The following is a 115,343-nucleotide window of genomic DNA, read 5'->3' on the forward strand; positions in this document are numbered from 1 at the left end:
CGGTAGACGACTGCCTGACCTACTCGGTCGGCTTCCGCGCGCCAAGCGCCGCAGAGGTGCTGACGCACTTCACCGACTTCCTCAGCCAGTTCATGTCTGACGAAGAGCGCTACACCGACGCCGATGCACAGCCGGTCAGCGACCCGCACCAGATCCAGCGTGACGCCCTTGACCGCCTCAAGGCGTTGCTGGCCGAACACATGGGTGACGAGCGCCTGCTGCTGACCTGGTTCGGCCAGTTCATGACCGAGCCGCGCTATCCGGAACTGGTGGTCGGCCCGGAACTGGACGACGCCGAACTGCTCGACAGCCTGGAACAGGGTGCGATTCTGATCCGCAACCCAAGCGCGCGCCTGGCGTGGTCCGAAGTCGACGACGACCTGCTGCTGTTCGCCAGCGGCCAGAGCCGTCTGCTGCCCGGCCGTCTGCGCGAGCTGTTGAAACTGGTCTGTGCGGCCGATGCACTGCATATGGATAATCTGGGCCAGTGGCTGGCGGATGAAGACGGTCGTAGCCTGCTCTGTGAGCTGGTCAAACAAGGAAGTCTGGGGTTTGCTGATGAATAAGATCCGTGTACGGGTAGCTGACTGGCAGAAAGACAACGCCGACATCCGGCGCATTCGCGAAGCCGTGTTCATTGCCGAGCAATCGGTACCGCCCGAACTGGAATGGGATGCCGAGGACGCAGGCGCCTTACACTTCCTGGCACTGGAAGGCGACTACCCGGTCGGCACCGCTCGCCTGTTGGCGGACGGCGAAATCGGTCGGCTGTCGGTGCTCAAGGACTGGCGCGGGCTTAACGTGGGCGACGCACTGCTGACGGCAGTGATCGCCGAGGCGGAGCAACGCGACCTCAAGGAACAGAAGCTTAGCGCCCAGGTGTACGCCACCGCGTTCTACGAGCGCTTCGGCTTCACGGTGGTCAGCGAGGAGTTCCTCGAAGCCGGTCTGCCTCACGTTGACATGGTGCGCAGCTCACGCTGAATTCCGCGCCGCTGCACAGGCGAACGCCCCGCCGTTCCTGGCTCAGCTGACTATGCTGAACCATGGAAGCCGGGGCGTTCTGCTGTCTGCGATTCAATTTGGCCATGTCCAGGCCGACAAACTGAAAAACGGGCACACTCAACGCTTTGATTCGCCCCCTCGCGGAGAACACACCGATGTCGTTACGTACCCTGCTCGCTTCAATGCTGTTGGCTTGCAGCTTTACGGCTGTTGCCGCCACCGAAGTCATTCCTCTCAACTACCGCACCAGCGACGACCTGATGCCCACGGTGAAGTCCTTTCTCGGGGACGAGGGCAGCGTCAATGCCTATGGCAACAAACTGATCGTCAATGCCGAACCCGACAAGATCAATGAGCTGCGCGACCTGCTGTCTCAGCTGGACACTGCGCCGAAACGGCTTCTGATCAGTGTCGACACCAGCGACAACACGGTTCAGAACGATCAGGGTTACTCGGTCAACGGCACCGTCCGCTCACAGAACGGCCGGGTGAGCGCCAACAGCCAGACCCGCATCATCAACTATGGCACCGCCAGCCGTGATGGCGGCCTTCAGCAGGTTCAGGCGAATGAAGGCACCCCTGCGCTGATTCAAGTCGGTCAAAGCATTCCGATTACAGACGTGCAGACCGATTCGTATGGCTACGCCCAGAGCAACACCCAGTACCGCAATGTCACGCGCGGCTTCTATGTGACGGCCAGCGTCACCGGCGACATCGTTCACCTGAACATCAGCACCAACAACGACCGCATGAGCCAGCAACGCGCCGATGCGATCAAGGTGCAGAGCACTGATACGCAAGTCAGCGGCAGGCTCGGTGAATGGATCACGCTGGCAGGCGTCAGCGATCAGTCCCGCGCCGATGAACAAGGCGTCGCGCGCCGCTACTCCACCCAAGGTCGCGATGACATGACCTTGCGCGTCAAAGTCGACAGCCTGGATTGATACACCCATCGCATCACCACTGTAGGAGCGCGCTTGCTCTGGGGTCGCACTCGGATGATCTGCCGGGAACCGGAGGCAATAGCTGCGCACGCTGCACGGCGGCCAGAACGAGCCGTTTGATTCTGCTGCCGCTTCGCGCCAGATCGCGGGCAAGCGCGCTCCTACATTTCAATACGCACTACGGCTCTTATGTAGTGCTCCGTTTCGCACTACATAACCCCTCCTACCCCGTGACCGCCCAGTCCCAGAGCGGCTTCGCGGTATCAGCACCAAAGCGCCTGAAACTGACTGATGGGTCGTATTAGACAAAAGATGTAGTGCCACAAAGAAAGCACTACAAAGTGTTTGACGAAGCAAAAATGCCAAGGCATGATGGCCTCGCTCCCACTGATTGGAGGTTTTCGCAGAAAGCCTCAGGATCGCGCTCAAACTCAACCAAGTTGAGCCGGTTCGCTTCTTTTACGCTCAAAAGGCAGTTTCATCGCATCACCATCGTGACCGCGAAAAAAATCCAGGCTTGAACGCAATGCTTTCCGATTCAGTGAGTAGCCTTAAGTGCGCCCTAAAGAAACCACAGGCGCTGGCGGAGCAAAGAGCTTCACCTCAAGACTCACAAGACTAAGCGACGAGGTTTACCCCATGGCACTGACACGCGAACAACAAATTGCAGCCATCGAGAAAGACTGGGCCGAGAATCCACGCTGGAAAGGCGTGACCCGCACCTACTCCGCTGCTGACGTCGTCCGCCTGCGTGGCTCGATCCAGCCAGAACACACGTTCGCCAAACTGGGCGCTGAGAAGCTCTGGAATCTGGTGACGCAGGGCGCCAAGCCGTCCTTCCGTCCCGACAAGGATTTCGTCAACTGCATGGGCGCCTTGACTGGCGGCCAGGCGGTTCAACAGGTCAAAGCCGGCATCCAGGCGATCTACCTGTCCGGCTGGCAAGTCGCCGCGGACAACAACTCCGCCGAGTCGATGTACCCTGACCAGTCGCTGTACCCGGTGGATTCGGTGCCAACCGTGGTCAAGCGCATCAACAACTCCTTCCGCCGCGCCGACCAGATCCAGTGGAAAGCCGGCAAGAACCCGGGCGACGAAGGCTATATCGATTACTTCGCACCTATCGTGGCTGACGCCGAAGCCGGTTTCGGTGGCGTATTGAACGCCTACGAACTGATGAAGAGCATGATCGAGGCGGGCGCTGCCGGCGTGCACTTCGAAGACCAACTGGCTTCAGTGAAGAAATGCGGCCACATGGGCGGCAAGGTGCTGGTCCCTACTCAGGAAGCTGTACAGAAGCTGGTTGCGGCACGTCTGGCGGCTGACGTCGCGGGCGTACCGACCATCATTCTGGCCCGTACCGATGCGAACGCGGCGGACCTGCTGACTTCCGACTGCGACCCGTACGACCAACCGTTCGTGACCGGTACCCGCACTCCCGAAGGTTTCTACAAGGTGCGCGCCGGCCTGGATCAAGCCATCGCCCGTGGCCTGGCGTACGCGCCGTATGCCGATCTGATCTGGTGTGAAACCGCCAAGCCGGATCTGGACGAAGCTCGCCGCTTCGCCGAAGCGATCAAAAAGGAATACCCGGACCAACTGCTGTCCTACAACTGCTCGCCTTCCTTCAACTGGAAGAAGAACCTGGACGACGCCACCATCGCCAAATTCCAGCGCGAGCTGTCGGCGATGGGCTACAAGCATCAGTTCATCACCCTGGCGGGCATCCACAACATGTGGCACAGCATGTTCAACCTGGCGCACGACTACGCCCGCAACGACATGACCGCCTACGTGAAGCTGCAAGAGCAAGAGTTCGCTGACGCAGCCAAGGGTTACACCTTCGTGGCGCACCAGCAGGAAGTCGGTACGGGCTACTTCGACGACATGACCACCGTGATTCAGGGTGGCAAGTCCTCGGTGACCGCACTGACCGGCTCAACCGAAGAAGAACAGTTCCACTGAGTGCCGGTTTTTCGGAGCCTCTTGCTCTAAAACACAAGGTCGCCTCCGGGCGACCTTTGTGTTTTCAGCACTGCCATTAACCTGCTTACAACGCCAACAATGACCTCATAGACGCCTCATATCGGCCGTCCTGAATTAATAAACACCGTCGTTAATACTCTTTCATTTGACGACTGCTTTAACGCCAACTTGGTCACGCTTCAGTGACATACCTAAAAACGCACCTCAAATGATATTAATTATCATTTGAGGTGCGCAATTTTCTTTACTGTTTGTGGGAAACATAATTAACAAAATGTGCCGTAATGCCCGTGCCACGGGGGTCCGCGCACCAAAACCGTGACTTATCTCATTAATCCTACGAATAAATTTGATGTAGAAAATTTACTTGCCCTCCTTTTGCACATAAAATCCCGGAATTGATCGCACTGCGACATATCGTCACTGCTTCTACTTCTTTTCAAGCTCAGAGACCTTTGCTCTCTGTTAAGGACTGCCAGCATGCCCGAATCGACAGGTCTGATTGCCCATAACTGGGGCTTCGCCATTTTCCTTTTGGGCGTTATCGGCCTCTGTGCCTTCATGCTCGGCCTCTCCAGCCTGCTGGGTTCCAAAGCCTGGGGCCGCAGCAAGAACGAACCGTTCGAATCCGGCATGCTGCCTACAGGCGGCGCCCGCCTGCGGCTCTCCGCAAAATTCTATCTGGTCGCGATGCTGTTCGTGATTTTTGATATTGAAGCCCTCTTTCTGTACGCCTGGTCTGTGTCCGTCCGCGAAAGCGGCTGGACCGGCTTCGCCGAAGCTCTCGTTTTCATAGCAATTCTGTTGGCAGGTCTTGTCTACCTATGGCGTGTAGGGGCGCTCGATTGGGCTCCCGTAGGTCGTCGTAATCGGCAGGCGAAGCTAAAACAATGAGGCTTTGGCAATGCAATACAATCTCACCAGGATCGACCCAGATGCTCCTAACGAGCAGTACCCCATCGGCGAACGGGAAACTGTTTCCGATCCGTTAGAAGATCAAGTCCATAAAAACATCTTCATGGGCAAGCTCGAAGACGTACTGAGCGGTGCTGTCAATTGGGGTCGCAAGAACTCCCTTTGGCCGTACAACTTCGGTCTGTCCTGCTGCTACGTGGAAATGACCACCGCCTTCACGGCGCCCCACGACATCGCGCGCTTCGGCGCCGAAGTGATCCGGGCATCGCCGCGTCAGGCGGATTTCATGGTTATCGCCGGTACCTGCTTCATCAAGATGGCGCCGATCATCCAGCGTCTCTATGAGCAAATGCTCGAGCCTAAATGGGTCATCTCCATGGGTTCGTGCGCCAACTCCGGTGGCATGTACGACATCTACTCTGTAGTCCAGGGCGTGGACAAGTTCCTGCCTGTGGATGTCTATGTGCCCGGCTGCCCGCCCCGCCCAGAGGCATTCCTGCAAGGCCTCATGCTGTTGCAGGAATCCATTGGCCAGGAGCGTCGTCCTCTTTCCTGGGTCGTCGGCGACCAAGGCGTGTACCGCGCCGAGATGCCGTCGCAGAAGGAACAGCGCCGCGAACAGCGTATTGCTGTGACAAACCTGCGCAGCCCCGACGAAGTCTGATCCAGTTTTTCTTTTACAAAAAGAAGCCTGAACCTGGGTTCATTCTGTACGTTGACCGATAGCGATCGAGACCTATGACTGCAGACACCGCTCTGTACATCCCGCCTTACAAGGCTGACGACCAAGATGTCGTCGTTGAGTTGCACAACCGCTTTGGCGCCGAGGCGTTCACCGCCCAATCCACTGTCACCGGCATGCCGGTGCTGTGGGTCGCCCGTGCCAAGCTGTTCGAAATCCTGACGTTCCTGCGCAACGTGCCCAAGCCGTACTCGATGCTGTACGACCTGCACGGTGTGGACGAGCGCCTGCGTACCAAACGCCGTGGCTTGCCGGACGCCGATTTCACTGTGTTCTACCACCTCCTGTCGGTAGAGCGTAATAGTGACGTGATGATCAAGGTCGCCTTGTCCGAGGGCGACCTCAGCGTGCCGACCATCACCAGCATCTGGCCGAACGCCAACTGGTATGAGCGTGAAGTGTGGGACATGTTCGGGATCGACTTCCCGGGCCATCCGCACCTGAGCCGCATCATGATGCCGCCGACCTGGGAAGGTCACCCGCTGCGCAAGGACTACCCTGCCCGCGCCACCGAGTTCGACCCGTACAGCCTAACGCTGGCCAAACAGCAACTGGAAGAAGAAGCCGCGCGCTTCCGTCCGGAAGACTGGGGCATGAAGCGTTCCGGCACCAACGAGGACTATATGTTCCTCAACCTGGGTCCGAACCACCCTTCCGCTCACGGTGCGTTCCGTATCGTGCTGCAACTGGACGGTGAAGAAATCGTCGACTGCGTTCCGGACATCGGCTACCACCACCGTGGTGCCGAGAAGATGGCCGAGCGTCAGTCCTGGCACAGCTTCATCCCGTACACCGACCGTATCGATTACCTCGGCGGCGTGATGAACAACTTGCCGTACGTGCTCTCGGTCGAGAAGCTGGCCGGCATCAAGGTGCCGGAGAAGGTCGATGTCATCCGCATCATGATGGCCGAGTTCTTCCGTATCACCAGTCACCTGCTGTTCCTGGGTACCTACATCCAAGACGTGGGCGCGATGACCCCGGTGTTCTTCACCTTCACCGACCGGCAAAAAGCCTACACGGTGATCGAAGCCATCACCGGTTTCCGTCTGCACCCGGCCTGGTATCGCATCGGTGGTGTCGCTCACGACCTGCCACGCGGCTGGGACAAGCTGGTCAAGGACTTCGTCGAATGGCTGCCCAAGCGCCTGGACGAATACACCAAAGCCGCCCTGCAGAACAGCATCCTCAAGGGTCGTACCATCGGCGTTGCCGCCTACAACACCAAAGAAGCCCTGGAATGGGGTGTCACCGGTGCAGGCCTGCGTTCCACCGGTTGCGACTTCGACCTGCGCAAGGCGCGCCCTTACTCGGGATACGAGAACTTCGAATTCGAAGTGCCACTGGCGCACAACGGTGATGCCTACGATCGCTGCATGGTCCGCGTCGAAGAGATGCGCCAGAGCATCAAGATCATCGACCAGTGCATGCGCAACATGCCGGAAGGCCCGTACAAGGCGGATCACCCGCTGACCACGCCGCCGCCGAAAGAGCGCACGCTGCAGCACATCGAAACCTTGATCACGCACTTCCTGCAGGTTTCGTGGGGTCCGGTCATGCCGGCCAACGAGTCCTTCCAGATGATTGAAGCGACCAAGGGCATCAACAGTTATTACCTGACGAGCGACGGCGGCACCATGAGCTACCGTACCCGGATCCGCACCCCAAGCTACCCGCATCTGCAACAGATCCCTTCGGTGATCAAAGGCAGCATGGTCGCGGACTTGATTGCGTACCTGGGTAGTATCGACTTCGTTATGGCCGACGTGGACCGCTAAGCATGAACAGCACGCTTATCCAGACAGACCGTTTCGCCCTGAGCGAATCCGAGCGCTCGGCCATCGAGCACGAAATGCATCACTACGAAGACCCGCGCGCGGCGTCCATCGAAGCCCTGAAGATAGTCCAGAAAGAACGCGGTTGGGTGCCGGACGGCGCCATCTATGCGATCGGCGAAGTGCTGGGCATCCCCGCCAGTGACGTTGAAGGTGTGGCCACGTTCTACAGCCAGATCTTCCGTCAACCGGTCGGCCGCCACATCATCCGCGTCTGCAACAGCATGGTCTGCTTCATCGCCGGTCACGAAGACATCGTCGGTGAGATTCAAAGCACGCTGGGCATCGGCCTGGGTCAGACCACGGCCGACGGCCGCTTCACGCTGCTGCCGGCCTGCTGCCTGGGCAACTGCGACAAGGCACCGGCGGTCATGATCGACGACGATACTTTCGGCAATCTGCAGCCTGCGGGCGTCGCCCAGCTGCTGGAGGGTTACGTATGACCATCACTTCATTCGGTCCGGCCAACCTGATCACACGCACGCCGGAAACCCATCCGCTGACCTGGCGTCTGCGCGACGACGGCGAGCCGGTGTGGTTCGACGAGTACGTGGCCAAAGACGGCTATGCCGCTGCCCGCAAAGCCTTCGCCCAGCAAACGCCTGACGAAATCGTCCAGTCGGTCAAGGACTCCGGCCTCAAGGGCCGTGGCGGCGCCGGCTTCCCCACGGGCGTGAAGTGGGGCCTGATGCCCAAAGACGAATCCCTCAACATCCGCTACCTGCTGTGCAACGCGGACGAGATGGAACCGAACACCTGGAAAGACCGCATGCTGATGGAGCAACTGCCCCATCTGCTGGTGGAAGGTATGCTGATCAGTGCCCGCGCACTGAAGGCCTACCGCGGTTACATCTTCCTGCGTGGCGAATACGTCACGGCGGCCAAGCACCTGAACCGCGCTGTGGCTGAAGCCAAGGCCGCGGGTCTGTTGGGCAAGAACATCCTGGGCACCGGCTTCGACTTCGAGCTGTTCGTCCACACCGGCGCCGGGCGTTATATCTGCGGTGAAGAAACCGCACTGATCAACTCCCTGGAAGGCCGTCGCGCCAACCCGCGCTCCAAGCCGCCCTTCCCCGCCGCCGTTGGCGTGTGGGGCAAGCCGACCTGTGTGAACAACGTCGAAACCCTGTGCAACGTCCCGGCGATCGTGAACAACGGCAACGACTGGTACAAGTCCCTCGCCCGCGAAGGCAGTGAAGACCACGGCACCAAGCTGATGGGCTTCTCCGGCAAAGTGAAGAACCCGGGTATCTGGGAACTGCCATTCGGCCTGCCGGCGCGTGAGCTTTTCGAAGACTACGCAGGCGGCATGCGCGACGGCTTCAAGCTCAAGTGCTGGCAGCCAGGCGGCGCCGGTACCGGTTTCCTGCTGCCCGAACATCTCGACTGCGCGTTCTACGCGGGCGGCGTGGCCAAGGTCGGCACCCGGATGGGTACCGGTCTTGCGATGGCGGTGGACGACAAGGTCAACATGGTCTCGCTGCTGCGCAACATGGAAGAGTTCTTCGCTCAGGAGTCGTGCGGTTTCTGCACACCTTGCCGCGACGGCTTGCCGTGGAGCGTGAAGATGCTGCGAGCGCTCGAGAACGGCCAGGGTCAACCGGGCGATATCGAAACGCTGCTGGGGTTGGTCAACTTCCTCGGCCCAGGCAAGACCTTCTGCGCCCACGCACCGGGCGCCGTGGAACCTCTGGGCAGCGCGATCAAATACTTCCGTCCGGAATTCGAGGCAGGCATCGCACCGGCAGCACGTGCAGCGGGCCTCGTTCCAGGCAAAGCGCCCACGATAGTCGGCGCATAACAAGACTGACGGGGCAGTGATCCAAAAGACCACTGCCCTTTGCTCCGATTGCGCCTACAGGCTGTTTGAACCGGAGCAGCACCGAGATTCCATTAGCCACGCCCGCTGACACCGGGCCAACGAAGAACTTTGAACCATGGCTACTATCCACGTAGACGGCAAAGCGCTCGAAGTCGATGGCGCAGACAACCTGTTACAGGCCTGTCTGTCGCTGGGGCTCGACATCCCTTATTTCTGCTGGCATCCAGCACTTGGCAGTGTTGGCGCCTGTCGCCAGTGCGCCGTCAAGCAGTACACCGACGAGAACGACACCCGGGGTCGTATCGTCATGTCCTGCATGACGCCCGCCACTGACAACACCTGGATTTCCATCGACGACGAAGAGTCCAAGGCGTTCCGCGCCAGCGTCGTCGAATGGCTGATGACCAACCACCCCCACGACTGCCCGGTCTGTGAGGAAGGCGGTCACTGCCATTTGCAGGACATGACGGTGATGACCGGCCACAACGAGCGCCGGTATCGCTTCACCAAACGCACCCACCAGAACCAGGAACTGGGGCCGTTCATTGCTCACGAGATGAACCGCTGCATCGCCTGCTATCGCTGTGTGCGCTTCTATAAAGACTACGCCGGCGGCACCGACCTCGGTGTGTTCGGCGCCCACGACAACGTGTACTTCGGTCGCGTTGAAGACGGCACGCTGGAAAGCGAGTTCTCCGGCAACCTCACCGAGGTCTGCCCGACCGGTGTGTTCACCGACAAGACTCACTCCGAGCGTTACAACCGTAAGTGGGACATGCAGTTCTCGCCGAGCATCTGTCACGGCTGCTCCAGTGGCTGCAACATCAGCCCGGGCGAACGTTATGGCGAAATCCGCCGTATCGAGAACCGCTACAACGGCTCGGTCAACCAGTACTTCCTGTGCGACCGTGGCCGTTTCGGTTATGGCTACGTCAACCGCACCGACCGCCCACGTCAGCCACTGCTGGCCGAAGGCAACGTCAAGCTGAGCCTGGACGCTGCGCTGGACAAGGCCGCCGACATGCTGCGCGGTCGCAACATCGTCGGTATCGGTTCGCCGCGTGCCAGCCTTGAAAGCAACTTCGCCCTGCGTGAACTGGTCGGTGCCGAGCACTTCTACTCGGGTATCGAGGCCGGTGAACTGGCGCGTCTGCGTCTGGTCGCACAGGTGCTCAAAGACAGCCCGCTGCCGATTCCGACCCTGCGTGAAGTCGAAGAACACGACGCCGTGTTCATCCTCGGCGAAGACGTCACTCAGACCGCAGCGCGCATGGCGCTGGGCCTGCGTCAGCTGGTGAAGAACAAAGCCGAAGACATGGCCGCTGCGATGAAAGTCCAGCCTTGGCTCGACGCTGCGGTGAAAAACATCGGTCAGCACGAGATGAACCCGCTGTTCATCGCCAGCCTGGCTGAAACCCGTCTGGACGATATCGCCGAAGAGTGCGTGCATGCCGCTCCTGATGATCTGGCCCGCATCGGTTTCGCCGTGGCACACGCCATCGACCCAAGCGCGCCGGCCGTCACCGGCCTGGACAGCGAAGCACTGGAACTGGCCCAACGCATCGCCGATGCATTGCTGGCCGCCAAGCGTCCTCTGATCGTCTCCGGCGCCTCGCTGGGTTCCACCGCGCTGATCGAAGCCGCGGGGAACATCGCCAAAGCCCTGAAACTGCGCGACAAGAATGGCTCCCTGAGCCTGATCGTGCCGGAAGCCAACAGCATGGGCCTGACCCTGTTCGGTGGTGACTCGGTCGACGACGCGCTGCAAGCGGTGATCTCGGGCAAGGCCGACGCTATCGTCGTGCTGGAAAACGACCTGTTCACTCGCGTGGATGCCGCAACGGTGGATGCCGCACTGAAAGCCGCAAAAGTGGTGATCGTTGCCGACCATCAGAAGACCGCGACCACCGACCGCGCCCACCTCGTGCTGCCGGCCGCCAGCTTCGCTGAAGGCGACGGTACGCTGGTCAGCCAGGAAGGCCGCGCCCAGCGCTTCTTCCAGGTCTACGATCCGACCTACCTGGACGCCAGCATCCAGATCCACGAAGGCTGGCGCTGGCTGCATGCCCTGCGCGCAACCCTGCTGAACAAGCCGGTGGACTGGACCCAACTGGACCACGTGACCGAAGCCTGTGCCGCGAGCAACGCGCAACTGGCCGGCATCGTCGGTGCAGCGCCTTCCGCTGCGTTCCGTATCAAAGGCCTGAAACTGGCTCGCGAACCGCTGCGTTACAGCGGCCGGACCGCCATGCGCGCCAACATCAGCGTGCATGAGCCACGCACGTCCCAGGACAAGGACACCGCGTTCTCGTTCTCGATGGAAGGTTACTCGGGCTCCGCCGAACCTCGCTCCCAGGTCCCATTCGCCTGGTCGCCGGGCTGGAACTCGCCACAAGCGTGGAACAAGTTCCAGGACGAAGTCGGCGGTCACCTGCGTGCAGGCGATCCGGGCGTGCGCCTGATCGAAAGCAGCGGCGACAAGCTGAGCTGGTTCTCCAACGTGCCGCGCGCCTTCTCCCCTGCTCAAGGGACCTGGCAGGTCGTGCCGTTCTATCACCTGTTCGGCAGCGACGAAACCTCGTCCAAAGCCGCGCCGGTTCAAGAGCGCATTCCGGCTGCCTATGTCGCACTGGCCAAGTCCGAAGCGGACCGCCTGGGCGTCAACGACGGTGCCATGCTCAGCCTCAACGTTGCCGGTCAGACCCTGCGTCTGCCACTGCGCATCAACGAAGAGCTGGGCGCCGGTCTGGTGGCATTGCCATCGGGTCTGGCGGGCATTCCTCCGGCGCTGGCCGGGAAAACCGTTGAAGGTCTGCAGGAGGCAGCACAATGACCACGTGGTTTACCCCTGAAGTGATCGATTCGATCATCGCTGTCGTGAAGGCCATCGTGGTGCTGCTCGCCGTCGTGGTCTGCGGCGCGCTGCTCAGCTTCGTCGAACGCCGTCTGCTGGGCTGGTGGCAGGACCGTTACGGTCCTAACCGCGTCGGCCCGTTCGGTATGTTCCAGATCGCCGCCGACATGCTGAAGATGTTCTTCAAGGAAGACTGGAATCCTCCCTTCGTCGACAAGATGATCTTCACACTGGCGCCGGTCGTGGCCATGAGTGCGTTGCTGATCTCGTTCTCGATCATCCCGGTCACCCAGACCTGGGTCGTCGCGGACCTGAACATCGGCCTGCTGTTCTTCTTCGCCATGGCTGGTCTGTCGGTCTACGCGGTGCTGTTCGCCGGCTGGTCGTCGAACAACAAGTACGCCCTGCTGGGCAGCTTGCGTGCCTCGGCCCAGACCGTCTCGTACGAAGTGTTCCTGGGCCTGTCGCTGATGGGCATCATCGTTCAGGTCGGTTCGTTCAACATGGGCGACATCGTTCAGTACCAGGCCGATCACCTGTGGTTCATCATTCCGCAGTTCTTCGGCTTCTGTACCTTCTTCATCGCTGGCGTGGCCGTGACTCACCGTCACCCGTTCGACCAGCCGGAAGCGGAACAGGAACTGGCCGACGGTTACCACATTGAATACGCCGGCATGAAGTGGGGCATGTTCTTCGTCGGTGAATACATCGGCATCATCCTGATCTCGGCCCTGCTGGTGACCCTGTTCTTCGGTGGCTGGCACGGTCCGTTCAACATCCTGCCGCAACTGTCGTTCATGTGGTTCGTCCTGAAAACCGCGTTCTTCATCATGCTGTTCATCCTGCTGCGCGCGTCCATCCCGCGTCCGCGTTATGACCAGGTGATGGATTTCAGCTGGAAGTTCTGCCTGCCACTGACCCTGATCAATTTGCTAGTGACCGCTGCGGTCGTCTTGGCGGCTCAGTGAGGATTTGACCCATGTTCAAATATATTGGCGACATCGTTAAGGGTACGGGTACCCAGCTACGCAGCCTGATCATGGTCTTTGGCCATGGCTTCCGTAAGCGCGACACCCTGCAATATCCGGAAGAAGCGGTTTACCTGCCGCCTCGCTACCGTGGTCGTATCGTGCTGACGCGCGACCCCGATGGCGAAGAGCGCTGCGTGGCCTGCAACCTGTGCGCCGTGGCCTGCCCGGTCGGCTGCATCTCGCTGCAGAAAGCCGAGACCGAAGACGGTCGCTGGTACCCGGACTTCTTCCGCATCAACTTCTCGCGTTGCATCTTCTGCGGTCTCTGTGAAGAAGCCTGCCCGACCACCGCGATCCAGCTCACGCCGGATTTCGAAATGGCCGAGTTCAAACGTCAGGATCTGGTGTACGAGAAGGAAGATCTGCTGATCTCCGGTCCCGGCAAGAACCCTGACTACAACTTCTACCGCGTTGCAGGTATGGCGATCGCCGGCAAGCCGAAAGGCTCTGCGCAGAACGAAGCCGAGCCCATCAACGTCAAGAGCTTGCTGCCTTAAGGAAGAAAGATGGAATTCGCTTTCTATTTCGCATCCGGCATCGCTGTTGTAGCCACCCTTCGGGTGATTACCAACACAAACCCGGTGCACGCCCTGCTCTACCTGATCATTTCGCTGATCGCCGTGGCCATGACCTTCTTCAGTCTCGGCGCGCCGTTCGCCGGAGCTCTGGAAGTGATCGCCTACGCCGGCGCCATCATGGTGCTGTTCGTGTTCGTGGTGATGATGCTGAACCTGGGCCCGGCCTCGGTTCAGCAAGAACGCGCCTGGCTCAAGCCCGGCATCTGGCTGGGCCCGATTCTGCTGGGCGGCCTGTTGCTGGCGGAGCTGCTGTATGTGCTGTTCGCCAACTCCACCGGCGCCGGTATCGGCCACACGACCGTGGACGCCAAGGCCGTGGGCATCAGCCTGTTCGGTCCGTACCTGCTGGTGGTCGAACTCGCCTCGATGCTGCTGCTCGCCGCAGCGGTGACGGCGTTCCATGTCGGCCGCAACGAGGCGAAGGAGTAATCCCATGCATGCACAAATCCCTCTGGAACACGGGCTGGCCGTCGCCGGCATCCTGTTCTGCCTCGGCCTGGCGGGCCTGTTGGTACGCCGCAACATTCTGTTCGTGTTGATGAGCCTGGAAGTGATGATGAACGCGGCCGCACTGGCTTTCGTCGTGGCGGGTAGCCGCTGGGCGCAGCCTGACGGCCAGATCATGTTCATCCTGGTGATCAGCCTTGCCGCAGCCGAGGCCAGCATTGGCCTTGCGATCCTGCTGCAACTGTATCGCCGCTTCCACACTCTCGATATCGACGCTGCCAGCGAGATGCGCGGATGAACCTACTCTTCCTGACTTTCGTATTCCCTCTGATCGGCTTTCTGCTGCTGTCGTTCTCACGCGGCAAATGGTCGGAAAACCTCTCAGCCCTGATCGGCGTTGGCTCCATTGGTCTGTCGGCCATTGTGGCCGCCTACGTGATCTTCCAGTTCAACGTCTCGCCGCCTGAGGGCGGTCACCTGACCATGGTGCTGTGGCGCTGGATGTCGGTGGACGGCTTCGACCCGAACTTCGCGCTGTATGTGGATGGCCTGTCCATCACCATGCTGGGCGTCGTGGTCGGCGTGGGCTTCCTGATCCACCTGTTCGCGTCCTGGTACATGCGCGGTGAAGACGGCTACTCGCGTTTCTTCGCCTACACCAACCTGTTCATTGCCAGCATGTTGTTCCTGATCCTGGGCGACAACCTGCTGTTCATCTACTTCGGTTGGGAAGGCGTGGGCCTGTGCTCGTACCTGTTGATCGGTTTCTACTACAGCAACCGCAACAACGGCAACGCAGCACTGAAAGCCTTCATCGTGACCCGCATCGGCGACGTGTTCATGGCCATCGGCCTGTTCATCCTGTTCCAGCAACTGGGCACGCTGAACATCCAGGAACTGCTGGTTCGTGCACCACAGCACTTCAAGGTCGGCGACTTCTGGATCGTTCTGGCGACGCTGATGCTGCTGGGCGGCGCTGTCGGTAAATCCGCGCAACTGCCGCTGCAAACCTGGCTGGCGGATGCGATGGCCGGTCCTACCCCGGTTTCCGCACTGATCCACGCGGCCACCATGGTGACCGCCGGTGTCTACCTGATCGCCCGTACTCACGGCCTGTTCGCCCTGGCGCCGGACATTCTGCACCTGGTCGGCATCGTCGGCGGTGTGACCCTGGTGCTGGCAGGTTTCGCGGCACTGGTTCAGACCGACATCAAACGTATCCTCGCCTACTCGACCATGAGCCAGATCGGCTACATGTTCCTGGCGCTGGGTGTGGGTGCATGGGAAGGCGCGATCTTCCACCTGATGACCCACGCGTTCTTCAAGGCCCTGCTGTTCCTTGCGTCCGGTGCGGTGATCGTTGCCTGCCACCACGAGCAGAACATCTTCAAGATGGGCGGCCTGTGGAAGAAACTGCCACTGGCCTACACAAGCTTCATCGTCGGCGGCGCGGCCCTGGCGGCACTGCCTCTGGTGACCGCAGGCTTCTACTCCAAGGACGAAATTCTTTGGGAAGCCTTCGCCAGCGGCCATCAGTACCTGCTGTACGCAGGTCTGGTCGGTGCCTTCATGACGTCGCTGTACACCTTCCGCCTGATCTTCATCGCCTTCCACGGCGAAGCGAAGACCGAAGCTCACGCCGGCCACGGGATTTCCCACTGGTTGCCGCTGAGTGTGCTGATCGTGCTGTCGACCTTCATCGGTGCCTGGATTCATCCGCCACTGGCCGGCGTGCTGCCGGAAAGCGCGGGTCATGCCGGTGGCGAAGCCAAGCACAGTCTGGAAATCGCGTCGGGCGCCATCGCCCTGGCCGGTATCCTGCTGGCCGCGCTGCTGTTCCTCGGCAAGCGTCGTCTGGTCACGGCCATCGCCAACAGCGGTCCGGGTCGTTTCCTGTCCGCCTGGTGGTTTGCGGCATGGGGCTTCGACTGGGTGTATGACGTGCTGTTCGTCAAACCTTACCTGGCAATCAGCCGCATCCTGCGTGGCGACCCGCTCGACCACACGATCGGTGTGATCCCACGTCTGGTCAAAGCCGGTAACGGCCTGATGAGCCGTACTGAAACCGGTCAGCTCCGCTGGTACGCCGCTTCGATCGCCGCAGGTGCCGTACTGGTACTCGGCGCGATTGTGTTGGTCTGATGAGTCGATCTGATATGAACCTTGCGACCCTGCGAAAGGAATTGAGCCCGTCATGATTCTGCCTTGGCTAATCCTGATCCCCTTTATCGGCGGCCTGCTGTGCTGGCAAGGTGAGCGCTTCGGCCCTACCCTGCCGCGCTGGATTGCGCTGGTTACGATGTCCCTCCTGACCGCCTTGGGTCTGTGGCTGTGGAGCACCGGTACGTACACCTACGCACCCGCCCCTGGCGTCGACCCTACCTGGGCAGTTGAATTCAAGGCCCAGTGGATCCAGCGCTTCGGCATCAGCGTTCATCTGGCGCTTGATGGCCTGTCATTGCTGATGATCCTGCTGACCGGTCTGCTGGGTGTCCTCTCGGTACTCTGCTCGTGGAAAGAGATCCAGCGTAACGTCGGCTTCTTCCACCTGAACCTGATGTGGATCCTGGGCGGTGTCGTCGGCGTGTTCCTCGCCATCGACCTGTTCATGTTCTTCTTCTTCTGGGAAATGATGCTGGTGCCGATGTTCTTCCTCATCGCGCTCTGGGGTCACAGCTCGGCAGACGGCAAGAAGACCCGTATCTACGCCGCGACCAAGTTCTTCATCTTCACTCAGGCCAGCGGCCTGATCATGTTGGTGGCGATTCTGGGTCTGGTGCTGGTGCACTTCAATCAGACCGGTGTGATCACGTTCGGCTACGCCGACCTGCTGAAGACCAAGCTGTCCCACGGCACCGAGTACATCCTGATGCTGGGCTTCTTCATCGCCTTTGCGGTGAAGCTGCCGATCGTGCCGCTGCACTCCTGGTTGCCTGACGCTCACGCCCAGGCACCGACCGCAGGTTCGGTGGACCTGGCGGGTATCCTGCTGAAGACCGCCGCTTATGGTCTGCTGCGTTTTGCCCTGCCGCTGTTCCCGAACGCGTCGGCAGAGTTCGCACCGATCGCGATGACCCTCGGCCTGATCGGCATCTTCTACGGCGCCTTCCTGGCCTTCGCCCAGACCGACATCAAGCGTCTGATCGCGTTCTCCAGCGTGTCGCACATGGGCTTCGTGCTGATCGGTATCTACTCCGGCAGCCAGCAGGCGCTGCAAGGCGTCGTGGTTCAGATGCTGGCGCACGGTCTGTCGGCCGCTGCACTGTTTATCCTGAGTGGTCAACTGTACGAGCGCCTGCACACCCGTGACATGCGCCAGATGGGCGGCCTGTGGAACAAGATCGCTTACCTGCCGGCCATCAGCCTGTTCTTCGCAGCCGCCTCTCTGGGTCTGCCGGGCACCGGTAACTTCGTCGGCGAGTTCCTGATCCTGATCGGCACCTTCGTCAGCGCACCGTGGATCACCGCCATCGCCACCTCCGGCCTGGTGTTCGGCTCGGTCTACTCGCTGATCATGATCCACCGCGCCTACTTCGGCCCTGCAAAGACCGAAGAGATTCTCAAAGGCATGGATGGACGGGAATTGATCATGGTGCTGGGCCTGGCCGTGTTGCTGGTCCTGCTGGGTATCTACCCGCAGCCGGTCCTCGACACTTCCTCGGCGACCATGCATGGCGTGCAGCAATGGCTCGGCACTGCCTTCACTCAACTCGCTTCGGCCCGGTAAGAGCGCTATGGACCTGACGATTCAACACTTTATTGCGCTGGCGCCGCTGCTGATTACCAGCATCACCGTTGTGGTGGTGATGCTGGGCATCGCATGGCGTCGCAATCACTCGCAATCGTTCCTGCTGACCGTGGCAGGACTCAACCTGGCCCTGCTGTCGATCTACCCGGCCCTCAAGGTCGCGCCGCTGGTGGTCACTCCCCTGCTGCAGATCGACAGCTTTGCCCTTCTGTACATCGGCATCATCCTGGTTTCGACCCTGGCCTGCGTCACCCTGGCCCACGCTTACATGGGTGAAGGCAAAGCGGGTTACCCGGGCAACCGCGAAGAGCTTTACCTGCTGATCCTGATGGCCGCTGCCGGCGGCATGGTGCTGGTCGCCGCGCAACACCTGGCGAGCCTGTTCATCGGTCTGGAACTGCTGTCGGTTCCGGTCTACGGCTTGGTGGCTTACGCGTTCTTCAACAAGCGTTCGCTGGAAGCCGGTATCAAGTACATGGTGCTGTCGGCGGCAGGGTCTGCATTCCTGCTGTTCGGCATGGCGCTGCTGTACGCCGAAGCAGGCAGCCTGGGCTTCAGCGAAATCGGCAAGGCCATCGCGGCCACCGGTATGCCAAGCCCGATCGCCAGCCTGGGTCTGGGCATGATGTTGATCGGTCTGGGCTTCAAGCTGTCGCTGGTCCCGTTCCACCTGTGGACGCCGGACGTGTATGAAGGCGCCCCTGCTCCGGTGGCGGCGTTTCTCGCGACCGCCAGTAAGGTTGCGGTGTTCGGTGTGCTGGTGCGTCTGTTCCAGATCTCCCCGGCGGCCACCAGCGGTGTGCTGACGGACGTGATGTCGGTTATCGCGGTCGCTTCGATCCTGATCGGTAACCTGTTGGCGCTGACTCAGAACAACCTCAAGCGTCTGCTGGGTTATTCGTCCATCGCTCACTTCGGTTACCTGATGATCGCGATGGTCGCCAGCAAAGGCCTGGCAGTTGAAGCCATCAGCGTGTACCTGGTGACCTACGTCCTGACCAGCCTGGGTGCTTTCGGTGTGATCACCCTGATGTCGTCGCCGTACAGCGGTCGCGACGCCGATGCGATGTTCGAATACCGTGGTCTGTTCTGGCGTCGTCCGTACCTGACGGCCGTGCTGACGGTGATGATGCTGTCGCTGGCGGGTATTCCGCTGACGACGGGCTTTATCGGTAAGTTCTACATCATTGCAACCGGTGTCGAGGCTCACTTGTGGTGGCTGACCGGTTCGCTGGTGATCGGCAGTGCGATCGGTGTGTTCTATTACCTGCGGGTGATGGTCACTTTGTATCTGCAGGACTCGAAGATTCAGCGCCACGATGCTCCGTTCAATTGGGCACAGCGTGCCGGTGGTGTGATGTTGTTGGGGATTACGCTGTTGGCGTTCTTCCTGGGCGTTTACCCGCAGCCGTTGTTGTCTCTGGTGCAGCACGCCGGGCTGTGAGGGTTCGGTGAGGTAGAAGAAACCCTGCTCTTGAGCAGGGTTTTTTTATGGCTGGTTTTGGGGGCCTGGAGTTTTTGGGGGCGCATGGATTGGGTTTACATCCATTACTTCGGGCGGCGCTGGATCACCTTTCCGCCCTTACGGCGGGTCACTTTTGGCAAAGGCGCCCCAAAAGTAACCAAAAAGTCTTCCTCCTGGCTTGGCCCTCCTGCGTCGGGTCCCTTCACTCCGGCAACGCTCCGTGGGCCCGCTGCCATCGGCCATCCATGGCCGGGGGCAGCTCTCGCGGCATCCATGCCGCTCGGCCCACTCCGCGCCGCCTGCGTTCAGCCTGCACCCAAGTCGCGTTTTGTGGTGTCTGGACTTTCGCGGTGAAAGATCAAGATCAAGATCAAGATCAAGGTCGGAAGCGCTGACGCGCTTCGCTCTCTCATGACCGATAGAAATCCCCTGTGGGAGACGTCGGAGGTTACGACGGCAGCGAATGCAATGTGTCATTCACCCTGAATGTCGCTGATCCACCGCATGCGTCGGAATGCCGCCCAGACCAAGCTCGCTCCCACAGTTCTGGCGTCGATGCGACCATGACGGGGTGAACACAAAACCGGTGGGAGTCAGCTTGCTGACGAACGCGATGTGTCATTCACCCTGAATGTCCCTGATCCACCGCATGCGTCGGAATGCCGCCCAGACCAAGCTCGCTCCCACAGTTCTGGCGTCGATGCGACCATGACGGGGTGAACACAAAACCGGTGGGAGTTAGCTTGCTGACGAACGCGATGTGTCATTCACCCTCGATACCTCTCCCCCACCACCGATTGTCTGCAACCTTCTGAATCCGCCTCAGTTTCCAGCTTCTGCGGTCGATACGGTGTAGGTAGCCGTGGACGTCTGTTCTAAAAAATCCAGCCACGCACTTTTTTGTTTCTGCCTTCCAACACTTATAAAACCAGCGGAATATTTCATGAACATCAAACAGAAGCTGACGTGGGCGTTTGCGGCCATCGCGTGTCTCCCGGTTATCGTGGTGGCGGTGCTTGTCGTGCTGAACGTGCGGGAGGGGGCCAAGGCCGATTTCGTGGACAGCAGTGGCCGCGAGATTCGTCAGATCGATAACGGGATGAAGCAGTTTTTCGACGGGATCAGCCAAAACGTCGAGTACATCGCGAAGGACCCGCGGGTTGTCGCTGGCAAGGATTTGAAGAACTACTCAGGGGCCGACGCGGCTCAGATTCCGCTGACTGAAAACAACCATGCATTCCTCGATATGTTCGAGGCCTTCGCCAAGAGCCATCCGAGCACTGCTTACCTGTCACTCGGTCTGACGGATGGCGGTTACGCGAGCTGGCCGGACGACGCCAAGCTCTCCCAGTACGATCCGCGCCAGCGTCCCTGGTATCAGGCAGCGATCGCTTCGCCAGGCGCCACGGTCCGCACAGGCGCCTACTACTGGGCCCCGGATGACATTTCGTTGATTGGGACCGTGCGTACCGTCACCGACGCGGCGGGCAAGCTGGTAGGTGTGGTCGGGCTGGACGTTTCGCTCAAACAGCTGACCGAGCTGGTCAAGAACATCAAGCTGGGCAACAGCGGCTACCTCATGCTGGTCGAAGCCAACGGCAACGTGCTCGTGGACCCAAGCAACGCACAGCACAACTTCAAACCGATGGCCGGCCTCGGCGCCAACTACGCCGAGCTGGCGCAACGTGGTGACGGCCCCGCTCAGGTTGAGATCGACGGCAAGGTCTACATGGCCAACGTGATCAGTTCCAAAGGGTTGGGCTGGCGTTTCATTGGTTTGATCGAGCGCGATGAGGTCATGGCGAAAGCCTCGAACCTGACCTGGTTGATTGCCGCCATTGCCGCCGCGCTCGCGGTGATCTTCGCCGTGGTCGGCGCTAGCTTCGCCGGTGTGATCGTGCGCCCGATTCGTGGCGTTGCTGACGGTCTGCAAGAGATTGCCGAAGGCGAAGGCGACCTCACGCGTCAGCTCAAGGTGCAGGGTAAGGACGAAACGGCCACGCTGGCAGGCTGGTTCAACCAGTTCCTGGGGATGATTTCGCAGTTGGTGCAACGGATCAGCAGTGCGTCCACAGACCTCCAAGCAGCGGCCGCCGACACCCATCAGGTGGCCAGGAACATGGACGAAGTCGCCGGTCGTCAACGCGAAGCGGTAGAGCTGGTCAGCACCGCATTCAACGAGATGGTCGCCACCGCGAACGAAGTTGCGCGCTCCTGCAGCGAGGCGGCGTCCAGCGCGGATTCGGGATATCGCGACGTTTCAGACGGCCAGCAGCACATCAGCGAAGCCACGGGCAGCGTGATGAAACTGAGTAAGGAACTGCAGCAATCGACGGAAACCATGCAGTTGCTGGAGCAGGACAGCAAGAACATCAACAGCATCCTCGACACCATTCGCTCCATCGCCGAACAGACCAACCTTCTGGCCCTCAACGCCGCCATCGAAGCAGCGCGTGCCGGTGATCAAGGGCGCGGATTCGCGGTGGTGGCCGATGAAGTGCGAGCACTGGCCCGACGCACGGCGGACTCAACAGGCGAAATCGACAGCCTGCTGGGCAACCTCGGACGGCGTACTCAAGAAGTGACGCTGCAGATGCAGGGCAGCTTGCAGGTCTCGCAAAACAGCGTCGAGTGCATCCAGCAGGCTCGCGACAGCTTCGACAAGATCCGCACGTCCGTCGATTCCATCCGCGATCAGAACACCCAGATCGCCACGGCCGCAGAAGAGCAGCATCAAGTCGCAGAGGAGATCAACCGGCACATCGCGCAGATTCATGCCGATGCTCAGTTGGTAGAAGAATTCGCGCACTCGGCACAGTCCGGCTCAGGACGCCTGACGGACATCTCCGGTCAACTCAAAGGCCTGGTGGGACGCTTCAAGTTCTGACCGCATTCATGCCCATGGCCACGGATGGCCTGCAGTAGCTGTGGGAAAAAGGGCTCACCGACAGAGCCCTTTCAAGCCGCGTCATCAGCTTTCCTGCCCTTGGGGCGAAGCGTGTGAAATCGACTTGTGCCACAGCACGTTACTCACGCCCGAGCGCTCCGCCGCCTCCACCATCGACGGGTAACTGCCCTGCCACGTGCCCACGATATTCCCCAACTCCGCGCCCGAATGAAGCAGCGCGTAATAGACCGCATCGTGCCCACACAACTGATCTTCCTGGCATTCCAGAACGCGTTGATTGCCTAAAAAACGATAACAAATCGTGAAGCCCATGAAGCACCTCCACAGACACTCTTCCCGTGTGCAGGCCGATCATAATCCTCGCCCTCAACGACCGCTGTGGCGAGCCGCTCATATTTAGTGACTTTCCGGGCCACTGGGGTGAGGTCAGAGACATACGGTTTAAATCCACGCGCTGCCTCGTCATGTTGCGGCTGACGTTCTGGTTCAAAAGGGCGACGCAGAGCGTCGAGAGAGGTGTTACCACGCGGAGCTTTGGAACCATCAGCACTCCACGCCGCCGGCGTTCAGCCTGCACTCAAGTCGCGTTTTGTGGTGCCGGGACTATCACGCTAGAAAAGCAAAATCTAAAGCATCGGATCACCCGAATCCTGTAGGAGCGTGGCTTGCCCCGCGATCTACCGCGCAGCGGTAGCAAAATCAGGCGACTCGGTTGTACCTGATACACCGCAGGCGCAGGGTTTACTGCCGGTTCCCGGCAGATCGCGGGACAAGCCACGCTCCTACAATGAGAAATGGAAATCGGGGGATGGATGCACGGAGCAAAATGCGATGAGCGTTAGCTCCAGCCCGCGTTGCTCTTGTACGCGACGGACCAGACACCTCCAAACGCGACTTGGGTGCAGGCCGAACGCAGGCGAGGCCAAACCGGGGGCCCAGACCCTTGGTTACCTTGGGTTATCAAGTAGTCCGCCGAAGGCGGAACAGCTCGGCCGTCAGGCCGAACCCAACATCAGCGCCACCCGAGCGCTCGGATTGGCAACCAGAACCGAGCGCAGATAAGCAGATAAGCAGCCGAAAGCATCACCCCGGCAACCGCACCGTCTTCTTCGCACTGGTGAACAACCCCCACGTCGACATGAACAACGCCGCAATCATCGGCCCGATCACAAACCCGTTCAGTCCGAACACCGCCATCCCGCCCAGTGTCGAAATCAGAATCAGATAATCCGGCATCCGCGTATCCTTACCCACCAGAATCGGCCGCAACACGTTATCCACCAGGCCGATCACAAACACCCCGAACAGCCCCAACACCACACCCTGCCAAATCATCCCGCTGAGCAGGAAATACGCCGCCACCGGCGCCCAGACAATCCCCGCCCCCACCGCCGGCAACAGCGACAGAAACGCCATCGCCACCGCCCAGAGCAACGCACTGGGAATGTCCAGCACCCAGAAAATCAAACCGCCCAGCGCCCCCTGGGTCAGCGCCACGACAACGTTGCCCTTCACTGTCGCACGGACCACTCGGGTGAACTTCAACTGCAGACGGCGCTTCTGCGGCTCAGCCAATGGAATGGCCATACGGATTCGGCGGGTCAGGTCCTGACCATCACGCAGGAAGAAGAACAGCAGGTACAGCATGATGAAAAAGCTCACCACAAAATCAAACGTGCCCTGGCCGAAACTGAATGCCTGCGTCGCCAAGTATTGGCTGCCTTGCATCGCGGCCTTGGAGATCTTGTCCTGCAGCCCCTTGAAGTCCCCCATGCCCAACCGGTCCAGCCAATGCTGCAGCGAGGTCGGCAACAACGCCTTGAACTCTGCCAGGTACTTGGGAATATCCAGTTGGCCGCTTTCGACGTTTTTGTAAAGCGCCGCCCCCTCTTGAACCATCAGCATGCTGATGATGATCACCGGCAGAATCGCGATCACCAGACACACCATCAAGGTGCACAGGGAGGTCAGGTTGCGTTGCCAACCGAAACGCGCCAGCAGGCGGCGCTGGAGTGGCGCAAAGATGATCCCCAGAATGACCGCCCAGAACACCGCGCCGTAAAAAGGCAGCAGAATCCAGATGAAGGCGATGGTCACCAACACCAAAAGGAGCATCAGGGTTTTGTTTTGAAGCGAGGTTTCGTTCATGTTCCTTCCGTGTCATTGAGCCGCGCTGAACGCACGGCCTAATGGTTAGTCCGCCAATCGTCACAGGAGTGCCGCCTGTAACGCTGATGAGACACGGGTTGGAAGCATGAGGGCGGAGCGTTCGTGGCGAGCCGTTACGACCTGCCACGATGACCGCGATAAAAACGTCAGATGCGGAACTGGCCGACCAATTGACCGAGGCGCTGATTGAGTTCGGTCAGGTTGCGCGAAGTGGTGGCGCTATGGCGGGTCTCGTCGGCCACGCTTTCCACCGCCACGGCAATCTGATGCACGCTGCGATTGATCTCTTCAGCGACGGCGGTCTGTTCTTCCGCCGCGCTGGCGATCTGCGCGTTCATCGAGTTGATGGTGCCGATCAACTGACCAATGGTGTCCAGCGACGCACCGGCTTCGTTGGCCCTCGCCGATGTCCCATCACCGGCCTCACTGGAACGACGCATGGCCGCAACCGCGCCTTGTGTGCCCTGTTGCAGGCGATCGATCATGCCTTGGATTTCCTGGGTGCTGTGCTGAGTGCGGCTGGCCAGTGCGCGGACTTCATCGGCCACCACGGCAAACCCACGTCCCGCCTCGCCAGCCCGTGCGGCTTCGATTGCAGCGTTGAGCGCCAGCAGGTTGGTCTGTTCGGCAATGGAGCGAATCACGCCCAGCACGCCGACGATCGACGTTACGTCGTTCTGCAGGCTGTCCAGCGAAGTCCCGCTGTGGCGAATGTCGCTCACCAAGGCGTGAATCTGCTGAATACTGCCATCGACCACGCGCTTGGCAGCCTGACCTTCTTCGTCGGTTTGCTGCGCCGCCACCGATGCGCCTTGGGCGCTTTTGGCGACTTCCTGCGCGGCGGCCGACATCTGGTTGATGGCCGTCGCGACCTGATCCGTCTCGTGGCGCTGACGCTCCATCGCCTGCTCGGAGCGCTGCGCCTGGTGAGTGACTTCACCGACAAGGCCCGTGAGCTGCCCGGTCATCTCAGCGATCTGCCGCACGAGGCCGTGAATCTTGTCGACGAAGCGATTGAAGGAGCCGGCCAGTTCGCCGAGTTCGTCCTGAGACGTCACCGTCAGGCGCCGGGTCAGGTCGCCCTCCCCGGCGGCGATGTCATCCAGGTTGGCCTTCATCTGACGCAGTGGCCGCAACAGGCCGCCGGCCATCCAGACGCCGACCACGGTAATGATCACCAGCACCAGAAGCGCGATGCCGATGATGCTGATCAGCATGTTCTGCATACGCTCGGCGACCACTTTCTGCACGTCGGCAACCTTGGCGTCGATGTTATCCAGATTGACCGAGGAGCCGATGGCGATGTCCCATTTGGGCAGGTATTCGGTGTAGCCGAGCTTTGGCAACTGCTCAGTGGAGCCCGGCAAGGGCGATGAGTATTCCAGGTAATGCGTGCCCGCTTTGCCTGCCTCTACCAGGCCGATGACGTAGGCGTTGCCGCTGGCATCGAGCGTATCTTTGAAGCTCTTGCCAATGCCGTCAGGGCTGCTGCCCTTGAACAGGCGTACGGCCTGAGAGTCGTAGCCGAAGAAATAACCGTCTTTGGCGTACTGGACCTGCGAGAGCATCTTGATGACTTGCGCGCGGGCTTGCATGTCGCCCGGTGCCGACGCGTCATACAAGGGCTTGATGGTGCCCATGGCGACTGCGACGTAGCTTTGCAGCGTCGCCTTGGCCTCGGCGAGCAGGTGTTGACGGGTTTCTTCCACTTCACGCTTCGCTTGGTCGCGCAGCATGACCACCGTGCTCACGCTGACAATCAGCGCAAACAGCAAGACCGGAAGCACCGCAAGAGACAGAACTCTGGCTTTCAGATTCAGGCGCATAGATACCGTGACCTTTTATTTTTGTGTGCGTTACGCCGTTGGGCTCCCTAACGGTTAACGGCCCCGCACAGCAAAAGTTGAGGTCACGCTGAAATCAGTCAGCGATGGAATGCCCCGTTCGCTCAGGCAGGTCGATGCGTACTTGGAGCCCTCCCAACGGGCTGTCCAGCAACTGAATGCGTCCGCCCCACGACTCGACAATGTCCTTGACGATCCCCAATCCGAGACCGTGCCCCGTGACCTGCTCATCCAGACGATTGCCACGGCCCAGTACTTCTTCGCGCTGAACCACTGGAATCCCCGGACCGTCGTCGTCGATCAACAGGCAATAGCCACCCGACGCCTGAGTGATGCACAGGCAGATGCTGCTGTCGGCCCATTTGCAGGCGTTGTCCATCACGTTACCCAGCAGTTCGAGGATGTCCTCCCGGTCCCACGGCAGGACCAGCCCGGGCGTGACATGGTTGTTCAGTTCCAGGTGCTCGCCATGAATCATACGCAATGTGGAAAACAGGCCCGGTAGTTCAATGTCGCAATCGAACCGCATACCGGGCAAGGCATCGCCGGAAAGCCGCGCGCGATTGAGCTCTCGCTCCAGACGTTGCTGGATCTGCTGCAACTGCTCGCGCAACGTGTCCCGCAGATGTGGGTTCTGTTCCAGCTTTCCGCTTTCGGCGAGGCTCATCAACACGGCCATGGGCGTTTTCAGCGCATGCCCGAGGTTGCCCAGCGCATTGCGCGAGCGCTTGAGACTGTCCTCGGTGTGCGCCAGCAGGTGGTTGATCTGCGCCACCAGTGGTTCCAGCTCAAGGGGTACGGTTTCGTCGAGCTGAGAACGCTGGCCTTGTTGCAGTTGGGAAATCTGTTCACGCGCGGTGTCCAGCGGACGCAACGCCCGGCGCACCGTCACCCGCTGCAAAGCGAGTATCAGGATCAAAGCCGCCAGCCCAAGCCCCAGGCCAATGCGCTGAACCCGCACGAAGCTGGCCTGAACCGGTGTGTAATCCTGCGCGACGGTGATCGAGATTTTCTGGCCGAACTTGCGGTATTCGGTGTGCAGCAACAGCAACGACTGCCGGGTTTTTTCCAGCTCAAGGTCGGCATGCAGGCCTGGCTGTTCCGGTTGTGGCAGTTCAAGGTCCCACAGGGATCGCGAGCGCCAGTGGCCGCCGTCGAAATCGATGCGAAAGTAATGACCGGAGTACGGCCGTTGATAGCCGGGTGACAAGCGGTGTTCATCCAGCTGAAGACCATTGGGCCCGCGAACAATTGCCACCAGCAGTAACTCGCTGTCGTTGCGCAGCCCGGATTCCAGATAGCGCTGCAGCCCGACCTCGAACAGCCAGAGACTGATCTGTGCCAGCACCAGCCCGACGATCAGCAGCACGCTGATCAGGCCAAGACTCAAGCGTCGCTGGATCGACCTCACCCGCCGCTCCCGCCAAACCGGTAACCCTGGCCGCGTCGGGTTTCCACGACCGCGCGGCCCAGCTTGCGACGCAGGTGGTTGACGTGAACTTCGATCACGTTCGAATCACGTTCGTTTTCACCGTCGTACAGATGTTCGGCCAGATGGCTTTTGGAGAGGATCTGTTCGGGATGCAGCATGAAATAACGCAGTAATCGAAACTCGGCGGCGGTCAGCTGAATCTCTTCGCCATCGCGACTGACGCACTGGCGCCCTTCGTCCAGATGCAACCCGGCGGCTTCCAGCGTCGGTTGATTGGCCAGGCCACGGGCGCGGCGCAACAACGCCTGAATGCGCAATTGCAGCTCTTCAGGGTGAAAAGGTTTGGTGAGGTAGTCATCGGCACCGGCCTTGAGGCCCTCGATCCGCTCGGCCCACGAACCGCGCGCGGTCAGGATGAGCACCGGGGTCGACAATCCGTCGGTACGCCATTTCTGCAGGACCTCAAGGCCAGGAACGCCGGGCAGTCCCAGGTCGAGCACGATCAGGTCGTAAGGCTCGCTCGCGCCTTGGTGAAGGGCGTCCCGACCATCGGCCAGCCAGTCGACGGCATACCCCTGACGGTTCAGCCCGCTGATCAATTCATCCGCCAGGGGAACGCTGTCTTCAACCAGTAGCAAACGCATCAATCGTCTTCCTTGTCTTGCAACAGACGGCAGTCCCGGGCGTCGAACTTCAACTCGCGAACCACGTGGTCGGCGGTCAGCAGTTCGATTTCGTAGACCAGCACGTCATGTTTCTCTTCGAGCTCCGCTTCCAGGAGCTTTGAGCCGGGGTATCGCCCCAGTGCCTGTTCGATGAATTGCTCAAGCGGCAGGATCACGCCCTGCTGACGCAACTTGAGCACTTCATCCTGATCCAGGTCGCGGGCCGTACTGACCGTACAGGCCATGACGGCGCCGACCGTGAGTAAACAGTAAACGAAACACTGACCCGGACGTTTACCGGCAAAGCGACGTTTACACGCGTTCATCAGGTGTCCTGATGGTCTTTGAGGACCTGGCCGCTGACCGCATCAAGTTCGACATCCCACTCGACGCCCTTGGCGTCTCGCAGTTCGACCTGATAAACATATTTGCCATATTCCTGTTCCAGCTCGGTATCGGTGACGGTCGCGTTCGGGTGTTTGGCGAGCGCCGCAGCATTGAGTTTCTCGAAAGACTGAATAGTACCTGCATCGCGCAGTTTGAGCGCTTCATCGGGGCCCAGATCCTTGGCCTGAGCGTAACCGGCGGTGACAGTGAGGGCGGTGGCGGCAAAAAAAGCAGTCAAAGTGTTCATCAGTGAATCTCCGTTGTAGTCGTCATGTTTACGGGATTCACGATAACCAACCGAACTTAATTGAAGCTTAATCTTCTGGCTACATGCCATCACCCTGCTCCGGCTTCCCGATTGCCTGACAGGGGATATACTTCGCGCCTGTCCACTTTTGGAGTGCCCATGAGCGCCGTCCACATCAAATCCCCCGCGCTGACGATCAAGGCCGGCCGACGCGCCATGGCGCGCATTCGCGAGCAGGGCCTGAAACCCGCCGATGTCGGGATCATCCCCGGCGCGGCGGGCGGTCCGAAGGCGCTGGGCATCCAAGGACTGGATCTGGCGTTATTTGGCGAATGGTTGCCTCGCTTCGAGCGCGAGCGTTCTCTGATTGGCGCATCGATTGGCTCGTGGCGGTTTGCGAGTGCGTGCCTGCCCGATCCGGTGGAAGGTCTGGAACGGCTGGGCAGGCTGTATAACGAGCAGAGCTTCGCCAAGGGCGTGACCATGGCAGAGGTCACGCAAAGTTGCGTGAAGATGCTCGACGACCTGTTGCAGGGGCGTGATGCCAGCGTGCTGAGCAATCCGCATTACCGCCTGAACATCATGATCGTCAAAAGCCACGGGCTGCTGGCGCTGGACCATCGCGGCAGCCTGGGGCTCGGGCTCGGGTCGGTGATCGCCAACAACCTGATCGGGCGCGCGCGGCTGTCACGGCATTTCGAACGCTTGATCATGCACGACGCCCGCCTTGCCCCTCCGCTGTCGACGCTGACGGATTTTCCCTCCCGAAGCCTGCACCTCAATGAGTCCAACCTGCGTCAGGCCTTGCTGGCCTCAGGCTCCATTCCAATGGTCATGCAAGGGGTGATGGACATCCCGGGCGTCGGTCCTGGCACGTTTCGCGATGGCGGACTGCTCGACTACCATCTGGACCTGCCTTACAGCGGCAGCGATATCGTGCTGTACCCGCACTTCACCGACAAAATCATTCCAGGCTGGTTCGACAAGACCCTGCCCTGGCGCCGGGGAGATCTGGGCCGGCTGCAGGACGTCGTGCTGTTGGCACCGTCTCGTGAATACCTGGCGACGCTGCCGTTCGGCAAGCTGCCGGACCGCAGCGATTTCAAGCGTTTCGTCGGCAAGGACAAAGAGCGTCAGGCGTACTGGCGGACGGCTATGGAAAACAGCCGACGCCTGGGCGATGAGTTCGTCGAGTTGGCGGACACGGGGCGACTGGCGGATCGGCTGGAAGTATTGGTTTGATGCACGCGATTTAATGGAACGGGTTTAACCGAGCGGTCAGGTTCTGCCTGTTCCTTGCTAAAGCAATGCTGGTAAACTCGCCACCTGCATTTTTTCGCTCAGGCGATCGCCACTTTTCAAGGCTCTCAATACCGTGGAAATCTTCAAGGAATTTACGTTCGAATCGGCTCACCGTCTTCCTCACGTCCCGGAAGGCCACAAGTGCGGCCGTCTGCACGGTCACTCCTTCCGTGTAGCGATTTATCTGCAGGGCGAACCGGATCCGCATACCGGCTGGATTCGTGACTTTTCCGAGATCAAGACGATTTTCAAGCCGCTGTATGAGCGTCTGGACCATAACTACCTGAACGACATTCCCGGTCTGGAAAACCCGACCAGTGAGGTGTTGGTGAAGTGGATCTGGAATGAGTTGAAGCCGTTGTTGCCTGAGTTGTCGGCGATCCGGATTCATGAGACGTGCACCAGCGGGTGTGTTTATCGCGGCGACTGATGGGGCCGTGATCTATAGAAAAAGCCACCTCTGCGGTGGTTTTTTTGTGGGCGGTATTGGCGTTAATAGCGGTGAGGTATTCGTTGTTGCGAGTGGCTCGGAGGGGTTTTGGCCTAACCGGTTTTCGGTCTTCGGAGGTGCGGGTTTTGGTGGGTATATCCGTTTCTGTAGGCGACACGAATTACGGTTCCGCTCTTACAGCGGGTCACTTTTGTAAAAAGCGACAAAAGTAACCAAAAACGCTTTGCTCCTGGTTGGGCCCGACTTCGTCGGGTTCCTTCACTCCGGCGACGCTCCGTGGGCCCGCCGCCATCGGCCATCCATGGCCGGGGGCGGCTCTCGCGGCATCCATGCCGCTCGGCCCACTCCGCGCCGCCTGCGTTCAGCCTGCACCCAAGTCGCGTTTTGTGGTGTCTGGACTGTCTCGGCATGAAAAGCAGATCAAAAGCGGAGCGCGCATGAGCTATTGGTCCAGAACTCGTGTCACGGGTCTGACACAAAACCTGTGGGAGTCAGCTTGCTGACTCACACATGAGAACCGTGACCGATCATGCTGTGGATGATCGATCATCAAGCATCAACCGGACAGCCGTCAGAACCGATACGCCACGGCGAGGTTGGACACGACCGTTCTGCTGGACTGAGAACCGGCATCGCCGCCGTAGTAATCACGCTCACCGGTTACTGAATTCTTGACCAGGACACTGCCCTTCGCTTCAGCGTAAACCTGGTAATCAACGCCGGCCTTCAGCGACAGTTTCGGGTTGACGTCATAGGACACCGCCAACGCCAGGCTCTGCATCCGGCCGCTGTTGCCCTGATTGCCGATGAAGGTCAGGTCACGAAGGTGATGCTGATCGTAATCCCGCGCCTTCACCCACTGGCTGTATTTGAAACGGCTTTCAACCGTCCAGTCACGGTAGTGGTAGACACCGACCAGACCGACATAGGGCGTTTCGTAGGACTGTTGATAGGTGATGCCCTTCAGACCCGCAGGGATGTCTCCGGCTTCATCGCGGTGCCCTCCCTCCGACGAATAGACGTAGCGACCGCCACGGGCCTGCCAGCCCAGTTCGTTGCGCTGATAACCCAGCATCACGCCGAGGGCCAGATCATCCCGTTTCAGCGCCCAGGCGGTCGCAGCGACTTCCGCCTGCCAGGCCTTCTGCACGCGCGTGTCGGGGTGATCCGAGAAGTGCGTCCAGTTCTCGCCCTCCTCGCCCAGCCAGTCGTAATCCTGCAGGTGACCATCACCCTTGGCCACTTTGGTCCAGCCTTTCGCCTCAAGGGAGAGCCAGTCCAGCGGATGGTAGGTCAGGCCCAGATGCAAGGTCGGTACCTGCTTGAGGTCCCAATTCAGCTGGCTGACTTTCTGGCCATCGTAGATGTCATACACCTTCTCCTGCGCCTGCCCGTTCAACAGGCCCAAACCGAGACTGACTTCGACGCCACCCAGCTGGAATCGCTGTTCATCCGTCGTGTGTGCGTGCGCAATCGCTTCCTGCCCCAACGTCGCGAGCCCCAGCAGCGCCAGCGTTTTCCGTACCTTCATCGACCATCCGCTCCTTTCATTCGAGGGTGCGCCGGGCGGCAACGCACCGCCACGGCAAGCGGCGAAAGGATGAACATCAAGGAAGGACATTTCTGCCAGCCCGATCCCAGGCAAGCGTGTGAAAACCAAACCTTCCGGAGGGGATGTTTCCTACAAGAAGTAATGGGATCTAGCGCGTGAGGTTATTCAAGCGCTACCGCCCACGATGCACGCCCACAAAAAAGGGCCGCCCGCTTGCACGGACGGCCCTTCTATCAGCAGCAACCGACGTGAATTACGCCAGGCTTTTGCTCACCACCTCGTAGACGTCCGGCGACAGCTGACCAGAAGCGCGAATGCGCTCCAGCTCACCTTTCATCAACGCCTGACGGGCGCTGTCGTATTTGCGCCAGCGGGTCAGAGGCGCCAGTTGGCGCGAGGCGATTTGTGGATTGAAGCCGTTCAGCTCAATGACCAGGTCCGCCAGGAAGCGATAACCCGAACCGTCCGCCGCGTGGAAGTTGATCAGGTTCTGGCCAGCGAAGGCGCCGATCAGTGCACGCACCTTGTTCGGGTTCTTCAGGGTGAACGCCGGGTGTTGCATCAGGGCTTTCACGCGGGCCAGGCCACCGGGCAGGGTGCTGCCGGCCTGAACGCTGAACCACTGATCCATGACCAACGCGTTGTCCTTGAAGTTCTCGGCGAACACCGCCAGCGCCTTGGCCTTCTCGTCTTCGAACGGGGAGTTGACCAGCACGGCCAGCGCGGTCAGGCGCTCGGTCATGTTGTCGGCGTTGTCGAACTGCTCGATGGCCGCCGTCAGTACTTCTGGTTTGCCGGTCAGCATCAGGTAAGACAGCGCAATGTTCTGCAGCGCGCGGCGAGCGAAGTGCTCGGACTCGGCGACGTACGCAGTCTTTTTCGACAGTTCGCGGTTGGTCTGGTAACGCTTCCACAGCGCATCGCTCAGGCTGCTGGCCAGTTGCTGACGCGCAAATTCGCGGGCGGCGTGGATGGCATCGACGTCGGCCACTTCACTGATTTCGGTCAGGTAGGCTTCGCCTGGCAGCGACAGCATTTCGGCGACCATCGCCTGATCCAGGCTGTCGTCAGCAAGCACGGTGCCGAGGGCGGTCACCAAACGCTGATCCATGGCCAGACTCTCGCCTTTCTGGTGCTGGGCGATGAGTTCCTGCAGGACTTGAACCGACAATTGCTGGCCGGCATCCCAACGGTTGAAGCCGTCCGTGTCGTGCTGCATCAGGAACATCAGTTGATCACGGTTGTACGGGAAGCTCAGTTTCACCGGCGCCGAGAACCCGCGCAGCAGCGACGGCAACGGCTGTTCGGCCACGTCGACGAAGGTGAAGGTCTGTTCGGCTTCCGTAACCGAGATCACCCGCGAGGTGCCCGCTGCCGTGGCTTCGCCTTGCAGACGCAACGGAATTTCCTTGCGGGCTGTATCGAGCAGGCCCAACGACACCGGAATCACGAACGGCTTTTTCTCTTCGCCCGGCTGGCCTGGGGTGGTCGGCGCGCTTTGGCGGAAGCTCAGGCTGTAGGTCTTCGCGGATGCATCGTAGGACTCGGTAACCGCCAGACGTGGCGTACCGGCCTGCGAGTACCAACGCTTGAACTGAGTCAGGTCCACGCCGTTGGCGTCTTCCATGGCCTTGACGAAGTCGTCGCAGGTCACGGCCTGGCCGTCGTGGCGTTCGAAATACAGGTCGCTGCCTTTGCGGAAACCCTCGGCGCCCAGCAACGTGTGGATCATGCCAACCACTTCCGAACCCTTTTCGTACACGGTCAGGGTGTAGAAGTTGGAAATCTCGATGAAGCTGTCCGGACGCACGGCGTGGGCCATCGGGCCTGCGTCTTCAGCGAACTGGTGCGTGCGAAGGTAGGCGACGTCCTGAATGCGCTTGACCGTGGCCGAGTTCATGTCCGAGGAAAAGCCCGCGTCGCGGAACACCGTGAAGCCTTCCTTGAGCGAGAGCTGGAACCAGTCGCGGCAGGTCACGCGGTTGCCCGACCAGTTGTGGAAATATTCGTGGGCGACAATGGCTTCAACACGCTGGTGCGCGGCGTCGGTCGCGGTTTCCGCGCGAGCCAGCACGGCGCTGGAATTGAAGATGTTGAGGCCCTTGTTCTCCATCGCACCCATGTTGAAGTCATTGACCGCGACGATCATGAAGATGTCCAGGTCGTATTCGCGGCCGTAGACTTCTTCGTCCCAGCGCATGGACTTCTTCAGGCTGTCCATGGCGTGCTGGCATTTGTCGATGTTTTCCTGCTCGACATAAATACGCAGCGTGACCTTGCGGTTTGTCATCGTGGTGAAGGTGTCTTCGATGCACCAAAGGTCACCGGCTACCAGCGCAAACAGATAGGCCGGCTTCTTGAACGGGTCTTCCCAGGTGATCCAGTGGCGGCCGTTTTCAGAGGGGCCCGCTTCAATCGGGTTGCCGTTGGACAGCAGGATCGGGAAATCCTGTTGGCTGGCAATGACGGTTGTCGTGAACGAGCTCATCACGTCCGGACGGTCGAGGTAATAGGTGATCTTGCGGAAACCTTCGGCCTCGCACTGGGTGCAGAACATGCCGCTGGACTTGTACAGGCCTTCCAGCGCGGTGTTGGTTTCCGGGTGGATCTTCACGCTGGTGTCCAGGGTGAAGGTCTCGGAGGTGGGCTGAACGGTCAGGCTGTCCGGGGTCAGTTCGTAATCGCCGGGCGTGAGGTCGACGTCGGCCAGTTTGACCGACAGCAGTTCCAGCAACTGGCCATCGAGCACCAGCGGCGGCAAACCTGCGCCGCGGGCCGGATTGCGGCGCATGACCAACTGCGCGTGGACCAGCGAGTGGTCGTCGAACAATTCGAATGTCAGGTGCGTCTCGTCGATGAGGTACTCAGGCGCCTGATAATCCTTCAGGTAAATCATTTTCGGCTGTTCGGTGCGCATGATGCTGTCCTTATTCAGTTGCTCTACAGGTTGCCCGTTCACGACTACTGGTGAACGGCGAGCTGATAGGCCGTGTATTTGCGGATGTTGATCACGCCGGTGTCGAAGATCAGGTATTGACCCTTGATGCCCAGCAACGTGCCCTCGGCGATCGGGTCCTTGTCCAGATTGAAGCTGACGATCTTGGTCGGGTAGGCCTCGACCGGATACTCGATCTCGATGGGCGCGACGTCGTTCAGCAGCTGGATGGCCTGCAGGCCGAAACGCGTTTGCAGTGCGGCCAGTCCCTCGGCGCAGGACTCGAACAGTTGCTGACGGATGGCCGTCAGGTCAACCGATGGCGCATCGCCTTTAAGCAGCGCACGCCAGTTGGTGCGGTCGGCCACCTGACTGCGGAACAGGTCCTCGACGAACCCCGACTGCTGGCGGGTCGCCACGCGCACGATCGGCAACGCCTGACTCGCACCCTGATCCAGCCAGCGCGTCGGCAATTGCGTGGCGCGGGTGATACCGACTTTAACGCCCGACGAATTGGCCAGATAGACCACATGGTCGGTCATGCAGAACTGCTCACCCCACGACGGATCGCGGCAGGTGCCGTGTTCGTGGTGGCATCTTTCCGGGCTCATGATGCACACGTCGCACTGCGCCAGCTTTTGCATGCACGGGTAGCAATAACCCTGGCTGAAGCTGGTCTTGGTACGGCGGCCGCAATGGCTGCAATGGATCGCGCCCAGGTACTCCAGGCGCACGGTCTTGCCGATCAGGGGATTGACCGGGATTTCCGAATCACCCAGACGAAAAGCGTATTCAACCCGCGTGGCATCGAGCCGCGCGGACATCTTGTTGACGGAACCGCGACCAATCTCGATCAATGGATGGCATCCGACTTGAACAGGATGTTCGGCACGGGCGCCGACTTGGAGGCGCACTCTTGCGGGCCCATGTAACCGATACGCTGTTCTTCGGGCACGTTGCGCACTTCCCAGGCGATCAGCGCCTGCAGCGACAGTTCGCGTTGTTCCTGCGTCAGCTTGCGGCCATCGGACCACTTGCCGATTTCCACGGCCAGCTTCAGGCTCTCGTAGATGTCCGGGGTGATGTTTTCGATCATTTCAACAAATGAGGACATGGGGCTCTCCCAGAATTAAGCGGGCAATTTTAATGTTTACGGCGAGCTAATGCACCGCCCACTAGACCTGTTGCACAACCGATGATCAGACCGCCGACATGCGCCCCGTTGGCGATCTCGCCAAACCCGAGCAGGCTGATCACACCGGACATGCACAGCACCAGCCAGATCAGCATCATGGCCAGCACGCCACGCGGCAGACGGTAGATGGGGTTGGGTGCCAGCATTTGAAAGATCCAGCAGTGACCGAGCAGGCCATACAGCACGCCAGACAGCCCGCCGAACAGGCTCGGGCCGCTCCAGAAATACTGGCCGTAGTTGGAAAATGCACTGAAGGCCAGGGTCAGACCCAGCAGATGCCAGCTGCCCTGACGCGTCTCGATACGTCGCCCCAGCTCCCAGAACCACAACGCGTTCATGACCAGGTGCAACACGCCGAAGTGAATCAGCATCGGCGACACCACACGCCACCACTGCCCTGCCGCCAGCGACACCTCGACCGGGGTGAACATCACGTAATCACCGCTGACGCGGAAATCGTTGAACGTCAGCCAGCTCAGCGCTTCGTAGTTGTCGCCCAGCAGCGTCACGCCCGCGACGATCAGGCACACCAGCAACACGATGCTGGTGACCGGACTGCTGCGCACCTGAACCAGCGGGCTGGGCCGGGTCACGGCGACCACTTCGCGACCGGGTGGCAGCTGAGCCGTGGGATCGCCCTGCGGATACTGTTCGTACAGCTGACGAATGTCATCGGCCAACGATGGCGCGTCCGGCACCCAGAGCACCTGCTCACCGGCTTCTTCACTGACGCGATGCGGCACGTTGAGGCGTCGCAACAACTCGACAAAACCGCTGAGGTCGGTGTTCAGCGGCAAGCGCAATACCGCAACCGGATTCATTGAGCAGTCTCCGGCCGTGTGACATCGACCCAGACGAATTTCCCAGGGTCGATTTGGGTTTCCTGATCGAGCCGGTAGGCCACCAGCTTGCCGTACAGCACAGCACTGTAATCGAGACACGCCAGGTTCGGGCGGATCGGCGCGGGCACGCCACTGCGCCAATAATGGCCGACAAACAGTAATGGCTCATCGGCGCCATAGCGCAGCAGGGCATTTTTCTCACTGTCGGACAGCGGACGCTTGGCCACGGGTTCCGGCAACGCATCGGGCTGGAATACCACGTCGCCATAGGTCTGCGGGTCGTCTTCCCAGAACTTGGTGCGAAAGGATGCCCGTGTCAGGCCGTCGCCACCGGTGAGCGTCATGCCGTGCGGCAGGCGCATGTCGGTGCCGCGCAAGAGCCGGTCGAATACGGCGCTGGCAAAACTGCCCGGCACCGCCGACGCCTGAACGAAATGCTGATCGATCCGGCCATCGCCATGGGCGCTGCGCAACGGTTCGATCAGGCTCGCATCCCAGCAGGCATGCACCAGCCGGAAACGCTCGGCGTCGACGAACAACGGCAGCTCGTAGAACCAGTTGAGGAAGTCTTTCCAGTCACCGGGGTGCTGTTCGAACTGCGCCAGCGTTTCACCCAGCAGACGGGCATGACGCGGGGTGTGTTCGCGCACGAACTGTTTGCCGGTTTCCGGTGGTGCAGGCGTGCTCCAGCCCAGCGCGTTGAATTCATGGTTGCCCATGATGCAGAACGCCTGACCGGCCACGACCATGTCATGAACGATATGCAGCGCCTCGCGAATACGAGGGCCGCGGTCAATGATGTCGCCTAGGAACAGGGCGATGCGCTCAGGGTGGCGCCAGACGCCAGCCTGAAAGCGATAACCAAGGGTGTCGAGCAAGTGCTCAAGGGTCTGGGCACATCCATGCACGTCACCGATCAGATCGTAGCTACGCGCGGGATCGAGCATCAGTCGCCCCCGCCGCCAAGCCGACTGCCCCAACCGAGTTTGGTCCGGCAGACTTCGTAGTAATTGTGGTCGAGCGGGTGAATGAGTCGCAGCTTCTGGGGTTTCTTCTTAACGGTCACGGTGTCACCCGGCGCGCAGGTGAAGTGGTTCTGTCCATCGCAGGAGACCTGTGGATAAATCGTCATGTCCTTTGAGACAACGATTTTCAGCTCACTGTTGCCGTCGACGACAATTGGCCGCCCGGACAGCGTGTGCGGGTACATCGGCACGATGACAATGGCGTCCAGTTTCGGGTGCATGATCGGCCCGCCCGCCGACAGCGCATAAGCGGTGGAGCCGGTCGGCGTCGCGACAATCAGGCCATCGGCCTTCTGGCTGCAGACGAACTGGCCGTCGATGTAAATTTCGAATTCGATCATGCGCGTGGACTTGCCGGGGTGCAGCACCACGTCGTTGAGCGCGTCGCCCTGGCCGATGGCTTCGCCGTGCCGGCGGACTTCGGCTTGCAACAGAAAGCGGTTCTCGACCAGATAATGGCCGTCCAGCACCTCGGCGACCTTCACTTCCAGCTCGTCAGGTCGGATATCGGTCAGAAACCCGAGGCTGCCACGGTTGATGCCGAGCACAGGGACATTGTGCTTGGCCAGCGCACGGGCGGCGCCGAGCAGGCTGCCGTCCCCCCCGACGACGATGACCATGTCGCAGACTTCGCCGAGCATCTTGCGCGAAGAGGTCTGCATGCCGTGCCCCGGCAGCACTTCGGCGATGGCGTCTTCGAGGATGACGTGCAGGTGCCGCGACATCAGGAATTTCTTGAGTCGGCGAACGGTCTCGAGCACTTGGGAACTGCCCAGGCGACCAATGATGCCGATATTACGAAATTGCTCCATGGGGCTCCCGCAGGGTCGATGCACATAAAGAAGGCGATTATGGGCGAAGGGGTCGGGGGCGGCAAACCGACAAGCGTAATCGGCGCGATTACCAGGCGCTGATAGCGAGTTCTGCCTAACGGCAGAAGCGTTCCGCCTTCGGCGGGTTACTTGAAAAGACACCAAGTAACCAAGTGTCCTGGCTCCTGGCTTGGCCCTCCTGCGTCGGGTACCCGCACTCCGACGACGCTCCGTGGGCCTGCACCCAAGTCGCGCTTTGTGGTGTCTGGAATGTCGCGTACAAGAGCAACGCGGGCTGGAGCTAACGCTCTTCGCTTTCTTGGTTCGTACATCTACCTGTCGCACACCATCCTGTAGGAGCGCGCTTGCCCGCGATCTGCCGGGAACCGGCAGCAAGACCCGTGCATGCGGAGTGTCAGGCATAGTCGAGTCGCCTGATTTTGCTACCGCTGCGCGGCAGATCGCGGGCAAGGTGGAGCGCCACCCCGGTCGCTCCTAAGGCCTCCGGCCAGAATCAAAAGCGGCGACGCCATCTCAACCCCGCGTGATCATTTCACGCTCCGCGCGGGGATGCATGGTAAGACGCTCTGCGTCCAAGTCGACGCGGAGCGTCAATCGATGCGTTACCACGCGGAGCGTGGGAACGATCAACTGCTCTTGGCTCTGGCTTTTGATCTTCCTGCCTCGCCAGTCCAGACACCACAAAACGCGACTTGGGTGCAGGCTGAACGCAGGCGCCGTGGAGTGGGCCGAGCGGCATGGATGCCGCGAGAGCGCTGCCCGGACATGGATGTCCGTTCAGCGCGGACCCACGGAGCGTCGCCGGAGTGAGCAACCCGCCGAAGGCGGAACGCTTCTGCCGTTAGGCAGAATTCTGTCAACATAGCCGTGACTAATGATACGAGCCAATCCCGACCTGCACCGTGCCACGCACCACAACACCCGCTATTCTCCCCCAATGACCCCATTCCCCACCCTCGCCGCCCTGCCCCGTCAACTCCGTACGCCTCAAGTGCGCGACCTCGCATGGGCGATTCTTTCGCCGCCTATGCTTGCGGTAACCGAGTGGCCGCAGCGTCACCCCTTGAGCGGCAGCGACTGGGTGCAGCATCCCGAGGATTTGGCTGACTTCCTGCGCGCCCTCGATCAGGACAGCAGTGCATTGCTCGACTGGCTATCGAAAAGCTCGATCCGCCGTCTGGGTCTGTATTACGAACGCCTGTGGCACTTCGCAATCCGGCACGCGCCGGGCGTGGACATGATCGCCGCCAACCTGCCGATCCGGATCGAAGGCCGCACGCTGGGCGAACTGGATATGCTGCTGCGGGACCGGGATGGCGTTCACCACGTCGAACTGGCGGTCAAGTTTTACCTCGGGCCTCAGGACGGAAACGGTGAGGACCCGGCGCGCTGGCTGGGACCGGGCTCCCATGACCGGCTCGACCTGAAGCTTGCGCACCTCAACGAGCATCAGCTGCCAATTTCGGCGAGAGACGAAAGTCGTCAGGCGCTCGCGGCACTGGGCATTGAGTCGCTGGACGACCCTCCGCTCAAGGCTGAACTGTGGCTCGGCGGATACCTGCTCTACCCGTGGCCTCACCAAGCCGTTTCACCCGAGGGCGCCAATCAGGATCATCTGCGCGGGCGATGGTTGCACCAGAAGGATTGGCCGAGCTTCGCCGCCCGACATCCCGAAGGGCGCTGGCAACTGCTGCCTCGTCACGCCTGGCTGGGACCGGCGCGCTACGACGAGGCGTGGAGCGCCGGTGAGTTTCAGGCCTGGCTGGAGCAACTCGCGCCAATCGCCCCGGCGCAATTGCTTGTTCGCCTGATCGAGACGCCCGACGGTCATTGGGAAGAGGCCGAACGGCTCTTTCTGGTGTCTGACCTCTGGCCCGCTGATGCAGACGCGGGTGCGGTCACACACTCAATCTCAGCACCAGCGCCGCCAGCGTGATCAACAGCACCGGCAGTGTCAGCACGATGCCGACCCGGAAGTAATACCCCCAGCCGATGCTTACGCCTTTGCGCGCCAGCACGTGCAACCACAGCAAAGTGGCCAGACTGCCAATCGGCGTGATCTTAGGTCCCAAGTCGCTGCCAATGACGTTGGCGTAGATCATCGCTTCCTGAAGCGGGCCATGCGCCTGGCTGGCGTCGATCGACAGCAGGCCAATGAGCACGGTCGGAAGATTGTTCATCACCGAAGACAACAACGCCGTGAGCACGCCCGTCCCCATCGCCGCACCCCAAAGGCCATGTTCAGCAAACCGGTCCAGCCAGCCCGCGAGGTAGGTGGTCAGGCCTTCGTTGCGCAGCCCATAGACCACCAGGTACATACCCAGCGAGAAAATCACGATTTGCCACGGCGCGTCTTTCATCACCTTGCGTGTGGAAATCTTGTGGCCCTTGGCGGCAATGCCCAGCAGGATCGCCGCGCACACCGCCGAGATCGCGCTGATCGGAATGCCCAGCGGTTCCAGCGCAAAACAGCCCACCAGCAAGATTACCAACACCCACCAGCCCGCCAGGAACGTGGCGCGGTCGTGAATGGCAGAGCTCGGTTCAGCCAGTTGCGAGGCGTCGAACGTCTTGGGGATGTCGCGACGGAAGAACAGCATCAGCACCGCCAGGGTTGCAGCGACGCTAACCAGGTTCACCGGCACCATCACCGAGGCGTAGCGATTGAAGCCGATGCCGAAGTAGTCAGCGGAGACGATGTTCACCAGATTGGAGACCACCAGCGGCAGGCTTGCAGTGTCGGCAATGAAACCGGCGGCCATGACGAACGCCAATGTGGTCGCCGGTGAAAAGCGCAGCGCCAGCAGCATCGACATGACGATCGGCGTGAGGATCAACGCCGCGCCGTCGTTGGCGAACAAGGCGGACACCAACGCGCCCAGCAGCACGATGAACGCAAACAGCGAGCGGCCCTTGCCATTGCCCCAGCGCGCGACGTGCAACGCCGCCCAGTTGAAGAACCCGGCTTCATCGAGCAGCAGGCTGATGATAATCAGCGCAATGAACGTGCCCGTGGCGTTCCAGATGATGTGCCAGACCTGAGGAATGTCCGTCAGATGCACCACACCGAAGAGTAATGCCAGCACCGCGCCGAACGTCGCACTCCAGCCGACCCCCAGTCCTTTCGGCTGCCAGATGACTAAGGTGATGGTAACCAGGAAGATCAGGGCGGCTATGAGCATTTAACGTCGGGTTCTCGGGAGCAGGATGGCGAGGATGCCAAGCAACGGCAGGAATGAGCAAAGGGTGTAGACATAGACGATGCCGTGAAGATCCGCGAGGTGGCCTAATAATGCTGCACCAATGCCGCCAAAGCCGAACATCAGGCCGAAGAAGATCCCGGCGATCATGCCGACGTTGCCTGGAACCAGTTCCTGGGCGTAAACCACGATGGCCGAAAACGCCGAAGCGAGGATGAAGCCGATGATTACGCTCAGCACGCTGGTCCAGAACAGATCGGCGTATGGCAGCGCGATCGTAAACGGCGCGACGCCGAGAATAGAAAACCAGATCACCGCCTTGCGGCCGATCTTGTCGCCAATCGGGCCACCGAAAAACGTCCCCGCCGCCACCGCTGCAAGGAACATAAATAGGTGCAGTTGCGAGCTGGCCACGGTCAGCTGGAATTTATCGATCAGGAAAAAGGTGAAGTAGCTGGTGAAGCTGGCCATGTAGAAATACTTGGAAAACACCAGCAGCGCCAACACCACCAGTGCGCCGGTCACGCGGCCCTTGGACAGTCCGTGAGTCGCCGCCTGACCAGCCTTCAGCTTGAACAGCGCAAGGTGCTTTTTGTACCAGCGGCTGATGACGTACAGCAGCCCCACCGAGAACAAGGCGATCAGACCGAAGTACGCGATATGCCCCTGCCCGAACGGGATGATGATCGCGGCGGCCAGCAACGGCCCGATGGCTGAGCCACTGTTGCCCCCGACCTGGAAGCTGGATTGCGCCAGACCAAAACGTCCACCGGACGCCAGTCGGGCGATCCGCGACGCTTCGGGGTGGAAGGTCGACGAGCCGATGCCGATCAGACCGGCCGCCAGCAAGATCAGGGGAAAACTGCCCACGGTCGCGAGCATCAGCACACCCGCCAGAATGCACAGCGATCCTACCGGCAGCACCAGCGGGTTCGGGTGGCGGTCGGTGTAATAACCGACCCAAGGCTGCAGCAACGACGCCGTGACCTGAAACGTCAGGGTGATCAGCCCCACTTGAGTAAAACTCAAGCCGTACGACGTTTTGAGCATCGGATAGATCGACGGCAGGATCGACTGGATCAGGTCATTGAGCAGGTGCGCCAACGCCACGGCACCAATGATGCGCATGACCAGCGGACTGGATTGAGGGATCGTGGGGGTCGCGGTCGAGGGGCTGGTGACGGCCATCGGGTTCATCCATCGGACGGTTGAGCGCCGCACGCGAGATGATGACAAAAGATGTCGGCGGCATAAGGGGTCGCCAATGTGCCATTTTTTGGGGCAGTGATGCCATGTTTTGTTGCGAGTTTGCGGGGCTCATCTCATCAGACTCTTCTGTGGGAGTGAGCTTGCTCACTCCCACAGGGACGGCCCAAGCCCTAGGCGGCGGGCTGCATCGCTGGACGCCGGGCCAGGCTGCCGTCCACATCGTGCAGCGACACCTTCGAGGTCTCGGGCAATGCCAGACCGCCGACCAGCCCCAGAAGCGCGATCACAATCAGGTAGAACGCAGGCGACAGGTTGCTGCCCGTCAGGCCGATCAGCCAGGTCGCCATCAGGGGCGCGGTGCCGCCGAAGATCGTGTACGCCATGTTGTAGGTGATTGCCGAGGCGGTGTAGCGCGTGCGTGTCGGAAAGGTTTCCGACAGCAATGCCGCTGTCACCACATTACACAGGACGGCGCCGGTCGCCAGCAGCATCACCCCGACGATCGATCCGGTGAACGATCCGGAACTCGCCATCAGGAACGACGGATACACCACTACCGCCAGCAGGACACAGGCGGTAATCACTGTCGCCCGACGCCCGACCTTGTCGGAAAACGCCCCGGCCACCGGACACATCACTGCGGCAAAAAGCAAGGCAATCAGCGACACAAGCAACGCAGTCGCCCGGCTCAAACCACCCGCCACTTGCAGGTAGGTCGCGAAGTAGGTGGTGAACATGTAGAACGACAGCGCCGTCAGCGAAATGAATGCGCCTAAGGCGCAGATCGCCCCACCGTGATTGCGCAGGGTTTCCTTGAGCGGCGAATGCGCGACGGCGTGTTCCTCGGTGACCGCCTGGAACGCCGGGGTTTCGTCGAGCTTCCAGCGCAGATAAAGACCGACCAGCCCCAGTGGCGCGGCGACCAGAAACGGCAGACGCCAGCCCCAACTGCTCATGGCGTCGGCAGACAGCGAGGCCTCCAGCGCATACGCGAAAATCGCCGCTGCGGCGAACGCCGAGAAGGTCGAAACGGGCACGAAACTGCCGTACCACGCGCGTTTGCCCCGTGGGGCATGTTCCATCAGGTAGGCACAGGCACCGGCGTATTCGCCACCGGCCGAGAACCCCTGCGCGCAGCGGATGATCGTGAGCAACACCGGTGCCGTCACACCGATGGCGGCGTAGGTCGGTAGCAGCCCGATGATCGTGGTCGCCCCGGCCATCAGCAGGATGGTGAACGCCAGCGTGCGTTTGCGGCCGATCCTGTCCCCGAGCATGCCAAAGAACAACCCGCCCAACGGACGGAAAGCAAAGGCCACGGCAAACACCGCGAAGGTCTTGAGCAATGCCACGCTGGCATCGCCACTGGGGAAGAATTGCTGGGCAATGGTGGTTGCGAGAAACCCATACACGGCGAAGTCGAACCATTCGACGAAATTGCCGATCCCGGCCGCAACGATGACTTTTCTCAAAGTGGCAGGGTCAACCTGCTCAATGGCTGGAGTGGTCATGCAAACCTCGGCGCACGTAGGAAAGATCCGATTATCGGTACAGCGCCTGAGCCGCCTGACTCCAGAAGTGTCGCCGACATACTCAGGACCGACCTGTCGAGGTGTCTGGTCCGCAGGATTCGTGCCAGAGAGCGCGCGCGACGGGATAGGTATGCCCTCATTCTTTCGCCAAGCGACGAAACCCCGTGGGAGCGAATTCATTCGCGAGAGGCCGTAACATCCAGCACATCGCTGTCGGATGTAGCACCGCAGCACGAATGAATCAGCGTCCGCCCAAGCCCGCGACGAATGCTGTTTTTCCTTGAAGCCCGCCAGTGTGTACGAAGATCAGCCTGGAGCCCGCGGCAAAACGCCTAGCATCGACCGCCTGCCGCAACGCCAATAACGCCTTGCCGGTGTACAACGGTTCAAGCGGGATACCACTCTGCTGTTCACACTCAGCGATGAACACCATCAGCTCGGGATCGGCTTTGGCAAAGCCGCCTCGGCTGGCATCGAGCAATTCGTAACGCTGATCGTCGGACCCGCCGAGGATGGCCGGAATGTTCTGCGCAACGCCATGCCCCTCGGGCACTGCCATCGCCCCATACACCTTGTGCCCATCCGACTCCGCAAGCACAAGACCCGCCAATGTGGTTCCCGTACCGCAGGCCAGCCACCAGCCGTCGTAGTCCTCCCAGCCGAGATCAGCAAGCTGGCGGCGCGCCTGACTCACAATCTCGGCGCAGCCCAACGCGCCATCCAGCCCGCCACCGCCTTCTGGAACCGGATGCAGCTGTGGATAACGCTCACGCCACGGCGCCCAGAAATCCGGTTCATGCCGGGCGCGGTAACCGGCATAGCCCAGCCAGTGCAGCGCCATGCCGAACGCCTGCACATCGAGCATCGTAGGGGTTTGCACCGGATGCCCGCGCACCAGCCCGACCGTTGCAAAGCCAAACCGCTTCCCCGCTGCGGCCAGTGCGTGAAGGTGATTGGAATGCGCGCCACCTAGACTGATCAGCCCTTCAGCGCCGGCCTGGCTGGCGGCCGTCAGATGGTGTTTCAGTTTGAACCACTTGTTGCCACTGATCAGAGGGTCGATCAGGTCGAGGCGCTGGATGGCGACGTCGATGCGGGCTGCACGGAGCCAGTCGAGATGGAGGGGTTGCAGCGGGGCGGGAGGGAGCATGGCGATCGTTGATCAATCAAAGAAGGCGGAGTTTACCACCGCAACTGAGCCCTGCCGGGCTCAGTCCGCCTTGTTAGTCACGACCGCCGATGCGTGTAGGAGCGATCAGGGTGGCGTTTCTACAGGGTGAAGCGGGCATTCGCCCCTTACAGCTCTGCCGCCAGTCGCGAGCCCTGGTTGATCGCGCGCTTGGCGTCGAGCTCAGCCGCGACGTCGGCACCACCGATCAGGTGCACGCTCTGACCTGCGGCCTGCAAGCCATCGTACAGTTCACGCAGCGGGTCCTGGCCTGCGCAGATCACCACGTTATCCACCGGCAGCAACTTCTCCTCGCCCTCCGCGCCGATGCGGATGTGCAACCCGGCATCGTCGATCTTCAGGTATTCGACGCTGTTGAGCATCTGGACCTGCTTATTCTTGAGCCCCGTGCGATGAATCCAGCCAGTGGTTTTACCCAGGCCATCACCGACCTTCGAGGTCTTGCGCTGCAGCAGGAACACCTGACGTGCAGGCGCATGCGGATGAGGTCTGATCCCGGCGACACCACCGCGCGCCGACAACGCACCATCGATGCCCCACTCTTCCCAGAACGCGTCGCGGTCCAGACTGGTGGAGACGCCCTGATGCACGAGGAACTCGGAGACGTCGAACCCGATGCCACCCGCGCCAATCACCGCCACAGATTTGCCCACCGGTTTGCGCCCCAGAATCACGTCCAGATAGCTCAGCACCTTGGCGTTGTCGACGCCTGGAATGGTCGGAGTCCGAGGGGCGATACCGGTCGCCAGAATGACCTCGTCATACCCCTTGCCCACCAGGTCGTCGACCGCGACGCGGGTGTTCAAACGCACATCGACACCGGTGGTCTGGAGTTTGCGACCGAAGTAGCGCAGGGTCTCGTAGAACTCTTCCTTGCCCGGGATACGTTTGGCGATATTGAACTGACCGCCGATTTCGCCGGCCGAGTCGAACAGCGTCACGGCATGCCCACGCTCTGCGGCGACGGTGGCCGCTGCGAGACCCGCCGGACCGGCCCCAATCACCGCGATCTTCTTGATCTGCTTGACCGGCAGGTAGTTGAGCTCGGTTTCGTGACACGCGCGCGGGTTGACCAGGCAACTGGTGAGCTTGCCACCGAAGGTGTGATCCAGGCACGCCTGGTTGCAACCGATGCAGGTGTTGATTTCGTCACCGCGACCGGCCGCGGCCTTGTTGACGAAATCGGCGTCCGCGAGAAATGGACGCGCCATGGACACCATGTCGGCATCGCCTTCGGCCAGCACCTGCTCAGCGATTTCCGGCGTATTGATGCGGTTGGTGGTGATCAGCGGAATCGACACCGAACCGCGCATCTTCGCGGTCACCTTGGCGAACGCCGCACGCGGCACCTTGGTGGCGATGGTGGGAATACGCGCCTCGTGCCAGCCGATGCCGGTGTTGATCAGGGTTGCGCCAGCCTGTTCGATGGCCTTGGCCAACTGCACCACTTCTTCCCAGGTGCTGCCGCCTTCGATCAGATCAAGCATCGACAAGCGATAGATGATGATGAAGTTCGCGCCAACGGCCTCGCGCACCCGACGCACGATGTCCACCGGCAGGCGCATACGGTTTTCGTAGCTGCCGCCCCAGCGGTCGGTCCGGTGGTTGGTGTGCGCCACGAGGAACTGGTTAATGAAATAGCCTTCCGAGCCCATGATTTCGACACCGTCGTACTCGGCGGTCTGGGCCAGGGTCGCGCAGGTCACGAAGTCCTGAATCTGCTTCTCGATGCCCTCCTCATCCAGTTCCTTGGGCTTGAACGGGTTGATCGGCGCCTGAATCGCGCTGGGCGCAACCTGCTTGGGGCTGTAGGCATAACGGCCCGAGTGCAGAATCTGCATGCAAATTTTGCCGCCAGCCTCGTGAACGGCCTTGGTGACAATGCGATGGTGATCGGCCTCTTCAGGCGTGGTCAGCTTGGCTGCGCCGGAATACACCCCGCCTTCGGCATTGGGCGCGATCCCGCCCGTGACCATCAGGCCGACACCGCCACGCGCCCGCTCGGCAAAGTAGGCCGCCATCCGCTCAAAGCCGCCCGGCTTCTCTTCAAGACCGGTGTGCATGGAGCCCATCAACGTGCGATTGCGCAGGGTCGTGAAGCCCAGATCCAGGGGAGCGAGCAAATGCGGGTAGTGTGCGGCGGCCATAAAAACTCCATCGAGCATCATCACGGGACGCGAGCACTCTGTGGCGCTCGTCGAATGGGTCAGGGACTTTAACGGTAACCCTGTTCATGACGCAGACAGTAAACAGCCCAAGGGTCACGCTCAATGACTGAAAGTGACAAGTTAATGATCGAGATGCGCAGCGGATCACCCATTAAGGCGCAATGACTTGGATTATCCGAATAGAGAGGCAGAGGCTGGCCTTGGGGCAAGGCCAGCGTAAACATTCAACAGCGAGGGGATCAACGACCCAGCATGACCGTTTGCATTCGCGCCTGGGCTTTTTGAACGCTCTGGGCTTGTGCGTTCAGGTCCTGCAACAGCGCGTTCAGTTCCGCCTGCACTTTGGCGTCCTGAACCTTGACCACCGCGCCATTGATTTCAATCTGCGCCTTATGGGCATCGACGTAATCGGCCACCTTCAAACTGCTGTCCAGAGTGCTGTTGATCTGAGGCACTACGCTCAGGAATGCAGTGGCGGGGACAGTCACGGTCCGGTCATACGCGCTGTCGTAAACCGCTTTCAGGTCTTCAGGCTGTTTGAGCTGGGCATGGGCACTGTCGGCCTTGGCCTGTTGCGCCTTCAGTTGCGTGGCCATGTCGTTCAAACCGCTTTGCACCGCCTTGAGGTCGTCACGGCGCGAAACCACATCGCCCAACGAGCGCACGGCGCTTTTCTGGACAAGAGTGCCCAACGGTTTGACGCTGGCGTCCATGTCGCTGTTGAAATCAGTGATCACCGCGTAGTGGGTTACATACTCGCCAAACGACTTCGATTCATCGGCCGTCAGTTTGGGCACATGAACCCCCGGTTTGTCGACGATGCGAGTCTGCAGAAATTGCTTGAATGCGGCGCGCTGGTCAGGCTCGCTGCTGCCGCAAGCGGCCAGTGCGAGCGGAAGCGCGATGGCGAGCAACCAGTGAGGGCGGAACGAGACGTTCATGTCGGTAAATCTCCAGGCAGTGAATAAACCCGTGGCAGCCGAGTGCCGCACACGAGCGGGTGATGAATGAGGCGGGGTCACGCTTCGAAAGGTTGCCGATGCACTGGCGACCTGCGAGCGACTGAAAGGTCGGTGCTATCCACCCGTTCCGTCGCTCAACTCAATACCGGATTCAGAGCAATACCGGCGCAGTCTGCTGAAGATCCGAAGCCGTCTCTTCCATCAACAGTCTCACCGTGCTGAGGAACAGGTCATGGCTCAGGATGCCGGTGGCGACGGTCGACAGCACGACCTTCCCTGACTCATCCTTGATCACGACCTTTTCGCTCCAGGCGCTCAGGTCAACGGTGCGCAGCGTAGCCACTGGCACTTGGCTGTCCTGGAGGTGCAGGACGTCGCGGGACACTCGGATCGGCAGCGTCTTCACGTTCAGGAAATCGCCGCCCATGCGTTTGCGCCATACCTGCGCGGAGTCGATGTAATTGAACGTCACGCTGCCGCCGGTCTGGAGCGTATGCAGCACCTCTGGCTGCCGGGCATTGAGATAGAGTTCGCGGAACAATTGCTGGAAATCCTGGAAGCCTTTGAGCGCTTCGATCACGCGATGGAAAGGTTCGCTTGCGTTGCGACGAATCGCCAGATTGGTCACCAGCCCCGTGAATCCCGTCTGCCCCGAACCGAACAGGTAGAGGTCTTCGATCTCGGTGAACGCCAGATAGGTTTTCTTGCCGTGGGTGATGTGGGCGATGCCGCGCTCATACAGCTCGTAGCGGCTCTGACGCGATTTCTTGTGCCACGCATGGACACCGAATGCTCCCAGGCCGAGGACCGCCAGGAAAGCGCTGGTGCAGTAAATCAGCAGGGTGGCGCTGGAAAACTCAAGCGCGCTGCCGCGTTGGGTCGTGAGCGTGACTGGCCCCGAACCGCTGACGGGGAGCAAGGTGCTCAGGTACAGCACGAAACCGGCCATGCCGAGCATGACCACGCCGAACACCAGAAGAAAAATCAGAAAGCCTGTGCCGTACTGAAAACGGGCGACCAGCTCGCCGGTGGCCGGCTCAGTGGTTGAGGTCGTTGAGGTCGTTGGCATGAGTGTTTTACGTCCCTGTCGTGGTGAATGAAGCCGCGCCGTCCGAATAGGCTTCGCCGTCTGACCGGCGCTGTAAGCGTGTCGCTCGCGGCTGCAAACCGCCGCTGAACGTGAGGCTAGATAGCCTGCGGAACAATAAATTCCCTTTGGATCCTATTTTTTTGTCGTTTTGAGAAACGTCGCTCATTCAGCGAGTCGAAAATCGCGCCCCTGGCCTCTAAACCCGCGCTGCCCCATGCAATGCCGCCGAATTATCGTTAAACCGCTGTTTTGTCGTATCCTGCCCGCCTCTCGATTCCGCATCCGCTATCTTCATCAGGGCAATCATCCGTCCCCCATGCGAAAAGTTCTTGGCACGTTCATCACAGTGGTATTGGCGATCCTTCTCGTCAGTTATGCGCTGTGGACGAGCAAGCGACATGCCGGCCACTACCTCACAGACCTGCGCATTCAGCTGGTGATCAACGATGGCCAACCCGGCGGGCACGGCAACCTGCTGGGCATTCAACCTGAATTGTTCCCGTCGGATTATTCGAGCCTCAAGCGCCTGCACCGCAAGCTCGCGGCCTATCTGGAGCAGGCTCGGGAGCGAGGTCTGCTCAACGACAAAACCGTCGTCGTACTGCCCGAACACATCGGCACGTGGCTGCTGGCGGTGGACGAAAAATCGCAGTTCTACGAGGCGACGACCATCGAAGAGGCCATGAACTGGCTGTCATTCAGCAACCCGTTGCTGTTCCTCGACGCCCTGTTTCACACCCGTGGTGAAAGCTGGCTGGATGACGTGCACTTGCGCATGAAGTCGCGCAGCATGGCGCGCGATTATCAGACGGTCTTTGGAGGGCTGGCCAAAGAGTTCGGCGTGACGCTGGTGGCCGGCTCCATCGTGTTACCCAACCCGAAAGTGCAGGACGGGCAGCTACTGGTCGGCACCGGCGCGCTGTACAACAGCAGCGTGGTATTCGGACGTGACGGCGTGCCGATGGGTCAGCCGCAACGGCAACTCTTCCCCAACCGGTATCAGCGCGGCTACATCCGCGCCGGTAAAAAAGCGCCGCTGAACGTCGTCGAAACGCCAGCCGGCCGCCTCGCCACACTGATCGGCAGTGACAGCTGGTATCCGGATAACCACAACCGCCTGGACGAGAGCGGAGCCGAGTTGATCGCCGTCCCGGCCTTCGTCGCAGGCACTGGCAGTTGGTCGCAGCCTTGGCGGGACGATAAACACGAAGCGCTCGCGGCGCATCTGCAACTCGGAACACAGCCCTTGAGCGAAGGCGACGCCTGGCAACGCCTGACCCTTGCTCCGATGACGCGCGTCAAAGCCGGCATCAGCGTCTTCATGCGCGGTCAGTTCTGGGATCAAGGCAGTGCTGGTCACAGTTTTGCCAGCCGGGGCGGCCAGAGCATCGCCGAACAATCCGTCAGCGCCGCGCCCAAGGGCGCCAAGCCCGGGCATGGGGCGCGCCTGATCAACCTGTGGTTGTGACTGGTGAACGCGCCCCGGGTCCGCCTCGGTGATCTGTCGGTCGGCTTCGTTCATGGCCTGGCCGGTGCCATCCGTGACTTGGGCCACGACCCGCAACCACTGCTCGATCAATTCGGTCTGGACCCGGCGCGGTTGGCGGAAGTCGGCGCAAGACTCTCGATTCCGCGCTACATGCGCCTGGGCCATGCGGCGATTCAACTGACCGGCACGCCGGCCCTGGGGCTGCGCATGGGGCGTTCGAGCCGGTTGAGTCAGGCTGGACTGGCCGGTGTGACGGCGGCTCAGGCGCCCACGGTAAGAGAGGCGGCGCGCACACTGATCCGTTTCGAGCCGTTGTACGGTTCCAATTATCGCGGGCAGTCGAGCTTTCACGAGGACAGCGAAGGCGCATGGCTGCGCTTCTATTCCATCAGCCCTTACAACGACTACAACCGTTTTGTCGTGGATTCGATTCTCGCGGGCTGGCTGCATCAGCTCTCTACACTGGCGGGCACAGAGGTCCTTGCCGAAAAAATCGAGATTGAATTCGACGCCCCTGCCTACGCCAGTGAATATGGCGCGCTGAGTGAAGAACCCGTGAGTTTCGAGGCGGGCGTCAACCAATTGCGTCTGAGCCAGCGCGTGCTCGGGCTGCGCAACCCGGATCATGTTCCTGGCACGTGGCGGCAGTTGCTGCAGCTGTGTGAGCGGGAACTGGAACAACTCACGCGCACCCGCAGCCTGCGTGAACGCATCACTCAGTTGCTGGGACCGTTGTTGAATGGTGGGCGGGAACCGGATCTGGAGGAAGTGGCAGCACGACTGAAGCTGCCCACCTGGACCCTGCGCCGCAAACTGGCGGAAGAAGGCACGCGCTTTCGCGCGATTCTCAATGACACTCGGCGAGATCTTGCGATGACCTATATCCGTGACACGGAACTGGCCTTTGGCGAGATCGCCTACTTGCTGGGTTTTGCGTCGGCCGAAGCCTTTCAACGCGCCTTCAAACGCTGGAACGGTCAGACCCCGGGAGAGTTCCGCCGCAGCCAACGTCATTCAGCCTGAGCGATGCTTAAAGCTCCGTAGCGTCGTCGGCGGGTTCAAGCGGATCAAGTTCGTAAGCCTGATATTCCAGCAGTTCTTCCTGATAATCATCCATCACTCATGCCCTCGTGGCTGTTCTCTTTCGTCTCAGTAGTCTTTTTCTGTCGTTTCAGCGACTGGTTTCACTGACCACGACCTTCACCCTAAAGTGCCGTCATGAAGGATAAATGAACGCTTCTTGAACAATAGACGAGGTGAACGCGGAAGCATTTACCGGCGCATCCGTGTCAAGGCTCTAGGGCGCGGTCCATGGCCAGTTGTTGAAATGTTTAGCTCAAGACCAAAAATCGTGCAAGTGGTCAGGAAATTCCTACGCCCATGGGTCACGCATCTGTAGGCGCGTGGCGTGTCCCGCGATCGGCTGCGCAGCAGTCGTCAACGGTGAAATACGGTGTATCAGGCAGATAGCACTTCATCCTTTTGCTGCCGGTTCCCGGCAGATCGCGGGACAAGCCGCGCTCCTACAGGTGCCAGCTCTTGACGTACCTGTCCTGTTCGCCATAGTCTTCGGGTCATGAACGTTACCCAGCATTTCTTCGGCCAGATAATTATTACCGCCATTCCAGTCATGGCGGGTTAGCCGACGTTTGCACCGAACCCGCCCTAGAGGCGGGTTTTTTCTCTCTGTCTCCCGGGCCCAAATCTCGAATCAGGAGTCAGACATGATCATCATCCGCCCTTCCCTCGCCGTCTTCTTGTCACGCCTGATCATCGCCACCCCTTCGACGAGGCCGACACGATGAACCAGATGCTCGAGAAAACGCTGGCCCAAGGCGACCTGCTCAATCACTACGTCAAAAAAATCCTCACCTCGCGCGTCTACGACGTGGCCGTGGAAACCCCGCTGCACGGCGCTCGTCAGCTGTCCGAGCGGCTGGGCAACCAGGTGTTGCTCAAGCGCGAAGACCTGCAGCCGGTGTTCTCCTTCAAGATTCGTGGCGCCTACAACAAGCTGGCCCAGTTGAGCCCGGAAGAACTGGCGCGGGGCGTGGTCACGGCGTCGGCGGGCAACCATGCGCAAGGCCTGGCGCTGGCGGCGAAGACCCTGGGGGTGTCGGCCACCATCGTGATGCCCAAGACCACCCCGGAGATCAAGGTCGAAGGCGTGCGCTCGCGCGGCGGCAAGGTGGTGCTGCACGGCGACTCGTTCCCGGAGGCGCTGGCGTATTCGCTGAAGCTGGTCGAGGAAAAAGGCTACGTCTACATCCACCCTTACGACGATCCAGACACCATCGCCGGGCAAGGCACGGTGGCCATGGAAATCCTGCGTCAGCACCCGGGCCAACTGGACGCGATCTTCGTGCCGGTGGGCGGCGGCGGGCTGATCGCCGGCATCGCGGCGTACGTGAAATACCTGCGTCCGGAGATCAAGGTGATCGGCGTCGAACCCGACGACTCCAACTGCCTGCAACAGGCCATGGCCTATGGCGAGCGGGTCGTGCTGCAGCAGGTCGGGCTGTTTGCCGACGGCGTGGCCGTGGCGCAGATCGGCCAGTACACCTTCGACATCTGCAAGGATTACGTTGATGAGGTGATCACGGTCAGCACCGACGAGATCTGCGCGGCGATCAAGGACATCTACGACGACACCCGCTCGATCACCGAGCCAGCGGGCGCGCTGGGCGTGGCCGGGATCAAGCGCTACACCGAGCAGTATGGCGTCAGCGGCCAGACCTTCGTCGCCATTGATTCAGGCGCCAACGTCAATTTCGACCGCCTGCGCCACGTCGCCGAGCGCGCCGAGCTGGGCGAAGGCCGCGAAGCGATCATTGCCGTGACCATTCCCGAGCAGCCGGGCAGTTTCAAGGCGTTCTGCGAGGCCATCGGCAAGCGCCAGATCACCGAATTCAACTACCGCTACCACACCGACCGCGAGGCGCACATCTTCGTCGGCGTGCAGACGCATCCTGAGAACGATCCGCGCAAGGCGTTGATCGCCAGCCTGACCGCGCAAGGCTTCCCGGTGTTGGACCTGACCGACAACGAACTGGCCAAGCTGCACCTGCGGCACATGGTCGGTGGGCATTCGGAGCGGGTCAGCGATGAAGTGGTGTTCCGCTTCGAATTCCCCGAGCGGCCGGGCGCGCTGTTCAACTTCCTCAACAAGCTGGGCGGCAAATGGAACATCTCGATGTTCCACTACCGCAACCACGGCGCAGCGGACGGGCGCGTCGTCGCGGGTCTGGTGGTGCCGGAGGATGAACGGCATCTGGTGCCCAAGGCACTGGCGGAGATTGGTTATCCGTACTGGGATGAGACGAACAACCCGGCGTACAAGTTGTTTCTCGGCTGACAGGGATCTACTTCTTTTGTAGGAGCGCGCTTGCCCGCGAGTGCGGTGAGTCAGTGAACACATCCATGACTGATATACCGCATTCGATGCCGTCGTAACCTCCGACGTCTCCCACAGGGACCGTATAGGCCCAGAGCCCTTGGTTGTCGCAAGACTTGTGACTGCCGCAGAACCTGTGGTTGCCTCAAATGTGTGGCTGGCGCAAACCTGGGGTGTCTCAAAATGTGGCTGGTGCAAAATCTGTGGGAGCTGCTGGAGGTTACGACAGTGGCGAATGCGGTGGGTCAGTGAACACATCCATGACTGACATACCGTATTCGCTGCCGTCGTAACCTCCGACGTCTCCCACAGGGACCGTACAGGCCCAGAGCCCTTGGTTGTCGCAAGACTTGTGACTGCCGCAGAACCTGTGGTTGCCTCAAATGTGCGGCTGGCGCAAACCTGGGGTTGCCTCAAATGTATGGCTGCCGCAAACCTGTGGGAGCTGCTGGAGGTTACGACAGTGGCGAATGCGGTGGGTCAGTCATAACACCGGAGACTGTTACACCGCCTACCCTGATCTCGCAACCTTCGACCTTTCCCACAGAGAGCGTTTAGAGAACCAAACGTGTGATTGGACCTCACTGCGCCGGCGTCACTGCCTCAGGTGCTGGCTCGCCAGCGGGAGCCGGCTCCTGCGCCGGTGTCGGTGCAGGCGTTTCAACAGGGGCAGCGGTTTCAGCCTTCAGCGGTTCAGGCTCTGCGGGGGCTGGCATGGGTTCGCTGCTTTGCTCGGCAGCCGCCGCAGGCGCTGTGGCCGGGGTGGCAAGCGGTGCAGGTGCGGCGGCGGGAGCAGCCGCAGGCGCTGCTGTCGCTGGCTTCTGCTCGGTCAACGCCGCCGCTTTTGCTGCGGGCGCAGGTTCCGGCATGCCCATATCAGCCTTGGGTTTATCTTCGATGTGCGCAGCTTTCTTCACTTCAGGCGGCAGGAAGTTTTCCACCAACGCGAAGAAACGATCGTAGAACTTGGACGAAGACACCGTTTCACTGGCCACCTTGACCATCGAATCGTCCGTAGACCCGATCGGCATCGACACCGAACCCAGCACACCGACACCCAGACTCGCCGAGTTATTCACCTTTTTCAGCGCGTAACGATCCTGAAGGGCGTTGGCAAACATGGTGGCTTTGCCGTCAGCATTGCCATCAGCCGCACAGACTACGCTGAAGCTGATCTCCATGTGTGTCTCGCCGGTCTGCTGGAAGCTCTTGTGGCCGCTGATCATTTTCGGATCACTGCTGGTGATGATGTAACCCTGGCTCAGCAGCGCCCGGCGTCCTGCCTCGCAGGTGGCGGAATCGGAGACGGGGTAGTTGCGCGAGAATGTCCCGGCGTCGTCGAAGTTTTCATGCTCATAGACAGTAGGCTTCTTTGACGAGCAGCCTGCGGCGGCCAGCAGGGCAAGAACCCAGCATGCGGTACGAAAGCTCAGTAATTTAGACATCAAACATCCCGGGGAAAAAGGTCGACAGAACAGTGGACCGGAGAAATCGCCGGTAAGTCTGCAACAAGCCTTGCATCGGATCAACGCAGAGTTTGCAACCAGGTGGATACATCCTGACGCGCAGAAGCGCTTGGCAGAGCCTGCGACGGGCTGCGTGGGGGTTTTCACGGCCGTTTGGCTCCCCCAACAGCGCGGCCGAGAAAACGCCCAGCGGACACAGGAATCGACTGACGGTCGTGGTTCTCATGCGCGCCATGGGTAACAGCCTTCAGATCTCGCCGTGCTCCATGCGCACGCCGAGGAATTCAAGGGCACGCCAGTAACCCGGGTAGGTCTTGCCCACGCAGTCAGGGTCCTGAATACGCACGCCCGAGACTTTTAGCCCCGCGAGGGCAAAACACATGGCGATGCGGTGGTCTGAGTGCGTGTTGATCAACGCGTTGCTGCTGGTCCCGGCCAACCCGGGATCCGCCGCGACCAGCAAATCATCGCCCTCCACCGTCGCAAGGCCAGGACGCACCTGATTCAGACCGTCGTGCAGGGCCTGAACCCGGTCGCACTCCTTCACGCGCAGGTTGGCCAGATCCACGAACCGCACCGGCGTTTTATTGAACGCTGCCAACACTGCCAACGTAGGGATCGCATCCTGCATCTGCGAGCCGTTGATGACCGCCGGCATGTTCGGGAACTGGGCGATCACGTCCATTGCCTTGGCATCGGGCTGGGTGAACGCTTCGGCAGCGACCCCCAGATCGATCTTCCCCGCAGTCAGCGCTTCAGCCGCCCACAGGTAGGTCGCGGCTGAAGCATCGGGCTCGATCTGATAATCGCACGCGGTGTAACCGGTGGGCGAAACACGCCAAAGCGCTTCGTCAACGACCTCCACCTCGGCACCGAACGCGCGCATGCAGGCAATGGTCAGGTCGATGTACCCGCGAGCGCCGATCTCTTTACCGGTCAGCGCCACTTCAATCGGCGCATCACCACAGGCGGCAACCATCAGCAATGCCGAGACGTACTGACTCGACAGACCGCCATCAATTTCAAAGCGCGTGGCCTTGATCGAACCGCTGCCATGGATGACCACGGGCGGACAACCCGTGGCGCTCTCGGCGTTCAGACCGCCCTTGCGCAAAGACTCCAGCAGCGGACCAATAGGACGCTTCTGCATGTAATGGTCGCCATCCAGCGTCACGCTGCCGTTGACGGTACACACCGCAGCGGTGAGAAAGCGCACGGCCGTGCCGGCATTCCCCAGAAACAGCGGTCCTTCAGGCACCTGCAAACGGCCACTGCTGGTTACCACGAAACTGGTGTCATCCGGTTCTTCGATGGTGACGCCCATCTGCCGCAAGGCATTGGACATGTGTCGTGTGTCGTCGCTTTTAAGTGCGCCGCGCAGGTGGCTGGTGCCTTTGGCCAGCGCCGCCAGCAACAAAGCACGGTTGGTGATCGACTTGGAGCCAGGTGGCGCAACGTGCCCCGTCAACGGAACACCCGGCGGGATCACAGTGATGGTTTGGTTCATGCCCATGGGTCCAGCTCTCCAGGTTCGAAGTCAGCGCGGCTTAACAAGCCGGCAATGATGTCATTTATCCGTGCACTCTGCAGTATCGAGTTAACGCCCGCGACAAGGGCTTGATCGACGCTACACCGCTTTCCCCGAATCCAGGCGGTATTCCCGCCCCACCTCCATCAGCGATCGCAGCGTATCGGGGTCGGGTTGATAGCCCAGCAATTCTCTGGCCTTGGAACAATCAACGGTCAGTGATCCGCACAGCTGGGTATACAAATCGCCCTTACCCATCAGTTTGAGCAATCCTCCCAGCAGCATGGGGGGAACCGGGATCGACCACTGTCGTTTCTGCATCCCCTGGGCAAGCGCGTCAAGTATCTGCGGGGTAGACACGTCAGTGCCATCGCTGGCGAGGAACAGTTGCCCAGCGGCCTTGGGGTGCTGTGAAGCCAACGCGATCAGGCGGGCCAGGTTATCGATGGACACGATGCTTCTGGCATTGCGTACCGAGCCAAACGGGCTGGGAATGCCTTTATCCACCACCTTCAGCAAGGTTCTGAAGTTACCGGGGGCTTGCGCGCCGTAGACCAGGGGCGGGCGAATAATCACCAGCTCCATGACCTCTGACCGGACGAGCGCTTGCAACCCTTGTTCGGCGTCCAGTTTGGAGCGGGCGTAATGTGCGACCGGCCGAGGCACAGAGGTCTCGGTGAAACGCTGGCCGCCGGATTCGTTGCCGTTGACCCCGATCGAACTGATGAAAACGAAGCGTCCGACGCCCGCCGCCATCGCCATGCGCGCCAATTCCAGCGTCGCATCACAGTTCACTGCCCGGTAGAGATCTGCAGTGTCACCCTGCTTGTTCAGCACATGCGCCCTGCCCGCGAGGTGCACGATGCAATCGACCGAACCGAGGCAGCCCCCGACCGCGTTCGGATCAGTAAAGTCAGCGGCACGGTAGTCGACGCCCGGTACGCTTCCTTCTCCGGACCGGGACACACCGATCACGGAGTGCCCGTCACCGACCAGCCACTCACACAGCCGGGTGCCGATGAATCCAGTGGCTCCCGTAACAAGAATCCGCATGGTTCGAAACTCGATATCCCTAAAGGGAGTGCATGATAAACGCAGAAGTCGTGGCGAGACGGCCGCCCACTTTTCGCAGGCACAAAAAAAGCGACCCAAGGTCGCTTTCTTTGTCGCTTCAAGGAGTTCAAGGGCCTTGAAGCTATGTATGGCGCAGCGGACGGGACTCGAACCCGCGACCCCCGGCGTGACAGGCCGGTATTCTAACCGACTGAACTACCGCTGCGTGTCGCACAGACTTGCATCTGTTTAACTCTGTTGAAACCGGCTTTTTAGAAGCCTGCTTCGTATAACACTGATTGATTGCCTTGGCGTTCAATCTCAAACCGGACTCAATATCCGATCTGGAAAATATGGCGCAGCGGACGGGACTCGAACCCGCGACCCCCGGCGTGACAGGCCGGTATTCTAACCGACTGAACTACCGCTGCGCAGTGGTGGACTTGCGTCCTGCTGAATCTCAGTAACCTTCAGCGTGTCTTCCAAACTTCGTAGCGTCAGCTACTCAGCGCTCAACGATGGTGGGTGATGACGGGATCGAACCGCCGACATTCTGCTTGTAAGGCAGACGCTCTCCCGGCTGAGCTAATCACCCTTTGCTTCGCTGAGGCCGCGAAATTTACGCAGGTACCGAACCTAAGTCAATAGCCTGCTTGAAGTTTTTTTTAAAAAACAGTTTTCAGCTGCAAGCTTCTCGCGGCAAGTTAAAAGAAAAAAGCGAACCATGAGGTCCGCTTTTCACTTGAAGCTTGAAGCTTGGCGCTGCTTCATTCCACGTAGATCATTTTCTTGCTCATGCCGCCGTCGACCACGAACTCCTGCCCGGTAACGAATCCTGAGTTCTTCGACAGCAGCCAGGCGACCGTCGCCGCAACGTCCTCGACCGTCCCCACCCTGCCCGCCGGATGTTGAGCATGATCGGCGTCGGACAACGGTTCGGCACGGCGTTGAGAAGGATCACGGGCATCGATCCAGCCAGGACTAACCGCATTGACCCGAACCTGCGGCCCCAGACTCATGGCCAACGCGTGCGTCAGCGCCAGAAGGCCACCTTTGCTCGCCGCGTAGGCTTCGGTGTCGGGCTCAGACTGTCGGGCGCGCGTCGAACTCAGATTGACGATGCTGCCACCGTGGGCGCGCAGATACGGCGCACAATGTTTCGCCAACAGCATGGGGCCGCTGAGATTGACGGCCAGCACGCGATTCCAGTGCGCCAGATCAAGGCTTTCGAGCACCCTGTTGCGGGGATCGGCCACCGCAGCGTTGCACACCAGCGCGTCCAGACGGCCAAACATGCCGAGCACCTCGGCAACACCTTTGGCCACCTGCTCCTCGCTGGAAACGTCCATGGCGATGAACGAAGCATTGTCACCAAGCACACCGGCGACGGCCTCACCACGCTGACGGTCCACGTCAGCCAGCACGACCTGCCAGCCTTCAGTGATCAGCCAGGCAGCGATGCCCAGGCCAATCCCGCGCGCAGCACCCGTCACCAGTGCGACGCGGCCGTTGTGAACCCCGGCCGCCTCAACCACTAACTCATTCACAGGGCAGCCAGACCACGCGCCAGGTCGGCCTTGAGGTCGGCAACGTCTTCCAGGCCCACGGCAACCCGGATCAGGCTGTCGCGAATGCCGGCAGCTTCACGCTCCTGCGGCGACAGACGGCCGTGGGAGGTGGTGCTTGGATGGGTGATAGTGGTTTTGGTGTCGCCCAGGTTTGCCGTGATCGAAATAAGGCGCGTCGCATCGATGAAGCGCCAGGCGCCGTCTTTGCCACCCTTGACTTCAAAACTGACGACGGCACCGAATGCCTTCTGCTGACGCTTGGCGAGGTCGTGCTGCGGGTGGCTTTCGAGACCGGCGTAATGCACTTTTTCGATGCCGTCCTGTTGCTCCAGCCACTGCGCCAGCTCGAGCGCGCTCTGGCAGTGCGCACGCATACGGATGTTCAGGGTTTCGAGGCCCTTGAGGAACAACCAGGCGTTGAACGGACTCAGGCTCGGTCCGGCAGTGCGCAGGAAGCCAACGACTTCTTTCATCTGCTCGCTGCGACCGACGACCACACCGCCCATGGCGCGACCTTGACCGTCGATGAACTTGGTCGCGGAGTGCACGACCACGTCCGCGCCCATGCGCAACGGTTGCTGCAGCGCCGGGGTGCAGAAGCAGTTGTCGACGACCAGCATCGCGCCCTTGCCGTGAGCGATCTCGGCCAGTGCCGCGATGTCGACCAGTTCGGCCAGCGGGTTGGACGGCGACTCGACGAACAGCAACTTGGTGTTCGCCTTGATCGCCGCGTCCCAACCGGACAGTTCGGCCAGCGGCACGTAATCGACCTGCACGCCAAAACGCTTGAAGTATTTCTCGAACAGGCTGATGGTCGAACCGAAGACGCTCTTGGACACCAGCACGTGATCGCCCGCACTGCACAGGCTCATCACGGTCGCCAGGATCGCCGACATCCCCGTGGAGGTCGCAACCGCCTGCTCGCCGCCTTCCAGCGCGGCGATGCGCTCTTCGAAGGAGTGCACCGTCGGGTTGGTGTAGCGCGAATAGACGTTGCCCGGCATGTCACCGGCAAACGTGGCGGCCGCATCGGCTGCCGTGCGGAACACGTAGCTCGAGGTGAAGAACAATGGATCGCTGTGTTCGCTCTCCGGCGTACGGTGCTGACCAGCGCGAACGGCGAGGGTGTCGAACCCCACGCCCTCCAGATCGCTGTCCAGTCGACCGGCATCCCATTGCTGAGTCATGCCGCCTACTCCTTGTCTGAATTAATTGTTGTACAGATCGATGATCGCGCTCACCGCCTGAGTCTTGACCTTGGAAGCGTCGTTACGCGCCTGCTCGATCTTGTTCAGGTAATGCTCGTCGATATCACCGGTCACGTACTTGCCGTCGAAGACCGAGCAATCGAAGTTGTCGATCTTGATCTTCTTGCTGCCACTCACCGCTTCGATCAGGTCACTGAGGTCCTGATAGATCAACCAGTCGGCACCGATGAGGTCGGCCACGTCCTGAGTCGAACGGTTGTGAGCGATCAGCTCGTGAGCACTCGGCATGTCGATGCCGTAGACGTTGGGGAAGCGTACAGCGGGGGCCGCGGAGCAGAAATACACGTTCTTGGCGCCGGCTTCGCGGGCCATCTGGATGATCTGCTTGCAGGTGGTGCCGCGCACGATGGAGTCGTCCACCAGCATCACGTTCTTGCCACGGAACTCAAGTTCGATGGCGTTGAGCTTCTGGCGCACGGACTTCTTGCGTGCGGCCTGGCCCGGCATGATGAACGTCCGGCCGATGTAACGGTTCTTGACGAAGCCTTCGCGGAACTTCACGCCCAGATGGTTGGCCAGTTCGAGGGCGGCCGTGCGGCTGGTGTCCGGAATCGGGATGACCACGTCGATGTCGTGATCAGGACGCTCGCGCAGGATCTTGTCGGCCAGCTTCTCGCCCATGCGCAGGCGCGCTTTGTAGACCGAGATGCCGTCGATGATCGAGTCCGGGCGCGCCAGATACACGTGTTCGAAGATGCAAGGCGCGTATTGCGGGTTCTTCGCGCACTGGCGGGTGTGCAGCTTGCCGTCTTCAGTGATGTAAACAGCTTCGCCCGGCGCCAGGTCACGGATCAACGTGAAGCCCAGCACGTCGAGCGCGACGCTTTCGGACGCGATCATGTACTCGACGCCTTCGTCGGTATGACGCTGACCGAACACGATCGGGCGGATGGCATCCGGGTCACGGAAACCGACGATGCCATAACCGGTGATCATCGCCACCACAGCATAGCCACCACGGCAGCGGTTATGCACATCAGTCACGGCCGCGAAGATGTCTTCTTCGGTCGGCTGCAGCTTGCCGCGCACGGCCAGCTCGTGGGCGAAGACGTTGAGCAACACTTCCGAATCGGAGTTGGTGTTGACGTGGCGCAGGTCAGATTCAAAGATCTCCTTGGCCAGTTGCTCGACGTTGGTCAGGTTGCCGTTGTGCGCCAGCGTGATGCCGTACGGCGAGTTGACGTAGAACGGCTGGGCTTCGGCCGAAGTCGAGCTGCCCGCGGTTGGATAACGTACGTGACCAATGCCCATGTGGCCAACCAGACGCTGCATATGGCGTTGGTGGAACACATCACGAACCAGACCGTTGTCCTTGCGCAGGAACAACCGGCCGTCATGGCTGGTCACGATACCGGCAGCGTCCTGGCCGCGGTGCTGGAGGACGGTAAGCGCGTCATACAGCGCCTGATTGACGTTCGACTTGCCGACGATACCGACGATGCCACACATGCGACACAACCCCTACTTAGTGGAACTGGATTTACCGAGCACTTCCTGCGGCGTTGTAGGCGGCAGGAGGTGATCCTTGAACGGGATATCAACAGGTACGCTGACTCCGCTGGCTAGCCACTTGCTGGACATCCCGAGAATCAGGTTTTTCGACCAGTCAGCGACCGTGACAAATTGTGGGAGCAGCTTCGACTGCTGCCACCATTGATCCTGTTGTACCGGGCCCAGGCTCAACAGCCCGGCCGCGATGACGACCAGCAGGCCTCCGCGCGCCGCGCCGAAGACCATACCCAGAAAACGATCGGTCCCGGAAAGGCCGGTGACGCGAATCAGTTCCCCGATCAGAAAGTTGACCATGGCGCCGACCAGCAAGGTGGCGACGAAAAGAATAGTGCAGCCGGCAATCACGCGGGCCGAGGGTGTTTCGATGTAGTTGACCAGGTACTGCGAAAGCGACCCGCCAAACATCCAGGCAACCGCACCGGCGATGATCCAGGTCAGCAAGGACAGCGCTTCCTTGACGAAGCCGCGCTTGAGGCTGATCAATGCGGAGATGGCGACGATCGCAAGGATCGCCCAGTCAACCGGAGTAAATGCCACGTTGAAGCCTGCATACGGATAAGGCGGCGCATTTTAGCAGAGCGCTCGCCCGCCGGTAAGCAGGGATTACGGATGGTCGCCAATTAACGCGAACTATTGGACTTTGGCGGGCGCTACAGCCAGTAAACACTCTCCCCTCGCCGAGCAAACCGTGACTCCCGTTGCAGGAAGGTGTTTGCTCGCGAAGAGAACGGCGCGATCAGGAGAAGACTACTTACGCTCAGGCACGAAGCGTACGACGATACCTTTGAGCTTCTGTTGCTTGTCGAGTTGGTCCCGGAGGCGATCCGCCTCGGCGCGCTCGATCAGCGGACCGACAAACACCCGGTTCACGCCGTCAGACGTGCGGATATAGGCGTTGTAGCCCTGAGTGCGAAGGGTTTTCTGCAGATTGTCGGCATTGGCCCGGTTGGACAGGCTGGCCACTTGAACGGCCCAAGTGATCGACAGACCGTTGGCATCGACCCGACTCGGGTCTGCGGCAGGCGTTGCAGGCGCAGGTGCTGGCGCAGCAGGCGCCGGGGCCGTTGCCGGTTTTGCCGGAACAGGCGCAGGTGTCGCCTTCGCGGCCGGCGCTGAGGCGACAGGCTTGGACGGCGCCGGTGCGATGGGCATGGATGGCGGTTGCTGGTTGACCGTCGGCTGGCTCGGATGCGCCAGCTCCTCATCGGTCGGTACGGGTTCTTGTGGCAGCGGTTGCTGCTCCGGAACCGACACCGGCTCGACCTTGAGCTGAGAAACAGCAGGCGCCTGCGGGGCCGCTGGCGCGTCCACCTGCACATGACGCGCTTCATCCTGACGCGAAAACAGCATCGGCAGGAAAATCACCGCGATGGCAATCAGTACCAGCGCGCCCACCATGCGTTGTTTATACGCCTTATCCAGCAAAGCCATGTGTCACTTCCTCCGTGACGCGCCAGCAAGCCATTCCAGGGCCTCGGCTACGCAATAAAAAGACCCGAACAGGACAATTTCGTCGTCCGCGGTCGCGTGTGCACACTGCGCCTCAAGCGCCTGGGCGACACTGGGGTAGGACGTCACGGTCGCGCCAAGGTTCTGTAATGCCTGAGCAATTTCCTGTTCCGAGCGACTGCGCGCGGTCGGCAGCGGCGCCACCGCCCATCGGCTGAAGCAATGCGTCAGCTCGGTCAGCACGCCGTCCAGATCCTTATCGTTGAGCAGGCCGAACACCGCCAGACGCTTGCCGGCGACAGGTCGCTGATCCAGACGCTGGGCCAGGAAGACCGCCGCATGCGGGTTGTGCCCAACATCCAGCAACAGGTGCAACGGCTTACCCTGCCACTCGAACGTACGCCGATCCAGTCGACCGGTGACACGAGTATCCAGCAAGGCAGCACGAATGGAGTCCTCATTCCACGGCAACCCCATCAACAGATAGGCCTGCAACGCCAGCGCGGCATTCTGCATCGGCAAGTCGAGCAGCGGCAGGTCGCGCAACTCCACGCGCTGCCCCTTGGCATCGGTACCGAACCAGTTCCAGCCCGCCGACTCGACGGACAGATCGAAATCACTGCCGCGCAAGGACAGCGGGCAATTCAACGCCTGCGCGCGATCCAGCAACGGCTGCGGAGGATCAAGGTCGCCACACAGCGCCGGGCGACCTTCGCGGAAAATACCGGCCTTTTCGAACGCCACCGACTCGCGGGTATTGCCCAGCCACTCGGCGTGGTCGACACCGATGCTGGTCACCAGCGCCATGTCGGCGTCTATCAGGTTGACCGCATCCAGGCGCCCGCCCAGACCGACTTCCAGCACAACAGCATCCAGCGCCGCCTGCTCGAACAGCCAGAACGCCGCCAGCGTGCCCATTTCAAAGTAGGTCAGGGAAATATCGCCGCGCGCCTTCTCGATCACCTCGAAAGCCTCGCACAACTGCTCATCGGTGGCTTCCACGCCTTGTACCTGCACCCGCTCGTTGTAACGAACCAGGTGCGGCGAGCTGTAGACGCCGACCTTCAAGCCCTGAGCTTGCAGCAACGAGGCGACAAAGGCACAGGTTGAGCCTTTCCCGTTGGTGCCGGTGACGGTAATGACGCGAGGCGCGGGGCGGCTCAGACCGATGTTCAGCGCTACCTGTTGCGAACGGTCCAGCCCCATGTCAATGGCAGACGGGTGCAGTTGCTCCAGGTAGCTGAGCCAGTCGCTCAGAGAGCGTGCGGTCATATGTTCGCCGGAGCAGGTGGAACAACGATCGGTTCGAGTTTAGGGGCAACGAATTTGGGGGTTGGCAGGCCCATCATCTGAGCGAGCAGATTGCCCAGACGCTGACGCAGCTCCTGACGGTGAACGATCATGTCGATCGCGCCGTGATCCAGCAGGAACTCACTGCGCTGGAAGCCTTCCGGCAGTTTTTCGCGCACGGTCTGTTCGATCACGCGAGGACCGGCAAAACCGATCAGGGCTTTCGGCTCGGCGACGATCACGTCACCCAGCATCGCCAGACTCGCCGACACACCACCGTACACCGGGTCGGTCAGTACGGAGATGAACGGAATGCCTTCTTCACGCAGGCGCGCCAGAACCGCCGAGGTCTTGGCCATCTGCATCAGAGAAATCAGGGCTTCCTGCATGCGCGCGCCACCGGACGCGGCAAAGCAGATCATTGGGCAACGTTTTTCCAGCGCGTAGTTGGCGGCCTGAACGAAACGCTCGCCCACGATCGCACCCATCGAACCGCCCATGAACGAAAATTCAAAGGCACTGCACACCACGGGCATACCCAACAGGGTACCGCTCATGGAAATCAGTGCGTCTTTTTCACCGGTCTGCTTCTGTGCGGCGACCAGTCGGTCCTTGTACTTCTTGCTGTCACGGAATTTCAGACGATCGACAGGCTCAAGATCCGCACCGATCTCCTGACGACCTTCGGTGTCGAGGAAGATGTTCAAACGTGCGCGGGCGTCGATACGCATGTGGTGGTTGCACTTTGGGCAAACGTCCAGGGTCTTTTCCAGCTCTGGCCGGTACAGCACCGCCTCACAGGATGGGCATTTGTGCCAAAGGCCTTCAGGTACCGAGCTTTTCTTGACCTCGGAACGCATGATCGAAGGGATCAGTTTGTCTACCAACCAGTTGCTCATGCTTTCTTTCTCCAGTACCGGTGGCCGAAACGCAATGGCGATCAATGCCACGCGCATGCCTAATCAAATTTCGTCTGCAGTCTGGCGAACCGTCGCACAACGATCGGCGCCTGGGCCTGACCTGCTGTGACGACATCTTCGTCTATGACTGCGCTCAACTTCTTACCGCGAAACGCCTGGGCGTCTTCGCCTGTTCAATTTTGGTTGCCCACAAACCGTGGTCGCAGGCTAGTGGACGGCGACCGCTGGTCTGCCGTCACATCAACGGGCCACGCCAGCGGAAAAAACGCTCATGCGCCGTGCACCGCGCTCATGAAGGCGCGGATCTTGTCGTGGTCCTTGATGCCCTTGGTCTTTTCCACGCCACCGCTGACGTCCACCGCGTAAGGACGGACCTGCGCGATGGCTTGAGAGACATTAGCTGACGTAAGGCCACCGGCCAGAATGATCGGCTTGCTCAGATGTTTTGGAATCAATGCCCAATCGAAAGTTTCGCCCGTACCGCCGGGGACGCCTGCGACATAGGTGTCCAGCAGGATACCGCTCGCCTTGTCATACAGGTCGCAGCTGGCGGCGATGTCATCACCGGCCTGCACACGCAACGCCTTGATGTAAGGGCGATGGTAGCCTTCGCACTGCTCCGGGGTTTCGTCGCCGTGAAACTGGATAAGGTCCAATGGCACCTCGTTGAGCAAGGCTTTCAAAGCGTCCCGCTCGGCATTGACGAACAGCCCGACGGTGCTCACGAACGGTGGCAATTGGGCAATGATCGCCTGCGCCTGTTCGGCGGTCACGGCACGCGGGCTCTTGGGGTAGAACACGAAGCCGATGGCGTCGGCTCCCGCTTCGACAGCGGCCAACGCATCTTCTATGCGGGTAATCCCGCAGATCTTGCTGCGAACGGCAGACATGTAGTGAAGACCTCAAGCCTTGCGAAAGTCCCGGATGGTAGCAAATGCTGTTCCGGGCGTCAGCCTTCCAGTTCTGTGAACCCGGTGAGAAAGTGCGGACCGACATAACGCTCCGGCAACGGAAACTCGTCCCGGTATTCGACCTGCACCAGATAAAGACCGAAAGGATGCGCGGTCACGCCGCCGGTACGCCGCACGCGACTCTCAAGCACTTCACTGGCCCACTCGATCGGCCGCTCCCCTGCCCCGATGGTCATCAGCACACCGGCGATGTTGCGCACCATGTGGTGAAGGAAGGCATTGGCGCGAATGTCGATGACAATCATCTTGCCGTGGCGGGTGACGCGCAGGTGGTGAATCTGCTTGATCGGTGATTTGGCCTGGCATTGCCCGGCACGAAACGCACTGAAGTCGTGAGTCCCCACCAGATACTCGGCCGCCAGCGCCATGCGCTCTACGTCCAGGGGGCGGTGGTTCCAGGTGATTTCCTGGCCCAGGTGCGCAGGGCGGATCTGGTCGTTATAGATGACATAGCGATAGCGACGGGCAATCGCCTTGAAGCGCGCATGAAAATGCGCCGGCATTTCTTTCGCCCAGGTCACGCTGATGTCGTGAGGCAGGTTGATGTTGGCGCCCATGGTCCACGCCTTCATCGTGCGCACGGCCTTGGTATCGAAATGCACGACTTGCCCACAGGCATGAACGCCCGCATCGGTACGACCGGCGCACATCAGCGAAACCGGAGAATCAGCCACTCTGGACAAGGCGTTTTCCAACGTCTCCTGAACCGTCAACACGCCGGTGGACTGTCGCTGCCAGCCGCTGTAACGCGAACCTTTGTATTCCACGCCCAGTGCGATTCTGGAAAAACCCTCGGCGGCCATTTCGGCTGCCGCTGTTTCTGCCTCTGTGTCTGTAGTTGCCAAGAGCTTGAAGCCTGTCGAGATGCGCAAGGGCGGCCATTATACGGATGCAGGGAAAAGACGCCATTGGCAGTGCGCCCCCACTGTGGCAGCGCATCCATTCGCGAAGAATGCGTCAGGCGACGTTGCGGTACCGGGTGCGGGAACCTCTCGCGAATGAATTCGCTCCCACAGACCCTACATACTCGGCATGTGAGCGCAGCACAAAAACAAAACGACCGCCGAAGCGGTCGTTTTTCATACAGAGCACATCCCGATCAAGCGAGTCGCGACAACATCTCGCGGGCTTCGGTTTTCTGTCCGTCGTCCCCTTCCGCCACCACCTCATCGAGAATGTCGCGAGCGCCGTCGGCGTCGCCCATTTCGATGTAGGCACGGGCCAGGTCCAGCTTGGTCGCTGCTTCGTCAGTGCCCGAGAGGAAATCGAACTCAGGCTCGTCATCGGCCAGCAACGCGTCGTCTTCGGTGAAGGTCGGCGTGTTGTCGAATGGCTTGGCGATGGCAGGCTGCTCAAGGCTCTGCGACAGGCGCTCAAGCTCGGCGTTCACGTCATCGATCTCGGAGGCAAAGGCTTGCGAAGCCTGCTCGGTCTCCATCTCGTCGGCCAGCGACAGATCGAAATCGGCCGGCAACTCAAGGTCGTCTTCCGAAGCAGGTTTGCTGGCACCCAGGTCGGCCGTTTCGTCGAAGGCTGGCAGATCGCGCAACTCATCTTCCATGCCCAGCAGATAATCGTCCTCAGCCTTCAGCCCCGGCTGATCTTCTGCCAGGTTCAGGTCGAAGTCCGCCAGATCGGTCGGTTCGGTATTCTTGGCCTCGGTCTGTTCACGCAGGATCGAATCGAAATCCAGATCGTCCGGGGTCGAACCGCCGAACGGTGCGTCCAGATCCAGATCGTCGAGGCCGTCATCCGCAACGTGCGCGGAGTAGTCCTTGACCTCAGCAGGCGACGTAGCCTCCAGGTCGTCCAGGCTTAAATCGAACGCAGTGTCGAAGTCATCGGGCGCTTGCGCGGCAGGCTCGGGCGCAGGGTCAGCTTCAACCACCGGCGCAGGCTCGTCCTTGTCGCTGAGCAGATCCTCAACGTACTTTGCATCCATTTCTGCCGCCAAAGCCGCCGCGGCCGCAACGCCCGCCGCCGCTGCAGCCGCGGCTGCCATGGCGGGATAACGGGTTTTGAGCTGTTCGACTTCAGCGTGGTTCTTTCCCGTGGCAACCAGTTGCCGCTCCTGTGCGACGAAACCTGCCTGGTTGTCCTGCTGGGCGTAGATTTCCATGAGCTTGAGGCGCAGATCGCTACGCAGAGGCTCTTCCTTGATGGCTTCTTCCAGCAACGCAGCAGCCTGATTGGTGCGGCCATAAGCGATGTGGATTTCGGCCTGCACGAGCACATCAGCGGGACGTTCGCGGGTCGGCTCGACGATCACGGCCGCCAGCGGTGCCATCTTTACATTGGGCGGAGGTACCTCCAGGCCCTCGAAACTGCTTTCAGGCATGTCCATGTCTGACGCAAAGTCGGACTCTTCCGACAGCGCGCGGGCCATTTGTCGGTGTTTCTCAGCCTCGATCAAAGCATTGCGACGACGAGCCAACAGCAACAGAAGCAACAGCAACACCAGCAAAGCACCGCCGCCGATCAACCCCATGAGCATCGGGCTGGCCAGAATCTTGTCGAGGGCGCTCTGGTTGTCAGCGCTGTCCGCTGCCTCAGGCGGCGCAACGGCCAGCGGCTGATCCGGTGTAGCGCCTTCCACCTTGGCGCCCTCGACCGGCAGCGCGTCTTCCGGCGCGATTTCATTCGGTGGTTTGCCTGCAGCATCGGGCGCGGCAGACGGCTGAACGATTTGGGCAGGCATCGCCGGGTTAGCGGCGTTGTTCGGATTGGTCACGCTGTTCGGGCTGACGGTGCTGTTCGCGTCGGCGGCAGGCGGCGGAACCGCTGCGCCCGCGGCCTGCATCTTGGCCAGCTGGTCGTTCTTCAGCTGGATCAGACGGTTCAGCTTGTCCACCTGACTTTGCAAATCGCTCATGCGGCTCTTGAGCTCGGCATTGTCGCGACGGGTGCTGTCCAGGCTTTCCTGGGTCACCGCGAGTTTGTTGCTCAGTTCGGCGGCATCACCGGCCGGCCCCTTCGCGCCTGGCTTGGCGTTGGCCGCGACCAGGCTCAGGTTGTCCTTGGCGTCGATCTGGGCAGGCGTTGCGTCGGTACGATCACGACGGGTCGCATCCACCTGACGCGCGCCGGTTGGCATGCGACGGCCCTCACGCCATGCGCGATTCTGTTCGGCAACCTCAGCGACGGCGCGCGGTTGCGGTGTCGCGCTGACTTCCTGCGGCGAAGGCAGGCGCAATACCTGACCTTTTTTCAGACGGTTGATGTTGCCCGCGATGAACGCATCCGGATTGAGCGCCTGAATCGCCAGCATGGTTTGCTGAACGGTACCGCCGTTACGCACACGCTCGGCGATCTCCCACAACGTGTCGTTGTTGGCCGTGGTGTATTCGGTGTATTTCGGGGAAGCCGGCGCAGCAGGTGGCTGGGCAGGTGCCGGGGATGGCGTCTGTGTGGCCGGAGCCTGCGCGGGCGCAGTGCTCGGTGCAGTGGACGGCAATTGCGCGGCGGCAGCGGCCGCCTGTGGCGAAAACTTCGGCGGGTCGAGCAACAGGCTGTATCCGCGCAGCACACGGCCGTTGGGCCAGAGCACCTGCACGAGGAATTTCACGTAGGGATCGCGGATAGGCTTGGTCGACGTGATCCGCAGCACGCTCTTGCCACCGGGATTGACCACCGGCGTAAACGTCAGGTCATCGAGGATCGCCATCCGGCCGACGCCCGCTTGCGCGAACTCGGCAGAGGTGGCCAGACTCGGCACGACCTGCGCCGCATTGAGGTCCTGGACCTGCGTGAGTTCGATTTCGGCCAGCAGCGGCTGATTCAGGGTCGACTTGACGGTCAAACCGCCGAGGCCGAGCGCCTGGGCCATCCCGGATGTCAGCGCCGAAGCTGCAGCGATTGCTAAAACCAGTTTACGAACCTGAACCATAGCCCATCCCTTGTTTAAAATTTCCCCGGCGACCGAGAAGATAAAGCCTGCTAGGGCGTAGGGCGTTTCGACACGCCGCAGCTAGAATGATTCTTTGAATTGTTGGCAAGTATCTTTTACACAACGTCTTTTATCAACAATTCAGCCACCTGCACAGCGTTCAGCGCCGCGCCTTTGCGCACATTGTCCGACGTCACCCAGAAATTGAGTTCACAGGCATCGTCGATTCCGCTGCGCAAGCGTCCTACATAAACAGCATCCTGGCCGACCGCATCGCCGACCGGGGTCGGATAATCGTCCGCGTCGACCAGATCGATCCCCTGTGCGGCATCGAGCGCCGCAGCGACCGCTGCAACATCCACGGGCGCCGACGTCTGCACCGACACGCTCAGGCTATCGCCGAAAAACACAGGTACTTGAATGCAGGTCACACCGACCTTGATTAAAGGCAGCGACAGCAACTCTCGCAACTCGGCGACCAAACGTTTTTCAAGAGGAACATGACCCTGCGCGTCTGGCGTTCCGACTTGAGCCAACACGTTGAACGCCATCTGCCGGTCAAACACCTTGGGTTCCAGTGGTCGAACATTCAGCAACTCAGCGGTTTGCCGCGCGAGTTCGGTGACACCTTCACGGCCCAGGCTCGATACAGCCATGCACGCGGTCACGCTGACCCGCTGGACGTCGAGGAGCGCGCGCAACGGCCCCAGCACCACGGACAATGCCGCCGCTGCCGGGCTCGGGCAGGCGACCTGATACGGTTTCGCGAGACTGGCAAGCAACGGAGCGTTGACCTCGGGGACCACGTTAGGCGCCTGCTCCACCGGCAGACCGCCGGACAAATCGATCACGGCACAACCCGCTGCGGTCGCGCGAGCGGCGTAACTGCGGGTCACGGCCGGGCCCGCAGCGAAAAAGGCGATCTTCACTTTGTTGAAATCAAACGCGTCGACCTCACGCACGCGCACGTTCTTGCCACGATACGCGACCGAGCTGCCCGCCGATTCCGCACTGGCCAGCAGGTGCAGATCGCCCACCGGGAAATCGCGCTCTTCAAGGATCTGGACGATGGTTTCGCCGACAGTACCGGTGGCGCCGATCACGGCGATAGCAATGGACTGACTCATGCAAGAACCTCAGAAAAATCGGGGGGCGGCACTTTAACCGCGAGAGAGGTGCCAGGCAATTGACCTGGCAGAACAGACAGCAAGACGGTTCGATCCGTCAGGGCTCCAGACCGATACGGAAGAACTCGCCATGGCTCCAGACGCCCATCCAGCGCTCCCCTTCGATCTCGCGGGTGACCGACAGGTCAACCAGTTGATAGAAGACATTGCGATGGATCAACGCCTCCAGGTTGCTGCGCACATGGAGGTAAGGCGCTGGCTCCTGGGTTGCCGGGTCGATCGAGACGCGCAAGGGATGTTTGGCACCCGCCTCCACCACGTCTTCGACGTTGGTGGTGAAACGCAGCACCTGCGATTCGCCCTCGCCCAGCACTTCCAGCAACACTGCCACGAAAGGCGCGTCATCGACCGTGATACCGACCTTCTCGACCGGCGTGATCAGGAAATAGTCATCGCCGTCGCGCCGGATGATGGTGGAAAAGAGGCGGACCATGGGTTTGCGCCCGATCGGCGTGCCCAGATAAAACCAGGTGCCGTCGCGCGCGATGCGCATGTCGATATCGCCACAGAAATCCGGATTCCACAGGTGCACAGGCGGCAACCCCTTGCCGCTCTTGGGGATCTGCGCCAGCAGGTCATTGGCTTTGCCCGGATCACTCATACGCTATTCCTCAGCGGGCTTCGACGCCCAACAAACTGCGAGCGTAATCCTCCATCGGTGGACCTAGCAAATCCTCAGGCTTGGTGTCGTGCAGCGTCAGCAAGCCGCCACGGCTGTGAATCCGCGCCGAATCGATCAGATAGCGACTGTTGGTTTCGATCAGCATCAGCTGAATCACACCGCTGTCGACTCCCAGACGATCCACCGCTTCTTGGTCCGACCACTCGTCAAAATTGCCAATGCGGTCGTCCGCTTTGGCAAAACGGGTATAGAGCAGATAATGCGCGCCAGCCGCACGGGCCTCGTTCATCGCATCATCCAGACCTTCCGGTGCGCGCGCGCGGCGAACCATCGGGAAGTACTCGATGAAACCGTTGAAGGCTTCTTCGGCGACCACGTTAGGACGCGGGTAGGCGCCGCCCGGCGGAGCGAAGGCGCCTTGAGCGATATAAATGAACGAGTCCGGCTGCAGGCGGAAGTTATTGATCCGGCGCGTAGAGCTATGGTCCAGCAGACCCGCGTCGCTGAGCTCGTCATGGGCGCCCTGTGCCAGATCGCTGACGTGCATGCAGCCACTCAATGCCAACGACGTCAGCAGTAAAACCAGGCTACGCATTACTTCCTCCAAAGTCCGGCGACGGAAAACCGGCGAATGGCCGGTTAATGCAGCTTTTGCGCCAGCTCTGGGTAAACCTGAGGCACTATGCCCGTGGGAGCGAATTCATTCGCGAAAAGTCTCGCATACAGCAGAGATGTCACGACCCTGCTGGCCTATCGTACGGTTCGATTCGCGATAGGGGCAGGACTCAACCGCCGATGATCTTCATGACGGTCGCGCCGCCCGAAAACGCAACCGCCTGCTTGTCACCCAGTGCTTTGATCAGCAAGCGCTGCAACGCCGGCAAAGCCTCGTGCCGCGGCTTGTCGAAGAGATCGCCGACGTAATGACGATGGCTGGACGACAGGCAACCGTGCAGCCATCCCGTCGAGGAAAGACGCAGACGCGAGCACGTGCGGCAGAACGGTACGCTTTCGTTGGCGATGACGCCGAAATAGCCTTTATCAGGAATGCGATAACGAACCGCCGTCGCATCGACCGGCGCATCGGCCTGCAAATACTCGTAATGCTCGCCGATCAGCGACAGCAGTTGCGCAAGGCTGACGAATTGCTGAAGAAAGGCATTCTGATCGCCTGCCAAATGCCCCATGCGCATCAACTCGATGAAGCGCAATTCGTAGCCACGCGTCAGGCAGTAGTCCAGCAGCGGCATGACCTGATCAAGGTTCTGACCCCGCAACGGCACCATATTGACCTTGATCCGAATGCCCGCCGCCCTCGCCTGCTCCATGCCCTCGAGCACGGTGTTCAAGTCGCCTCCCCGAGCGATCACGCGAAAGGCGGCGGGATCAAGCGTGTCTAGCGAAACGTTGATCCGACGAATGCCGGCGTCCAGCAAGATCGGCAGCTTGCGCGCCAGAAGCTGGCCGTTGGTGGTCAGGCTGATGTCGGAAAGGCCCATTCGGCCAAGCTGGCGCATGAAGCCCTCAAGACGTGGGCTCACCAACGGCTCGCCGCCCGTGATACGCAAGCATTCGATGCCTGCCGCCTCAATCAGGTATTCCACGCCGCGCGCCATGGCGTCCGCCGACAGTTCGTTCTGCGCAGCGACCAGCCGCTTGCCGTCGGGCACGCAGTAGGTACAGGAGTAATTGCACGCAGACGTCAGACTGATCCGCAGGTTGCGGAAACGTCGGCCTTGGCGATCAACGATCATGGGAAACTCCGGGGATGGCACAGCACGCAAAAAACTGACTCATAAATCAACTTTTAGCAAGCGGCATTCCGGGCAAACACTGAGCCGATCATGGGCAGAGCACGCTAGCGTGTCTGCCCATGAGGTGAGCTATCGAGAAACGAGGTTCACGCCCCGGAGATTTCCGGCTTGAGGTCATGACCGGATTCAGGGTCACGCTTGCGCTTGTTGCCCATGCGCACACCGATGTCCATCAAGAACTGGAAAAAGCCTTCCTGATCTTCCAGCACATTGCTCCAGAACGGCGAGTGGTACAGCGCCACCGCGCCATGCACCAGCGCCCAGGCCGCGCAGTAGTGGAAATAAGGCGGCACGTCTTCCAGCTTGCCTTCGGAGATCCGGCCTTTGATGAGCAGGGTCAGGTGTTCGAAGTTCGAGGCACGGATCTTGTGCAACTGCTCGACCATCTCCGGGACCTGGTTGCCCTTGACCACCTTCTCTTCCAGACGGTCGAACAGGCGATACCGCTGCGGGTCACGCATGCGGAATTCAAAGTAGGCGCGCGAGAGCGCTTCCTTGTCCTTGTCGACGTCGGCAGAGTGAAGCAACTCGTTCAAATCACGCTCGTAGTCGAGCATAAGACGCAGATAAATCTCCGCCTTCGACTTGAAATGCTTATAAATGGTGCCTTTGCCAATACCCACGGCATCAGCAATCATCTCGACGGTGACACTGTCTTCACCCTGTTCGAGAAACAGCTTGAGCGCGGTATCGAGAATTTCTTGCTCACGGCGCCGAAACTCACGGACCTTACGAGGTTCTTTCTGCATAGGAAGAGGCTGTGGGTTCAAAATCGAAGCCGCACATTATGCCTAACTTGCAGCAAATTGCACGGATCATCCGACCATGTCTACGTTTCATGACGAATTCGCCCAAGCCCCCGATTTGCGATATTTAAACCACGCAGCGGTCGGTCCATGGCCAAAACGCACCGCTGGCGCAGTCCGTCAATTCGCTGAAGAGAACGTTTTACTGGGCGCGCGCGACTATCCGGACTGGATGAAGGTCGAGCAACGCCTTCGTGAACGGTTGGCCCGGCTGCTGAACGCACCGTCGACCGATGACATTGCCCTGGTCAAAAACACCTCGGAAGCCCTGTCTTTTGTCGCTTTTGGCCTCGACTGGAAAGCGGGCGATAACGTGGTGATCAGCGACGAAGAATTTCCGTCCAACCGTGTCGTCTGGGAAGCCCTCAAGCCGCAGGGCGTCGACGTGGTTCAAGTCAGCTTGAAAGGCGACGACCCGGAAGCGGCACTGCTGGCGGCGTGCGGGCCGCGCACACGCCTGCTTTCCGTCAGCTCGGTGCAGTTCGCGACGGGTACACGCCTGAATATCGAACGCCTGGGTCACGGCTTGAAGCAACGCGGCGTGCTGTTCTGCATCGACGCCATTCAACACATTGGTGCCCTTCCCTTCGATGTTCAGGCCAGCCAGTGCGACTTCGCGATGGCGGACGGCCACAAATGGATGTGCAGCCCGGAAGGACTTGGCGTTTTCTATTGTCGCGCCGCGTTAAGGCCCCACCTGAAGCTGCACGAGTTCGGCTGGCACATGCTCGAGCACTCCGGTGACTATGGGCGTGAAGAATGGCAGCCCGCCGCCAGCGCTCGGCGGTTCGAATGCGGCAGCCCGAATACACTCGGCGCCATGGCGCTGGACGCGAGCCTGTCATTGCTCGAAGAAATCGGGATGGAACAGGTCGGGAATGCTGTCCTGGAACGGGTGAAATGGCTCGAAGAAGGTCTGAGCGCGATCAGCGGTGTGCGATTGCATTCATCCCGCGAAGCCGAGCGACGCTCCGGCATCCTGACTTTCAGCATCGATGGCTTGCAGGCAAACACTGTGTGGCAACAACTCATGCAAAATCAGGTGGTGTGTCTGCCCAGAGGGCCTGGGGTACGATTTTCGCCGCACTTCTACACACAATCACGCGTGATCGAAGACACATTGGCGATAGTGCGGCGCGTCGCCATGCATTGAGGTATCAGCAGCGGTCTGATATTCCAAAACTGTTTAAAAAACGTACAGCACAGCGCTGGACGCCCGTGGAATATGACCAATACTTAAATTCGCTGATGCGGCATCTCCCCCAAGTGCCGGCATCGGTAAAGGCACCAATGGATAGCGTGTCTTTGTTTTACTCCTAATGGTCTTAACCCGGATTCACCCCCCAGAACCCGGGTTTTTTTTGCCTGCAATTTAACGCTTCAGCGCCTGGTCTTTCGGAAGCGGGCGCCTCAAGCGGCCTGCTTGACTCTGGCCAGCGGAAACAGACGCTTGAAGTTATTGCTGGTCTGTTCGGCAAAACGCTCGTAGCTTTCGCCACGCAGCATCGCCAGAAACTCCGCCACTTCACGAACGTACTGCGGCAGATTGGGCTTACCACGGTAGGGAATCGGCGCTAGGTAAGGCGAGTCGGTCTCGACCAGCAGACGGTCGGCAGGCACTTTGCTCGCCACATCGCGCAAGGCGTCGGCATTGCGAAATGTCACGATGCCAGAGAGCGAGATGTAAAACCCAAGGTCCAGTGCGGCCTTGGCCATGTCCCAGTCTTCCGTGAAGCAGTGCAGCACGCCCGCCTGGGGCAAGGCGGCTTCACGCAACAGGGTCAGCGTGTCTTCGCGCGCACCTCGGGTGTGCACGATCACCGGCTTGCCTGTCACGCTGGCTGCCTGTAAATGCAGGCGAAAAGAGGCCTGCTGCAACTCCGCCGCTTCCGGCTCGTAGTGATAATCCAGGCCTGTCTCACCGATGGCCACCACGCGTGGGTGATTCAACTCATTGAGCAACCACTCCATCGCGGGCGCCTCGCCCGGTTTGAGGTCCAGCGGATGAATGCCGACCGAGCAATCGACGTCGTCGTAACGCTCTGCCAGCGCCTTGACCGCCCCGGCATTGTCGGCGCTGACGCCAATGCACAGAAAATGACCGACACCACGGCCGCGAGCAGCCTCAAGGGCGTTATCGAGCGAGCCGGCGTGTTCGGTGAGATCGAGACGATCCAGGTGGCAATGGGAATCTACAAGCATGGGAATCGCAACAACTTACATCGTGTGGGTAGGACGGTCGGACTTGAGGGCGCCGGCCAGGTAATTTTCGATCATGTTGCGCGCGGTATTGTCGCCGTCGTTGAACTGCACGCCAACGCCCGCCGCGCGATTGCCCTGTGCGCCCTTGGGCGTGATCCAGGTGACTTTGCCCGCGACCGGGATTTTCTCCGGCTCGTCCATCAGGTTGAGCAGCATGAACACTTCATCGCCCAGCTTGTAGCTCTTGCTGGTGGGAATGAACAGTCCGCCGTTCTTGATGAAGGGCATATAGGCCGCGTACAGGACAGACTTGTCCTTGATGGTCAGGGACAGGATGCCGTTACGTGGACCTGGGCTCAGTGGCACGCTCATCTCAACTTCCTCGGGCAATACTGATGTCATGCAGAGGGCCAGTCTAACCCTGTCCGGTCAAGGATGCCCACTGCACCAACAAGGCTTCGAGCAACAAAACCCGATTCAGGTTCGCTTTAGACAGCACTTTCTGACGCTGCAACAGCACCCAGTCCTGCATGGCCAACACAGTGGACTGACGCGACTTTTGCGCCAGGTACTGCAGCACCTTGCGCATATCAGCCAGCCCGAGGCCGCTTTCGTCCTCGGTGAGCTGGTAACGCAGCACCAGATTCGACCAGTCGCAGAACCAATCGAACAACAGCAACAACGGGATGTCTTTCCAGCCTTCGGCGAGCTGAGTCGGTGATTGCTGACCTTTGAGCAGCTTCTTCACCCCGTCTACCACCTGGGCGCGTTGCTCTCGCACACCTTGCGCCTGAAGACTCACAGCGGCCAGCGGAGAACCGGCTGCCAGTGTCAACAGCTCGACGCGTTCGTCTTCGGTGCAGTCTGGCAAGGCCTCCGCCAGCCACGCCACACTCATGGCTTCGCTCGGCAGCGGGCAGGCCTGCTGGACACAACGGCTCTTGATGGTGGGCAACAAACGGCTGGGCTGATGACTGACCAACAGCAACACGGTGTCCCCGGACGGCTCTTCCAGACTTTTCAGCAAGGCGTTGGCGGCGTTGATGTTCATCGACTCCACCGGCTCGATGAGCACCACCTTGCGCCCGCCCATCTGCGCGGTCTGAACCACGAAACTGACGAGGTCACGCACCTGATCGACCTTGATCGCCTTGTCCGCCTCTTCCGGTTCCAGCACGTAATTGTCGGGATGACTGCCCGCCGCCAGCAACGAACAGGACTTGCAGTGACCACAGGCTTCCAGCCCCTGAGGTTGCTGGCACAACAACAGGTACATCAAACGCTCGGCGAGCGCCCGCTTGCCGATGCCCGCCGGACCGTGAAGCAAGTAGGCATGCGCATGCTGGCTACGGCCTGCCAATTGCTGCCAGAGCGCGTGCTGCCAAGGGTAGGCCTCAGCCATTTCGGCGTGCCGCCAACAGGTCCAGCAAATCAGGCATCAGCGTATCGAGCGACGCCTGCACCTGATCCAGCGGCAGCGCGGCATCCACCCGACGATAACGCTCAGGCGCGGCGGCGGCACGATTCAGGTAGGTCGTGCGCACCGCCTCGAAGAACGGGCGGCCTTCCTGTTCAAAGCGATCCAGACGACCACGCGCCGCCGCGCGCGACAAGCCGATCTCCACCGGCAGGTCGAACACCAGCGTCAGGTCGGGCCGCAGATCGCCCTGAACGAAGTTTTCCAGCGCGGCAATGCGCTCGACCGACAGACCGCGACCGCCGCCTTGATAGGCGTATGTTGCGTCCGTGAAACGATCGCAAAGGACCACCGCCCCCCGGGCCAGCGCCGGGCGAATCACGCCCGCCAGATGCTGCGCACGGGCCGCGAACACCAGCAGCAGCTCGGTGTCGGCATCCATCGTTTCGTCGCTGGGCGCCAGCAGCAGTTCGCGAATGCGCTCAGCCAATGGCGTGCCGCCCGGCTCGCGGGTCAGCACCACATCGACACCGTGGCTGCGCAGGCGCTCGGCCAGGTATTCGCGGTTGGTGCTCTTGCCCGCACCTTCGGGACCTTCCAGCGTAATAAACAAACCGGTCACAGGCAGTCCTTAATCAGATTCATTGCGGGCTCTGCTCGCCCTTCTTCTCGACCTTGTCACTTGAGTCGGTCGGCGCATTGGGTTGTTCGGCTGTCCCGGGCTCTGGCGTCTTCTGCTCAGCCGGCTGTGGCTGGGAAGCTGTGGACTCAGGCGCTGGCGTCGTGTCGGTCGCAGGCTTCTCGGCCGTCGGCGCCGCATCGACGCCCGGCGCAGGCACAACGGGCGCAGGGCTGGAGCGGTAGTCGGCCCGACGTTTGAGCTGAAACTCCTTCACGGCCGCGTTGTGAGCCTCCAGGTCGTCGGAGAACACATGGCTGCCGTCACCTCGTGCGACAAAGTACAGACTGCTGCCCGCCACGGGGTTCATGGCGGCATGAATGGCCTCGCGGCCGACCATGGCGATGGGCGTCGGCGGCAGACCGGAAATGACATAGGTGTTGTAAGGCGTGGCTTCCTTCAGAAAAGCGCGGGTGATCTTGCCGTTATAGCGCTCGCCGAGTCCGTAAATGACAGTTGGATCGGTTTGCAACAACATACCTTGCTGCAGTCGTCGTACGAAAACCCCTGCGATCTCCCCACGCTCCTGCGGCACGCCCGTCTCTTTCTCCACCAACGACGCCATGATCAACGCCTGATAGGGATCGACATAAGGTACGTCCGCCGCTCGCTTTTCCCATTCCTCCTGCAGCACCGCATCGAGCCGGTTATACGCCTGCTTGAGCAATTCGGCGTCGGTCATCCCGCGGACGTAGCGATAGGTGTCGGGAAAGAAGCGACCTTCGGGGAAGACATTGGGGTGGCCCAGTTTGGCCATCACCTCACTGTCGCTCAGATTGCTGAGGGTCTGTTCGAGCTTCGCCTGCTTGCCGAGCGCCGCGCGAACCTGACGGAATGTCCAGCCTTCGACCAGCGTCAGACTGTACTGCACGACGTCGCCCTTTTCCCACAACGCCAACAACGACTTCGCCGTCATGCCCGGCGTCATGCGGTATTCACCGCTGTGCAGCGACTGGCCAGACAAATTGAAACGCCAGTAAAGGCGCAACAGGAAAGCATCCTTGATGACGCCGTCGGCTTCCAGACGATTGAGCACGCCCGTCGGCGACGAGCCCGCCGGCACATCGAGCAATTGCTCTTGCGTCAATTTCAAGGGTTGTTGCAGCGCGTTGCTCTGCTGCCAGAAGGCCAGACCCAGTAACAGCCCCGCCAGAATCACACCGGTTTCCAGCAAGACAAATAATTTTCGGATCACGAATCAGATATCCAGAAGCCCGCGAACGAGGTTTTGCAGTTTACGGGTGACCGGTCCAACCGGCCAGTTCAGTTGCTCGAACGCACGAACAGGCCAGATGCCATAGACGCTGTTACACACAAAGACCTCATCGGCCTTTTGCAGGTCGGACATCTGCAGATCAAGCGCGCGAGCCGGCATGTTTGCCTGCTCGGCCAAGGTCAGCAATTCGGCACGCATCACGCCCGCGACCCCGCAGCGCGTCAGGTCCGGTGTCAGCAGCACGCCGCCCTTGACCATGAACAAGTTGCTGTAGACCCCTTCGACGACCCGGCCCGTGGTGTCACGCATCAGGCCCTCGGCATGCTCTGCATCGGTCCATTCTCCGCGCGCAATGACTTGCTCCAGACGATTGAGGTGCTTGAGACCTGCCAACAGCGGCTGTTCGGCCAGTCGGGTCTTGCAGGGAAAAAGACGAACACCCTGTTCGGCATTCGCCTGAGGGTAGAGAGGCAGCGGACTGCTTTGCAGGATGCGCCGAGGCTGGGCGTCGACGGCGGGCGCGTAACCGCGCACGCCATCGCCACGGGTGACGATCAACTTCATCACGCCTTCGCTCATCTGCACCGCAAATGCCCGGCATTCCCGTTCAATCAACGGGAGATCGAGGTTAAGCGCCAGGCGCCGTCCACCCAGCGCAAGGCGCTGCAGGTGACGCTCGAACAGCAATGGCTGGCCCGCCTTGACCAGAAGGGTCTCGAACAGGCCATCGCCGTAGGCCAATCCCCGATCCTTGACGGGCAGGGAGTCGGCCGGCGCGCCATCGATCCAGCACACTGTCATTCGGCGTACCGACGGAACACCAGTGAGCCGTTCGTGCCGCCAAACCCGAACGAGTTGGAAACGACAACGTCGATCGGCATGTTGCGCGGTTCATGAGGCACGAAATCCAGATCGCAACCTTCGCCCGGCTCATCGAGGTTGATGGTCGGTGGCGCCACCTGGCCATTGATTGCCAGTACGCTGAAAATCGCTTCGATGGCGCCTGCTGCACCCAGCAAGTGACCGGTCATGGACTTGGTGGAACTGACCGCCAGCTTGTAGGCGTGATCGCCAAAGACCGACTTGATCGCGTTGACCTCGGCCAGGTCGCCTGCCGGAGTCGATGTGCCGTGAGCGTTGATGTACTGGACCTGATCCGGCGTGACTTTCGCATCGCGCAAGGCATTGGTGATGCAGCGTGCCGCACCCGCGCCATCTTCCGGCGGCGAGGTCATGTGGAAAGCGTCGCCGCTCATTCCGAAACCGATCAACTCGGCGTAGATCGTCGCGCCACGGGCTCTGGCATGTTCCAGTTCTTCGAGAACCAGCGCACCCGCGCCGTCGGACAGCACGAAGCCATCACGGCCCTTGTCCCAAGGACGACTGGCGCGGGTCGGTTCGTCGTTTCGGGTCGACAGTGCACGGGAGGCGCCGAAGCCGCCCATGCCCAGACCACAGGCGGCCATCTCGGCGCCACCAGCAATCATCACATCCGCCTCGTCATAGGCGATGTTGCGCGCAGCCATGCCGATGCAGTGCGTGCTCGTCGTGCAAGCCGTCGCGATGGCGTAGTTCGGCCCTTGTGCGCCCAAGTGGATCGACAGGAAGCCGGAAATCATGTTGATGATCGAACCCGGTACGAAGAACGGGGAGATCTTGCCCGGCCCCTGCTCGTGAAGCAGGCGGCTGGTATTTTCGATATTGGTCAAACCACCGATGCCGGAACCCATGGCTACGCCTATGCGCTCACGGTTTGCGTCAGTGATTTCGATACCGGCATTGCGCACCGCCTGGAAGCTGGCAGCCAGGCCGTACTGAATGAAGAGATCGAGACGGCGCGCCTCTTTGGGCGACAGATAATCTTCGACCTTGAATCCTTTGACCGAACCGCCGAAGCGAGTCGTGTAAGCCGAAAGGTCCGTGTGTTCGATAAGGCCAATGCCACTATGGCCAGCCAGAATGCCTTGCCATGTACTGGGCACATCGTTGCCCAATGGCGTCAGCATACCCATACCGGTGACCACGACGCGTCTACGCGACACAGGACTCTCCTTTTTTCTATTGACGAAACGCTGCCCTGTTTAAAGAAAAAACCGCACGCCTGGGGCAGTGCGGTTTTTCCATGACAGCGAGCAACGATTACAAAATCTTACGCCTGGTGGGCAGTAACGTAATCGATAGCAGCTTGAACAGTAGTGATCTTCTCGGCTTCTTCGTCAGGGATTTCGGTCTCGAATTCCTCTTCCAGAGCCATCACCAGCTCAACGGTGTCAAGGGAGTCGGCACCCAGGTCTTCAACGAAAGAAGCGGTGTTGGTGACTTCTTCAGCCTTGACGCCAAGTTGTTCGGCAACGATTTTCTTGACGCGCTCTTCGATGGTGCTCATACCGTGTGTTAACTCCTAGTGGACAAATTCGGGCAGCTGGCCGATGGGTAAGTGTATAGAAGAGGTTTTGCGTATTTCAAGCTCAACGCAATCCCCGCTACGCCCATCGCCCCTCAACCCATTAATAGATTTCAGCTTTATAACGGATTTTAGACAGCCCGTATGACATTTTTTCGATACGGGAAGTCACATGTACATGCCGCCGTTCACGGGGATTGTAGCCCCGGTAACGTAGCCTGCACCTTCCGAGGCAAGAAAAGCGACCACATGCGCAATCTCTTCGGCCTGCCCCAGTCGACCCAGAGGAATCTGGCTCGTCAGGGAATCACGTTGTGCCTCAGGCAGCTCGCGGGTCATGTCGGTGTCGATAAACCCTGGGGTCACCGAGTTGACAGTCACTGCTCGCGAGCCGACTTCACGGGCCAGCGCGCGACTGAAACCTTCCAGTCCCGCTTTCGCGGCGGCGTAGTTTACTTGACCTGCGTTGCCCATGGCACCCACTACGGAGCCAATGCTGATGATACGGCCCCAACGCGCCTTGGTCATGCCGCGCAAAACACCCTTGGTCAGGCGATACAGACTGGTCAGGTTGGTGTTGATGACGTCATGCCACTCGTCATCCTTCATGCGCATCATCAGGTTGTCACGGGTGATGCCTGCGTTATTGACCAGGATCAACGGTGCGCCGACGCGCTCCTGAATCTGTGCCAGAACAGCACTGACGGACTCGTCGCTGCCGACATCGAGGGCAATACCGAAGCCTTCGATGCCGTTTTCCTTGAAGTAAGCCGTGATCTTCTCGGCTCCGGACTCGGTCGTGGCAGTACCTACCACAATGGCGCCGTTACGCCCCAGTTCCAGGGCGATCGCCCGACCAATGCCACGGCTCGCACCGGTGACCAGTGCAACTTTACCCTGACTCATGCAGGTTCTCCTTATCAGGCCAGCGCCGCGAGAGTGGCGGCGAAGGCATCCGGGGTATTGAGGTTGTGGGTGTTCACGCCATCGGCGCAACGCTTGTTAAGACCCGCCAGTACTTTGCCTGGACCGCACTCGACCAGTTGGAGTGCACCGTTGGCAGCCAGCGCCTGAATCGACTCGACCCAGCGAACCGGCTTGTACAGCTGTTGCAGCAAATCGGTTTTCAGCGTGTCCAGATCCGAGACCACGCTGGCGCTGACGTTCTGCACCAGAGGAATTTGCGGCGCCTGCCAGTCGATGGCAGCGACGGACTCGGCGAAACGCTCGGCGGCAGGACGCATCAGCTCGCAGTGCGACGGCACACTGACCGGCAATGGCAACGCACGTTTGGCGCCTTTGGCCTTGCAGGCCTCAATCGCACGCTCGACGGCCGCTTTGGCACCGGCGATCACGACCTGGCCCGGCGAGTTGAAATTCACGGCGCTGACGACCTCGCCCTGAGCCGCTTCGGCGCAGGCTGCGATCACATCGGCATCGTCCAGACCGAGGATGGCGGCCATGCCACCCTGACCGGCCGGAACGGCTTCCTGCATCAACTGACCACGACGCTCCACCAGTTTGACGGCATCGGCCAGCGACAGGCTGCCAGCCGCCACCAGTGCGCTGTATTCACCCAGGCTGTGGCCGGCGACGAACGCCGGACGCACGCCACCTTCTGCCAGCCACAAACGCCACAAGGCGATCGAAGCCGTCAGAATGGCCGGCTGGGTTTTGTCGGTTTGGTTGAGGTTTTCTTCCGGGCCCTGCTGAGTCAGCGCCCAAAGGTCATAACCCAAAGCGTCGGAGGCTTCTTTAAACGTGTCCAGGATCAACGGGTACTGCGCGCCCAACTCGGCAAGCATGCCGAGGGACTGCGAGCCCTGACCCGGAAAGACGAATGCGACGGAAGCAGACATTAACAAGCCCCTGATTATTGTCGTCGAAAAGAACGTCCGGACGGACCGAACGCAAGGTAATTCAAAGTGTTGCGACCGAACAGTTGGATGACCCACCAGTCACAGGGGTCACATTCTAGCTCAAGACACGTTACAGCAGCGCCTCCAGACGCCCATGCAGGCGCTCTGGCAGATTCTCCTGTATTTCGATCAGGGCACGCTGAATCGCGCTCTGAAAGCCCTGGGCACCTGCGGAGCCATGGCTCTTCACTACAATGCCCTGCAACCCCAAAAAGCTCGCGCCGTTGTGACGCGCGGGCGCCAGATCGGCCTTGAGGCGTTTGAGGAGCGGCATCGCCAGCGCCCCGACAGCCCTGGACAGCACGTTCTGGCGAAACAACGTCTCGATCCGCTCACCGATCATGGTGGCCAGGCCTTCGCTGGATTTGAGCAGGATATTCCCGACAAACCCGTCACACACCACCACATCGGCCTCACCGCGGTACAGACCGTCACCCTCGACAAACCCGATGTAATTAAGCCCCGGGGCGGCCTGTAACAAACTGGCCGCCAACTTGACCTGCTGATTGCCCTTGATGTCTTCGGTGCCGACATTGAGCAGTGCGACCTTTGGCCGCTCCACACCCAACGCTTCGGCAGCGACCGACCCCATGACCGCGAACTGGTAGAGGTTCTCGGCACTGCAATCGACGTTCGCGCCCAGGTCCAGCAGCTGACAGTAGCCACGCCGGGTCGGAATCGCCGCGACCATTGCGGGACGATCGATGCCCGGCAAGGTCTTGAGGACGAACCGTGAGAGGGCCATCAACGCACCAGTATTTCCGGCACTGACACACGCCTGCGCCTTGCCGTCCGCCAACAGACGCAATGCGACACGCATCGACGAATCTGGTTTGCCACGCAGGGCAAGCGAAGGCCGGTCATCCATGGTGATGACTTCGGTGGCATTGACGACGAGCAGGCGCGACCGATCGACACCGGAATGGCGTGCGATGAGTTCTTCAAGAAGGGAAGCTTGACCGACAAGGGTCAGATGGAGCGAGGGTGCAGCGAGCAGGCAGGCGATGCTGGCCTGAACAATGCTGCGGGGACCGAAGTCCCCGCCCATTGCGTCGATCGCGATGACCGGAGCGGACAAGAAATTACTCGTCAGCGCCCTTGTCGATCACTTTACGGCCACGGTATACGCCTTCAGGCGATACGTGGTGACGCAGGTGAACTTCACCGGTGGTTTTTTCTACAGACAGGGTGCTAGCCTCGAGAGCGTCGTGCGAACGGCGCATGTCACGGGCAGAGCGGGATTTTTTGTTCTGCTGAACAGCCATAATTGATTAACTCCTAAACGTTTGGGTCACGCTTTAACTGCGCCAATACACTGAACGGGTTGGACCGCGTTACCTCGTCCACGCTCGGCTCGGGCTCATCGAGGCCCGCCGGCTGCTGGCATTCTTTCGGATCATGAGTTGGCACAATGGGCAAGGCGAGCAAAAGCTCATCCTCGATCAACGCCAGCAAATCCAATGGATCTTCGCCGAGTTCCAGCACGTCATAGCCTTTCGGCAACGACTGGGTGTTTGCACCCTCCTTCACCACGGCGTAACTGCATTCGCTGTGGATCGGAAAGGTGACCAGCTCAAGACAACGCTGGCAAACCATTTTGACTTCGACGTCAATTTCGCTGTGAATAACCACGGCGCGTTGCTCGTCTCGTTCAAAAACGAATTTCGCCTGCACTGTACCGAGATTGTCAGCAAGCGGGTCGCAGAGTCTCTCCAAATCAGCCAGCAGCATCTCTCCCTGAAGAGTAGTGCCACGATCAGCTAATTTGCGCGGGTCAACGTGAGGTGGAATCGGGTCATTCAACATAGGCGCAGCATTCTAGGGACGAGGTCCTCGACTGTCAAAGGAAATTCAGGGCTGTTCGCAACCTGACCCTCTGATTACACTCGACTTTCATGTTTTGGAGAACCCCATGCTGCCTTTGCTCCTTGCTTCCAGCTCGCCTTATCGCCGGGAATTGCTCGAACGGCTGCGTTTACCGTTCGTCTGCGCATCCCCGGATATCGATGAAAGTCATCGCCCGCAGGAGTCCGCGATTGCGCTGGTGAAACGCCTGGCGCAAGAAAAGGCGATAGCGCTGGCCGCGCGCTTTCCGGATCACCTGATCATTGGCTCGGATCAGGTTGCCGTGCTGGGCGAGCAGATTCTCGGCAAGCCACACACCTTTGAGCGCGCCCTGGAGCAGCTCAGCGCGAGCAGCGGCAAAAGCGTGAGTTTCCTCACCGGCCTTGCGTTGTATAACAGCCAGACGGGCCATTGCCAGGTCGACTGCGTGCCGTTCACTGTCCACATGCGCGAACTCAGCGCACCTCGCATCAGCCGCTATCTGCATGCCGAGCAGCCGTACGACTGCGCAGGCAGCTTCAAGGCCGAAGGTTTGGGCGTGAGCCTGTTTCGCAGCACGGAAGGCCCGGACGCCACCAGCCTGATCGGCCTTCCTTTAATAAGGCTGGTGGACATGCTTGCAGAGCAAGGCGTCGAAATCCCCTGAGCGAAACGCATTTTGCGCGATAAAAAAAACCCGACCAATGGCCGGGTTTTCTGTGCTCAGGAGCGCTTAGCGCAGTGAAGGACCGTTGAATCCGGCCCACATTGCGATCTGCTCGGCCACGCTCGAACCCAGCTTCTTCGAGAAGCGATCGAACGGCGACTCCTGCACGGTGTAGTCGACCATGTCCTTCTCGCCGATTACCTCACGCGCCACATAACTGGCGCTGCCCAGGCCGTCCACGAGGCCCAGAGCGAGAGCCTGTTCGCCTGTCCACACCAGACCGGAAAACAGCTCTGGATGGTCCTTGTCCTTCAAGCGGTCACCGCGCCCTGCTTTCACACTGGCAATAAACTGCTTGTGCGTCGTGTCCAGCACACCCTGCCAAAAAGCAGTCTCGTCAGGCTTGGGTGGCTGAAACGGATCGAGGAAGGCCTTGTGCTCACCCGAAGTGTACGTACGGCGATCCACGCCCAGCTTCTCCATCGTGCCGACAAAACCGAAGCCGGCCGCCGTGACACCAATGGAACCCACCAGGCTCGCCTTGTCGGCGTAGATCTGATCAGCAGCGCTGGCAATGTAATAAGCGCCCGAAGCCCCGAGGTCGGTAATGACCGCATAGACCTTGATGTTCGGCTTCTGCGCGCGCAGACGACGAATCTCGTCGTAGATGTAGCCCGACTGAACCGGGCTGCCACCCGGACTGTTGATGCGCAGGATCACGCCTTTGGTTTTTTCATCCTCGAAAGCCGACCGCAGGCTGCCAACGATGTTGTCCGCGCTGGCCGCTTCAGTGTCGGCGATCATGCCCTTCACTTCGATCAAGGCAGTGTGACTGGCCTTGCGCGACGCTCCTTTCTCAAAATCCATCAGCGGCGAAAACATCACCAGCATCACGAACAGATAAAGAAACGTCAGGGATTTGAAAAAAATGCCCCAGCGACGGGCGCGACGCTGCTCCTGAACGCTGGCCAGCAAGGTCTTTTCCAGCAGCTGCCAGCTTTTTGCATCGGCCTTGCGCTCGCCGTCATCCTGCGAAGACGGTGCTTTCCATTCATCCGACATAGATCAATTACCCCAACAACGAAGATTCGGCAGTCCGCGCACCCAACCAGGCACGCAATTCGGAAAAATGCTCGATCGCCAGACGCGGCTCATATTGACGCAACGAATCCAGCGCCTGCGCGCCATACCCTACGGCCACGGAATCCATGCCGGCGTTACGCGCCATCAGCAGATCGAACGACGCATCGCCGATCATCAGCGCCTTTTCAGGCCGAACACCGCAATGCTGCAGGATTTCGTTGAGCATCAGAGGATCGGGTTTGCTGGCTGTCTCGTCGGCAGCGCGCGTCGCATCGAAGTAATCCAGCCAGCCATGAGCCTTGAGCACGCGATCCAGGCCGCGACGGGCCTTTCCGGTTGCTACCGCCAGGCGGTAACCCTCGGAACGGAACGCCTCCAGCGACTCATGCACGCCCTCGAACAACTTTGAGGGCTCGACATCCATCGCCATGTAACTGTCTGCGTAGCGCTGACGAAAATCGATCAGGTCATTGGCCGTGATGTCGGGGTACAACGTACGAATCGCCTCAGGCAACCCCAGGCCGATAATGCCCTTGATCGCCAGGTCGTCTCGCACAGGACGGCCGGACAACTCGGCGGCGGTCCGCATGGCCTCGACAATACGACCGATGGAGTCGGACAGCGTGCCGTCCCAGTCAAAAATCAGCAGCTCGTAATCACGGCGCACTCAGTAAACGCTCCACGGTCTTGGCCCACATTTCATCCACGGGCGCTTCCACTTTCAGCTCGCCACCATCCGGCAGCGGTACGGTGAGTGCATAAGCATGCAGGAACAGACGCTTGCCGCCCAGATCACGAATTTCGCGAGAGAAGTCCTCATCGCCATATTTGCTGTCACCGGCGATGCAATGGCCAGCATGCAAGGCGTGTACGCGAATCTGGTGCGTACGACCGGTGATCGGGCGCGCCTCCACCATCGTCGCGAAGTCACCGAAACGGCGCAGCACCTTGAACAGCGTCAGCGCCTCTTTGCCTTCTTCATTCACCTCGACCATGCGCTCGCCCGAGCGCAGGTTGCTCTTGAGCAAGGGGGCACGAACCTGCTTCTGAGACGTCGCCCAGTTTCCACGGACCAATGCCATGTACCGCTTGTCGACGCCGTCACCACGCAACTGCTCGTGCAAGTGACGCAACATGCTGCGTTTCTTGGCGATCATGAGCAGACCCGACGTGTCCCGGTCCAGGCGATGGACCAGTTCCAGCTCCTTGGCGTCGGGACGCAACTGACGAAAGGCTTCTATGACGCCGAAACTCAGACCGCTGCCGCCGTGAACCGCGATGCCAGCGGGTTTGTTCAGGACAATGAGGCCTTTGTCTTCGTAAACGATTGCCGCTTCCAGGCGCTGCAACAGACCCTGTGCGACGGGCACAGGTTCGTCACGTTCAGGCACCCGAACGGGTGGAACGCGCACAATGTCGCCTGCCTGAAGCTTGTACTCGGGCTTGATCCGGCCTTTGTTCACTCGCACTTCGCCTTTGCGCAATATGCGGTAAATCAAGGTCTTGGGAACGCCCTTGAGGTACGTGATCAGAAAATTATCGATGCGTTGACCGGCAAGTTCCGGCGCAACCTCTACCAGCTGAACGCCGGGGGTTGGGGGGGTGATATTCGTCATGGCGCAAATCATAACAATTTTTTATGGATTTGAAGCACTTAATGATTGCTGCTATAGTCGCGAACGCCGCCAAAAGCGGCCTGGACAGCGGACAAACGGTATGACAGCCGGCCCTGCCCAACGCAATTCACGAGGGCGCGAGGCCGCCCTACGGGGCTTTCGGTGACAACGGAGCGTCAGCAAGCGTAACGAGCGCAGGTGACATGAGGCCTGAAACAAGCCCGATCGCAGAGTGAGTCACTCGCCATCGAGGCCCATGTTCAAGGCCAGTTCACAAAGTGCAGTCGCTGGCAGACAAACCGGGCGAATGCTTCGGAAACCGAAGCCTTAATTTGAGCCATGACGCGTGAACTTCCCATCGAAGATCGCGTAAATGCAAACCCGCTGCGGATTCAGCGCGCGGCAGCACCCGAATTATCAGGGATACGTGTGGGGTGGAGACGCACAACCGTCGGACTGTGTAGCAAAAGGCTTTATTCAAGACGCTTCATATCGTCCGCTACCGATGGTTGATTCCTCCTCCTGACCAAGCTTTTGCTGACAGGGTGTCATTTGTCACCACAGCAAGCAGGAAACGTCGTCGCGACTACGGCCCCGCTGGCCGAATATCGCTAGACACTGGAGTGTCCAAGCACTCCTGACGCGCCCTGACACCGACCGTGAGAAGTCGTGTGTGCCGAACGCCGTTTCCGGCAGCCCGGAAACCGACGGTACTACATGAAAAGAATGCTGATTAACGCGACTCAACCTGAAGAGTTGCGTGTTGCGCTGGTAGACGGCCAGCGCCTATACGACCTGGACATCGAATCCGGGGCCCGCGAACAGAAGAAGGCCAACATCTATAAAGGCCGGATCACGCGCATCGAACCCAGCCTTGAAGCCGCGTTTGTCGACTTCGGCTCTGAGCGTCACGGCTTTCTGCCGCTGAAAGAAATCTCCCGCGAATACTTCAAGAAGTCACCGGAAGGTCGCGTCAACATCAAGGACGTCCTGAGCGAAGGCCAGGAAGTCATCGTTCAGGTCGAGAAAGAAGAGCGTGGCAACAAGGGCGCTGCCCTGACCACCTTCATCAGCCTGGCCGGCCGTTACCTGGTGCTGATGCCGAACAACCCGCGTGCCGGTGGCATTTCCCGCCGCATCGAAGGCGAAGAGCGCAACGAACTGCGCGAAGCGCTGAACGGTTTGATCGCCCCTGCCGACATGGGCTTGATCGTGCGCACTGCTGGCCTTGGCCGCAGCAGCGAAGAAATGCAGTGGGACCTCGACTACCTGCTGCAACTGTGGACCGCCATCAAGGAAGCGTCCCTGGATCGTGCCGCGCCATTCCTGATCTACCAGGAAAGCAACGTCATCATTCGTGCGATCCGCGACTACCTGCGCCAGGACATCGGTGAAGTCCTGATCGACAGCGTTGAAGCCCAGGAAGAAGCCCTGACCTTCATCCGCCAGGTGATGCCGCAGTACGCCAGCAAGATCAAGCTGTACGAAGACAGCGTTCCGCTGTTCAACCGTTTCCAGATCGAAAGCCAGATCGAAACCGCTTTCCAGCGCGTCGTCGAACTGCCTTCCGGTGGCTCCATCGTCATCGATCCGACCGAAGCCCTGGTGTCCATCGACATCAACTCGGCGCGCGCCACCAAAGGCAGCGACATCGAAGAAACCGCCCTGCAGACCAACCTTGAAGCGGCTGAAGAAATCGCCCGTCAACTGCGTCTGCGCGACATCGGCGGCCTGATCGTCATCGACTTCATCGACATGACACCGGCCAAGAACCAGCGCGCCGTGGAAGAAAAAGTCCGCGAAAGCCTGGAAGCCGACCGCGCCCGCGTTCAGGTCGGTCGCATCTCGCGCTTCGGCCTGCTGGAAATGTCCCGTCAGCGCCTGCGCCCATCGCTGGGCGAAAGCAGCGGCATCGTCTGCCCGCGTTGCAACGGCACCGGCATCATCCGTGACGTCGAATCCCTGTCGCTGGCAATCCTGCGCCTGATCGAAGAAGAAGCCCTGAAAGACCGTACCGCCGAAGTCCGCGCTCAGGTGCCGATCCCGGTCGCTGCGTTCCTGCTCAACGAAAAACGCAACTCGATCACCAAGATCGAACTGCGCACCCGTGCACGCATCATCATTCTGCCGAACGATCATCTCGAAACGCCGCACTTCGAAGTTCAGCGCCTGCGTGATGACAGCCCGGAAGCCCACAGCCTGCAGTCCAGCTACGAAATCGCTGCGGCCGCCGCCGAAGTGGAAGAAGTCCAGCCCGCGGCAGCGACCCGCACCCTGGTTCGCCAGGAAGCCGCAGTCAAGACCGCACCGGCTCGCGCCAACGCTCCGGTCCCGACCGAAGTCGCAGCACCGGTAGCCGCCCCTGCTCCGGTCGCTCATGAGCCAAGCCTGTTCAAAGGCCTGGTGAAGTCCCTGGTCAGCCTGTTCGCCACCAAGGAAGAGCCCGTCGCGCCGGCCGCAGTGGTTGAAAAACCGGCTGCCGAGCGTCCGGCCCGCAACGAAGAGCGTCGCAACGGTCGTCAGCAGAGCCGCAGCCGTAATGGTCGCCGCGACGAAGAGCGCAAGCCGCGCGAAGAACGTGCGCCGCGTGCCGAGCGTGAAGAACGCGCGCCACGGGAAGAGCGCGCTCCGCGTGAGGAACGTGCTCCACGTGAAGAGCGCGCACCGCGCGAGCCACGTGAGACCCGCGACGAAACCGCAACCCCACGTGAAGAGCGTCCTGCACGCGCGCCGCGTGAAGAGCGTCAGCCTCGTGCTCAGCGTGAAGATCGCAAGCCACGCGAAGAGCGCGTCCGTGAACTGCGTGAGCCGCTGGATGCCGCACCGGCTGTCAACGTGCCCCGCGAAGAACGCCCTGAGCGCGCACCGCGCGAAGAGCGTCAGCCTCGTGCGCCGCGTGAAGAGCGTCAACCACGTGCCGAGCAGGCCGCAGCAGCGGTTGAAGACGAAGCACTGTTGAACAACGAAGAGCAGCAGGACGAAAACGGCCAGGAACACGCCGAAGGCGATCGCCCTCGCCGTCGCTCCCGTGGTCAGCGTCGCCGCAGCAACCGTCGTGAGCGTCAGCGTGACGCCAACGGTGATGTGATCGAAGGCAGCGAAGAGCACCAGGCCGAAGCCGGTCACGACACCGTTCGCAGCGAAGGCAACAGCACTGAAATCGCTGCGGGTCTGGCCGTCACCGCCGCCGTTGCAGAAAGCGTGATCAGCGCCCCGGCCGAAGCCGACGCTCACCGTCAGGCTGAACGTGCCACCGCAGCTGTCGAAGCACCCGCTGTTGAAGCCGCGCCTGTCGAGAAAGCCGAAGCGCCTGTCGTCGAAGCGCCAGCCGTGGAAGCACCGACGGCGACCGCCAAACGTTCGATCATGCCTGAAGTTGAAGTCGCGCAATTCGACGCTTCTCTGAGCCCGTTCGAGCGTCAGGTGAAAGCCGCCGCTCAGGCTGAGACTGTCGAAACCCCGGCTGAGGTTGAAGCGCCTGCTGTTGTCGAAGCGCCTGCTCCGGCACCGGTCGTTGAGGCACCTGTTGCAGCGCCTGTCGCACCGGTCGAAGCGCCGAAAGCCGCTGAACCCGTGGTTGAGAAGCCAGTGATCGAGCAGCCAGTGGCTGCCGAGCCTGTGGTTGCAGCGGCTGAACTGGCGGCTCCGGAAATCGTCGCAGCGCCGGTGGCTGTAGAACCGGCACCGGCTCCAGCGCCAGTCGCAGCTGAAAAGCCAGCACTGCCGATGGCCAGCACCGGCCGCGCGCCGAACGATCCTCGTGAAGTTCGTCGTCGTCGCCTGGAAGCTGAACGCCTGCAGAAGGAAGCTGAAGCGGCCGCAAACGCTGCGCCACAACAAGCGCCAGTCGTTGCAGCGCCAGCACCTGTTGCTGTAGAAGCCGTCGCCAGTCCTGCCCCGGTTGTTGACGAGCACGTCAACACGAAGGAAGCGGTGACCGAGCACGGTGGAGAGCTGGAAGAAAGCAAAGAGCCCAAGCCGCTCGCGTAATCTTCAGTGAATGAAAAGCCCCGCCTGTTGCGAAACAGGCGGGGCTTTTTTATGAGCGCGAATCGAGGTGGGATGGGGCTGCAGCCCCTGATCCAGCGCCTTCTACAATTTGAAATTCAACGCCGCAGGCACGTCCACATCCCAAAGGACGCCGGGATCTTCAACCGGCAGCTCTATGACAGTGGCGCCCTTGAACAGCCGCTTGGCACCCTTCTCTCCCGCTAACGACATCAGGGCGGGACCAAACCCTCGACCGAACCCGACAGGATGGCCAAACACCCCCTCTCGAACAGGCACGCTGATAGAATCGTCCTCCAGCGAATTGACCACCCGCTTGAGGGTATCCGCATGGATGAAAGGCATGTCCCCAAGAACAATCAACCAGCCCCGATGATCAGGCTCCGCCGCCACGGCGGCGGCAATGCTGTCGCCCATGCCTGGGGACTCCAGCACCACAACCTCACAGCCATGCAGCAACCCCAATTCGGCGACGCTGCAATAATGAGGGCGGGTCAGGAGCACGATCTTGTTGACCACAGGCCTCAGTCCAACAAGCACATGCTCCAGCACCGAGCGCTCTATACCGTCTCGCCCCTTGCATTGCGCCAGCAATTTGTTGCGATGGGCCCCGGCGATCTGCCGGTAACGGCTGCCAAGCCCGGCCGCCAGGACGATGGCGCACACAGTGTCACTCATGCGTAACCTCGAATGGGAGATGTCTCGCATCGGAAATGCAAAGGGCACGCCATCACTTCAGCCTCGTGAAAGGCTGAAGTGTAATGGGTTTTGAGAGAGACGAGAGAAGACGCAAGCACACCTCAATAGAGGTTAGGCTCCATCTCCAGCGTCACACCGAAACGTTCGAGGATGTCGGCTTGAATCCGCTGCGCCAACGTCAGCAGCTCCCGCCCGGTGGCCGAGCCGTAGTTGACCAGCACCAGCGACTGCAACGCATGAACGCCCGCATCGCCTTCACGAAAGCCTTTCCAGCCTGCCTGCTCGATGAGCCAGCCTGCCGCAAGTTTCACCTGGCCGTCAGGTTGTGGATACGCCACAAGCTCCGGATGGGTCTGCTTGATACGCTCAGCCAGCTCAGCAGGTACAACCGGGTTCTTGAAGAAGCTCCCGGCATTGCCCAGCACGGCAGGGTCGGGCAGCTTTTCACTGCGAATCTCACAGATCGCCCGGCTGACATGCATCGGCGTCGGCTCGTTGATGCCCTGCTCCTGAAGACGCTGGCGCACCGGGCCGTAATCCAGATGCAATCGGGCGGCGAAACTCAGCTTGAAGCGCACCCGAAGAATCAACCAGCGACCGGTCTGGTGCTTGAACACGCTGTCGCGGTAACCGAACGCGCAGTCCGCCAGGGAAAACTCGCGCAATTCGCCGTTTTCCCGATCCAGCGCCACCAGGCTGTGGAACACGTCTTTGAGCTCAACGCCATACGCGCCGATGTTCTGCATCGGCGCAGCACCCACCGTGCCCGGGATGAGACTGAGGTTTTCCACGCCCGACAGACCGCGCGCCAGCATCTCCTGGACGAACGGATGCCAAGGCTCTCCCGCCTCAGCCTCGACGATCGCAGCACCGCAGTCTTCGTGCGTGATGCGAATGCCCCGGCTGGCCATGCGCAGCACCAGCGCGTCGAGATCCCTACTCAACAGCAGGTTGCTGCCGCCGCCGATGACCAGCAGTTCAACCTTGTGCGCCGCCGCGTACGCCAGCGCCTCGCGGACATCACTGTCGTTATGGGCCTCGGCAAACAGTCGAGCCCGTACATCGACACCAAAGGTGTTGAAGGGCTTGAGTGAAACGTTGGATTGAATCTGCAGGCTCATGCAACCACCTGCCCGAAGAGCACCTGAGCATTACACCCCATGGCCGTCAAACCTCCAGCAAACGCCTGACGCGTTCCAGGTCTTCGGCGGTGTCGACGCCGGCGGGCGGCGCTTCCACTGCATCAGCGACGTGAATCCGCACGCCATGCCACAAGGCTCGCAACTGTTCGAGGTTTTCAGTGTTTTCAAGCCAGCAAGGGCCCCAGCTCACGAAGTCATGCAGGAAACCGGCGCGGTAGGCGTAGATGCCGATATGTCGACGGTAAGGCACACCTTCGGGCAGTTCGTCACGGCTCCTGGCCAGCGCATCGCGCGCCCAGGGCAGCGGCGCACGGCTGAACGTCAGCGCCAGGCCATTGAGGTCGGAACAGACCTTGACCACGTTCGGATTGAACAGCGCTGTCACATCGTCGAGGGGTTCAGCCAGCGTCGACATGCGCGCTTCAGTGTGCGCGGCGAGGTTGTCGGCGACCTGATCGATCACGGCGGGAGGGATCATCGGCTCGTCGCCCTGGACGTTGACCACGATGGCGTCGTTGGTGAGCCCGAGCAGCGATGCCACTTCGGCCAGCCGGTCGGTGCCCGAATTGTGATCGTCGCGGGTCATCAACACTTCAGCGCCGAACGCCAGACAGGCGTCGACAATGCGTTGATCGTCGGTGGCCACCACCACACGCTCCGCGCTGCTTTTGCGCGCCTGCTCCCAGACGTGCTGGATCATGGGCTTGCCAGCGATGGTTTTCAGCGGTTTACCGGGAAAACGGCTCGAACCGTAACGTGCAGGGATAACAACGGTAAACGCTGCAGTCATTTGTCCAGACGCTCATCAGTGGTCAGGGTGCGTGCCTCGCTTTCCAGCATGACCGGGATGCCGTCGCGGATCGGGTAAGCCAGGCCGGCACCCTTGCTGATCAGCTCGGTTTTGTCGGCGCTGAGCTTGAGCGGACCTTTGCAGATCGGGCAAGCGAGGATGTCGAGCAATTTGGTGTCCATAAGAAATCCTGAGCGAGTCATGGCAAAAGCCGGGTTAACTGCGAATCGAACCAACTGACAAAGGCCGGAGAAGGCACGGCTTCAACGACCAGGTACCACCAGTCGGGGGCCGCGAAGGCTGCGCATTTCACGGCATCTTTTTCGGTCATGACCAAAGGCAGGACCGGCGTGAACGCCAGCGCCTGTGCACTGAACACGGCGTGATCGGCGAACGCATGTGGAACAGGCCGCCAGTGTAGTCCTTCGAGGGTATTGAAGAAACGTTGCGGATTGCCGATACCCGCCACCGCGTGAAGCGCTTGCCCGGCCGGGAAGTAATCCACGGGGCGATGCTCGCCGCTCAGCAGATTGACCAGCGCAGTGGGCTGCAATCTGAAGGCGTAACCGTCGTCACGGTCTTCGCTGGCGCCGTTGTACAGCAAGGCGTCAACGCTCTCCAGACGCTCGACTGGTTCACGCAAGGGACCGGCCGGCAGGCAACGGCGATTGCCCAGCCCGCGCGCGGCGTCGATCAGCACCAGTTCAAGATCCCGATCCATCCGGTAATGCTGCAAGCCATCGTCGGAAAGAATCAGGTCGAGCGGCTCTTCGGCGAGCAATCCGCGCACCGCCTGCGAACGATCGGGGTCGATCATCAGCGGCACGCCGGTGCGTTTGACGATCAGCAAAGGCTCGTCCCCCGCCTGATCGGCAGACTGCTGGGCGGTAACACGCCACGGAAGGCTCGGCGGTCTGGCGCCGTAACCACGGCTGACCACGCCCACGCGCAGACCCCGACGACGACAGTAATCAATCATCCAGAGAATCAGCGGGGTCTTGCCGGTGCCGCCGACCGTGATGTTGCCCACCACGATCACGGGCACAGGGGCTTTGTAGATGTCGCCCTGCCCGGCCACGAAGCGCGCACGCTTGTTGTTGACGACGCGGCGGTACAAAGCTTCGAGCGGACGCAGCAGCGTCAGCGCCGGATGGCCTTCGTACCATGCGTCAAGCAAGCGATCGGTGAGTGCCATCAGTTAGCCGAGGCGGCCTCGACAGTGGTCATGCGCAAGTGAGCGAAACCCAGCTTGCCCGCAGCGTCCATCGCGGTGATGACCGACTGGTGGGGCGTCTTGCCGTCAGCGCTGATGGACAACGGCAAGCTGGTGTCTCCCCCCGATTCCTTCTGCAAGGCGTCGATCAGGGTTTCCAGTTTGCTGTCGGCCAACAAGGTGTTGTTGACCGAATAGGTGCCTTCGGCGTTGATCGTGATATCGACGTGTTTTTTGTCGACATCGTCGGCCGACGCGCCGGTGACCGACTGAGGCAGGTCGACGCGCATCTGCGTTTCACGGGTGAAGGTCGTGGTGACCACGAAGAACAGCAGCAGAATGAACACCACGTCGATCAGCGACACCAGATTGATGTCGATGGTCTCCCGAGGCTTGCGGCGGCGGAATTTCACTTCTTGCGACCCTCGCCGCGTGCGGCAGCCTTGAGGTCAGGCTTGGCGTCGGTCAGATCCACGTCACGATCGCCTTGCACCACTTCCACCAGTTTGATCGCTTCCTGTTCCATGCCGACCACCAACTCGTCGACGCGGTTTTGCAGGTAGCGGTGGAAGAAGATGGTCGGGATCGCGACGGTCAGGCCGGACGCCGTGCAGATCAGCGCCTTGGCGATACCACTGGCCAACATGCCCGCGTTACCGGTCATGCCGGTGCTGGTGAACGAACTGAAGATGTCGATCATGCCCAGCACGGTGCCGAGCAGACCCAGCAGCGGGGCCATGGCGGCGATGGTGCCAAGCGTGGCGAGGTAACGCTCCAGCTCGTGAATCACCCGGGCGGCGGCTTCCTCAATGCACTCCTTCATGATCTCGCGACCGTGACGGGAGTTGGCCAGGCCGGCCGCGAGAATCTCACCCAGCGGGGAGTCGGCGCGCAGTTCCTTGAGCTTGTCGCTGCTCAATTGTTTGTCCTGAATCCAGCGCCACACCTGACCGAGCAGATGCGGCGGCGTAATGCGGCTGGCGCGCAAGGTCCACAGACGCTCGATGATGATTCCGACGGCGGCGATGGAACTCAAAATGATCGGTAGCATCATCCAGCCACCAGATTTGACCAGCTCCCACACAGCGACCACCCCCTGAAAAAAAGTGGCGCCACTCTAACATAGGGCAGTCGGCTCGCCGAACCTGTCGATGAATATCCGACCATTCACTCACGCCAGAAGCGTCTTTCCCTACGCTCGGCGTCCACGCCTTCGAACCTGCCTAATTGCAATGTGATAGCACCCAGTTCAGCGCTGTCGTAGGTTTCAACGCCGAACCAGCGATAGCGAGACATCACCAACGGATGCGGGTGACCGAACGCATTGTTCCGGCCTCGGGAGATCAGCACGCCCTTAGGAGAGACCGCCTGCAGCAGCGCCTTGGACGATGAACTCCGGCTCCCGTGATGAGGCGCTTGCAACCAGTCGGCACGCACATCAAAACCCTGCTCCAGCATCGCCCGCTCGGCAGGAACGTCGATGTCTCCCGTCAACAACAAGCGTTCACCCTTCGCGTCGACACTCAGCACGCACGATGCCTGATTGCCCTCCGCCGCCTGCTCCCAGATCCAGGTGGAAAACGTCACCTCGTCCCAGGCCCAGGTTTCACCGTTGCGGCAGGGCTCGACAGGCAACTCAGCCGGCATCCGGGCAGCGTCGCCCGCCAGGATTCTGCTCACGGGCAGTGCCTGATGAATCGCCGGGGCCCCGCCGGCATGATCGGCGTCGGCGTGACTGAGCAGCATCATGTCCAGATGCCTTATTCCTGCACGACGAATCGCGGGCAAGACCACGCGCTCGCCGATGTCGAACTCGCCAAAGCGCGGTCCGGCGTCGTAGAGCAGCGTGTGTTCACGAGTTTGCAACAGAATCGCAAGCCCTTGGCCGACGTCCAGTTGCAGCACTTCAACTTCACCTGAAGGAATGCGCTCCTGCGGGACAAACACGCAGAGCAGCAACAGGGGCCAACCCAGTGCGCGCAATGGCACGCCGCTGGGTAATAAAAGCAGCAGCGCTCCCAGCAGGCACAATGGCCACACCCAGAACGGCGTCGTCGGGCCGGTCCATGCCGGTGCCGCCTCGGCCGCGATCGCCAGAACGACGAACAGCGCGTTCATCGACCCGCCCGCCAGCCAGAGCAAGCTCTCGCCTAGCCACGGAACGGCCAGAAAAAACGTGCCGAACAGCGCCAGAGGCAGGATAAAAATGCTGACCCACGGCACCGCGAGCAGATTGACCAACGGGCCGCTCACGCTGACCGGCAGGTTCAAAGCCAGCAAGACCGGCAAGAGCCCGAGGGCGATCAGCCATTGCGCCCGAGACCAACTCTGCAGCCAACGCCAGGCGCCCAGACGTCCGCCAAAGATCACCATCAGAATGCCGACGGCCACGAACGACAGCCAAAATCCCGGACGCAGGCTGATCAACGGCTCGACAATCAGCACCAGATTCAACGCGATCAGCATCGGCCAGATCGCACCCAGGTGCCGAAAGCGCAACCGCCACAGCAACACCAGCCCGAGCATGACGCAGGCTCGCTGTACCGGAACCTCGAAGCCTGCCAGATAGCCATAGGCCAATGCGCCACTCAAGGCAAGTACGCAGGCCGACGGTAACCAGGGCAGCACGCGTGGCCATAGCCCCCATCGCGCCAGCCCGGCCACCAGCCCATACAGCAACCCGGCCAGCAAACCGACATGCGTGCCGGAAATCACCAGCAAATGGACCGTGCCGGTGTCCTGCAACACTTGCCAATCGGCTGGACTCAACCCTGAGTCGTCGCCCAGCACCAGCGCGGACAAACCGCCCTGCCGACCCTGAGCATCGACGGCCAGCAAGCGTTGACGAATCGTGTCGCGCCACGAGTGGGTTGTCGCCCTGAGTAACTGGCCATCCACCACGGTGCCCGTCGCGCCAATACGCTGCGCCAAGAGCCACGCCTGATAGTCGAACGCACCGGGATTGGCCAGGCCGCCAGGGCGCTTGAGTTTCACCGCCAGCCGCCAGTGTTCGCCGCTTTGCACGGCAGGCCCGCCGTACCAGGCAATGCGCAGCTGCCCAGGCAGCCGTGTTCGGCGAGACACCGGGTCTTGCAGCTGAAAACGGACCACTCCGTCAACGGTATGTGGCAAACCGACGACCTTGCCTTCCAGCCATAGCGTCTGGCCATCGAGGCGTTCGGGCAGCCGATCATCGAGCGCGGATTTGGCGGACACGCAGCCCCACGTCACCCCGAAGAGAAAAAACGCCACCGGATACGTGCGAAACGGCAGCAGCATCAGGGCGACGATAGGCATCGCCACCATTAACCAGACCGGCGGTAATGCCGGTAAAAAACGCAGGACGAGCAGTCCCAGTGCAAGCGCCAGCATCCCTGTGCGCATGAGGCTTTCCTTGTCGACGGTTGAAATTCACCCTCAATGACTTAGCGCACTGACCGGGACACGCATTTATTAATTGTCACAATGTCTGAATTTCCATCCGTCACTATCCATGCATACTTGCCCGAGTTTTCCCGCCCAGCCCCCGGAATCCCGTATGCCACGCCACCTGATCAAGCGGTACATGCCCGATCCGAACAGCATCCGGGAACACAAATCCTTACGCTTTCTTGGCCGCCTGCTGCATGACCCTAACCTCTGGCACCTGAATCGGCACTCGGTTGCGAGGGCCATGGGCATTGGCTTGTTTGCTGCGTTGATGCCAATGCCCCTGCAGATGTTGCTGGCCGCGGTGCTGGCCATTCGCGTGCGCGCCAACCTGCCGATTGCGGTCAGTCTGTGCTGGCTGACCAACCCGCTGACGATGCCGCCGGTGTTCTATTGCACTTATAAGATTGGTGCGCTGCTGATGGGTTTGCCGCCGCGCAGTTTTCCGGACGAGATGAGCTGGGACTGGATCAGCGGTCAGCTGTCGACGTTGTGGCAGCCGTTTTTGCTGGGGTCAATGGTGGCGGGCGTGGTGCTGGGCGTGGCGGGGTATTTCGGGACGATGGCGTATTGGCGATGGTGGGTCGGGCGGCAGTGGAAGCGCCGCAAGGCAGAGCGTCGCTAGCATAAACGCGGGGAAACACGACGGTGGGAGTGAGCTTGCTCGCGAAAGCGGATTGGCTGGCACCGTTAATGGGACAGATGTACTGGCCGCTTCATCGCGATGCCGCCCAGACCAGGCTCACTTCCACAGGAGCGAGCCTGGCTGGTAAAGCGATCGGGTTATTGCCGCATCCCGCGACCACTCACCAGCAACCGCGCACAGCCCAGGTACAAGACGATGGTCGCTACGACCATGAACGTCAGGGCGATGCTGATCTTGATGTCGGACACACCCAGAATCCCGAAACGGAACGCGTTGACCATGTGCAGCACCGGGTTGGCCAGCGAAACGGTCTGCCAGAACGGTGGCAACAGGTTGATTGAGTAGAACACCCCGCCCAGGTAGGTCAGTGGTGTCAGCACGAAGGTCGGGATGATTGAGATGTCGTCGAAGTTGCGGGCGAAGACGGCGTTGATGAACCCCAGCAGCGAGAAAATCGTTGCTGTCAGCACGACCACCACAATCGTCACACCCAAATGGTGCACCTGCAGGTCGGTGAAGAACATCGACAGGAGGGTCACGATGACGCCCACCATCAGGCCACGCAGCATGCCGCCCAGGGTAAAACCGATCAGGATGGTGTGCGGGGACACCGGTGAGACCATCAGCTCTTCGATCGAACGCTGGAACTTCGCGCCGAAGAAGCTGGAGACGACGTTGCCGTAGGAGTTGGTGATCACTGACATCATGATCAGGCCCGGCACGATGTACTGCATGTAGGTGAACCCACCCATGTCGCCGATCTGGCGACCGATGAGGTTACCGAAGATCACGAAGTACAGGACCATGGTGATCGCTGGCGGCAGAAGCGTCTGCGGCCAGATCCGCATGAAGCGACGGACTTCGCGATAGACAATGGTGTTCATCGCGACCAGGTTGGGGCGCAGCTCCGAACTCATACCGCCACCTTCGACAGATTTTTTTCGACCAGACCCACGAACAGCTCCTCGAGGCGGTTGGTTTTATTGCGCAGGCTCAGCACCTGAACGTTCTGCAACGCCAGTTGACCGAACAGCGCCGTGATGCCGATGGTTTTATCGACCTGCACTTCCAGCGTGTGGCTGTCCACAAGCCGCGACGGATATCCGGCCAGTTGCGGCGCGGTCTGCATCGGGTCCTTCAGGTCCAGCAGGAAGGTCTCGACGTGCAGCTTGTTCAGCAGCGTCTTCATGCCGGTGTTTTCGATGATTGTGCCGTGGTCGATGATGCCGATGTTGCGGCACAGCTGCTCAGCCTCTTCCAGGTAATGCGTGGTGAGGATGATGGTGATGCCTTTCTGGTTCAGCTCGGTGAGGAAGGTCCACATCGAACGACGCAGTTCGATGTCGACGCCCGCCGTCGGCTCGTCAAGGATCAACAGGCGCGGCTCATGAATCAGTGCGCGGGCAATCATCAGACGACGCTTCATGCCGCCCGACAACGAACGCGACGGCACGCTGCGTTTGTCCCACAGTCCCAATTGCGTCAGGTACTGCTCGGCGCGTTCCTTGGCGATCTTCGGCGGGATGCCGTAGTAACCGGCCTGGGTCACCACGATGTCGAAGGTCTTTTCGAACTGGTTGAAGTTGAACTCCTGCGGCACCACACCGATCGAGCGCTTGAGTTGCGCCGGGTTGCGATCAAGGTCGTTGCCGAAGATGTTCACCGTCCCCGTGGTCTTGTTGACCAGGGTGGAGATGATGCCGATGGTGGTGGATTTGCCGGCACCGTTAGGGCCGAGCAACGCGAAGAAATCACCCTCGGCGACGTCCAGATCGATACCCTTCAGGGCCTGGAAACCGTTGCCGTAGGTCTTGGTTAGCTGCCGGATGGACAGAGCTGAACTCATGACTGAAAACACACCAATAAAAGGGAAAAAGGAGAAATAACCGAATACAAAAGCGTGATCGCCACACCGGTCTCGGTGTCGAAAAACGTCTACCTCTGAAACAAACTGTTGCAGACGCGGCGCACTCGGCAATGTTGCTTGCCGACGCCGCGCAAGTACAGCGAAGTCTATTGATAGTAGTTATTAATCTAACGCTGTCAGCTTCATGTGAGCTCGGTCATCACCGCGGTCCGATAGGCCGGACGCTGTTGCAAACGCTCGTACCAGGCTTTGAGGTGGGGCAGGTCCATGCGTTCAATCGGCATTTCGAACCAGGCGTAGATAAAGCTGCCGAGGGGAATATCGCCCGCTCCGAATGCCTCGCCCGACAGATAGGGCTGACCCGCCAGTGCCTGGTCGACGATGCGCAACAGCCCTTCAACCGCAGCCTTTGCCGCATTGATCTGCGCCCAGTCCTGCTGCTCGGCCGGTGTGCGCAACACACCCCAGAACACGGTTTTGAAAGGCGCGGCGAACGTCGACGTGGTCCAGTCCATCCATTTGTCTTGCCGGGCGCGCGCTTGAGGGCTGGCCGGGCAAAGGGCCGAGTCCGGCGCGTACTGGGCCACCAGGTAACGGACGATGGCGTTGGACTCCCACAGCACGAAGTCGCCGTCTTCGATCATCGGCACCACACCGTTGGGGTTTTTGGCCAGGTACTCAGGCTGATTGTTGAGACCGAACGCACCGCCTGCGTTGATCGCCTCATACGCCAGCCCTAACTCTTCTGCGACCCACAACGCCTTGCGGACGTTGGACGAATTCTTGCGGCCCCAGATCTTCAACATGGTGCGTATTCTCCTGTGCGCGACCTCGCGGGTCGTTGATCAACGGGATTAGTGGCATATGCCTGTGGGTCGCCAGTCTACCCCGAGATGCGGGTGTTCGAGCCACAACTTCACGCGCATCGGCCAGCCCTCGAACTCCCATGACAGCGTGGGGTCACTATCGATGCGCGGGCCAGAGCGATTTGCCCGCCTTTTCGATGGCGCTCACGTTCGCCATCCTCATGGAGGGCTGTTTATGCTGTTGTTGTGGATCGTGGTTCTGGTGATCGGCGTGGCCTGGCTGGCCCATCGGCGTGTCGCCTCCTTCCCTGCCCTGGGCATCGTGGCGGTGTATCTGTTGGCGATGGGGGCGTTCAGTCATGCTCACGGCTGGATGATCATCCCGTGGGCACTCTGGTTGGCCGTGGCACTGCCATTGGCCTTGCCTGACCTGCGCCGCAAACATTTCAGTGCGCCAATGTTCGCCTGGTTTCAGAAGGTTCTGCCGCCGATGTCGGAAACCGAGCGCGACGCCATCGACGCCGGGACGGTCTGGTGGGATGGCGAGCTGTTCAGCGGCCGGCCTGACTGGAACACCCTGCTGAGCTATCCGAAAAGCCAGTTGACCGAAGAAGAACAGGCCTTTCTCGACGGCCCGACCGAGCAGCTCTGCGCCATGGTCAGCGACTGGGAAATTGGTCAGGCCATGGACCTGCCGCCCGAGGCCTGGGCGCACATCAAGGAACACAGTTTCTTCGCTCTGATCATTCCGAAGGAATATGGCGGCAAGGGTTTCTCGGCCTACGCCCACTCGCAGGTCGCGATGAAACTGGCGACCCGCAGCGGCGACTTGGCGTCTACGGTCATGGTGCCCAACTCACTGGGTCCTGCCGAACTGCTGTTGCATTACGGCACCGATAAACAGCGCAATCACTACCTGCCACGCCTGGCCCGTGGCGATGACATTCCCTGCTTCGCGTTGACCGGCCCCCTGGCGGGTTCGGACGCAGGCGCGATGCCCGACACCGGGATCATCTGCAAAGGCGAGTGGGAGGGTCAGGAAGTCATCGGCCTGCGCCTGAACTGGGAAAAACGCTACATCACCCTGGGACCGGTCGCGACCCTGCTCGGCCTGGCCTTCAAGGCGTACGATCCTGAGCATTTGCTGGGCGAAGAAGAGGATCTGGGCATCAGCCTCGCGTTGATTCCAACCGACACCCCAGGCGTGGAAATCGGCCGTCGCCACCTGCCGCTGGGCGCTGCCTTCATGAACGGCCCCAACGCCGGCAAGGACGTGTTTATCCCGCTTGAGTACCTGATCGGTGGTCAGGACATGCTCGGCAAGGGCTGGATGATGCTGATGAACTGCCTGTCGGTAGGCCGTTCGATTTCCCTGCCGGCGGTGGGCACGGGTGCTGCGAAATACACCAGTCTGGTCACGGGTCAGTACACGCAGATTCGCGAGCAATTCAACGTGCCGCTCGCCGCGTTCGAGGGCATTCAGGAGTCACTGGCGCGCATCGGCGGTAATGCGTGGCTGATGGACAGTGCGCGCATGTTGACCGCCAACGCCGTGGACCTCGGGGAAAAGCCGTCGGTGCTCTCGGCTATCCTCAAATACCACCTCACCGAGCGTGGCCGCGAGTGCATCACCCATGCGATGGACGTGCACGGTGGCAAGGGCATCATCATGGGCCCGAACAATTACCTGGGTCGCTCGTGGCAAGGGGCGCCGATCTTCATCACCGTGGAAGGCGCGAACATCCTGTCGCGCAACCTGATGATCTTCGGCCAGGGCGCGATCCGCTGCCATCCGTTCGTGCTCAAGGAAATGGCCCTCGCCGGGCGTGAGGACAAGGAGCGCGCCGTCGTCGAGTTCGATGATCTGTTGCTGCAACACATCGGCTTCGCGGTTCGCAACGCGGCCAGCACGCTGGTACTCAACCTGGGCCTCGGTCACTTCGAGCACATGCCGGGGGATCGCCTGAGTCAGGGGTATTTCCGCGCCCTGAATCGTCAGGCCGCCGCGTTCGCGATGCTCGCCGACTTGAGCATGATGCTGCTGGGCGGCGAGCTGAAACGACGCGAGCGTCTGTCGGCGCGCCTGGGCGATGTGTTGAGCCACCTGTACCTGGCGTCCGCCGCGCTCAAGCGCTTCCACGACCTGGATTATCCAGAGTCGCTGGTTCCGCTGTTTCGCTGGTCCATGGAAGAAGCGCTGGGTGAATCGGAGCGGGCGCTGGACGAACTGCTCAGCAACTTCCCGAACCGAGTGCTCGGCGCGCTGTTGCGGGTCATCGTGTTCCCGTTGGGTCGTCGTCACAAAGGTCCGTCGGATGCACTGGATGCTCAAGTCGCCGAGATCCTCGGCCGTGGCAAGGGTGATCCGGCGCTGGAATCAGTGCTTGCCGGTTGCTATCGCCCGATGTCGGAAAGCGACCCAGTGGGAGCGTTGCAACATGCAGCGGACCTGCTGACCGGCGCAAAGACGCTGCACGGCAAGCTGCATCACGGGCTCAAGAGCGGTCAGGTGAAAGCTGCGGGCGGCGAGCATGTCATCGATGCGGCGTTGAACGCAGGCGTGCTGCAACCCGCCGAAGCCGAGAAACTGCGCACGGCGGAAGCGGCGCGTCGGAAAGTGATCGACGTGGATGATTTTGATAAGGAAGAACTGAAACCAGCGGAAGGCAAGGTCCGGTAACGGCCGAATTGTAGGAGCGAGGCTTGTCCCGCGATCGGCGACGCAGTCGTCGTAAAACTCGTGCTATGCGGTATCCTCGATGACCGCGTCATCCGGTTTTACTGCCGCTGCGCGTCAGATCGTCCGGATGCGGCCCAGACACAAGCCACGCTCCTACAAAGTGAGAGTGATGTTCACCTGGCCCAACGCTCTAGCCTGCACTTCCCCGCAACCTGTCCTACACTCCCCCGTAACAACAAGAAAACACCAGGGGACGCATCATGATCGATCACCGCATGACTCATCGCTGCCTGCTTGCTGAAATCGCCTCGGGGGAGGACCTTCACAGCGGCAAACCCACACAGACCCTGCAGACGCTGATACTCATCGGCTTCATCACCTGCCAACCGAGTCACGACCGCAGCTTTTCTCACCTCGCCTTGACCGAAGCCGGGCACCGTTACCTGGCCGGCTTATGGCATTGATCTGACGTCCGGTCGACAGACGCGTCCAGCCCTGTCGACCACCAGTCCTCATTGGGGTATCGGTCACCGCCGCCGGGATCTATACTCCCGCGCCTGTTTTTGTCTCTGAGGACTTCATCATGGCCGACGCCAATCTCGACCGCACTCTCAACCTGCTGGCGCACCTGCGCGGCATTCTGGTCGCGCTCGGTGAAGCCGAACAGGTTCCCGAAGAAAGTCATGCGCTGTTTCTGGAGCGCTACGACGAGCTGATGTTGCTGCTGCCGGTGGAGCCCATCGAAAGCCAGTATCTGGGTCAGGACCTGCTCTGTCAGGTGATCCAGCGTTATCCACAAATCGCTCATCTGGTGCCACGCGACCTGCTCTGGTACTTCGGCGGCGACTGCCTGCATTTCATGCCCGACGAAGAAATCGACCTGTACACCGCGCTGGAAGAGCGCCGCTTCGAGGCCGAGGAGAATGAAGAACCGTTCGACTGGGACCAGGAAAAGCAGCTGCTGGCGATGGGTCAGGATGGCCCTCGACACTGAGTCACCGTGAATGGAAGTCGCGGGCACAGGACGCACTCGTCGCCTGAGCCCGCGACTCGCTTCGCCCCTCAAAGATCAACTTCTCTGATCTTAACTACGCGTTAAATGCATTGTTTTTATAATTAGCTTAGCGCCAAATCGAATTTCACAGCGCTGCCTCATGCCCTTATGTTGCTGACTCGACACGCGCAAATGCTCCGCGCGCCCTCGATTGATCCAGACGACTGTCAACATAAGGAATTGCCCATGAGCGTTGAATTCATCGGCTACATCGCCACGCAACCTTTCTCGGAAATTCACCCGCGCAGCGGTCAGCCGGTTCAGCCGCAATACGTTGAACAGGTCGCACGCGCCCATGAAGAAGCAGGCTTCGACCGCGCGCTGGTGGCTTACCACTCGGACAGCCCGGACAGCGCGTTCGTGGCCGCTTACGCCGCCAGCGTGACGACGAAACTGAAATTCCTGATTGCTCACCGCCCCGGCTTCATTTCCCCTACGGTCGCCGCGCGGCAATTGGCGACCCTGGACGTCTTCAACGGTGGCCGCACAGCCGTGCACATCATTACCGGTGGCGATGACCAGGAGCTGCGGGCGGACGGCAGCTTTATCGGCAAGGACGAGCGTTATGCGCGTACCGATGAATACCTGAGCGTTGTGCGCCAGGAGTGGACGGCGGAAAAACCCTTCGATCATCACGGCACCTATTACCAGTTCGAGGGCGCTCATTCGCAGGTGAAGTCGCCACAGAAGCCACACATTCCACTGTATTTCGGGGGCGCCTCGCAGGCAGCCCTTGAGGTCGCGGGGAAACACGCCGATGTGTATGCCTTGTGGGGCGAGACCTACGAACAGGTCAGGGACATCGTCAAACAGGTTCGCGCCGAGGCGGCGAAGCACGGGCGTACCGTCCGTTTCAGCCTGTCGCTGCGACCCATTCTGGCCGAGACCGAAGAAAAGGCCTGGGCCCGCGCCGACAGTATTCTGGAACGCGCGAAGTCATTGGCACAGGCCTCGGGTTTTGAGCGTCGCGAGCCGCCCAATGAAGGATCGAAACGTTTGCTGGAAGCCGCCGCCAAGGGCTCGCGCCTGGACAAACGTCTGTGGACCGGCATTGCGGGCCTGCTGGGCGCGAAAGGCAATTCGACGTCGCTGGTGGGCACGCCGGAACAGGTGGCTGAAGCCCTGCTCGATTACTACGACCTGGGGATCACCACCTTCCTGATCCGTGGCTTTGACCCGCTGGAAGATGCCATTGACTACGGCAAGAGACTGATCCCGCTGACCCGCGAACTCGTTGCCAAACGTGAGCAAGAGAAGAACGAAAAGGTGGCGTAAACCGTCCAGCGCAGACCCCATCCCCATGTGGGAGTGAGCAAGCTCACTCCCACTGATGCCGCGTTGGCAGAATGGCTAAGCGCTATTCCCTGTAACCCGTCCCCTGCCGATCCAGCTCGCGGATCAGCGCATTCCAGTGCCGTATCACGCCCGGCCCCGTGCCGCTCTTGAACACCTTGGCCTGCTCCTCGACTTTCTTCACCACGTCTTCGGGCGGGAAGATCAATTCGGCGTGGCCTGCCGCTTGGGCCGCGATCTGGATGTTGCAGGCGTATTCCAGATTGTGCAGTTGCTGAAAGGCGTGTTCGACACTGACGCCCGCCGTGAGCAAGCCGTGATTGCGCAGGATCATCACGCTCTTGTCGCCCAGATCGGCAACCAGGCGCTCACGCTCTCCCAGATCCTGAGCGATGCCTTCATAACCGTGGTAAGCCACACGCCCGGAGAAGCTCAGCGAATGCTGGGAGATCAACAGCAACCCGTTCTTCTGCGCCGACACCGCGATGCCATCGCGCGTATGGGTATGCAACACGGCCAGCAGATCGGGCCGCGCCGCATGAATGGCGCTGTGGATGACGTAACCGGCGTGGTTGATGCCAAGCCCGGTGGGGTCATCGACAATGGTGCCGTCGATGTCGACCTTCACCAGATTGGAGGCCGTGATTTCGTCGAACAACAAACCAAAGGCGTTGATCAGGAAATGCTCGTCCGGCCCCGGGACGCGGGCTGAAAAGTGCGTGTAGATGTGATCCGTCCAACGCTTGAGCGCGGCAATGCGGTAAGCCGCCGCAAGCTTGACCCGCACGTCCCACTCTTCGGGGCTGACCCGATCGCGTACGTTGTCGACACCGGATGGAACGGGTAACGAACTGACATTGCTCATGCATGACTCCCTGTAGGTCTTGAGTAGACGCGTCGAGGGAGCCTATGCGGGCCCGAAAATGTTTAAAAATCACATTTTCTTCTAAGCTAATTATCAAATTTTTTTATTATTTGTGCGCCCGTCTCATGCCGCTGCCCGGGATTGCTTCAGCGCATCCGCGACTAACTGACCAAACGAGGCGACCGGCGCCTGCAGGTTGCCGAGAAAGCGTGGATAAATAAGCCACAGGTCCATGACGGGCCTGAAATCCTTGAGTGGCATGACCGCAAGCAGATCACGGTGTGCGCTGCGCTCCAGCAGCGGGCGAGGCACCAGACCCAACCCCATGCCGTCAGCGACCAGGCCCAATTGCAGCTCGGTGCCAAATGTTTCCAGGTTGACCTTCAGGCTCAGCCCTTGATCTGCCAGCGTGCGCTGAAGGCCTGCGCGGAATCCGCACCCGTCCGGATTGAGGACAAAGCCTTGCTCGTAGCAGTCGGCCAGCTTGACCGGCTTTTTCGGCAAACGGTCTTTGGTGCAGACGACCACCAGCTCCATCTTGCCGATGGACTCACCGATGATGCCTTCCGGGAAAATTTTTCCCGCCGGAAACAACGCAGCCGCCGCATCGAGCTCACCGTTCTCGATCTTGCCGATCAAATGACTGCCCCACCCTGTGACCACCTGAGCGCGCAGATCCGGGAACTGTCCGCGCAGGTGCTTGAGCGCGTCGAGCAACACGACATCGCCGATGGTCTGTGGCACGCCCAGGCGCAACAGCCCGCTGGGCGGCGTATCGCTGGCGACCAGCTCTCGCAGCGAGTCCATTTCACGCAGGATCGACAGGCACTTCTGATACACCTGCAGCCCCATCGGCGTGGGCTTGAGCGGCTTGGTGTTGCGATCGAACACTTCGATGCCCAACGCCTGCTCGAAATTCTGCACCCGACGGGTGATGGCCGGCTGTGTCAGGTCCAGCGACGCCGCAGCGTGGCTGATCGACTGACAGCGAATCACCGCCACGAAAGCATCGATATCATCAATTTTCATTCGGTTCGCACATGGAAAATAAGGAACAAGATAGGCAAAAAGCATAATTCCAATCGCCCCGACTGGATACCCCAAGTACCAGCCGAAGGGTTATCAAATACCTTTTCGTTATAACCTAATCATCAATAAATAGCATATTAATCGCCAGCATTATGCTTATATTGAGTCTTGGAATTTGCAGCGGAGCTGACATGACTCAACCCCGACACCCCGAACGCCTAAGGGCTTTCATTGGCGCATTGGCGGAACTGATCGACAGCCACCCCGGCGAAGGTGACCTGCTGCACCGCGGCGGCAAGTTGCTGGGACAACTGGTGCGCCACGACGACTGGCTCCCCGATGAGTTCGCGGTTCCCGACCCGACCCGCTACCAACAATTTCTGCTGCACGCCGACTCCCGTCAGCGGTTTTCGGTCGTCAGCTTTGTCTGGGGACCTGGTCAGAGCACACCCATCCACGATCATCGGGTCTGGGGGCTGATCGGCATGTTGCGCGGCGCCGAGTTCTCACAGGGTTTCGCCCGCGGCGCGGATGGGCGTCTGGAAAAGGAAGGCGCGGCGATAAGGCTTGAACCGGGTCACGTCGAAGCGCTGTCGCCGCACCGCAACGATATTCATCAGGTCAGCAACGCGTTCGCGGATCAGGTCTCCATCAGCATCCATGTCTACGGCGCCAACATCGGCGCTGTGAAGCGTGCCGTCTACCAGACTGACGGCAGCGAAAAACTGTTCATCTCCGGCTATTCGAATGCCCACCTCCCGAACATCTGGGACCTGTCCAAAGAGAACCTAGCCCAATGACCACCAACACACGATCATTTGCCGATATTCGCGCTGCCCTGCTCGCCCATGAAGAAGTCGCGCTGGTGGATGTGCGCGAAGAGGCGTCTTTCGCCGAAGGTCATCCGCTGTTCGCCGCCAACATCCCGTTGTCGAAACTGGAGCTGGAGGTGCTGTCGCGCATCCCGCGTCGCGACACCGCGATCACCCTCTACGATAACGGTGAAGGCCTGGTGCAACCCGCCCTCTCCCGCCTTATCGAGTTGGGCTATAGCGATGTGAAGGTGCTCGAAGGCGGCCTGCAGGGCTGGCGCGATGCGGGCGGCGAGCTGTTTATCGACGTCAATGTGCCAAGCAAAGCGTTCGGTGAACTGGTCGAACATCATCGCCACACACCGTCCCTCGCCGCCGAAGACGTGAAGCAACTGCTCGACAGCAAAGCCGATGTGGTGGTGCTCGATGCCCGCCGTTTCGACGAATACCAGACCATGAGCATTCCGACCGGCGTCAGCGTGCCCGGCGCTGAACTGGTGCTGCGCGCCCGCGAACTGGCGCCCGATCCCAAGACCCGGATCATCGTCAATTGCGCCGGGCGAACCCGCAGCATCATCGGCACTCAGTCGCTGGTGAACGCCGGTCTGCCCAATCCGGTTTCTGCCCTGCGCAACGGCACCATTGGCTGGCTGCTGGCAGGGCAGACGCTGGATCATGGCCAGGCAAGACGCTTCCCCGCGGTGAGCGACACAACCCTTGAAGTCGCCCGGGCCGACGCCCGCACGGTGGCCGACGCAGCGGGAGTGAAACGCGCCACCCGACGTGACCTGCACACCTGGCAGTCTGAGCTGACGCGCACAACGTACCTGTTCGATGTGCGCACGCCGGAGGAATTCGAGGCCGGTCATTTGCCAGGCGCGCGCTCGACGCCGGGCGGGCAACTGGTGCAAGAAACCGATCACTACGCCAGCGTACGCGGGGCGCGAATCGCCTTGGTCGATGACGACGGCGTACGTGCCAACATGTCCGCCTCGTGGCTGGCGCAACTGGGTTGGGAAGTGTTCGTGCTCGACGACCTCGCGTCTCGGGACTTCAGCGAAACCGGCGCCTGGAACGCCCCGATCCCGACGCCCTGGCAGGTCGAGGAAATCAGCGCCGATACATTGCGCCAATGGCAGCAGCATGGCGGTGTCGCCGTGCTCGATTTCACCGCCAGCGCCAACTACGTGAAGCAGCACATTCCAGGCGCCTGGTGGACGCTGCGCGCCGACCTGTCCAACGCGCTGCGAA

The 115,343-nt window shown here is 60.6% G+C and carries 101 protein-coding genes, 3 tRNA genes and 2 pseudogenes (2 of these 106 running past the window's edge); 35 read left to right on the forward strand and 71 right to left on the reverse strand.

What is annotated here, in order from left to right; translation table 11 throughout:
- From ABDX87_RS05335 to ABDX87_RS29135, 19 genes and pseudogenes are all read left to right on the forward strand, one after another.
- Positions 1–566, forward strand: partial view of a cupin domain-containing protein gene (locus ABDX87_RS05335; protein WP_346831946.1) — the 3' end only. 601 nt of this gene lie to the left of the window's left edge; only the last 566 of its 1,167 coding nucleotides appear in the window; its start codon lies beyond the left edge, outside the window; it ends in the stop codon at positions 564–566.
- The gene (locus ABDX87_RS05340) at positions 559–984 is read left to right on the forward strand and encodes a GNAT family N-acetyltransferase (protein WP_346831947.1); all 426 of its coding nucleotides are present in this window, start codon (positions 559–561) and stop codon (positions 982–984) included. The genes ABDX87_RS05335 and ABDX87_RS05340 overlap by 8 nt, the downstream gene beginning before the upstream one ends.
- Positions 985–1,160: 176 nt before the next feature.
- Positions 1,161–1,949, forward strand: coding sequence for a secretin N-terminal domain-containing protein (locus ABDX87_RS05345; RefSeq protein ID WP_346831948.1), 789 nt, complete (start codon positions 1,161–1,163; stop codon positions 1,947–1,949).
- A gap of 639 nt (positions 1,950–2,588) precedes the next feature.
- A complete protein-coding gene (aceA, locus tag ABDX87_RS05350) occupies positions 2,589–3,914 on the forward strand; it encodes an isocitrate lyase (RefSeq protein ID WP_074755322.1) in 1,326 nt (441 codons plus the stop codon).
- Between the two features lie 501 nt (positions 3,915–4,415).
- Positions 4,416–4,829 carry an NADH-quinone oxidoreductase subunit A gene (locus ABDX87_RS05355; protein ID WP_062380742.1) on the forward strand — a complete coding sequence of 138 codons (414 nt, stop codon included), beginning with the start codon at positions 4,416–4,418 and terminating at the stop codon, positions 4,827–4,829.
- A 10-nt stretch (positions 4,830–4,839) separates the two neighbouring features.
- Positions 4,840–5,514 carry a NuoB/complex I 20 kDa subunit family protein gene (locus ABDX87_RS05360; RefSeq protein ID WP_074755324.1) on the forward strand — a complete coding sequence of 225 codons (675 nt, stop codon included), beginning with the start codon at positions 4,840–4,842 and terminating at the stop codon, positions 5,512–5,514.
- A 74-nt stretch (positions 5,515–5,588) separates the two neighbouring features.
- The gene (gene nuoC / locus ABDX87_RS05365; RefSeq protein ID WP_346831949.1) at positions 5,589–7,370 is read left to right on the forward strand and encodes an NADH-quinone oxidoreductase subunit C/D; all 1,782 of its coding nucleotides are present in this window, start codon (positions 5,589–5,591) and stop codon (positions 7,368–7,370) included.
- Between the two features lie 2 nt (positions 7,371–7,372).
- Entirely contained in the window at positions 7,373–7,870 is a 498-nt protein-coding gene (gene nuoE / locus ABDX87_RS05370) for an NADH-quinone oxidoreductase subunit NuoE (protein WP_062380737.1), read from the forward strand.
- Entirely contained in the window at positions 7,867–9,228 is a 1,362-nt protein-coding gene (nuoF, locus tag ABDX87_RS05375; protein WP_346831950.1) for an NADH-quinone oxidoreductase subunit NuoF, read from the forward strand. The genes nuoE and nuoF overlap by 4 nt, the downstream gene beginning before the upstream one ends.
- Before the next feature lie 136 nt (positions 9,229–9,364).
- On the forward strand, positions 9,365–12,082 hold the full coding sequence (gene nuoG, locus ABDX87_RS05380) for an NADH-quinone oxidoreductase subunit NuoG (RefSeq protein WP_346831951.1): 2,718 nt from the start codon (positions 9,365–9,367) through the stop codon (positions 12,080–12,082).
- A complete protein-coding gene (gene nuoH / locus ABDX87_RS05385; protein WP_074755334.1) occupies positions 12,079–13,071 on the forward strand; it encodes an NADH-quinone oxidoreductase subunit NuoH in 993 nt (330 codons plus the stop codon). The genes nuoG and nuoH overlap by 4 nt, the downstream gene beginning before the upstream one ends.
- An 11-nt stretch (positions 13,072–13,082) precedes the next feature.
- Entirely contained in the window at positions 13,083–13,631 is a 549-nt protein-coding gene (gene nuoI, locus ABDX87_RS05390; protein ID WP_042559871.1) for an NADH-quinone oxidoreductase subunit NuoI, read from the forward strand.
- Positions 13,632–13,640: 9 nt separating this feature from the next.
- Positions 13,641–14,141 (forward strand): NADH-quinone oxidoreductase subunit J, encoded by a 501-nt coding sequence (nuoJ, locus tag ABDX87_RS05395; protein WP_062380728.1) that lies wholly within the window; start codon positions 13,641–13,643, stop codon positions 14,139–14,141.
- Positions 14,142–14,145: 4 nt separating this feature from the next.
- Entirely contained in the window at positions 14,146–14,457 is a 312-nt protein-coding gene (gene nuoK / locus ABDX87_RS05400) for an NADH-quinone oxidoreductase subunit NuoK (protein WP_062380726.1), read from the forward strand.
- On the forward strand, positions 14,454–16,301 hold the full coding sequence (gene nuoL / locus ABDX87_RS05405; RefSeq protein WP_346831952.1) for an NADH-quinone oxidoreductase subunit L: 1,848 nt from the start codon (positions 14,454–14,456) through the stop codon (positions 16,299–16,301). Before nuoK ends, nuoL begins: the two co-directional genes overlap by 4 nt.
- Positions 16,302–16,353: 52 nt before the next feature.
- Positions 16,354–17,886 carry an NADH-quinone oxidoreductase subunit M gene (gene nuoM / locus ABDX87_RS05410; protein WP_346831953.1) on the forward strand — a complete coding sequence of 511 codons (1,533 nt, stop codon included), beginning with the start codon at positions 16,354–16,356 and terminating at the stop codon, positions 17,884–17,886.
- A gap of 7 nt (positions 17,887–17,893) precedes the next feature.
- Positions 17,894–19,351, forward strand: a complete 1,458-nt coding sequence (nuoN, locus tag ABDX87_RS05415) for an NADH-quinone oxidoreductase subunit NuoN (RefSeq protein WP_062380720.1) — start codon at positions 17,894–17,896, stop codon at positions 19,349–19,351.
- Between the two features lie 964 nt (positions 19,352–20,315).
- A pseudogene (locus ABDX87_RS29130) lies at positions 20,316–21,398 on the forward strand (HAMP domain-containing protein); the annotation flags it as partial.
- A 93-nt stretch (positions 21,399–21,491) separates the two neighbouring features.
- Positions 21,492–22,259, forward strand: a complete 768-nt coding sequence (locus tag ABDX87_RS29135) for a methyl-accepting chemotaxis protein (RefSeq protein WP_425262241.1) — start codon at positions 21,492–21,494, stop codon at positions 22,257–22,259.
- Between the two features lie 84 nt (positions 22,260–22,343).
- Here the strand turns inward: ABDX87_RS29135 and ABDX87_RS05425 are convergent, their stop codons facing one another.
- The 7 genes from ABDX87_RS05425 to ABDX87_RS05455 all read right to left on the reverse strand — a co-directional run bounded on the left by ABDX87_RS05425 (position 22,344) and on the right by ABDX87_RS05455 (position 29,024).
- Complete coding sequence (locus ABDX87_RS05425) at positions 22,344–22,592, reverse strand: hypothetical protein (RefSeq protein WP_346831955.1); 249 nt, start codon at positions 22,590–22,592, stop codon at positions 22,344–22,346.
- 771 nt (positions 22,593–23,363) lie between these two features.
- Entirely contained in the window at positions 23,364–24,428 is a 1,065-nt protein-coding gene (locus ABDX87_RS05430; protein WP_346831956.1) for an AI-2E family transporter, read from the reverse strand.
- 167 nt (positions 24,429–24,595) lie between these two features.
- Positions 24,596–26,275, reverse strand: a complete 1,680-nt coding sequence (locus ABDX87_RS05435; RefSeq protein WP_346831957.1) for a methyl-accepting chemotaxis protein — start codon at positions 26,273–26,275, stop codon at positions 24,596–24,598.
- Positions 26,276–26,369: 94 nt separating this feature from the next.
- A complete protein-coding gene (locus tag ABDX87_RS05440) occupies positions 26,370–27,704 on the reverse strand; it encodes an ATP-binding protein (RefSeq protein WP_346831958.1) in 1,335 nt (444 codons plus the stop codon).
- Entirely contained in the window at positions 27,701–28,369 is a 669-nt protein-coding gene (locus ABDX87_RS05445; protein ID WP_346831959.1) for a response regulator transcription factor, read from the reverse strand. The genes ABDX87_RS05440 and ABDX87_RS05445 overlap by 4 nt, the downstream gene beginning before the upstream one ends.
- Positions 28,369–28,635, reverse strand: a complete 267-nt coding sequence (locus ABDX87_RS05450; protein WP_346833705.1) for a PepSY domain-containing protein — start codon at positions 28,633–28,635, stop codon at positions 28,369–28,371. Before ABDX87_RS05450 ends, ABDX87_RS05445 begins: the two co-directional genes overlap by 1 nt.
- An 80-nt stretch (positions 28,636–28,715) precedes the next feature.
- Positions 28,716–29,024 (reverse strand): PepSY domain-containing protein, encoded by a 309-nt coding sequence (locus ABDX87_RS05455; protein WP_346831960.1) that lies wholly within the window; start codon positions 29,022–29,024, stop codon positions 28,716–28,718.
- Between the two features lie 159 nt (positions 29,025–29,183).
- Between ABDX87_RS05455 and ABDX87_RS05460 the strand changes: the two genes are divergently transcribed.
- On the forward strand, positions 29,184–30,266 hold the full coding sequence (locus tag ABDX87_RS05460) for a patatin-like phospholipase family protein (RefSeq protein WP_346831961.1): 1,083 nt from the start codon (positions 29,184–29,186) through the stop codon (positions 30,264–30,266).
- 133 nt (positions 30,267–30,399) lie between these two features.
- Positions 30,400–30,756 (forward strand): 6-carboxytetrahydropterin synthase QueD, encoded by a 357-nt coding sequence (queD, locus tag ABDX87_RS05465; RefSeq protein ID WP_074755358.1) that lies wholly within the window; start codon positions 30,400–30,402, stop codon positions 30,754–30,756.
- 592 nt (positions 30,757–31,348) lie between these two features.
- Here queD and ABDX87_RS05470 read toward each other — a convergent pair.
- The 7 genes from ABDX87_RS05470 to ABDX87_RS05500 form a co-directional block, all read right to left on the reverse strand.
- The gene (locus ABDX87_RS05470; RefSeq protein ID WP_346831962.1) at positions 31,349–32,308 is read right to left on the reverse strand and encodes an omptin family outer membrane protease; all 960 of its coding nucleotides are present in this window, start codon (positions 32,306–32,308) and stop codon (positions 31,349–31,351) included.
- A 274-nt stretch (positions 32,309–32,582) separates the two neighbouring features.
- Positions 32,583–35,246 (reverse strand): aminopeptidase N, encoded by a 2,664-nt coding sequence (pepN, locus tag ABDX87_RS05475; protein ID WP_346831963.1) that lies wholly within the window; start codon positions 35,244–35,246, stop codon positions 32,583–32,585.
- Between the two features lie 44 nt (positions 35,247–35,290).
- On the reverse strand, positions 35,291–36,121 hold the full coding sequence (locus tag ABDX87_RS05480; RefSeq protein WP_346831964.1) for a DUF2797 domain-containing protein: 831 nt from the start codon (positions 36,119–36,121) through the stop codon (positions 35,291–35,293).
- A complete protein-coding gene (locus ABDX87_RS05485) occupies positions 36,118–36,378 on the reverse strand; it encodes a YeaC family protein (protein WP_062380693.1) in 261 nt (86 codons plus the stop codon). Before ABDX87_RS05485 ends, ABDX87_RS05480 begins: the two co-directional genes overlap by 4 nt.
- 29 nt (positions 36,379–36,407) lie before the next feature.
- Positions 36,408–37,280: a rhomboid family intramembrane serine protease gene (locus tag ABDX87_RS05490; RefSeq protein ID WP_346831965.1), complete on the reverse strand. Its 873-nt coding sequence runs from the start codon at positions 37,278–37,280 to the stop codon at positions 36,408–36,410.
- On the reverse strand, positions 37,277–38,248 hold the full coding sequence (locus ABDX87_RS05495; RefSeq protein WP_346831966.1) for a metallophosphoesterase: 972 nt from the start codon (positions 38,246–38,248) through the stop codon (positions 37,277–37,279). Before ABDX87_RS05495 ends, ABDX87_RS05490 begins: the two co-directional genes overlap by 4 nt.
- Positions 38,248–39,138, reverse strand: coding sequence for an NAD(+) kinase (locus ABDX87_RS05500; RefSeq protein ID WP_062380689.1), 891 nt, complete (start codon positions 39,136–39,138; stop codon positions 38,248–38,250). The genes ABDX87_RS05495 and ABDX87_RS05500 overlap by 1 nt, the downstream gene beginning before the upstream one ends.
- A 958-nt stretch (positions 39,139–40,096) precedes the next feature.
- On the opposite strand from ABDX87_RS05500, the gene ABDX87_RS05505 reads away from it, so the two are divergent.
- Positions 40,097–41,095, forward strand: coding sequence for a DUF1853 family protein (locus tag ABDX87_RS05505; protein ID WP_346833706.1), 999 nt, complete (start codon positions 40,097–40,099; stop codon positions 41,093–41,095).
- Here the strand turns inward: ABDX87_RS05505 and ABDX87_RS05510 are convergent.
- The 7 genes from ABDX87_RS05510 to ABDX87_RS05540 form a co-directional block, all read right to left on the reverse strand.
- Positions 41,058–42,341: an arsenic transporter gene (locus tag ABDX87_RS05510; RefSeq protein WP_346831967.1), complete on the reverse strand. Its 1,284-nt coding sequence runs from the start codon at positions 42,339–42,341 to the stop codon at positions 41,058–41,060. The two genes, ABDX87_RS05505 and ABDX87_RS05510, sit on opposite strands and share 38 nt — an antisense overlap.
- Complete coding sequence (locus ABDX87_RS05515; protein WP_346831968.1) at positions 42,342–43,547, reverse strand: MFS transporter; 1,206 nt, start codon at positions 43,545–43,547, stop codon at positions 42,342–42,344. It abuts the gene before it with no gap.
- 191 nt (positions 43,548–43,738) lie between these two features.
- The gene (locus ABDX87_RS05520; RefSeq protein WP_346831969.1) at positions 43,739–45,079 is read right to left on the reverse strand and encodes an MFS transporter; all 1,341 of its coding nucleotides are present in this window, start codon (positions 45,077–45,079) and stop codon (positions 43,739–43,741) included.
- A gap of 262 nt (positions 45,080–45,341) precedes the next feature.
- On the reverse strand, positions 45,342–46,250 hold the full coding sequence (locus ABDX87_RS05525) for a 1-aminocyclopropane-1-carboxylate deaminase/D-cysteine desulfhydrase (RefSeq protein ID WP_346831970.1): 909 nt from the start codon (positions 46,248–46,250) through the stop codon (positions 45,342–45,344).
- A gap of 146 nt (positions 46,251–46,396) precedes the next feature.
- Entirely contained in the window at positions 46,397–48,436 is a 2,040-nt protein-coding gene (locus tag ABDX87_RS05530) for an NADPH-dependent 2,4-dienoyl-CoA reductase (RefSeq protein ID WP_346831971.1), read from the reverse strand.
- A gap of 260 nt (positions 48,437–48,696) precedes the next feature.
- Entirely contained in the window at positions 48,697–49,398 is a 702-nt protein-coding gene (locus ABDX87_RS05535) for a DUF3053 domain-containing protein (protein ID WP_346831972.1), read from the reverse strand.
- Positions 49,399–49,570: 172 nt separating this feature from the next.
- The gene (locus ABDX87_RS05540; protein WP_346831973.1) at positions 49,571–50,488 is read right to left on the reverse strand and encodes a hypothetical protein; all 918 of its coding nucleotides are present in this window, start codon (positions 50,486–50,488) and stop codon (positions 49,571–49,573) included.
- 337 nt (positions 50,489–50,825) lie between these two features.
- On the opposite strand from ABDX87_RS05540, the gene ABDX87_RS05545 reads away from it, so the two are divergent.
- The 3 genes from ABDX87_RS05545 to ilvA all read left to right on the forward strand — a co-directional run bounded on the left by ABDX87_RS05545 (position 50,826) and on the right by ilvA (position 55,353).
- Positions 50,826–51,977 carry a nitrilase-related carbon-nitrogen hydrolase gene (locus tag ABDX87_RS05545; RefSeq protein WP_346831974.1) on the forward strand — a complete coding sequence of 384 codons (1,152 nt, stop codon included), beginning with the start codon at positions 50,826–50,828 and terminating at the stop codon, positions 51,975–51,977.
- A gap of 3 nt (positions 51,978–51,980) precedes the next feature.
- Entirely contained in the window at positions 51,981–53,021 is a 1,041-nt protein-coding gene (locus ABDX87_RS05550) for an AraC family transcriptional regulator (protein ID WP_346831975.1), read from the forward strand.
- Positions 53,022–53,838: 817 nt separating this feature from the next.
- On the forward strand, positions 53,839–55,353 hold the full coding sequence (gene ilvA / locus ABDX87_RS05555; protein WP_431061311.1) for a threonine ammonia-lyase, biosynthetic: 1,515 nt from the start codon (positions 53,839–53,841) through the stop codon (positions 55,351–55,353).
- Positions 55,354–55,973: 620 nt separating this feature from the next.
- Here ilvA and ABDX87_RS05560 read toward each other — a convergent pair.
- The 21 genes and pseudogenes from ABDX87_RS05560 to ABDX87_RS05660 all read right to left on the reverse strand — a co-directional run bounded on the left by ABDX87_RS05560 (position 55,974) and on the right by ABDX87_RS05660 (position 76,675).
- Positions 55,974–56,837, reverse strand: a complete 864-nt coding sequence (locus ABDX87_RS05560; protein ID WP_346831976.1) for a DUF2242 domain-containing protein — start codon at positions 56,835–56,837, stop codon at positions 55,974–55,976.
- A gap of 268 nt (positions 56,838–57,105) precedes the next feature.
- Positions 57,106–58,371, reverse strand: a complete 1,266-nt coding sequence (locus ABDX87_RS05565; RefSeq protein WP_346831977.1) for a 3-phosphoshikimate 1-carboxyvinyltransferase — start codon at positions 58,369–58,371, stop codon at positions 57,106–57,108.
- Between the two features lie 114 nt (positions 58,372–58,485).
- Positions 58,486–59,439, reverse strand: coding sequence for an NAD-dependent epimerase/dehydratase family protein (locus ABDX87_RS05570; protein WP_346831978.1), 954 nt, complete (start codon positions 59,437–59,439; stop codon positions 58,486–58,488).
- 149 nt (positions 59,440–59,588) lie between these two features.
- Positions 59,589–59,665, reverse strand: a tRNA-Asp gene (locus ABDX87_RS05575).
- A gap of 128 nt (positions 59,666–59,793) precedes the next feature.
- Positions 59,794–59,870: transfer RNA gene (locus ABDX87_RS05580), tRNA-Asp, on the reverse strand.
- Between the two features lie 88 nt (positions 59,871–59,958).
- Positions 59,959–60,034 (reverse strand) — tRNA-Val (locus ABDX87_RS05585).
- Positions 60,035–60,206: 172 nt separating this feature from the next.
- Complete coding sequence (locus ABDX87_RS05590) at positions 60,207–60,986, reverse strand: SDR family oxidoreductase (RefSeq protein WP_346831979.1); 780 nt, start codon at positions 60,984–60,986, stop codon at positions 60,207–60,209.
- Positions 60,983–62,194 carry an O-succinylhomoserine sulfhydrylase gene (locus ABDX87_RS05595; RefSeq protein ID WP_346831980.1) on the reverse strand — a complete coding sequence of 404 codons (1,212 nt, stop codon included), beginning with the start codon at positions 62,192–62,194 and terminating at the stop codon, positions 60,983–60,985. Before ABDX87_RS05595 ends, ABDX87_RS05590 begins: the two co-directional genes overlap by 4 nt.
- A gap of 21 nt (positions 62,195–62,215) precedes the next feature.
- Positions 62,216–63,724, reverse strand: coding sequence for an amidophosphoribosyltransferase (gene purF, locus ABDX87_RS05600; RefSeq protein ID WP_346831981.1), 1,509 nt, complete (start codon positions 63,722–63,724; stop codon positions 62,216–62,218).
- A gap of 12 nt (positions 63,725–63,736) precedes the next feature.
- Positions 63,737–64,324, reverse strand: a complete 588-nt coding sequence (locus ABDX87_RS05605; RefSeq protein ID WP_346831982.1) for a CvpA family protein — start codon at positions 64,322–64,324, stop codon at positions 63,737–63,739.
- A gap of 210 nt (positions 64,325–64,534) precedes the next feature.
- On the reverse strand, positions 64,535–65,218 hold the full coding sequence (locus ABDX87_RS05610; protein ID WP_346831983.1) for an SPOR domain-containing protein: 684 nt from the start codon (positions 65,216–65,218) through the stop codon (positions 64,535–64,537).
- Positions 65,202–66,508 (reverse strand): annotated as a pseudogene (folC, locus tag ABDX87_RS05615) (bifunctional tetrahydrofolate synthase/dihydrofolate synthase). Before folC ends, ABDX87_RS05610 begins: the two are co-directional and overlap by 17 nt.
- Complete coding sequence (gene accD, locus ABDX87_RS05620) at positions 66,505–67,425, reverse strand: acetyl-CoA carboxylase, carboxyltransferase subunit beta (protein ID WP_346831984.1); 921 nt, start codon at positions 67,423–67,425, stop codon at positions 66,505–66,507. The pseudogene folC and the gene accD overlap by 4 nt, the downstream one beginning before the upstream one ends.
- 290 nt (positions 67,426–67,715) lie before the next feature.
- The gene (locus tag ABDX87_RS05625; RefSeq protein ID WP_346831985.1) at positions 67,716–68,336 is read right to left on the reverse strand and encodes a phosphoribosylanthranilate isomerase; all 621 of its coding nucleotides are present in this window, start codon (positions 68,334–68,336) and stop codon (positions 67,716–67,718) included.
- A 59-nt stretch (positions 68,337–68,395) separates the two neighbouring features.
- Positions 68,396–69,220 carry a tRNA pseudouridine(38-40) synthase TruA gene (gene truA, locus ABDX87_RS05630; protein ID WP_346833708.1) on the reverse strand — a complete coding sequence of 275 codons (825 nt, stop codon included), beginning with the start codon at positions 69,218–69,220 and terminating at the stop codon, positions 68,396–68,398.
- 296 nt (positions 69,221–69,516) lie between these two features.
- Entirely contained in the window at positions 69,517–72,303 is a 2,787-nt protein-coding gene (locus tag ABDX87_RS05635) for a FimV/HubP family polar landmark protein (RefSeq protein ID WP_346831986.1), read from the reverse strand.
- Between the two features lie 116 nt (positions 72,304–72,419).
- Positions 72,420–73,430 (reverse strand): aspartate-semialdehyde dehydrogenase, encoded by a 1,011-nt coding sequence (locus tag ABDX87_RS05640; RefSeq protein WP_346831987.1) that lies wholly within the window; start codon positions 73,428–73,430, stop codon positions 72,420–72,422.
- A 97-nt stretch (positions 73,431–73,527) separates the two neighbouring features.
- A complete protein-coding gene (locus ABDX87_RS05645) occupies positions 73,528–74,091 on the reverse strand; it encodes a DUF1285 domain-containing protein (RefSeq protein WP_346831988.1) in 564 nt (187 codons plus the stop codon).
- Between the two features lie 10 nt (positions 74,092–74,101).
- Complete coding sequence (locus ABDX87_RS05650) at positions 74,102–74,707, reverse strand: DUF4823 domain-containing protein (RefSeq protein ID WP_346831989.1); 606 nt, start codon at positions 74,705–74,707, stop codon at positions 74,102–74,104.
- 190 nt (positions 74,708–74,897) lie between these two features.
- On the reverse strand, positions 74,898–75,866 hold the full coding sequence (locus ABDX87_RS05655) for a GTP 3',8-cyclase MoaA (protein WP_346831990.1): 969 nt from the start codon (positions 75,864–75,866) through the stop codon (positions 74,898–74,900).
- A gap of 146 nt (positions 75,867–76,012) precedes the next feature.
- Positions 76,013–76,675 (reverse strand): TetR/AcrR family transcriptional regulator, encoded by a 663-nt coding sequence (locus ABDX87_RS05660; RefSeq protein ID WP_346831991.1) that lies wholly within the window; start codon positions 76,673–76,675, stop codon positions 76,013–76,015.
- Positions 76,676–76,751: 76 nt separating this feature from the next.
- Between ABDX87_RS05660 and ABDX87_RS05665 the strand changes: the two genes are divergently transcribed.
- On the forward strand, positions 76,752–77,885 hold the full coding sequence (locus ABDX87_RS05665) for an aminotransferase class V-fold PLP-dependent enzyme (protein WP_346831992.1): 1,134 nt from the start codon (positions 76,752–76,754) through the stop codon (positions 77,883–77,885).
- Between the two features lie 257 nt (positions 77,886–78,142).
- Here the strand turns inward: ABDX87_RS05665 and ABDX87_RS05670 are convergent, their stop codons facing one another.
- From ABDX87_RS05670 to ABDX87_RS05730, 13 genes are all read right to left on the reverse strand, one after another.
- Positions 78,143–78,934: a TatD family hydrolase gene (locus tag ABDX87_RS05670; protein WP_346831993.1), complete on the reverse strand. Its 792-nt coding sequence runs from the start codon at positions 78,932–78,934 to the stop codon at positions 78,143–78,145.
- A 15-nt stretch (positions 78,935–78,949) separates the two neighbouring features.
- On the reverse strand, positions 78,950–79,306 hold the full coding sequence (locus ABDX87_RS05675) for a PilZ domain-containing protein (protein WP_037011754.1): 357 nt from the start codon (positions 79,304–79,306) through the stop codon (positions 78,950–78,952).
- A 43-nt stretch (positions 79,307–79,349) separates the two neighbouring features.
- Positions 79,350–80,336, reverse strand: coding sequence for a DNA polymerase III subunit delta' (locus ABDX87_RS05680; RefSeq protein ID WP_346831994.1), 987 nt, complete (start codon positions 80,334–80,336; stop codon positions 79,350–79,352).
- Complete coding sequence (gene tmk, locus ABDX87_RS05685) at positions 80,329–80,973, reverse strand: dTMP kinase (protein ID WP_346831995.1); 645 nt, start codon at positions 80,971–80,973, stop codon at positions 80,329–80,331. Before tmk ends, ABDX87_RS05680 begins: the two co-directional genes overlap by 8 nt.
- A gap of 19 nt (positions 80,974–80,992) precedes the next feature.
- On the reverse strand, positions 80,993–82,225 hold the full coding sequence (mltG, locus tag ABDX87_RS05690; RefSeq protein WP_346831996.1) for an endolytic transglycosylase MltG: 1,233 nt from the start codon (positions 82,223–82,225) through the stop codon (positions 80,993–80,995).
- 3 nt (positions 82,226–82,228) lie between these two features.
- On the reverse strand, positions 82,229–83,047 hold the full coding sequence (pabC, locus tag ABDX87_RS05695; RefSeq protein ID WP_346831997.1) for an aminodeoxychorismate lyase: 819 nt from the start codon (positions 83,045–83,047) through the stop codon (positions 82,229–82,231).
- Positions 83,044–84,288, reverse strand: coding sequence for a beta-ketoacyl-ACP synthase II (gene fabF / locus ABDX87_RS05700; protein WP_346831998.1), 1,245 nt, complete (start codon positions 84,286–84,288; stop codon positions 83,044–83,046). Before fabF ends, pabC begins: the two co-directional genes overlap by 4 nt.
- A gap of 107 nt (positions 84,289–84,395) precedes the next feature.
- Complete coding sequence (acpP, locus tag ABDX87_RS05705; protein ID WP_081567453.1) at positions 84,396–84,632, reverse strand: acyl carrier protein; 237 nt, start codon at positions 84,630–84,632, stop codon at positions 84,396–84,398.
- A gap of 186 nt (positions 84,633–84,818) precedes the next feature.
- Complete coding sequence (gene fabG, locus ABDX87_RS05710) at positions 84,819–85,556, reverse strand: 3-oxoacyl-ACP reductase FabG (protein WP_346831999.1); 738 nt, start codon at positions 85,554–85,556, stop codon at positions 84,819–84,821.
- A 14-nt stretch (positions 85,557–85,570) separates the two neighbouring features.
- Entirely contained in the window at positions 85,571–86,509 is a 939-nt protein-coding gene (fabD, locus tag ABDX87_RS05715) for an ACP S-malonyltransferase (protein ID WP_346832000.1), read from the reverse strand.
- A 130-nt stretch (positions 86,510–86,639) separates the two neighbouring features.
- A complete protein-coding gene (plsX, locus tag ABDX87_RS05720; RefSeq protein ID WP_346832001.1) occupies positions 86,640–87,647 on the reverse strand; it encodes a phosphate acyltransferase PlsX in 1,008 nt (335 codons plus the stop codon).
- A 4-nt stretch (positions 87,648–87,651) separates the two neighbouring features.
- Complete coding sequence (gene rpmF / locus ABDX87_RS05725; RefSeq protein ID WP_003179396.1) at positions 87,652–87,834, reverse strand: 50S ribosomal protein L32; 183 nt, start codon at positions 87,832–87,834, stop codon at positions 87,652–87,654.
- Between the two features lie 13 nt (positions 87,835–87,847).
- The gene (locus ABDX87_RS05730) at positions 87,848–88,375 is read right to left on the reverse strand and encodes a YceD family protein (RefSeq protein ID WP_074757751.1); all 528 of its coding nucleotides are present in this window, start codon (positions 88,373–88,375) and stop codon (positions 87,848–87,850) included.
- Positions 88,376–88,481: 106 nt separating this feature from the next.
- Between ABDX87_RS05730 and ABDX87_RS05735 the strand changes: the two genes are divergently transcribed.
- On the forward strand, positions 88,482–89,060 hold the full coding sequence (locus ABDX87_RS05735; protein WP_346832002.1) for a Maf family protein: 579 nt from the start codon (positions 88,482–88,484) through the stop codon (positions 89,058–89,060).
- Positions 89,061–89,126: 66 nt separating this feature from the next.
- Here ABDX87_RS05735 and sppA read toward each other — a convergent pair whose 3' ends face one another.
- From sppA to rluC, 3 genes are read right to left on the reverse strand one after another with little or no spacing between them, the layout of a single operon-like run.
- On the reverse strand, positions 89,127–90,122 hold the full coding sequence (sppA, locus tag ABDX87_RS05740) for a signal peptide peptidase SppA (protein ID WP_346832003.1): 996 nt from the start codon (positions 90,120–90,122) through the stop codon (positions 89,127–89,129).
- Positions 90,123–90,129: 7 nt separating this feature from the next.
- Positions 90,130–90,810 (reverse strand): HAD-IA family hydrolase, encoded by a 681-nt coding sequence (locus ABDX87_RS05745; RefSeq protein WP_346832004.1) that lies wholly within the window; start codon positions 90,808–90,810, stop codon positions 90,130–90,132.
- A complete protein-coding gene (gene rluC / locus ABDX87_RS05750; RefSeq protein ID WP_346832005.1) occupies positions 90,800–91,759 on the reverse strand; it encodes a 23S rRNA pseudouridine(955/2504/2580) synthase RluC in 960 nt (319 codons plus the stop codon). Before rluC ends, ABDX87_RS05745 begins: the two co-directional genes overlap by 11 nt.
- Positions 91,760–92,476: 717 nt before the next feature.
- Here rluC and rne point away from each other — a divergent pair.
- The gene (rne, locus tag ABDX87_RS05755) at positions 92,477–95,749 is read left to right on the forward strand and encodes a ribonuclease E (RefSeq protein WP_346832006.1); all 3,273 of its coding nucleotides are present in this window, start codon (positions 92,477–92,479) and stop codon (positions 95,747–95,749) included.
- A 102-nt stretch (positions 95,750–95,851) separates the two neighbouring features.
- Here rne and ABDX87_RS05760 read toward each other — a convergent pair whose 3' ends face one another.
- The 8 genes from ABDX87_RS05760 to ABDX87_RS05795 all read right to left on the reverse strand — a co-directional run bounded on the left by ABDX87_RS05760 (position 95,852) and on the right by ABDX87_RS05795 (position 102,995).
- Complete coding sequence (locus tag ABDX87_RS05760) at positions 95,852–96,445, reverse strand: nucleotidyltransferase family protein (protein WP_346832007.1); 594 nt, start codon at positions 96,443–96,445, stop codon at positions 95,852–95,854.
- 122 nt (positions 96,446–96,567) lie between these two features.
- Positions 96,568–97,587 (reverse strand): UDP-N-acetylmuramate dehydrogenase, encoded by a 1,020-nt coding sequence (murB, locus tag ABDX87_RS05765; protein WP_346832008.1) that lies wholly within the window; start codon positions 97,585–97,587, stop codon positions 96,568–96,570.
- 46 nt (positions 97,588–97,633) lie between these two features.
- Positions 97,634–98,398: a 3-deoxy-manno-octulosonate cytidylyltransferase gene (kdsB, locus tag ABDX87_RS05770; protein WP_346832009.1), complete on the reverse strand. Its 765-nt coding sequence runs from the start codon at positions 98,396–98,398 to the stop codon at positions 97,634–97,636.
- Positions 98,395–98,580: a Trm112 family protein gene (locus tag ABDX87_RS05775; RefSeq protein ID WP_003174668.1), complete on the reverse strand. Its 186-nt coding sequence runs from the start codon at positions 98,578–98,580 to the stop codon at positions 98,395–98,397. Before ABDX87_RS05775 ends, kdsB begins: the two co-directional genes overlap by 4 nt.
- A 17-nt stretch (positions 98,581–98,597) precedes the next feature.
- On the reverse strand, positions 98,598–99,593 hold the full coding sequence (gene lpxK / locus ABDX87_RS05780; protein WP_346832010.1) for a tetraacyldisaccharide 4'-kinase: 996 nt from the start codon (positions 99,591–99,593) through the stop codon (positions 98,598–98,600).
- Positions 99,593–100,024 (reverse strand): ExbD/TolR family protein, encoded by a 432-nt coding sequence (locus ABDX87_RS05785; RefSeq protein ID WP_346832011.1) that lies wholly within the window; start codon positions 100,022–100,024, stop codon positions 99,593–99,595. Before ABDX87_RS05785 ends, lpxK begins: the two co-directional genes overlap by 1 nt.
- Complete coding sequence (locus ABDX87_RS05790) at positions 100,021–100,695, reverse strand: MotA/TolQ/ExbB proton channel family protein (protein WP_074757729.1); 675 nt, start codon at positions 100,693–100,695, stop codon at positions 100,021–100,023. Before ABDX87_RS05790 ends, ABDX87_RS05785 begins: the two co-directional genes overlap by 4 nt.
- Before the next feature lie 83 nt (positions 100,696–100,778).
- Positions 100,779–102,995, reverse strand: coding sequence for a DNA internalization-related competence protein ComEC/Rec2 (locus ABDX87_RS05795; RefSeq protein WP_346832012.1), 2,217 nt, complete (start codon positions 102,993–102,995; stop codon positions 100,779–100,781).
- A gap of 154 nt (positions 102,996–103,149) precedes the next feature.
- Between ABDX87_RS05795 and ABDX87_RS05800 the strand changes: the two genes are divergently transcribed.
- Positions 103,150–103,665: a DUF2062 domain-containing protein gene (locus tag ABDX87_RS05800; RefSeq protein WP_346832013.1), complete on the forward strand. Its 516-nt coding sequence runs from the start codon at positions 103,150–103,152 to the stop codon at positions 103,663–103,665.
- A gap of 158 nt (positions 103,666–103,823) precedes the next feature.
- On the opposite strand, the gene ABDX87_RS05805 is transcribed toward ABDX87_RS05800, so the two are convergent.
- The 3 genes from ABDX87_RS05805 to ABDX87_RS05815 all read right to left on the reverse strand — a co-directional run bounded on the left by ABDX87_RS05805 (position 103,824) and on the right by ABDX87_RS05815 (position 106,359).
- The gene (locus ABDX87_RS05805; RefSeq protein ID WP_346832014.1) at positions 103,824–104,603 is read right to left on the reverse strand and encodes an ABC transporter permease; all 780 of its coding nucleotides are present in this window, start codon (positions 104,601–104,603) and stop codon (positions 103,824–103,826) included.
- Positions 104,600–105,532 carry an ABC transporter ATP-binding protein gene (locus ABDX87_RS05810; RefSeq protein ID WP_346832015.1) on the reverse strand — a complete coding sequence of 311 codons (933 nt, stop codon included), beginning with the start codon at positions 105,530–105,532 and terminating at the stop codon, positions 104,600–104,602. The genes ABDX87_RS05805 and ABDX87_RS05810 overlap by 4 nt, the downstream gene beginning before the upstream one ends.
- A gap of 203 nt (positions 105,533–105,735) precedes the next feature.
- The gene (locus tag ABDX87_RS05815) at positions 105,736–106,359 is read right to left on the reverse strand and encodes a glutathione S-transferase family protein (RefSeq protein ID WP_346832016.1); all 624 of its coding nucleotides are present in this window, start codon (positions 106,357–106,359) and stop codon (positions 105,736–105,738) included.
- 235 nt (positions 106,360–106,594) lie between these two features.
- Between ABDX87_RS05815 and ABDX87_RS05820 the strand changes: the two genes are divergently transcribed.
- The 4 genes from ABDX87_RS05820 to ABDX87_RS05835 all read left to right on the forward strand — a co-directional run bounded on the left by ABDX87_RS05820 (position 106,595) and on the right by ABDX87_RS05835 (position 111,368).
- Entirely contained in the window at positions 106,595–109,039 is a 2,445-nt protein-coding gene (locus tag ABDX87_RS05820) for an acyl-CoA dehydrogenase (protein ID WP_346832017.1), read from the forward strand.
- Between the two features lie 260 nt (positions 109,040–109,299).
- The gene (locus ABDX87_RS05825) at positions 109,300–109,503 is read left to right on the forward strand and encodes a hypothetical protein (protein WP_346832018.1); all 204 of its coding nucleotides are present in this window, start codon (positions 109,300–109,302) and stop codon (positions 109,501–109,503) included.
- Between the two features lie 119 nt (positions 109,504–109,622).
- Positions 109,623–110,033: a PA2817 family protein gene (locus tag ABDX87_RS05830; protein ID WP_074757713.1), complete on the forward strand. Its 411-nt coding sequence runs from the start codon at positions 109,623–109,625 to the stop codon at positions 110,031–110,033.
- Positions 110,034–110,279: 246 nt separating this feature from the next.
- Positions 110,280–111,368 carry an LLM class flavin-dependent oxidoreductase gene (locus tag ABDX87_RS05835; RefSeq protein ID WP_346832019.1) on the forward strand — a complete coding sequence of 363 codons (1,089 nt, stop codon included), beginning with the start codon at positions 110,280–110,282 and terminating at the stop codon, positions 111,366–111,368.
- An 82-nt stretch (positions 111,369–111,450) separates the two neighbouring features.
- Here ABDX87_RS05835 and ABDX87_RS05840 read toward each other — a convergent pair whose 3' ends face one another.
- Positions 111,451–112,251, reverse strand: a complete 801-nt coding sequence (locus ABDX87_RS05840) for a class II aldolase/adducin family protein (RefSeq protein ID WP_346832020.1) — start codon at positions 112,249–112,251, stop codon at positions 111,451–111,453.
- Positions 112,252–112,374: 123 nt separating this feature from the next.
- Entirely contained in the window at positions 112,375–113,280 is a 906-nt protein-coding gene (locus ABDX87_RS05845) for a LysR family transcriptional regulator (protein ID WP_346832021.1), read from the reverse strand.
- A 191-nt stretch (positions 113,281–113,471) separates the two neighbouring features.
- Between ABDX87_RS05845 and ABDX87_RS05850 the strand changes: the two genes are divergently transcribed.
- Both ABDX87_RS05850 and ABDX87_RS05855 read left to right on the forward strand, forming a co-directional pair.
- The gene (locus tag ABDX87_RS05850; protein ID WP_346832022.1) at positions 113,472–114,080 is read left to right on the forward strand and encodes a cysteine dioxygenase; all 609 of its coding nucleotides are present in this window, start codon (positions 113,472–113,474) and stop codon (positions 114,078–114,080) included.
- Positions 114,077–115,343, forward strand: partial view of a rhodanese-related sulfurtransferase gene (locus tag ABDX87_RS05855; RefSeq protein ID WP_346832023.1) — the 5' portion only. The gene runs 314 nt beyond the window's last position; only the first 1,267 of its 1,581 coding nucleotides appear in the window; its start codon is at positions 114,077–114,079; its stop codon lies off the right edge, out of view. The genes ABDX87_RS05850 and ABDX87_RS05855 overlap by 4 nt, the downstream gene beginning before the upstream one ends.

Source organism: Pseudomonas abietaniphila, assembly GCF_039697315.1.
Classification (GTDB): domain Bacteria; phylum Pseudomonadota; class Gammaproteobacteria; order Pseudomonadales; family Pseudomonadaceae; genus Aquipseudomonas; species Aquipseudomonas abietaniphila_B.

Excerpts from the sequence above, each read along its gene's own strand:
- ABDX87_RS05340 (WP_346831947.1), top strand. The coding sequence starts at position 559 with ATGAATAAGATCCGTGTACGGGTAGCTGACTGGCAGAAAGACAACGCC.
- ABDX87_RS05355 (WP_062380742.1), top strand. The coding sequence starts at position 4,416 with ATGCCCGAATCGACAGGTCTGATTGCCCATAACTGGGGCTTCGCCATT.
- ABDX87_RS05840 (WP_346832020.1), bottom strand. The coding sequence starts at position 112,251 with ATGAGCAATGTCAGTTCGTTACCCGTTCCATCCGGTGTCGACAACGTA.
- nuoF (WP_346831950.1), top strand. The coding sequence starts at position 7,867 with ATGACCATCACTTCATTCGGTCCGGCCAACCTGATCACACGCACGCCG.
- accD (WP_346831984.1), bottom strand. The coding sequence starts at position 67,425 with ATGAGCAACTGGTTGGTAGACAAACTGATCCCTTCGATCATGCGTTCC.
- rpmF (WP_003179396.1), bottom strand. The coding sequence starts at position 87,834 with ATGGCTGTTCAGCAGAACAAAAAATCCCGCTCTGCCCGTGACATGCGC.
- ABDX87_RS05525 (WP_346831970.1), bottom strand. The coding sequence starts at position 46,250 with ATGCTCCCTCCCGCCCCGCTGCAACCCCTCCATCTCGACTGGCTCCGT.
- ABDX87_RS05825 (WP_346832018.1), top strand. The coding sequence starts at position 109,300 with ATGATCGATCACCGCATGACTCATCGCTGCCTGCTTGCTGAAATCGCC.
- ABDX87_RS05850 (WP_346832022.1), top strand. The coding sequence starts at position 113,472 with ATGACTCAACCCCGACACCCCGAACGCCTAAGGGCTTTCATTGGCGCA.
- nuoG (WP_346831951.1), top strand. The coding sequence starts at position 9,365 with ATGGCTACTATCCACGTAGACGGCAAAGCGCTCGAAGTCGATGGCGCA.
- ABDX87_RS05345 (WP_346831948.1), top strand. The coding sequence starts at position 1,161 with ATGTCGTTACGTACCCTGCTCGCTTCAATGCTGTTGGCTTGCAGCTTT.
- ABDX87_RS05500 (WP_062380689.1), bottom strand. The coding sequence starts at position 39,138 with ATGGAGCAATTTCGTAATATCGGCATCATTGGTCGCCTGGGCAGTTCC.
- ABDX87_RS05655 (WP_346831990.1), bottom strand. The coding sequence starts at position 75,866 with ATGATCGTTGATCGCCAAGGCCGACGTTTCCGCAACCTGCGGATCAGT.
- ABDX87_RS05430 (WP_346831956.1), bottom strand. The coding sequence starts at position 24,428 with ATGAACGAAACCTCGCTTCAAAACAAAACCCTGATGCTCCTTTTGGTG.
- nuoC (WP_346831949.1), top strand. The coding sequence starts at position 5,589 with ATGACTGCAGACACCGCTCTGTACATCCCGCCTTACAAGGCTGACGAC.
- ABDX87_RS05510 (WP_346831967.1), bottom strand. The coding sequence starts at position 42,341 with ATGCTCATAGCCGCCCTGATCTTCCTGGTTACCATCACCTTAGTCATC.
- ABDX87_RS05460 (WP_346831961.1), top strand. The coding sequence starts at position 29,184 with ATGAGCGCCGTCCACATCAAATCCCCCGCGCTGACGATCAAGGCCGGC.
- ABDX87_RS05795 (WP_346832012.1), bottom strand. The coding sequence starts at position 102,995 with ATGCGCACAGGGATGCTGGCGCTTGCACTGGGACTGCTCGTCCTGCGT.
- ABDX87_RS05660 (WP_346831991.1), bottom strand. The coding sequence starts at position 76,675 with ATGCAGAAAGAACCTCGTAAGGTCCGTGAGTTTCGGCGCCGTGAGCAA.
- rluC (WP_346832005.1), bottom strand. The coding sequence starts at position 91,759 with ATGACGAATATCACCCCCCCAACCCCCGGCGTTCAGCTGGTAGAGGTT.
- pepN (WP_346831963.1), bottom strand. The coding sequence starts at position 35,246 with ATGCGCACCGAACAGCCGAAAATGATTTACCTGAAGGATTATCAGGCG.
- nuoK (WP_062380726.1), top strand. The coding sequence starts at position 14,146 with ATGCATGCACAAATCCCTCTGGAACACGGGCTGGCCGTCGCCGGCATC.
- ABDX87_RS05360 (WP_074755324.1), top strand. The coding sequence starts at position 4,840 with ATGCAATACAATCTCACCAGGATCGACCCAGATGCTCCTAACGAGCAG.
- aceA (WP_074755322.1), top strand. The coding sequence starts at position 2,589 with ATGGCACTGACACGCGAACAACAAATTGCAGCCATCGAGAAAGACTGG.
- ABDX87_RS05810 (WP_346832015.1), bottom strand. The coding sequence starts at position 105,532 with ATGAGTTCAGCTCTGTCCATCCGGCAGCTAACCAAGACCTACGGCAAC.
- truA (WP_346833708.1), bottom strand. The coding sequence starts at position 69,220 with ATGGCCGCCGAGGGTTTTTCCAGAATCGCACTGGGCGTGGAATACAAA.
- ABDX87_RS05815 (WP_346832016.1), bottom strand. The coding sequence starts at position 106,359 with ATGTTGAAGATCTGGGGCCGCAAGAATTCGTCCAACGTCCGCAAGGCG.
- ABDX87_RS05595 (WP_346831980.1), bottom strand. The coding sequence starts at position 62,194 with ATGACTCAGCAATGGGATGCCGGTCGACTGGACAGCGATCTGGAGGGC.
- ABDX87_RS05820 (WP_346832017.1), top strand. The coding sequence starts at position 106,595 with ATGCTGTTGTTGTGGATCGTGGTTCTGGTGATCGGCGTGGCCTGGCTG.
- ABDX87_RS05435 (WP_346831957.1), bottom strand. The coding sequence starts at position 26,275 with ATGCGCCTGAATCTGAAAGCCAGAGTTCTGTCTCTTGCGGTGCTTCCG.
- ABDX87_RS05760 (WP_346832007.1), bottom strand. The coding sequence starts at position 96,445 with ATGAGTGACACTGTGTGCGCCATCGTCCTGGCGGCCGGGCTTGGCAGC.
- ABDX87_RS05495 (WP_346831966.1), bottom strand. The coding sequence starts at position 38,248 with ATGCTCGATCCCGCGCGTAGCTACGATCTGATCGGTGACGTGCATGGA.
- ABDX87_RS05485 (WP_062380693.1), bottom strand. The coding sequence starts at position 36,378 with ATGTCCTCATTTGTTGAAATGATCGAAAACATCACCCCGGACATCTAC.
- ABDX87_RS05530 (WP_346831971.1), bottom strand. The coding sequence starts at position 48,436 with ATGGCCGCCGCACACTACCCGCATTTGCTCGCTCCCCTGGATCTGGGC.
- ABDX87_RS05645 (WP_346831988.1), bottom strand. The coding sequence starts at position 74,091 with ATGAGTGATCCGGGCAAAGCCAATGACCTGCTGGCGCAGATCCCCAAG.
- ABDX87_RS05520 (WP_346831969.1), bottom strand. The coding sequence starts at position 45,079 with ATGACCACTCCAGCCATTGAGCAGGTTGACCCTGCCACTTTGAGAAAA.
- nuoE (WP_062380737.1), top strand. The coding sequence starts at position 7,373 with ATGAACAGCACGCTTATCCAGACAGACCGTTTCGCCCTGAGCGAATCC.
- ABDX87_RS29135 (WP_425262241.1), top strand. The coding sequence starts at position 21,492 with ATGGACGAAGTCGCCGGTCGTCAACGCGAAGCGGTAGAGCTGGTCAGC.
- ABDX87_RS05635 (WP_346831986.1), bottom strand. The coding sequence starts at position 72,303 with ATGGTTCAGGTTCGTAAACTGGTTTTAGCAATCGCTGCAGCTTCGGCG.
- ABDX87_RS05730 (WP_074757751.1), bottom strand. The coding sequence starts at position 88,375 with ATGTTGAATGACCCGATTCCACCTCACGTTGACCCGCGCAAATTAGCT.
- ABDX87_RS05515 (WP_346831968.1), bottom strand. The coding sequence starts at position 43,547 with ATGGCCGTCACCAGCCCCTCGACCGCGACCCCCACGATCCCTCAATCC.
- ABDX87_RS05800 (WP_346832013.1), top strand. The coding sequence starts at position 103,150 with ATGCCACGCCACCTGATCAAGCGGTACATGCCCGATCCGAACAGCATC.
- nuoM (WP_346831953.1), top strand. The coding sequence starts at position 16,354 with ATGATTCTGCCTTGGCTAATCCTGATCCCCTTTATCGGCGGCCTGCTG.
- ABDX87_RS05455 (WP_346831960.1), bottom strand. The coding sequence starts at position 29,024 with ATGAACACTTTGACTGCTTTTTTTGCCGCCACCGCCCTCACTGTCACC.
- acpP (WP_081567453.1), bottom strand. The coding sequence starts at position 84,632 with ATGAGCACCATCGAAGAGCGCGTCAAGAAAATCGTTGCCGAACAACTT.
- ABDX87_RS05650 (WP_346831989.1), bottom strand. The coding sequence starts at position 74,707 with ATGCGTAGCCTGGTTTTACTGCTGACGTCGTTGGCATTGAGTGGCTGC.
- nuoN (WP_062380720.1), top strand. The coding sequence starts at position 17,894 with ATGGACCTGACGATTCAACACTTTATTGCGCTGGCGCCGCTGCTGATT.
- ABDX87_RS05490 (WP_346831965.1), bottom strand. The coding sequence starts at position 37,280 with ATGAATCCGGTTGCGGTATTGCGCTTGCCGCTGAACACCGACCTCAGC.
- ABDX87_RS05540 (WP_346831973.1), bottom strand. The coding sequence starts at position 50,488 with ATGCCAACGACCTCAACGACCTCAACCACTGAGCCGGCCACCGGCGAG.
- ABDX87_RS05805 (WP_346832014.1), bottom strand. The coding sequence starts at position 104,603 with ATGAGTTCGGAGCTGCGCCCCAACCTGGTCGCGATGAACACCATTGTC.
- pabC (WP_346831997.1), bottom strand. The coding sequence starts at position 83,047 with ATGACAGTGTGCTGGATCGATGGCGCGCCGGCCGACTCCCTGCCCGTC.
- ABDX87_RS05830 (WP_074757713.1), top strand. The coding sequence starts at position 109,623 with ATGGCCGACGCCAATCTCGACCGCACTCTCAACCTGCTGGCGCACCTG.
- rne (WP_346832006.1), top strand. The coding sequence starts at position 92,477 with ATGAAAAGAATGCTGATTAACGCGACTCAACCTGAAGAGTTGCGTGTT.
- ABDX87_RS05675 (WP_037011754.1), bottom strand. The coding sequence starts at position 79,306 with ATGAGCGTGCCACTGAGCCCAGGTCCACGTAACGGCATCCTGTCCCTG.
- ABDX87_RS05535 (WP_346831972.1), bottom strand. The coding sequence starts at position 49,398 with ATGAACGTCTCGTTCCGCCCTCACTGGTTGCTCGCCATCGCGCTTCCG.
- ABDX87_RS05625 (WP_346831985.1), bottom strand. The coding sequence starts at position 68,336 with ATGTCTGCCGTTCGCAGCAAGATCTGCGGGATTACCCGCATAGAAGAT.
- ABDX87_RS05835 (WP_346832019.1), top strand. The coding sequence starts at position 110,280 with ATGAGCGTTGAATTCATCGGCTACATCGCCACGCAACCTTTCTCGGAA.
- ABDX87_RS05505 (WP_346833706.1), top strand. The coding sequence starts at position 40,097 with ATGACCCCATTCCCCACCCTCGCCGCCCTGCCCCGTCAACTCCGTACG.
- purF (WP_346831981.1), bottom strand. The coding sequence starts at position 63,724 with ATGTGTGGCATCGTCGGTATCGTCGGCAAGTCGAACGTCAATCAGGCG.
- ABDX87_RS05680 (WP_346831994.1), bottom strand. The coding sequence starts at position 80,336 with ATGGCTGAGGCCTACCCTTGGCAGCACGCGCTCTGGCAGCAATTGGCA.
- ABDX87_RS05640 (WP_346831987.1), bottom strand. The coding sequence starts at position 73,430 with ATGAGTCAGTCCATTGCTATCGCCGTGATCGGCGCCACCGGTACTGTC.
- ABDX87_RS05610 (WP_346831983.1), bottom strand. The coding sequence starts at position 65,218 with ATGGCTTTGCTGGATAAGGCGTATAAACAACGCATGGTGGGCGCGCTG.
- nuoH (WP_074755334.1), top strand. The coding sequence starts at position 12,079 with ATGACCACGTGGTTTACCCCTGAAGTGATCGATTCGATCATCGCTGTC.
- ABDX87_RS05735 (WP_346832002.1), top strand. The coding sequence starts at position 88,482 with ATGCTGCCTTTGCTCCTTGCTTCCAGCTCGCCTTATCGCCGGGAATTG.
- ABDX87_RS05445 (WP_346831959.1), bottom strand. The coding sequence starts at position 28,369 with ATGCGTTTGCTACTGGTTGAAGACAGCGTTCCCCTGGCGGATGAATTG.
- ABDX87_RS05425 (WP_346831955.1), bottom strand. The coding sequence starts at position 22,592 with ATGGGCTTCACGATTTGTTATCGTTTTTTAGGCAATCAACGCGTTCTG.
- nuoI (WP_042559871.1), top strand. The coding sequence starts at position 13,083 with ATGTTCAAATATATTGGCGACATCGTTAAGGGTACGGGTACCCAGCTA.
- kdsB (WP_346832009.1), bottom strand. The coding sequence starts at position 98,398 with ATGACTGCAGCGTTTACCGTTGTTATCCCTGCACGTTACGGTTCGAGC.
- ABDX87_RS05570 (WP_346831978.1), bottom strand. The coding sequence starts at position 59,439 with ATGCGGATTCTTGTTACGGGAGCCACTGGATTCATCGGCACCCGGCTG.
- ABDX87_RS05560 (WP_346831976.1), bottom strand. The coding sequence starts at position 56,837 with ATGTCTAAATTACTGAGCTTTCGTACCGCATGCTGGGTTCTTGCCCTG.
- fabG (WP_346831999.1), bottom strand. The coding sequence starts at position 85,556 with ATGAGTCAGGGTAAAGTTGCACTGGTCACCGGTGCGAGCCGTGGCATT.
- ABDX87_RS05845 (WP_346832021.1), bottom strand. The coding sequence starts at position 113,280 with ATGAAAATTGATGATATCGATGCTTTCGTGGCGGTGATTCGCTGTCAG.
- ABDX87_RS05545 (WP_346831974.1), top strand. The coding sequence starts at position 50,826 with ATGCGAAAAGTTCTTGGCACGTTCATCACAGTGGTATTGGCGATCCTT.
- lpxK (WP_346832010.1), bottom strand. The coding sequence starts at position 99,593 with ATGGCACTCACCGATCGCTTGCTTGACGCATGGTACGAAGGCCATCCG.
- fabD (WP_346832000.1), bottom strand. The coding sequence starts at position 86,509 with ATGTCTGCTTCCGTCGCATTCGTCTTTCCGGGTCAGGGCTCGCAGTCC.
- nuoL (WP_346831952.1), top strand. The coding sequence starts at position 14,454 with ATGAACCTACTCTTCCTGACTTTCGTATTCCCTCTGATCGGCTTTCTG.
- ABDX87_RS05450 (WP_346833705.1), bottom strand. The coding sequence starts at position 28,635 with ATGGCCTGTACGGTCAGTACGGCCCGCGACCTGGATCAGGATGAAGTG.
- ABDX87_RS05775 (WP_003174668.1), bottom strand. The coding sequence starts at position 98,580 with ATGGACACCAAATTGCTCGACATCCTCGCTTGCCCGATCTGCAAAGGT.
- ABDX87_RS05670 (WP_346831993.1), bottom strand. The coding sequence starts at position 78,934 with ATGCTTGTAGATTCCCATTGCCACCTGGATCGTCTCGATCTCACCGAA.
- murB (WP_346832008.1), bottom strand. The coding sequence starts at position 97,587 with ATGAGCCTGCAGATTCAATCCAACGTTTCACTCAAGCCCTTCAACACC.
- ABDX87_RS05470 (WP_346831962.1), bottom strand. The coding sequence starts at position 32,308 with ATGAAGGTACGGAAAACGCTGGCGCTGCTGGGGCTCGCGACGTTGGGG.
- ABDX87_RS05665 (WP_346831992.1), top strand. The coding sequence starts at position 76,752 with ATGTCTACGTTTCATGACGAATTCGCCCAAGCCCCCGATTTGCGATAT.
- ABDX87_RS05565 (WP_346831977.1), bottom strand. The coding sequence starts at position 58,371 with ATGGGCATGAACCAAACCATCACTGTGATCCCGCCGGGTGTTCCGTTG.
- sppA (WP_346832003.1), bottom strand. The coding sequence starts at position 90,122 with ATGTCGGATGAATGGAAAGCACCGTCTTCGCAGGATGACGGCGAGCGC.
- nuoJ (WP_062380728.1), top strand. The coding sequence starts at position 13,641 with ATGGAATTCGCTTTCTATTTCGCATCCGGCATCGCTGTTGTAGCCACC.